The sequence below is a fragment of the Pigmentiphaga sp. MLSB6-MA01 genome (assembly GCF_058793475.1).
In genome coordinates, this window is sequence record NZ_JBXAFV010000019.1 from 1 (window position 1) to 109678 (window position 109678).

Annotated in this window: 110 protein-coding genes and 1 pseudogene (1 of these 111 cut by a window edge); 79 read left to right on the top strand and 32 right to left on the bottom strand. The window is 66.7% G+C overall.

What is annotated here, in order from left to right; all coding sequences use genetic code 11:
• Positions 1 to 294 precede the first annotated feature (294 nt).
• Positions 295 to 2244, top strand: coding sequence for a bifunctional metallophosphatase/5'-nucleotidase (locus AC1Q6E_RS25160; protein WP_492573757.1), 1950 nt, complete (start codon positions 295 to 297; stop codon positions 2242 to 2244).
• Positions 2245 to 2688: 444 nt separating this feature from the next.
• On the opposite strand, the gene AC1Q6E_RS25165 is transcribed toward AC1Q6E_RS25160, so the two are convergent.
• Complete coding sequence (locus AC1Q6E_RS25165) at positions 2689 to 3132, bottom strand: hypothetical protein (RefSeq protein ID WP_492573758.1); 444 nt, start codon at positions 3130 to 3132, stop codon at positions 2689 to 2691.
• A 279-nt stretch (positions 3133 to 3411) separates the two neighbouring features.
• On the opposite strand from AC1Q6E_RS25165, the gene AC1Q6E_RS25170 reads away from it, so the two are divergent.
• The 6 genes from AC1Q6E_RS25170 to AC1Q6E_RS25195 all read left to right on the top strand — a co-directional run bounded on the left by AC1Q6E_RS25170 (position 3412) and on the right by AC1Q6E_RS25195 (position 7114).
• Positions 3412 to 3570: a hypothetical protein gene (locus AC1Q6E_RS25170; protein WP_492573759.1), complete on the top strand. Its 159-nt coding sequence runs from the start codon at positions 3412 to 3414 to the stop codon at positions 3568 to 3570.
• A gap of 58 nt (positions 3571 to 3628) precedes the next feature.
• Positions 3629 to 3841 carry a hypothetical protein gene (locus tag AC1Q6E_RS25175; RefSeq protein WP_152799629.1) on the top strand — a complete coding sequence of 71 codons (213 nt, stop codon included), beginning with the start codon at positions 3629 to 3631 and terminating at the stop codon, positions 3839 to 3841.
• 104 nt (positions 3842 to 3945) lie between these two features.
• Positions 3946 to 4110: a hypothetical protein gene (locus AC1Q6E_RS25180; RefSeq protein WP_492573760.1), complete on the top strand. Its 165-nt coding sequence runs from the start codon at positions 3946 to 3948 to the stop codon at positions 4108 to 4110.
• Positions 4111 to 4114: 4 nt separating this feature from the next.
• Positions 4115 to 5671 (top strand): hypothetical protein, encoded by a 1557-nt coding sequence (locus tag AC1Q6E_RS25185; RefSeq protein WP_492573761.1) that lies wholly within the window; start codon positions 4115 to 4117, stop codon positions 5669 to 5671.
• Between the two features lie 102 nt (positions 5672 to 5773).
• Positions 5774 to 6337: a hypothetical protein gene (locus AC1Q6E_RS25190; protein ID WP_492573762.1), complete on the top strand. Its 564-nt coding sequence runs from the start codon at positions 5774 to 5776 to the stop codon at positions 6335 to 6337.
• Positions 6338 to 6715: 378 nt separating this feature from the next.
• The gene (locus AC1Q6E_RS25195; protein ID WP_152799635.1) at positions 6716 to 7114 is read left to right on the top strand and encodes a hypothetical protein; all 399 of its coding nucleotides are present in this window, start codon (positions 6716 to 6718) and stop codon (positions 7112 to 7114) included.
• A 14-nt stretch (positions 7115 to 7128) separates the two neighbouring features.
• Here AC1Q6E_RS25195 and AC1Q6E_RS25200 read toward each other — a convergent pair whose 3' ends face one another.
• A complete protein-coding gene (locus tag AC1Q6E_RS25200; protein ID WP_492573763.1) occupies positions 7129 to 7725 on the bottom strand; it encodes an RNA polymerase sigma factor in 597 nt (198 codons plus the stop codon).
• A 216-nt stretch (positions 7726 to 7941) separates the two neighbouring features.
• Between AC1Q6E_RS25200 and AC1Q6E_RS25205 the strand changes: the two genes are divergently transcribed.
• The 38 genes from AC1Q6E_RS25205 (at position 7942) to AC1Q6E_RS25390 (ending at position 41181) form a co-directional block, all read left to right on the top strand.
• Positions 7942 to 8724 carry a hypothetical protein gene (locus tag AC1Q6E_RS25205; protein ID WP_152799639.1) on the top strand — a complete coding sequence of 261 codons (783 nt, stop codon included), beginning with the start codon at positions 7942 to 7944 and terminating at the stop codon, positions 8722 to 8724.
• A 24-nt stretch (positions 8725 to 8748) separates the two neighbouring features.
• Positions 8749 to 9255 (top strand): hypothetical protein, encoded by a 507-nt coding sequence (locus tag AC1Q6E_RS25210; protein ID WP_492573764.1) that lies wholly within the window; start codon positions 8749 to 8751, stop codon positions 9253 to 9255.
• Between the two features lie 33 nt (positions 9256 to 9288).
• A complete protein-coding gene (locus AC1Q6E_RS25215; protein ID WP_152799641.1) occupies positions 9289 to 9618 on the top strand; it encodes a hypothetical protein in 330 nt (109 codons plus the stop codon).
• A complete protein-coding gene (locus AC1Q6E_RS25220) occupies positions 9615 to 10067 on the top strand; it encodes a hypothetical protein (protein ID WP_152799643.1) in 453 nt (150 codons plus the stop codon). Before AC1Q6E_RS25215 ends, AC1Q6E_RS25220 begins: the two co-directional genes overlap by 4 nt.
• Entirely contained in the window at positions 10045 to 10347 is a 303-nt protein-coding gene (locus AC1Q6E_RS25225; RefSeq protein ID WP_152799644.1) for a hypothetical protein, read from the top strand. Before AC1Q6E_RS25220 ends, AC1Q6E_RS25225 begins: the two co-directional genes overlap by 23 nt.
• The gene (gene sctV, locus AC1Q6E_RS25230; protein WP_152799646.1) at positions 10344 to 12437 is read left to right on the top strand and encodes a type III secretion system export apparatus subunit SctV; all 2094 of its coding nucleotides are present in this window, start codon (positions 10344 to 10346) and stop codon (positions 12435 to 12437) included. Before AC1Q6E_RS25225 ends, sctV begins: the two co-directional genes overlap by 4 nt.
• Before the next feature lie 112 nt (positions 12438 to 12549).
• On the top strand, positions 12550 to 13500 hold the full coding sequence (locus AC1Q6E_RS25235) for a hypothetical protein (RefSeq protein WP_492573765.1): 951 nt from the start codon (positions 12550 to 12552) through the stop codon (positions 13498 to 13500).
• Positions 13501 to 13595: 95 nt separating this feature from the next.
• Entirely contained in the window at positions 13596 to 14030 is a 435-nt protein-coding gene (locus AC1Q6E_RS25240) for a hypothetical protein (protein WP_492573766.1), read from the top strand.
• Between the two features lie 26 nt (positions 14031 to 14056).
• The gene (locus AC1Q6E_RS25245; RefSeq protein WP_492573767.1) at positions 14057 to 15058 is read left to right on the top strand and encodes an FHA domain-containing protein; all 1002 of its coding nucleotides are present in this window, start codon (positions 14057 to 14059) and stop codon (positions 15056 to 15058) included.
• A gap of 11 nt (positions 15059 to 15069) precedes the next feature.
• Entirely contained in the window at positions 15070 to 16446 is a 1377-nt protein-coding gene (locus tag AC1Q6E_RS25250) for a FliI/YscN family ATPase (protein ID WP_152799523.1), read from the top strand.
• Positions 16443 to 16949 carry a hypothetical protein gene (locus AC1Q6E_RS25255; RefSeq protein ID WP_492573768.1) on the top strand — a complete coding sequence of 169 codons (507 nt, stop codon included), beginning with the start codon at positions 16443 to 16445 and terminating at the stop codon, positions 16947 to 16949. Before AC1Q6E_RS25250 ends, AC1Q6E_RS25255 begins: the two co-directional genes overlap by 4 nt.
• Positions 16950 to 16952: 3 nt before the next feature.
• Complete coding sequence (locus AC1Q6E_RS25260; RefSeq protein ID WP_152799527.1) at positions 16953 to 17591, top strand: hypothetical protein; 639 nt, start codon at positions 16953 to 16955, stop codon at positions 17589 to 17591.
• Positions 17592 to 17689: 98 nt separating this feature from the next.
• Positions 17690 to 18829, top strand: coding sequence for a FliM/FliN family flagellar motor switch protein (locus AC1Q6E_RS25265; protein ID WP_152799529.1), 1140 nt, complete (start codon positions 17690 to 17692; stop codon positions 18827 to 18829).
• Positions 18823 to 19485 (top strand): type III secretion system export apparatus subunit SctR, encoded by a 663-nt coding sequence (gene sctR, locus AC1Q6E_RS25270; protein WP_152799531.1) that lies wholly within the window; start codon positions 18823 to 18825, stop codon positions 19483 to 19485. Before AC1Q6E_RS25265 ends, sctR begins: the two co-directional genes overlap by 7 nt.
• Before the next feature lie 23 nt (positions 19486 to 19508).
• Positions 19509 to 19772, top strand: a complete 264-nt coding sequence (gene sctS, locus AC1Q6E_RS25275) for a type III secretion system export apparatus subunit SctS (RefSeq protein ID WP_152799533.1) — start codon at positions 19509 to 19511, stop codon at positions 19770 to 19772.
• Positions 19773 to 19779: 7 nt separating this feature from the next.
• A complete protein-coding gene (gene sctT / locus AC1Q6E_RS25280) occupies positions 19780 to 20568 on the top strand; it encodes a type III secretion system export apparatus subunit SctT (protein WP_492573769.1) in 789 nt (262 codons plus the stop codon).
• A 27-nt stretch (positions 20569 to 20595) separates the two neighbouring features.
• Positions 20596 to 21693 carry a type III secretion system export apparatus subunit SctU gene (gene sctU / locus AC1Q6E_RS25285; RefSeq protein WP_152799537.1) on the top strand — a complete coding sequence of 366 codons (1098 nt, stop codon included), beginning with the start codon at positions 20596 to 20598 and terminating at the stop codon, positions 21691 to 21693.
• Positions 21694 to 21720: 27 nt separating this feature from the next.
• Positions 21721 to 22191 carry a hypothetical protein gene (locus AC1Q6E_RS25290; RefSeq protein ID WP_492573770.1) on the top strand — a complete coding sequence of 157 codons (471 nt, stop codon included), beginning with the start codon at positions 21721 to 21723 and terminating at the stop codon, positions 22189 to 22191.
• 72 nt (positions 22192 to 22263) lie between these two features.
• The gene (locus tag AC1Q6E_RS25295; RefSeq protein WP_152799540.1) at positions 22264 to 22665 is read left to right on the top strand and encodes an EscI/YscI/HrpB family type III secretion system inner rod protein; all 402 of its coding nucleotides are present in this window, start codon (positions 22264 to 22266) and stop codon (positions 22663 to 22665) included.
• A gap of 58 nt (positions 22666 to 22723) precedes the next feature.
• Positions 22724 to 23542, top strand: a complete 819-nt coding sequence (gene sctJ / locus AC1Q6E_RS25300; RefSeq protein ID WP_492573771.1) for a type III secretion system inner membrane ring lipoprotein SctJ — start codon at positions 22724 to 22726, stop codon at positions 23540 to 23542.
• Positions 23539 to 24147 carry a hypothetical protein gene (locus AC1Q6E_RS25305; protein WP_152799544.1) on the top strand — a complete coding sequence of 203 codons (609 nt, stop codon included), beginning with the start codon at positions 23539 to 23541 and terminating at the stop codon, positions 24145 to 24147. Before sctJ ends, AC1Q6E_RS25305 begins: the two co-directional genes overlap by 4 nt.
• Entirely contained in the window at positions 24148 to 24768 is a 621-nt protein-coding gene (locus tag AC1Q6E_RS25310) for a FliH/SctL family protein (RefSeq protein ID WP_492573772.1), read from the top strand. It begins immediately after the preceding gene.
• 83 nt (positions 24769 to 24851) lie between these two features.
• Complete coding sequence (locus tag AC1Q6E_RS25315; protein WP_152799548.1) at positions 24852 to 25085, top strand: hypothetical protein; 234 nt, start codon at positions 24852 to 24854, stop codon at positions 25083 to 25085.
• 2 nt (positions 25086 to 25087) lie between these two features.
• Positions 25088 to 25498 carry a hypothetical protein gene (locus AC1Q6E_RS25320; protein WP_492573773.1) on the top strand — a complete coding sequence of 137 codons (411 nt, stop codon included), beginning with the start codon at positions 25088 to 25090 and terminating at the stop codon, positions 25496 to 25498.
• Positions 25495 to 27462 carry a type III secretion system outer membrane ring subunit SctC gene (sctC, locus tag AC1Q6E_RS25325; protein WP_492573774.1) on the top strand — a complete coding sequence of 656 codons (1968 nt, stop codon included), beginning with the start codon at positions 25495 to 25497 and terminating at the stop codon, positions 27460 to 27462. The genes AC1Q6E_RS25320 and sctC overlap by 4 nt, the downstream gene beginning before the upstream one ends.
• Before the next feature lie 539 nt (positions 27463 to 28001).
• Positions 28002 to 28559 carry a toxin co-regulated pilus biosynthesis Q family protein gene (locus AC1Q6E_RS25330; protein ID WP_492573775.1) on the top strand — a complete coding sequence of 186 codons (558 nt, stop codon included), beginning with the start codon at positions 28002 to 28004 and terminating at the stop codon, positions 28557 to 28559.
• On the top strand, positions 28559 to 30343 hold the full coding sequence (gene pilN / locus AC1Q6E_RS25335; protein ID WP_492573776.1) for a PilN family type IVB pilus formation outer membrane protein: 1785 nt from the start codon (positions 28559 to 28561) through the stop codon (positions 30341 to 30343). Before AC1Q6E_RS25330 ends, pilN begins: the two co-directional genes overlap by 1 nt.
• Positions 30344 to 30356: 13 nt before the next feature.
• Positions 30357 to 31616, top strand: coding sequence for a type 4b pilus protein PilO2 (gene pilO2, locus AC1Q6E_RS25340; RefSeq protein ID WP_492573777.1), 1260 nt, complete (start codon positions 30357 to 30359; stop codon positions 31614 to 31616).
• Entirely contained in the window at positions 31606 to 32097 is a 492-nt protein-coding gene (gene pilP / locus AC1Q6E_RS25345; protein WP_152792856.1) for a type IV pilus biogenesis protein PilP, read from the top strand. The genes pilO2 and pilP overlap by 11 nt, the downstream gene beginning before the upstream one ends.
• On the top strand, positions 32094 to 33710 hold the full coding sequence (locus AC1Q6E_RS25350) for a GspE/PulE family protein (protein ID WP_152792855.1): 1617 nt from the start codon (positions 32094 to 32096) through the stop codon (positions 33708 to 33710). Before pilP ends, AC1Q6E_RS25350 begins: the two co-directional genes overlap by 4 nt.
• A complete protein-coding gene (locus tag AC1Q6E_RS25355; RefSeq protein ID WP_152792854.1) occupies positions 33700 to 34773 on the top strand; it encodes a type II secretion system F family protein in 1074 nt (357 codons plus the stop codon). Before AC1Q6E_RS25350 ends, AC1Q6E_RS25355 begins: the two co-directional genes overlap by 11 nt.
• Positions 34774 to 34800: 27 nt before the next feature.
• On the top strand, positions 34801 to 35355 hold the full coding sequence (locus tag AC1Q6E_RS25360) for a type 4 pilus major pilin (RefSeq protein ID WP_492573778.1): 555 nt from the start codon (positions 34801 to 34803) through the stop codon (positions 35353 to 35355).
• 143 nt (positions 35356 to 35498) lie between these two features.
• Complete coding sequence (pilM, locus tag AC1Q6E_RS25365; RefSeq protein WP_152792852.1) at positions 35499 to 35996, top strand: type IV pilus biogenesis protein PilM; 498 nt, start codon at positions 35499 to 35501, stop codon at positions 35994 to 35996.
• Positions 35993 to 37462 carry a shufflon system plasmid conjugative transfer pilus tip adhesin PilV gene (pilV, locus tag AC1Q6E_RS25370; RefSeq protein WP_492573779.1) on the top strand — a complete coding sequence of 490 codons (1470 nt, stop codon included), beginning with the start codon at positions 35993 to 35995 and terminating at the stop codon, positions 37460 to 37462. Before pilM ends, pilV begins: the two co-directional genes overlap by 4 nt.
• On the top strand, positions 37443 to 37922 hold the full coding sequence (locus AC1Q6E_RS25375; RefSeq protein ID WP_152792850.1) for a lytic transglycosylase domain-containing protein: 480 nt from the start codon (positions 37443 to 37445) through the stop codon (positions 37920 to 37922). Before pilV ends, AC1Q6E_RS25375 begins: the two co-directional genes overlap by 20 nt.
• 302 nt (positions 37923 to 38224) lie before the next feature.
• On the top strand, positions 38225 to 39322 hold the full coding sequence (locus AC1Q6E_RS25380) for a type IV pilus twitching motility protein PilT (RefSeq protein WP_152792849.1): 1098 nt from the start codon (positions 38225 to 38227) through the stop codon (positions 39320 to 39322).
• A gap of 82 nt (positions 39323 to 39404) precedes the next feature.
• Positions 39405 to 39815, top strand: coding sequence for a CesT family type III secretion system chaperone (locus tag AC1Q6E_RS25385; RefSeq protein ID WP_152792848.1), 411 nt, complete (start codon positions 39405 to 39407; stop codon positions 39813 to 39815).
• Positions 39816 to 39825: 10 nt separating this feature from the next.
• Positions 39826 to 41181, top strand: a complete 1356-nt coding sequence (locus AC1Q6E_RS25390; protein WP_492573780.1) for a hypothetical protein — start codon at positions 39826 to 39828, stop codon at positions 41179 to 41181.
• Between the two features lie 15 nt (positions 41182 to 41196).
• Here the strand turns inward: AC1Q6E_RS25390 and AC1Q6E_RS25395 are convergent, their stop codons facing one another.
• Both AC1Q6E_RS25395 and AC1Q6E_RS25400 read right to left on the bottom strand, forming a co-directional pair.
• A complete protein-coding gene (locus AC1Q6E_RS25395) occupies positions 41197 to 42036 on the bottom strand; it encodes an enoyl-CoA hydratase-related protein (RefSeq protein WP_492573781.1) in 840 nt (279 codons plus the stop codon).
• Positions 42037 to 42375: 339 nt separating this feature from the next.
• Positions 42376 to 43095, bottom strand: coding sequence for a response regulator transcription factor (locus tag AC1Q6E_RS25400; RefSeq protein WP_152792845.1), 720 nt, complete (start codon positions 43093 to 43095; stop codon positions 42376 to 42378).
• A gap of 364 nt (positions 43096 to 43459) precedes the next feature.
• Between AC1Q6E_RS25400 and AC1Q6E_RS25405 the strand changes: the two genes are divergently transcribed.
• From AC1Q6E_RS25405 to AC1Q6E_RS25450, 10 genes are all read left to right on the top strand, one after another.
• Positions 43460 to 44218, top strand: coding sequence for an IclR family transcriptional regulator (locus AC1Q6E_RS25405; protein WP_152792844.1), 759 nt, complete (start codon positions 43460 to 43462; stop codon positions 44216 to 44218).
• A 418-nt stretch (positions 44219 to 44636) separates the two neighbouring features.
• Positions 44637 to 45866 (top strand): porin, encoded by a 1230-nt coding sequence (locus AC1Q6E_RS25410; RefSeq protein WP_152792843.1) that lies wholly within the window; start codon positions 44637 to 44639, stop codon positions 45864 to 45866.
• Between the two features lie 145 nt (positions 45867 to 46011).
• Positions 46012 to 47592, top strand: coding sequence for an ABC transporter substrate-binding protein (locus AC1Q6E_RS25415; protein WP_296555992.1), 1581 nt, complete (start codon positions 46012 to 46014; stop codon positions 47590 to 47592).
• Between the two features lie 310 nt (positions 47593 to 47902).
• Positions 47903 to 48874 (top strand): ABC transporter permease, encoded by a 972-nt coding sequence (locus AC1Q6E_RS25420; RefSeq protein ID WP_296555993.1) that lies wholly within the window; start codon positions 47903 to 47905, stop codon positions 48872 to 48874.
• 68 nt (positions 48875 to 48942) lie between these two features.
• Complete coding sequence (locus AC1Q6E_RS25425; protein ID WP_492573800.1) at positions 48943 to 49881, top strand: ABC transporter permease; 939 nt, start codon at positions 48943 to 48945, stop codon at positions 49879 to 49881.
• A gap of 9 nt (positions 49882 to 49890) precedes the next feature.
• Positions 49891 to 50847 (top strand): ABC transporter ATP-binding protein, encoded by a 957-nt coding sequence (locus AC1Q6E_RS25430; protein WP_152792839.1) that lies wholly within the window; start codon positions 49891 to 49893, stop codon positions 50845 to 50847.
• A gap of 2 nt (positions 50848 to 50849) precedes the next feature.
• Complete coding sequence (locus tag AC1Q6E_RS25435; protein WP_152792838.1) at positions 50850 to 51869, top strand: oligopeptide/dipeptide ABC transporter ATP-binding protein; 1020 nt, start codon at positions 50850 to 50852, stop codon at positions 51867 to 51869.
• Complete coding sequence (locus AC1Q6E_RS25440) at positions 51866 to 52729, top strand: N-formylglutamate amidohydrolase (protein WP_152792837.1); 864 nt, start codon at positions 51866 to 51868, stop codon at positions 52727 to 52729. The genes AC1Q6E_RS25435 and AC1Q6E_RS25440 overlap by 4 nt, the downstream gene beginning before the upstream one ends.
• Before the next feature lie 99 nt (positions 52730 to 52828).
• Positions 52829 to 53689, top strand: coding sequence for a serine hydrolase (locus AC1Q6E_RS25445; RefSeq protein ID WP_152792836.1), 861 nt, complete (start codon positions 52829 to 52831; stop codon positions 53687 to 53689).
• 11 nt (positions 53690 to 53700) lie between these two features.
• Entirely contained in the window at positions 53701 to 55095 is a 1395-nt protein-coding gene (locus AC1Q6E_RS25450) for a CapA family protein (protein ID WP_152792835.1), read from the top strand.
• A 93-nt stretch (positions 55096 to 55188) separates the two neighbouring features.
• Here AC1Q6E_RS25450 and AC1Q6E_RS25455 read toward each other — a convergent pair whose 3' ends face one another.
• From AC1Q6E_RS25455 to AC1Q6E_RS25465, 3 genes are all read right to left on the bottom strand, one after another.
• The gene (locus AC1Q6E_RS25455; RefSeq protein ID WP_492573782.1) at positions 55189 to 55713 is read right to left on the bottom strand and encodes a CesT family type III secretion system chaperone; all 525 of its coding nucleotides are present in this window, start codon (positions 55711 to 55713) and stop codon (positions 55189 to 55191) included.
• 53 nt (positions 55714 to 55766) lie between these two features.
• Positions 55767 to 56894, bottom strand: coding sequence for an aspartate/glutamate racemase family protein (locus AC1Q6E_RS25460; protein ID WP_492573783.1), 1128 nt, complete (start codon positions 56892 to 56894; stop codon positions 55767 to 55769).
• A 103-nt stretch (positions 56895 to 56997) separates the two neighbouring features.
• Positions 56998 to 58905, bottom strand: a complete 1908-nt coding sequence (locus AC1Q6E_RS25465; RefSeq protein ID WP_492573784.1) for a hypothetical protein — start codon at positions 58903 to 58905, stop codon at positions 56998 to 57000.
• Positions 58906 to 59219: 314 nt separating this feature from the next.
• Between AC1Q6E_RS25465 and AC1Q6E_RS25470 the strand changes: the two genes are divergently transcribed.
• Genes AC1Q6E_RS25470 through AC1Q6E_RS25480 form a run of 3 tightly spaced genes read left to right on the top strand, consistent with a single transcriptional unit; the run spans position 59220 to position 63163 of the window.
• Positions 59220 to 59699, top strand: a complete 480-nt coding sequence (locus AC1Q6E_RS25470) for a CesT family type III secretion system chaperone (protein ID WP_152792832.1) — start codon at positions 59220 to 59222, stop codon at positions 59697 to 59699.
• Positions 59700 to 59716: 17 nt separating this feature from the next.
• Positions 59717 to 61948 (top strand): hypothetical protein, encoded by a 2232-nt coding sequence (locus tag AC1Q6E_RS25475; RefSeq protein ID WP_152792831.1) that lies wholly within the window; start codon positions 59717 to 59719, stop codon positions 61946 to 61948.
• 12 nt (positions 61949 to 61960) lie between these two features.
• Positions 61961 to 63163 (top strand): leucine-rich repeat domain-containing protein, encoded by a 1203-nt coding sequence (locus AC1Q6E_RS25480; RefSeq protein WP_152792830.1) that lies wholly within the window; start codon positions 61961 to 61963, stop codon positions 63161 to 63163.
• 19 nt (positions 63164 to 63182) lie between these two features.
• On the opposite strand, the gene AC1Q6E_RS25485 is transcribed toward AC1Q6E_RS25480, so the two are convergent.
• Positions 63183 to 65030: a hypothetical protein gene (locus tag AC1Q6E_RS25485; RefSeq protein ID WP_492573785.1), complete on the bottom strand. Its 1848-nt coding sequence runs from the start codon at positions 65028 to 65030 to the stop codon at positions 63183 to 63185.
• A 297-nt stretch (positions 65031 to 65327) separates the two neighbouring features.
• Here AC1Q6E_RS25485 and AC1Q6E_RS25490 point away from each other — a divergent pair, with 297 nt between their 5' ends.
• Positions 65328 to 67466, top strand: a complete 2139-nt coding sequence (locus AC1Q6E_RS25490; protein ID WP_492573786.1) for a hypothetical protein — start codon at positions 65328 to 65330, stop codon at positions 67464 to 67466.
• A gap of 63 nt (positions 67467 to 67529) precedes the next feature.
• On the opposite strand, the gene AC1Q6E_RS25495 is transcribed toward AC1Q6E_RS25490, so the two are convergent.
• Both AC1Q6E_RS25495 and AC1Q6E_RS25500 read right to left on the bottom strand, forming a co-directional pair.
• Positions 67530 to 67892, bottom strand: a complete 363-nt coding sequence (locus AC1Q6E_RS25495) for a hypothetical protein (RefSeq protein ID WP_152792827.1) — start codon at positions 67890 to 67892, stop codon at positions 67530 to 67532.
• A gap of 56 nt (positions 67893 to 67948) precedes the next feature.
• Positions 67949 to 68554, bottom strand: coding sequence for a hypothetical protein (locus tag AC1Q6E_RS25500; RefSeq protein WP_492573787.1), 606 nt, complete (start codon positions 68552 to 68554; stop codon positions 67949 to 67951).
• A gap of 252 nt (positions 68555 to 68806) precedes the next feature.
• Here AC1Q6E_RS25500 and AC1Q6E_RS25505 point away from each other — a divergent pair, with 252 nt between their 5' ends.
• The 3 genes from AC1Q6E_RS25505 to AC1Q6E_RS25515 all read left to right on the top strand — a co-directional run bounded on the left by AC1Q6E_RS25505 (position 68807) and on the right by AC1Q6E_RS25515 (position 73035).
• Positions 68807 to 71212: a 3-hydroxyacyl-CoA dehydrogenase NAD-binding domain-containing protein gene (locus AC1Q6E_RS25505; protein ID WP_492573788.1), complete on the top strand. Its 2406-nt coding sequence runs from the start codon at positions 68807 to 68809 to the stop codon at positions 71210 to 71212.
• Between the two features lie 147 nt (positions 71213 to 71359).
• Entirely contained in the window at positions 71360 to 72559 is a 1200-nt protein-coding gene (locus AC1Q6E_RS25510) for an acetyl-CoA C-acyltransferase (RefSeq protein WP_296556012.1), read from the top strand.
• A 59-nt stretch (positions 72560 to 72618) separates the two neighbouring features.
• Positions 72619 to 73035, top strand: coding sequence for a putative signal transducing protein (locus AC1Q6E_RS25515; protein ID WP_152792823.1), 417 nt, complete (start codon positions 72619 to 72621; stop codon positions 73033 to 73035).
• Positions 73036 to 73044: 9 nt separating this feature from the next.
• Here AC1Q6E_RS25515 and AC1Q6E_RS25520 read toward each other — a convergent pair whose 3' ends face one another.
• The gene (locus tag AC1Q6E_RS25520) at positions 73045 to 73536 is read right to left on the bottom strand and encodes a MarR family winged helix-turn-helix transcriptional regulator (RefSeq protein WP_492573789.1); all 492 of its coding nucleotides are present in this window, start codon (positions 73534 to 73536) and stop codon (positions 73045 to 73047) included.
• 144 nt (positions 73537 to 73680) lie between these two features.
• On the opposite strand from AC1Q6E_RS25520, the gene AC1Q6E_RS25525 reads away from it, so the two are divergent.
• The 5 genes from AC1Q6E_RS25525 to AC1Q6E_RS25545 all read left to right on the top strand — a co-directional run bounded on the left by AC1Q6E_RS25525 (position 73681) and on the right by AC1Q6E_RS25545 (position 78133).
• Positions 73681 to 75111, top strand: coding sequence for a sulfatase family protein (locus AC1Q6E_RS25525; RefSeq protein WP_492573790.1), 1431 nt, complete (start codon positions 73681 to 73683; stop codon positions 75109 to 75111).
• A gap of 66 nt (positions 75112 to 75177) precedes the next feature.
• Positions 75178 to 76146: a tripartite tricarboxylate transporter substrate-binding protein gene (locus AC1Q6E_RS25530; RefSeq protein WP_492573791.1), complete on the top strand. Its 969-nt coding sequence runs from the start codon at positions 75178 to 75180 to the stop codon at positions 76144 to 76146.
• 3 nt (positions 76147 to 76149) lie between these two features.
• Positions 76150 to 76524, top strand: a complete 375-nt coding sequence (locus AC1Q6E_RS25535) for a 4a-hydroxytetrahydrobiopterin dehydratase (RefSeq protein ID WP_492573792.1) — start codon at positions 76150 to 76152, stop codon at positions 76522 to 76524.
• Positions 76525 to 76533: 9 nt separating this feature from the next.
• On the top strand, positions 76534 to 77424 hold the full coding sequence (phhA, locus tag AC1Q6E_RS25540; RefSeq protein ID WP_152792818.1) for a phenylalanine 4-monooxygenase: 891 nt from the start codon (positions 76534 to 76536) through the stop codon (positions 77422 to 77424).
• A gap of 1 nt (position 77425) precedes the next feature.
• Complete coding sequence (locus tag AC1Q6E_RS25545; RefSeq protein WP_152792817.1) at positions 77426 to 78133, top strand: SDR family NAD(P)-dependent oxidoreductase; 708 nt, start codon at positions 77426 to 77428, stop codon at positions 78131 to 78133.
• A gap of 9 nt (positions 78134 to 78142) precedes the next feature.
• Here the strand turns inward: AC1Q6E_RS25545 and AC1Q6E_RS25550 are convergent.
• The 3 genes and pseudogenes from AC1Q6E_RS25550 to AC1Q6E_RS25560 all read right to left on the bottom strand — a co-directional run bounded on the left by AC1Q6E_RS25550 (position 78143) and on the right by AC1Q6E_RS25560 (position 80229).
• A pseudogene (locus AC1Q6E_RS25550) lies at positions 78143 to 79080 on the bottom strand (TIGR03571 family LLM class oxidoreductase).
• Between the two features lie 7 nt (positions 79081 to 79087).
• Positions 79088 to 79777, bottom strand: a complete 690-nt coding sequence (locus AC1Q6E_RS25555) for a substrate-binding domain-containing protein (RefSeq protein WP_152792815.1) — start codon at positions 79775 to 79777, stop codon at positions 79088 to 79090.
• Between the two features lie 98 nt (positions 79778 to 79875).
• Positions 79876 to 80229 (bottom strand): VOC family protein, encoded by a 354-nt coding sequence (locus tag AC1Q6E_RS25560; protein WP_152792814.1) that lies wholly within the window; start codon positions 80227 to 80229, stop codon positions 79876 to 79878.
• 167 nt (positions 80230 to 80396) lie between these two features.
• Here AC1Q6E_RS25560 and AC1Q6E_RS25565 point away from each other — a divergent pair, with 167 nt between their 5' ends.
• Positions 80397 to 81641: a DUF445 domain-containing protein gene (locus tag AC1Q6E_RS25565; RefSeq protein WP_152792813.1), complete on the top strand. Its 1245-nt coding sequence runs from the start codon at positions 80397 to 80399 to the stop codon at positions 81639 to 81641.
• 93 nt (positions 81642 to 81734) lie between these two features.
• Here the strand turns inward: AC1Q6E_RS25565 and AC1Q6E_RS25570 are convergent, their stop codons facing one another.
• The 14 genes from AC1Q6E_RS25570 to AC1Q6E_RS25635 all read right to left on the bottom strand — a co-directional run bounded on the left by AC1Q6E_RS25570 (position 81735) and on the right by AC1Q6E_RS25635 (position 94481).
• Complete coding sequence (locus AC1Q6E_RS25570; protein ID WP_492573793.1) at positions 81735 to 83252, bottom strand: hypothetical protein; 1518 nt, start codon at positions 83250 to 83252, stop codon at positions 81735 to 81737.
• A gap of 120 nt (positions 83253 to 83372) precedes the next feature.
• The gene (locus AC1Q6E_RS25575) at positions 83373 to 84350 is read right to left on the bottom strand and encodes an NAD(P)H-quinone oxidoreductase (RefSeq protein ID WP_152794513.1); all 978 of its coding nucleotides are present in this window, start codon (positions 84348 to 84350) and stop codon (positions 83373 to 83375) included.
• 36 nt (positions 84351 to 84386) lie between these two features.
• Positions 84387 to 85283, bottom strand: coding sequence for an IclR family transcriptional regulator (locus AC1Q6E_RS25580; RefSeq protein WP_492573794.1), 897 nt, complete (start codon positions 85281 to 85283; stop codon positions 84387 to 84389).
• Between the two features lie 83 nt (positions 85284 to 85366).
• The gene (gene gloA / locus AC1Q6E_RS25585; protein WP_152792811.1) at positions 85367 to 85780 is read right to left on the bottom strand and encodes a lactoylglutathione lyase; all 414 of its coding nucleotides are present in this window, start codon (positions 85778 to 85780) and stop codon (positions 85367 to 85369) included.
• 20 nt (positions 85781 to 85800) lie between these two features.
• Complete coding sequence (locus AC1Q6E_RS25590; RefSeq protein WP_492573795.1) at positions 85801 to 86580, bottom strand: class II aldolase/adducin family protein; 780 nt, start codon at positions 86578 to 86580, stop codon at positions 85801 to 85803.
• 14 nt (positions 86581 to 86594) lie between these two features.
• Positions 86595 to 87059 (bottom strand): nuclear transport factor 2 family protein, encoded by a 465-nt coding sequence (locus AC1Q6E_RS25595; protein ID WP_296556030.1) that lies wholly within the window; start codon positions 87057 to 87059, stop codon positions 86595 to 86597.
• Positions 87052 to 87831: an HpcH/HpaI aldolase family protein gene (locus AC1Q6E_RS25600; RefSeq protein WP_492573796.1), complete on the bottom strand. Its 780-nt coding sequence runs from the start codon at positions 87829 to 87831 to the stop codon at positions 87052 to 87054. The genes AC1Q6E_RS25595 and AC1Q6E_RS25600 overlap by 8 nt, the downstream gene beginning before the upstream one ends.
• A complete protein-coding gene (locus AC1Q6E_RS25605) occupies positions 87828 to 88808 on the bottom strand; it encodes a Bug family tripartite tricarboxylate transporter substrate binding protein (protein ID WP_152792807.1) in 981 nt (326 codons plus the stop codon). Before AC1Q6E_RS25605 ends, AC1Q6E_RS25600 begins: the two co-directional genes overlap by 4 nt.
• Positions 88809 to 88883: 75 nt before the next feature.
• On the bottom strand, positions 88884 to 90230 hold the full coding sequence (locus AC1Q6E_RS25610; RefSeq protein WP_296556031.1) for a Rieske 2Fe-2S domain-containing protein: 1347 nt from the start codon (positions 90228 to 90230) through the stop codon (positions 88884 to 88886).
• A 91-nt stretch (positions 90231 to 90321) separates the two neighbouring features.
• Positions 90322 to 91866, bottom strand: coding sequence for an MFS transporter (locus tag AC1Q6E_RS25615; protein ID WP_152792805.1), 1545 nt, complete (start codon positions 91864 to 91866; stop codon positions 90322 to 90324).
• A 7-nt stretch (positions 91867 to 91873) separates the two neighbouring features.
• Positions 91874 to 93154: an RNA polymerase sigma factor gene (locus AC1Q6E_RS25620; RefSeq protein ID WP_296556032.1), complete on the bottom strand. Its 1281-nt coding sequence runs from the start codon at positions 93152 to 93154 to the stop codon at positions 91874 to 91876.
• 4 nt (positions 93155 to 93158) lie between these two features.
• A complete protein-coding gene (locus AC1Q6E_RS25625) occupies positions 93159 to 93566 on the bottom strand; it encodes a VOC family protein (protein ID WP_152792804.1) in 408 nt (135 codons plus the stop codon).
• Positions 93567 to 93601: 35 nt separating this feature from the next.
• Positions 93602 to 94012, bottom strand: a complete 411-nt coding sequence (locus tag AC1Q6E_RS25630; protein WP_152792803.1) for a YciI family protein — start codon at positions 94010 to 94012, stop codon at positions 93602 to 93604.
• Between the two features lie 115 nt (positions 94013 to 94127).
• Positions 94128 to 94481: a YciI family protein gene (locus tag AC1Q6E_RS25635; protein WP_152794504.1), complete on the bottom strand. Its 354-nt coding sequence runs from the start codon at positions 94479 to 94481 to the stop codon at positions 94128 to 94130.
• Between the two features lie 252 nt (positions 94482 to 94733).
• Between AC1Q6E_RS25635 and AC1Q6E_RS25640 the strand changes: the two genes are divergently transcribed.
• Both AC1Q6E_RS25640 and AC1Q6E_RS25645 read left to right on the top strand, forming a co-directional pair.
• Complete coding sequence (locus AC1Q6E_RS25640; protein WP_152792339.1) at positions 94734 to 95744, top strand: tripartite tricarboxylate transporter substrate binding protein; 1011 nt, start codon at positions 94734 to 94736, stop codon at positions 95742 to 95744.
• A 9-nt stretch (positions 95745 to 95753) separates the two neighbouring features.
• A complete protein-coding gene (locus AC1Q6E_RS25645; protein WP_152792340.1) occupies positions 95754 to 97094 on the top strand; it encodes an amidohydrolase family protein in 1341 nt (446 codons plus the stop codon).
• A 30-nt stretch (positions 97095 to 97124) separates the two neighbouring features.
• Here AC1Q6E_RS25645 and AC1Q6E_RS25650 read toward each other — a convergent pair whose 3' ends face one another.
• Complete coding sequence (locus AC1Q6E_RS25650; RefSeq protein ID WP_152792341.1) at positions 97125 to 98033, bottom strand: LysR family transcriptional regulator; 909 nt, start codon at positions 98031 to 98033, stop codon at positions 97125 to 97127.
• A gap of 200 nt (positions 98034 to 98233) precedes the next feature.
• Here AC1Q6E_RS25650 and AC1Q6E_RS25655 point away from each other — a divergent pair, with 200 nt between their 5' ends.
• Positions 98234 to 99673, top strand: coding sequence for an MFS transporter (locus AC1Q6E_RS25655; protein WP_366059472.1), 1440 nt, complete (start codon positions 98234 to 98236; stop codon positions 99671 to 99673).
• A gap of 27 nt (positions 99674 to 99700) precedes the next feature.
• On the opposite strand, the gene AC1Q6E_RS25660 is transcribed toward AC1Q6E_RS25655, so the two are convergent.
• Both AC1Q6E_RS25660 and AC1Q6E_RS25665 read right to left on the bottom strand, forming a co-directional pair.
• Positions 99701 to 100303 (bottom strand): SRPBCC family protein, encoded by a 603-nt coding sequence (locus AC1Q6E_RS25660; protein ID WP_296558423.1) that lies wholly within the window; start codon positions 100301 to 100303, stop codon positions 99701 to 99703.
• Positions 100304 to 100442: 139 nt separating this feature from the next.
• A complete protein-coding gene (locus AC1Q6E_RS25665) occupies positions 100443 to 100814 on the bottom strand; it encodes an acyl-CoA thioesterase (protein WP_152794445.1) in 372 nt (123 codons plus the stop codon).
• Positions 100815 to 100990: 176 nt separating this feature from the next.
• Here AC1Q6E_RS25665 and AC1Q6E_RS25670 point away from each other — a divergent pair, with 176 nt between their 5' ends.
• From AC1Q6E_RS25670 to AC1Q6E_RS25695, 6 genes are all read left to right on the top strand, one after another.
• Positions 100991 to 101902 carry a LysR family transcriptional regulator gene (locus AC1Q6E_RS25670; RefSeq protein ID WP_152792489.1) on the top strand — a complete coding sequence of 304 codons (912 nt, stop codon included), beginning with the start codon at positions 100991 to 100993 and terminating at the stop codon, positions 101900 to 101902.
• 147 nt (positions 101903 to 102049) lie between these two features.
• Positions 102050 to 103483, top strand: coding sequence for an aspartate ammonia-lyase (gene aspA / locus AC1Q6E_RS25675; protein ID WP_152792488.1), 1434 nt, complete (start codon positions 102050 to 102052; stop codon positions 103481 to 103483).
• A gap of 194 nt (positions 103484 to 103677) precedes the next feature.
• Positions 103678 to 104583: an amino acid ABC transporter substrate-binding protein gene (locus AC1Q6E_RS25680; RefSeq protein WP_152792487.1), complete on the top strand. Its 906-nt coding sequence runs from the start codon at positions 103678 to 103680 to the stop codon at positions 104581 to 104583.
• Between the two features lie 128 nt (positions 104584 to 104711).
• A complete protein-coding gene (locus AC1Q6E_RS25685) occupies positions 104712 to 105464 on the top strand; it encodes an amino acid ABC transporter permease (RefSeq protein ID WP_152792486.1) in 753 nt (250 codons plus the stop codon).
• Positions 105465 to 105476: 12 nt separating this feature from the next.
• Positions 105477 to 106169 (top strand): amino acid ABC transporter permease, encoded by a 693-nt coding sequence (locus AC1Q6E_RS25690; RefSeq protein ID WP_152792485.1) that lies wholly within the window; start codon positions 105477 to 105479, stop codon positions 106167 to 106169.
• A 56-nt stretch (positions 106170 to 106225) separates the two neighbouring features.
• Positions 106226 to 106960 (top strand): amino acid ABC transporter ATP-binding protein, encoded by a 735-nt coding sequence (locus AC1Q6E_RS25695; RefSeq protein WP_152792484.1) that lies wholly within the window; start codon positions 106226 to 106228, stop codon positions 106958 to 106960.
• A gap of 164 nt (positions 106961 to 107124) precedes the next feature.
• Here AC1Q6E_RS25695 and AC1Q6E_RS25700 read toward each other — a convergent pair whose 3' ends face one another.
• On the bottom strand, positions 107125 to 108045 hold the full coding sequence (locus AC1Q6E_RS25700) for a LysR family transcriptional regulator (RefSeq protein ID WP_296558419.1): 921 nt from the start codon (positions 108043 to 108045) through the stop codon (positions 107125 to 107127).
• A 140-nt stretch (positions 108046 to 108185) separates the two neighbouring features.
• On the opposite strand from AC1Q6E_RS25700, the gene AC1Q6E_RS25705 reads away from it, so the two are divergent.
• Complete coding sequence (locus tag AC1Q6E_RS25705) at positions 108186 to 109253, top strand: tartrate dehydrogenase (RefSeq protein ID WP_152794442.1); 1068 nt, start codon at positions 108186 to 108188, stop codon at positions 109251 to 109253.
• A gap of 7 nt (positions 109254 to 109260) precedes the next feature.
• Positions 109261 to 109678, top strand: partial view of an alpha/beta fold hydrolase gene (locus AC1Q6E_RS25710; RefSeq protein WP_152792482.1) — the beginning only. The gene runs 482 nt beyond the window's last position; 418 of the gene's 900 nt are visible here — the first part of the coding sequence; it begins with the start codon at positions 109261 to 109263; the stop codon falls past the right edge of the window.

A 109678-nucleotide genomic window follows, 5' to 3' on the forward strand; every position in this document is an offset into this window, starting at 1 on the left:
GACTGTTCCCGCCCGAGTTCTGCGCCCGCCCCGTCCACCCTGTCCCCACCGGGAAGTCCCGCGCAGCGGGACCGGCTCCGCTGCGCCCCGCCCGCCCCCCGGCCCCGGCACCCCGGACAAGACCGGGTAAAGAACATGAATGTCGATTCCGCCTGGCGTCGCTGACGCTTGGTTTAATTTATAAAATGAAACCAGGTATCTACAGACGAAACAAAAAGTTCATGAAAATTTCACGACCGTTTCATGGCAGGTCGCCATGCTGCGTGCTCCTTTGTGGACATGCGGACAACGATCATGAAAAAAATCCTGGGAGCCGGCGCGGGGCTGGCTGCGGTGTTGCTGACAGCGGGCTGCCTGTCGTCGAGCGATGACGATCCCGTTCCCGTCACCCCGGCGCCGGACGGCAGGCCGCTGGCGCTGACCATCCTGCACATCAACGATCACCATTCCCACCTGGACGCCACGTCGTCCACGCTGCAACTGAAAGTGGCCGATGGTTCGCGCAAGGCGGTCTCGGTATCGGCCGGCGGCTTTCCCCGTGTCAAGAGCGCGATCGACGAACTGGCGGCGAAGTCGCCCCACGTGTTGAAACTGCACGCCGGCGACGCGCTGACGGGCACGCTGTATTTCAACCGGGCGGGCGCGGTGGGCGAGCCCGATGCCGCCATGATGAACACCGTGTGCTTCGATGCCTTCGCACTGGGCAACCACGAGTTCGACAAGGGCGACAGCGGCTTGAAGGGCTTCATCGACCAGCTCCACGCCGGCAGCTGCAAGACGCCCGTCCTGAGCGCCAATGTCAGCTTCGCCGCGGCCTCCGCGCTGCACCCCTCGCGGGCGGCGGGCGCCGTGTCGCCGTCGGCGATCGTCGAACGCGACGGCCAGAAGATCGGCATCATCGGCCTGACGATCGCCGCCAAGACCCAGGCCTCTTCCAGCCCCGACAAAGGCACCGTCTTCGAGGACGAGGCGGTGGCGGCCCAGCGCGAGATCGACGCGCTGCGCAAGCAGGGCATCGACAAGATCATCCTGCTCAGCCATACCGGCTACGGCTACGACAAGCAGATCATCGCCAAGCTCGACGGCGTGGACGTGATGGTGGGCGGGGACTCGCATACGCTGCTCGGCCCCGACGCGATGGCGGCCACCTATGGCATGGGCGCGACGCCGGGCGGCGCGTATCCGACGCGGGTCACCGACAAGCAGGGCAAGCCGGTATGCCTGGTCCAGGCATGGGAATACAGCCGCGTGGTGGGGGAGTTGAAAGTCGAGTTCGATGCCAAGGGCGAGGTCAGCAAGTGCGAAGGGACTCCCCATGTCCTGATCGGCGATGACTTCGCCATCGGCGGCGCGGCGGCGGGGGCGTCCGACAAGGCCGCGATCCTGGCCGACGTGCAGGCCAGCGGCTTCCTGCGGGTGACCGCTTCCAACGCCGCGGCGGCACAACGGTTGCAACCGTTCAAGCTGAAAGTGGACGAGTTCAACAAGACCGTCGTGGCACAGGCACCCGACGAACTGTGCTCGCGCCGCGTGCCGGGCGGTTCGCCCACGCAGACCGCGGGCTGGAACGACTACGGCCGTTCGAGCGCGGCCTGCAATGCGCAGGGCGACGTGACCCGGCGCGGCGGCGATATCCAGCAGATCGTCGCGCAGGCCTTCCTGGAGATCGCGCAGAAATCCTATGGCGGCGCCGACCTGACGCTGCAGAGCGGCGGCGGCGTGCGGGTGCCCCTGCAAGGCGACATCACCGCGGGCCGGGCGATCGAGGTCGTGCCTTTCGGCAACCAGTTGTACCGCCTGGAGGTGACCGCGACGGAGATCAAGAACCTGCTGGAGGATGGCATCGAGGCCACCTATGGCGGCACCGGCGCTACCGGGCCTTATCCCTACACCGGTGGATTGCGCTGGGACGTGGACGCGACCCGGCCCAAGGGCAGCCGCATCGCCAACATCGAGCTGCGCGACAGCGCCACGGGCAACTGGGCGCTGCTGGACCTGGGCAACGGCACCCGCACCTACAAGCTGTTCGTGTTGAGCTTCAACGCCAACGGCGGCGACGGCTACGCCACGCTGGCCGCGGTGCCGGCGTCGCGGCGCCTGGACGTGGGCGTGCTGGATGCCGATGTGTTCCTGGAATACATCGCGGCCCAGTCCAAGGCCGGCAATGGCCTGCCGCAGTTGCGCAAGCTCGATGCATCGCTCTACAGCACGAAATCGCATCGTGACGCGTTTCGCGTGGACTGACGAACGTTGAATTGGTCCGGCCGTCTTGTTCCCCGAGCCTTGCAACGCAAGGGGCCGGTCTCTCGGTACGTATCGGCGCGAAGCCGGGAACGGAAAACCGGCCGCGGCGATGTTCCGCCGCGGCCAGCCGCGCCATTTAGGTCGGTCGCCTGACCAGGCACCACTGCAACGGCCGGCCCGTCGCCGGGCGGAGCGCCGGTGAACAGGGCTGTTCGGCGGGAGACGCGGTCGTCGACCGCGGCGCAACGGGGGGAATTCCACCGCGGAGACGCCGCTCGGCGGAGGGGCGGTCGTTGTCGCGGATGCCATGCAGATGAATGTCCGTACCGGGCATCTGGTTCCATTCTTGTTTCTTCGGCAGCCAACTCGCCGCGCGCGCGACCGCTTCCGGTTCAAGCGAAGGCAATCGCCGGCGGCGCCGGCGATTGCCCGGACGAAGCGGCGTCAGCCGCCCTGGATGTCGAAGCGGGTGCCGTCGCCACCTGCGTCGCCTCCGCCCTTGCCCTTGACCGCTTCCAGGTCCTCGGGCTTGACGCCCATCATGCCGGCCAGCTTGTGCAGCTCTTCGGGTGAGATGCTGCCATTCATCAGTTTCTTGAGCAGTTTCTTGATCTCGTCTTCGTCGCCGCTGTCCTCCGCTCCGCCGGCGCCTTGCGCACCTCCGGCACCCTGAGGACCTCCACCGCCTTGCGACGGATTCGTCCCCATGGCCCTGTCGACCAGTTCCTTCGCCACCATGTCGCGCTGCCAGGGTTCGAGATTCTTGCCTAGCTCCTTGAACAAGTCCTGCGTATCCATCTTGCCGAGCTTGTTGGAGTAGTCCTGCATTTCGCCTGCGGACGGGATACCGCCGGCGCCGCCTATGCCAGAAACGCTATTGACGCTCACGCTATTTCCTTTGAAGAGTGGGGGAGTGTGGATAGCACCGACCGCGCGCCGGAGCCTTGGAGTCATCCAGGCGGGGCGGTTCTACGCGGATGAGTGGTGCCGGCGGCATCGCCGGTTCCCCGGCGGCTGGCAGGGAACCCGCATGCGGTGCGGCCGTCGCGGCATGAAATTTTCGCCAATGCGCGTGGAACCGCCCAGCGCACGTGCGCTACCCATGGAGGACCGCACGCCTGCTGGTAGCGGCGGTTCCTACTTTTCTACTCTATATGGAGGTTCATCATGGCAAGTCTGCTTCCTGGTTTGGCTTCTGGTACCGCGGATGCGGTCAGCAATGGCTACGCGGCCGATGCGTCCAAGACCGTCGTCGATAACATGAAAGCTGACACCAATCTGAAGAAAGGAGGCCGCGACCACAGCGTCCAACTTACCGGTGGTTGATTGAGCGTTGGTGCAGCGCGGACGGCCCCTCGGGGTCGTTCCTGTCTCAGGAGCGAATATGTCTACATTTCCAGAGCCATGGGCTGCTTCCACGCGCAGTCTCGGCAATTCCTATGAGCGCGACGGTGTGCTGAATTCGACCGCCTTGGCGGCGAAAGCGGGTGCCCAGCATGCCACCGAATTCCAATTGTGGGTCTCGCAGCAGGCGACTTCGCTGGCGAAGCTGAAAATCTTCGCCACGATGGCCAAGAACATCAACGACCAGCAATAGGACATTCGCCGAGTTTGGTTTTACCGGTCTTGAGTGACCATTGTCACGCCGTCTTTGGGAGGGGGGCCCATCGAGAACGGTGCTCGCAACTTCAAGGAGCAGTGATGTCGATAACGGGAAGTTCGATCAACGCCGGGCTCAGGCGAGGCGTCAGCGACGCGCTCATGTCGATTCGGAGCGCCGATGACGCCAAGGCCAATGTTGACAACGTCTCCATCTTCACCGGGATGATCAAGAAGGCGGAGGAAAGTGCCCAGGCCTCCTTGTGAGGTCATGTCGCCGTGGTCCGGCAGCCGCGGCACGCGGCTGCTTTTTTGTCTGAACCGCAAGGCTTCATTTCGATCGACCTTGCATCTATTGGAGAACTTCCCTATGTCAACCGTGACCTTCAGCAGTGTGACCTTCAACGCCGGCGATCCCTGCGGCGGCGACAGCCACGACGCCCCCCGCCATTGCGGGGGCCAGCGTCCGCCGTGGCAGGATAACTGCGACATCGGCTACCAGGGCGGCGGGCAACCGGGTGGGAACCAGGGTTGGGACTCGGTGCTCAACAACATGAATGTCCCCGAAGCCATCAAGGATCTCATCCGCCTGACGATGAAGTCGAGCCCGCAGACCGAAATGCTGCCGTCGGAGGCGAGCGCGGTCGGCACCATTCAGCGGTTCCAGAAGGACAACAACATCGGCCTGCTGTCGTATGACCAGATGAAGGAAATGGCCACCAAAGGGACGCTGGACGGCAAGCCTATTCCCGGCAGCAATCCCGAGGCGGTGCGTGACGCTGCCAAGACCTACATGGCCAACGGCGGTTCGCTGTTCGACCGAATGGAACAGGCTCGCACTGGCGAGCGCGACGGCAAGCTGGGCTCCACCGACCCGGACTACTACGATCGTTCGAAACTGTCGCAGAAACCTACCCTGGCTTCCGTCGGGCCTGGATGCTTCATGGATTCGTGCGCCAACAACCGGATCTCGCCGACCCGGCCGGAAGAGTTTTTCGCCGTCAAGACTGTGGAGAAATTCCAGCAGGACTATGGCATCGGTCCCCTTTCCTATCTGCAGATGAAGGAAATCGCCCACCGCGGCACGCTGAACGGCAGGGAGCTTCCGGGTAGCCAGGACGAGCGGGAAGACCTGCGCGACGCGGCCCGCATTTATACGGCCAACCGCGGCGAACTGTTCGGGAAGGTAGCGGGCTGCGACGGCCGTTTGTGCGTCGGCGATCCGAGGCAGTCGCTCAATGGCGTGATCTGGACGCCGCCCGGACAGTCGGGGAGCGCCAAGAGCGATACCCAGGCGGTCGAAACCATCGAACAGTATCAGCGGACCAATGGTATCGGCCTGATCTCCTTTGACCAGATGACGGAGATGGCCACGAAGGGCACGCTGGACGGCAAGCGGGTTCCCGCCGACGTGCAGCAGGCCGCGCAGGCCTATGTGGCCGATGGCGGGCGCTTGTTCGACAAGATCGAGACCGCGGTCAACGGCAAGAACGACAACCTGTTGAGCGCCGACGATGCCGCCAAGGCGCGTGAGAAAGGCCGGATCGGCATGAGCGCGGATACTGCGATCGGAACCATGGAAGCTTTCCAGAAGCTTCCGCTGATCGGCGGAAATATCTCTCGCGAGCAGATGAAGGAGATCGCCGAGAAAGGCACGTTCAAGGGAGTGGAGGTTCCGCCCGACGTCAAGCTGGCCGCGCGTGTCTTCATGGACAACGATGGCGCGATATTCGATGTCCTGGAGTCCGCCAAGACAGGCGAGCGCGACGGCACCCTGGGGGTTGGCGACTACGGTGCGGCACGCGACAAGGGATGGCTCCACGCCTGATCCCTGGCGCATCGAACCGGACCTCTGCCGCGGGCATGTCCGGGCGAGTCTTCCAGCCGTGGCCCACCTGGGTCCACGGCTGGAAAATGAAGGAGTGATTTCATGAGTATTCAACGCGTCATGCCCGGTTCGTCGGGCGCGGCCCTCGTGGACATGATCCATGCCCATGTGGGACTGCATGACCAGCGCGACGCCAACAAGGCGCGCGTCGGCAACGCGGTCGTCCGGCACGATCCGGCGCAGCCGCTGTCGCGGGCGCTGCCACATCCGGCCCGGCGTCCGGCCTTCCTGAAGACCGGCGGTCCGGCGCATGGCGACAAGGGGGCCCGCAAGTCGGCGTCCCGCCGGGACCTGGCTCGCGCGGATACAGGCGACGAGGCCGAGCTGGCTCGTTGGCCCCGCATGGAGGCGGGCGATCGCATGGCGGGCCCGATTCCGAGCAACGATCTGATGGGCGTCGCGGTGCGTTCCGAACCCGTGCATGGCCGGCGCATGGCGCTTCAGCGGTCGAGTGGACATGCTCCCACCCGCAGGAGCGTGCCGACCATGCAGGGCCGTGCGCAGGCCGTGGTTGCGGTTGCGGCGCGGCAGGCCATGCTCGGACGCGACCGTGCCTGTGCGTGGTTGTTTCGCCAGCCGGAATCGGCCGGTCAGGTGGCGGTCTGACGTCCTCCTGCGGCGCAACGGGCGGACGCCGCTGTTTCCGCCTTCTTTTCAGTCAAGGCGAGTACCGTGAACCGAGAACAGGATTTTCTTGACCCGGCCTTTTTAAAGCCCCAGGTGCTTGCCCATGCCGACCCGCGCACGTGGGCCGCGCCCGAGGACGGCCTGCCTTCGCATCGAACCCGGGCGATGCTTCGCAAGTAGCGCACCGGGGTTCCCCTTCTCCGGCATCCGGCGCCTCCCCGGGGGAGAGCGCTGCGCCATTCACATGTTCAAGCCGAGGTTAAAATGACGTTAGTCGCTGCGTGCAGCGGCCTGCTGGCCGTCGTGCAACTGCGCCAGAGTGGCTTGCAAAGACCCGTTTTCAACAGGAAAGGAAACTTGGAAGAAGACCGGCCGGACGATATGACGGGGCAGGGGGTCAAGGACCTGCTGGCGGACCTGGCAAACCTGTCGGGGCAGGCTGCGGCGGAGCGCCCGGCATTGGAACTGCTGATCGGCGACATCCTGACCCGTACCTCGGTCGAGCCGGCCGGACTCGATCTCTACCTGTGCGTGACAGGCCTGCTGCCGCCGTGCGAATGCACCTTGCCGCCTTCGGCGCTGGCCGGGCGCGAGCGCGCCGGTTATGAGCTGCTGTGGCATGCGGACCAGGGCCGCTACATCGTGGTGCGCAGAATCCCCTTGCGGATGCTCAGCGGGGAGCGGGGCGTCATGGACGAGATTCTCAATACCGCCGATCTGGCGCAAGGCTGCCTGCGGGAAATCGCGGGCAAGTAGCGGGCTGAGGGTGGTCATGCGGCGGACGGCGGCGTGTCGCCGTACTCGCTGCGCACCGCGGCGCGCACCCGCGACACGCGCGAGCGAACCGTGCCGATCGGGATCTGCAGCTGCCGGGCCGCCTCCTCGTAGGTAGAGTCGCCGTCAAGCACCGCTTCGAAGGTCGAACGGATCTTTGCCGGCAATGCATCCAGCAGGTCATCCACTTTCTGCGCGATCTGGCGCCGCTCGTACTGCATGGCGGGATCGGCATTGGCGTCAACCAACTGCTCCATGAAGTTCTCGTCGACCATCTCATAGCGATCGGCCACATTGCGGCGTACCTGGTTGCGAGCCAGGTTCAGCGCGATCCCGAACAGCCAGGTCGAAGGCTTGGACAGACCCGAGAACCGATGGGCACACCGGACAGCCTCGATGAAGGTGTTCTGCACCACGTCTTCCGCGTCTTCATGGTTGCCGACATAGCGATGCACGAAACGCAGAAGGTGGCCGCGATGCTGTGAGTACAGCGCGACGACGTCGATCGCCGCGCCCGGAGACGTCTGTTCCGCCTGCTCATGGCTGCGGGTGTGGGGGGCATCGTGGCCGGCATCATCGGTGGGCATGTTCATGCGGTTCTCCTTTCGGAAGCACTCGTTCGATGAGTGTGTGTTGAGGGGCATGGACGCACGATAGCGACGTGTCCGGCGCTTGAAAGCATTCCTTGAACATTCGTGAGACTTTGAAAGTTTTTGAGGAATCGGCGCCGATCGCGTGGAACCGCGCCGAAGGGCCGGTGTGCGGCGTTGGCAATGGAACCCGGCTTTCGATGTACGCCACCCAAGGCCATGAACCAGATCACCCGCATTTCTCTGAACAGCCATCATCCTGAACATGCGCCGGTCCCCAAGCCGCCGCAGCCGTCCAGGCCGGTGTCGTGGCAGTCTTTCACCCCCGGCCAGGGGTATGTCGAGTTCACCTCTCCCGATGCCATCAACAATCAGGCCGGTGTGCGAGAGGGGTTGGGAAACCGCAACCGCAGCCTGGCCCAGCGCCTGGAAGTGCCTGTGCCCATGCTGCCGCAGCGCTATGTGTCGCCACGGAATGCGCGTTCGGGCAAGACCGGACGCAAGAAAGAAGATGGCAGCGATGGCGCCTTCCTGGCTCCGCTGGAGGATGCGCTGGATCTTTTGTCCCGCGACGAAGGGGACGGTGGCAAGGAGGCGCTGGAGTCCCACTTGCGGCGCCACTTCGAGCCGCTGCAGCAGTACCACGTGCTGTTCGAGGCGTTCCACGCGCTGGAAAACGAAGACTTGCCGCCTCGCAAGAAGAAGGCCATGCGCCGTACGCTCGACGGCATGATGAGCGAGTTGGTGCAAAAGCATCCGCACGAACTGCGCAAGGCGCTACAGGAAAGCGACGAGCTGGTGTCCGCGGTCGATGCCATGTCGGAGGACATGCCGACGTCGGTGCGCGATCTGCGATTCCTGATCGGCGCCAAGGCCAGGGGCAACATGGACACGCCCTTGACGCCCTTGACGATGCTCAAGGCGTTGATCAGGAATTTCGGGGCCGACAAGTGCGTGCAGGCCATGGGCACGCTGCGCTCTCGCATGATGTCGGGGTTCTGACGTGGATTTCAGGAGGCGGGCGCCGTGAAATCGGACTTGCGCAACAATCCCCTGCGCAGCATGGGACGCTACTGGTTGACCATGGCCGACAGCTCGGCCTTTACCCTGGTTCGTTCGGCTGTCTGGGCCGCCGAGTCGCTGCGCAATGACCTGGCCGACCAGGCTCGACTGGCGACTCGCCAGAGCAGCGCCGAACTCGCGGTCGTGCTGCTGACCGCGGCCGAATCGGGCTGGGGCAAGGGCAAGGCTACTCAATTGGTGGGGCAGATCGTCGATCTTTCCGGGCCGGCGCAGCACTTGCGCGGCCGCGTCTATCTGCTGGTGCGCGACACCATGGCCAGGTTGCCGCTGGTGCTCTGGCCGCAGGAAAAACAGGCCGCGCGTCGAGATCTGCTGGAAGAACTGACGCGTCAGCTCAACCAATACCAGATCGAGATGACCGCTCATCCCTCGCGCGAGGAATTGCGCGAGCGGCTCTGGCGCGAAGCAGTGACCGGCCAGCGCAAGAGCGAAACGCGCCAGCGCGGTTGAAACGCGCCGGCCCTGTCACGAAAGGAAGGCACCATGGAAGAACTGGTACTGCGGCTTGCCGGGGAGTGCCGCATGCAGCAGGCGGTGGCGATGAGCACGTTGGAAAGCGGCGTGCAGCTCTTCGCCTACCCCCTGTCCGAACAGCGGATCCTGCTGGCCCTGGGCGTGGGGCCCGACGCCGCGCTTACCGCGGGGGAACTGCTGTCGCGCCGCGCCGCGCGTCTGCGGGAAACCGGCGGCTGGCTGCCGTCGATGTTCAATGATGGCAGTCTTTACCTGGTGCGTCGCCTGAGCGCGCAAGAGGAAGAGGGCGGCGACGCATTGGCATCGCAGCTCAGGCTGGCGCTGGAGATACTCAATTGACGCCGGGTGTCAGCGGGGATGCGCGCCTGCCGTATCCCGTGGATGTCGGTGACGCGGGGCAGATCCACAATGCCGCCGATGCGCTGCCCGCGGCCAGGACCCGATCGACCCTGCTCCCCGCGGAAGAGGCCCTGTCCCTGCCGTCGCCCGCCTTCACGCCCGACCCGGCGCTGCAACTGCTGGGTCGCTTGATGGGCGCGCGTCTCTGCACCGACAACCTCGCCTGGCGCGGTAATCCGGTGGCTGTCATGCGCAGCCTGCAGAAGCGGCTGGTGGAACATGCGTTGAACCTTCCGGAAGATCGCAGGGAACCCGCGATGCGCGCCATCCGCACCGTCGAACTGGCGGTGGCCTGGAGGCTGCGCTGGCTGCAAATGAAGCGCAGCGATGCGGAAAGTCAACTCATCCAACCACAGCAGGAAGATCATGCGACGTCCCCGATCGAGTGATGCCACGTCTCAGGAACTGCAACTGGCCATCGGCCTGGTTTGGGGGCATCTCAATGCCTACCAGTACGAACCGGCGTATGACCTGGCCATGGGCTGCCTGCAGCTCTGGCCGGGGGACTCCTGGCTGCAGCTGATGTGCGACTACGCCGCCGCCGAACTGATGGAGCCGGTCGACGATAAACGGTTGCGCGCGTTGCGCACCACCGAAAACGGGGCATGGGTGGATCTGGTGCTGCGGCGTCTTCCGCCGCCGGGCATGGGAGGGGCAGGAAAATCATGAAGGCCATGTGGATCGTCCTGCTGCTCAACCGGTTCGCGGGCCAGTTGGCCAAGCGCGCCGAACTGTTGGCGGCAGCGTTGGTGATCGGCATCGTCTTCATGCTGGTGCTGCCCATGCCGCTGTGGCTGCTGGACATGATGATCGCGTTCAGCTTGAGCGCTTCAGGCCTGATCGTGATCGTGGCCATGTACATGCCCGGGCCGACCGCCTTTTCCACCTTTCCGGCAGTGTTGCTGCTGACGACGCTGTTCCGGCTTGCCATTTCGGTATCCACCACGCGCCTGATCCTGCTGGAGGCCGAGGCCGGCCATATCGTCGAGACCTTCGGCAACTTCGTGGTGGGCGGCAACCTGGCGGTGGGCCTGGTGATTTTCCTGATACTGACCGTGGTGCAGTTCATCGTCATCACCAAAGGATCGGAGCGTGTGTCGGAAGTGTCGGCGCGATTCTCGCTGGATGCGATGCCGGGCAAGCAGATGTCGATCGACAGCGACCTGCGCGCGGGCATCCTGACCGCCGACGAAGCCCGGGCCAAGCGGGCGCACCTGGGCCAGGAGAGCCAGCTTCACGGGGCCATGGACGGTGCCATGAAATTCGTCAAGGGGGATGCCATCGCCAGCCTGTGCATCACGGCGATCAACCTTATCGGCGGCATCACCATCGGTATCGTCCAGCGCGGCATGGACGCGGGCGAGGCCATGCACGTCTACTCGATCCTGTCCATCGGCGATGCCTTGATCGGACAGATTCCGGCGCTCCTGATCGCGCTCGGCGCGGGCATCATCACCACGCGCGTGAACAACGACAACAAGGAGGAAGGCGAAGAGACCAATATCGGACGCGACATCGCGGCCGAGCTGTTCGCCGAACCCAAGGCCTTGCTGACCACCGCGGCCATCGTGTTGTTGTTCGGCCTGGTCCCCGGCATGCCGTCGGCGGTATTCGTGGTGCTGGCGGCCGGGTTGGGCATCGCCGGCGTGACCGGTCTGCTCAAGCCGCTGGCCGATGCCGAGATGCGGCGCGAGGCCGAGGAGCAGGAAAGAAAGAACGCGCGCATCGTCGATTTGACCAACTTCTCCGCCACGACACCGTTCATCCTGCGTCTGCCGGAATCCTTGCGCAACACGGTCGAGGCCGAGACGATCCGTACCGCTGTGCGCGTGATGCGCAACGGCATGCTGGAGCGGCGGGGCATTCCCGATATCAAACCCGTGGAACTCGAGTACAGCCAGGCGATGCCGGCTGACCGGGCGCATTTCCTGATGGCCGAGGTGCCGCTGGTGGACGACGAGATCATGCTTGGCTGGGGGGCCACCCGCGAGTCGTTGGAGCGGGTGCAGGAGCTGGGTTTCCAGGCGTTCGAGCGCAACATCGCGGGTTCGCGCCGGCGCCGCGTCTGGGTCAAGATGGACGACGAGGCCAGGCTGTCCGAGGCTGGTATCCAATGCCAGCGCTGGGAAATCGTGTTCGCCGCCGACATAGAGGTCGAGATGCTGCGCAATTGCCAGATGTTCGTCGGCGTCAACGAGGTGATCCGCTTCACCATGTGGGCCGAACGCCGCTATCCCGAACTGGGCAAGGAGGTGCTCAAGTCGGTCACCCTGCCGCGCCTGACGGAGGTGGTGCAGCGTCTCGCGCGCGAAGGCGTCGCGCTGCGCAACGCGCGGCTGCTGCTGGAAACCACGCTGGACTGGGCGCCCAAGGAGCGCGATCCGGACGTGATCGCCGACTACGTGCGGCTGGCCTTCAAGCGCCAATTGTGTTTCGAGGCCTCGCGCGACGGCTTGATCGAGGTCATCCTGCTGTCGCCGGAGTTGGAGGACATGCTGCGCAACGCCATGCGCCAGACCAGCCAGGGCAGCTATCTCGACATCGATTCGGAAGTCGAGCAGACCTTGCTGGACCGCCTGAACGATCTTTGTACCAACGTATGTACGCCAATCACCCCGCCGGTCCTGGTGACGGCAGCCGACATCCGACGCTCGGTGCGCAAGTTGATCGAGGAAGAGTTCTTTCCGGTGCCGGTATTCGCCTTCTCGGAGTTGACCCAGCATGCCAAGGTCAAGCCGGTGGGGATGATCGAGGTCTGAAGCGCCGGGGCGCGGGAACCAAGGGGCTTGGCGGGACATTCATGGAATAGACGACACAGAGGCGGCTTGTGCCAAACCGCCGCCGGTCCGGGCCCTTTGCAAGGACGACATCATGCCCATCGACAACCGCTACAACATGCCACCCACCGGGAGCCAGGGTTACGGCTTCGGCGGTCCTGCCCACCAGCAGGGCGCCCCTTACGTCTCCCAGCCGCCGCGAAACCCCTTCGGATGGGCTGAACGCCTGATGGTCAAAGTCGATGACTATGTCACCGGCAAGGCGGAACAGAAAGTGGACTATTTCACCAGCATGAATGCCTACCTGGCAGGACGCAGGCAGCACATGGACAGCCAGGCCGGGCCGTACTCCCGACCCCCTTCCCCTCATGGCTATCCCGCCTACCCCGCCGCCCAAGGCATGCCCCCGCATGCCCCCGCGATGGGAGGGCCGGAAGATCCGATGGTACAGGAGCTCCGGCAGATGTTCGGCCACATCTTGACTCGATTCGCCGATTTCGAGCGGTCCGTGGACCAACGTCTTTCCGCAATGGAGGCAAGAATCGACCGCTTCGTGCCGGCCATGCCGGGAGCGAGGCCCCAGGCGGAAGACGCCGTGCGCCATTCTCCACCGCCGCGGATACGAAGGAAGGACGTGGCGACAGGGGACAGGAGCCCCGCGTCGGGAATGAGGCCCTCCGCTCCGCCGCCGCTTCCGCCCCGGCCGGACGGGTCTTCGCAAACGCAAGCCGCCGACCCTCGGGAACGGCGCGCCGAATGGGACCGTAGAAGCATGGACACGTCGGTCTCGGAGCACGATACCGACGATGGCCGCTTCAGCGACGAGGGCCCCTCGTTCTCGCGCCGCCGGCGGCCTCCTCCTCCCCCACCCAGGCAGGCTTCCCCGCAGGCCGCCGGAAACACACCGGGACTGGCTGCCGGCACCAGCGATCACGTGCGGAACCAATACGCGGCGGATTTTTCCGGCGAGCTGCGCGCCAACGTCCAGGCCGAGACGCAGACCAAGGACGATGGGCGCCGGCACGCCTTGAGATTGACCCATTGAACCGGCGCGCCAGGCGCGAAGAAGGACGAATGCGGCATGGACAGTGGACCGGCCGCATTCTTGTATGCATGACGCAGTGACATCGGAGCGTAGCCATGAACCTACCGGAAAAGAAAGCGGCCTTGCCGCGCAAGGTGATGTCGATGACGCATGAGCGGGCGCTGGAGATCATCGAGCGTGCGCAGCGGGATAAATACCTCGCGCGAGAGGTGGATGAACTGCGTGAGAAGTGCGGCCAGTTCATTGGCGACCTGATGCACGAGGTTGGCCAGGAAATCGCGGCGAAGGAGCGCAAGATTCCCGTCCTGCTGCGCAACCGGGAGGAGTCCGCCATTTCGCTGCGCAGCGCCGCCGCGCACCGCGAGCAGCGCGCTCGCGAACGGCGCGAGCTGGCCGAGGCGGTGGTGATGGGAGCGTTGTTCAACAGCGGCAATCCGGATTGGGATCCGCTGGATCCGGCTACGTACGAAACCGACCGCGGCGGGTTGCTGATGGCCTTGCTGAAAACCACCAGGAAATGGGTGGAATAGGGCCTGCCGTCGATGAAGGAGCAATCATGCAGGAACTGCGAATACTGAGCGGATACCATCGCGGCGCCACTTTGCCGCTGGACGAGGGCGCGACCCTGGCCATCGGGGCTGAGGAAGATGCCGACGTGGTGCTGGCCGATCCCGGGATCGCGGGGCGCCATGCGCGCTTGTCTTGCGATGTGGGAGCCTGGATGCTGGAGCCGGCCGATGGCGAGGTGCGGGGCCAGGACAGCAATATCGCTCGGGATCGGGTGCTCCTGGCTGACGGGGCATTCGCCCGTGTGGGTGCCATCTGGCTGGCGATATGCGACAGCGACGCGCCCTGGCAGGATCCCCCCGCCGAGCCCGTCGATGGGCCGTCGCAGGAGGCCGATCGGAATGCGACTGGCCCGGACGAGGAGCCGGCGGAGGGGGGAGCCGCAACAAACATGCAGGCGCAGCCCGCGGAGTCAGCCGCTACCGAGGTGGCTCCGCCGGTCCGCCCTTCACGCGGATTGCGCGTGGTGCTGATTCCTGTGACCGCCATGGCAGTGCTGTCGGCAGCGGCCGCCTACGCCTTGACCGGCCATCCGGCCGCAGATGGCGAAACGGCCGTGCGCGAGGCGGCCGAGGCGGGTCGCCTTGTGGCCATGCCGCGTCGGCTGCCGCCCGACGAGTTGCAGGCCGCCCTGCGCAAGCGTCTGGCGGAGATCGACTTGTTGTCCCGCCTCGCGATCGACCTGCGGGACCAGGAGTGGACGATACGCGGCGCCTTGAGCGACGACGACGCCGAGCGCCTGCAGCGCGCGCTGCGCGCGTTCTCTGACAGATATGTGGTCGATTTTCCGGTTCATGTGAAGATAGGGAGCGCCGAGGCCATGCTGCCTTTCCGGATTGTCCAGGTGATCGCCGGCGACGATCCCAGCATCGTCATCGACGACGGCCGGCGTTTGTACGTGGGAGATGAGTACCGCGGGGTGCGGCTGGCGGCGATGGCTGGCAACCAGCTCAAATTCACGGGCAAGCAGACGCTGAACGTCGCATGGTGACGAGCGCGTCGATGCCTGCCACGGACTTCGGGCAATCGCTGGAACAGCGCCTGGGGCAAGCGCGTGTTCGCCTGGAGAATGCCGCGGCCGGACTGCCGCCGCGTCCCGGTTTTACGAGCGAGGGTCGGGTGGCACAGGTGCTGGGCACGCTGGTCGAGGCCCATATGCCGCCGGTGCGCATAGGCGAACTGTGCACGCTGCGTAATCCCGACGACCCGGGCAGGGACATGCTGGCCGAAGTGGTGGGCTTTACCGATAAGGCCGCCATCCTGTCGGCCTTGAGTCCGCTGGAGGGTGTTTCGACCCGCACGGCCATCGAGCCGCTTCGGCGTGCCCATTCCATCGAGGTGGGCGACCACCTGTTCGGTTGTGTGCTGGATGGTTTCGGACGCGGGATGTTCCGGGCGCCGGCGGCGCGCGGGAATGCCGCTACCTGGCGCGGGATGTCTCCGGTCATGCGCGATGCCCCGGTGGCCACCGACCGTCCGCGCATCGCCACGCCGCTGGCCACTGGTGTGCGCGCCATCGACGGCCTGCTGACGATGGGCGTGGGCCAGCGCATCGGGGTGTTCGCCGGGCCCGGCTGCGGCAAGACCACGCTGATGGCTGCCATCGCGCGCGGATGCGAGGCCGACGCCATCGTGTTCGGCCTGATCGGCGAACGTGGACGCGAGCTCAACGAGTTCCTCCAGCACGAGCTGGACGATGAACTGATCCGCAAGACCGTGGTGGTATGCGCCACATCCGACCGCACATCGATGGAGCGTTCGCGCGCGGCTTTTACCGCCACTGCCATCGCCGAAGCTTTCCGCGACCGCGGCAAGCGGGTGCTGCTGCTGATCGATTCGCTGACCCGGTTCGCCCGCGCTCAGCGCGAGATCGGCCTGGCTGCCGGCGAGCCACCGGCGCGCGGCGGTTTTACCCCCTCGGTCTACACCATGCTGCCGCGCCTGATCGAGCGCGCCGGCGGCACCCCGGAGGGATCGATTACCGCCATGTACACCGTGCTGGTGGATGGCGAGTCGACCTCTGACCCCATCGGCGACGAAGCCAAGTCGCTGCTGGACGGACACATCCTGTTGACGCGCAAGCTGGCCGAGCAAGGTCACTATCCGGCCATCGACGTGCTGGCCAGCATCAGCCGGGTCATGAGCAACGTGACCACGCGCGAGCACCGCCAGGCGGCGTCGCATTTTCGCGAGTTGATGGCGCGCTACCAGGAAATGGAGTTGTTGATACGCCTGGGCGAATACAAATCGGGCGCCGATCCGGTCGCCGACCGCGCCATGCAACTGCGCCCCGAGCAGTTGGCCTTCCTGCGCCAGGATACGACCACGGGATCTGCCTATGACGAAACCATCGACAAGTTGATGGGGATGCAGGGATGACCGCGCGTGCGGATGCCGGCCTGGGGCGGCGCGGTGCGCGGCGCGAGGTCGCGGATCTACCCGAACCCCGCGCGCCCGACCGCCGGCTGGACCAGTTGCTGCATGTGCGCAAGCAGCGCCTGGGGCGGCTGGAGCGCGAGCGCAACGAGGCGCGCCAGGCGTGGCGAGAACAGCGGCACGGCCAGCGCGCGCTCAAGCAGCGTTGGCGTGATGCCCGTGAGCAGGCGCAGGCGCAATGGATGGCGGCACGCGCGGCATTCTCCGGGATGAGCATCACCAGCGGCGAGTTCCGCAAGGCCAGGGCGGTCTACGAGCGGATGAAGAAAGAAGCCAGTCAGCTGCGTGTCGATTGCCAGCAGGCGCTGCAGGCCTGCCGTGCCGCCGGTACCGATTTTTTCGAGGCCAGGCGGCGGGTGATGCAGGCCGATCGCCAGCAGGAAAAACTCGGCGTGCTGCGCGATGAACTGCGCGCGGCCGAGGCCGCCCGCAACGTCGAAGCTTGACCCATGGACTGGGCCCGGATCGTCCCGCTGTCATCGGACCCACCAGTCCGGCACGATGCACCGCTTATCCGCCGGGGCACCGCCGCATTGTCGCGCAAGCTGCAGGAACAGCAGACTGCACGCACCGAGGCCGCGCGCAACGAGGCGGAGCACCGTCAACACCAGGTTGTGCAACACGCGCAGGCTCGCCAGGCCCGTCAGTTGCAAGGGGGGCTGCTGTCCAGGCAACAGGTCGAACGCGATGCGCGCCAGCCGGCGGTGATGGCCGTCGAGCAAGCGTCCTCCGAATCGGAGCCGGCGACGTCGGTGGCTTTTGGCCGGGGCGAGGGCGGTGGCGCTGGCGGACATGACGGCAGTCCCGAGGGCGCGGTTTTCGCGAAGAACGATGCTGCCGACGGCGGCCTCGATCGCGAGATGCTGCTGGGGTGGCTGGCGGAGGGAGAGGAAAACGGTATTTTCGAGCTGCTGCTGCCCGGTGGCGACCGCCTGGCGGTGGCGGCCGATATCGGCGCCCGCCAGGCCTGCTTTCTGCTTACACCTTCCAGCGATCGGCTGCGAGCCTTGCTCAATCGTCAGCGCGTGGAACTGGAGGAGGGGCTGGCGCAACGTATGGACAGACACGTCAGGTTGGCGGTGCTGTAGAGAGAAGGGGGAGGCCGGCGGCGTATCGCAGCGATGTGATACGGCCTGGCCGAAGGGCCGCCGCCTGGAACGTGAAACCAGCCACCGATCATGCACCCATGTCCGAATCTTCCCTTGGAGCTGCGCCCGCGGGCGCCACCCCGTGCCGCTTGCTGCGGCACGCGCCGGCAGTGAGCCGGGCCGGTGCCGCATTGAGCCGTTCAATAGGGCGCGGCGTGCGCCTGGCGCTGCCCGATCCCGCTGTCGAATGCCTGCTGCTGCCCGCTGCTGGCGCCGTTCGTCCATGCGAGGAGGGGCGGTGGCTGCGGCTGGAGACCGCCGCCGGGCCGCTTTGGCTGGAAGACGGCGCCCGCATGCTGGCCGCATTGAGCGGTCTGGACGGCGTTGACGAAGGCAGCGCCCAGGCCTGGCCGCCGTGGCTGGCCGCCGCGGTGGCCGGTCGCCTGCAGGGTACGCCGCTGGCCACGCTGATTGCCGTGCGGCCGGTTCCCGCTCCGGACGAGGCCGAGGGCGTCCCGCAGCTGTTGCGCCTGCGCGACGGCGGCCACGCGCTGTGCGGGACAGCGGTGGCCGCGCCGCAGGTATGGCTGGCGATGCTGGCCGAGGCCGACGGGCGAACCCAGGCGCTGAGCATGCCCTTGCGGGATTGGTTGCCGCTGGTCCTGGGCTGGCCGGTGCCGCTGGCCGAACATCGCTTGCCGGTCGATCTCGTGCGCGAGCTTGCGGCCGGCGACCTGATTCTGCCCTCCACACCGTATTTCGATACCGCCGGCCGCGGAAGGCTGACGCTGGCCGGAAGCCGCTGGCGGGTGCGCCATGCCGGGCCGGGGCATTTGCACATACTGAACGAGGAGAGTGATGTGATGGGCGATTCGATGGATGACGAAATGCTGGACACCGGCCTGGGCGGGCCGATGGAAGCGGACGGCCCGATGGATCCGGACGGCCCGGCCGCACGAACCGACACCGAAGAGGACGGCAAGGACGGCGTCGATGGCGATTCACTTCCGCGGGTGCCGGGAAGCCTGGAGCTGCCCCTGCGTTTCGAGCTGGGCCGCCTGCATGTGAGCCTGGACCGCCTGCGGTCCCTGGGCCCGGGGGTCGTGCTGGAACTGCGCGGTGGTTCTCCCCATGAGATCGCCATCGTCTGCGGCGGCGGGCAAGTGGGCCGTGGCGAAGCGGTGGACGTGGAGGGGCGGCTGGGCGTGCGCATCACCCATTGGGGCCTGGCATGCTGAGCGGCCAGTTCGACGTCATTTCGTTTTCGGTCCTGCTGGCAATGATGGCATTGGTGCCGCTGATGGTGGTGACCACGACCTCGTTCCTGAAGATCGCGCTGGTGCTGCTGGTACTACGCAACGCCGTGGGGGTGCAGCAGGTGCCGCCCACCATGGCGATCTACGGCATCGCGTTGGCGCTGTCGATCTTTGTCATGGCGCCCACGGTGCAGGAAGTCGGCAAACGTGCGCTGGCCGTCGACAGCAGCCATCCGGCGGCCGCGCGCACGACCCCGCTGCTGCAGCGGGCACAGGACGCCTTCGAGCCGATGCGGGCGTTCATGCTCAAGGTCAGCAAACCCGATCAGCGCGAGATGTTTCTGGCCTCGGCCAAGAAGCTGTGGCCCAAGGAGGCGTCCAAGGACGCCCAGGCGAGCGATGCGTTGATCCTGATCCCGGCTTTCGTGGTGTCCGAACTGCAGACCGGATACGAGATCGGCTTTCTGATCTACATCCCATTCGTGGTGATCGATCTGTTGATCTCCAACCTGCTCATGGCGCTGGGCATGCAGCAGGTCAGTCCCCAGACCATCACCATTCCGCTCAAGCTGTTGTTGTTCACGCTGGTGGACGGATGGGCCAAGCTGCTCAACGCCCTGGCGATGTCCTATCTGTAACGCGGCTCGCAAAGGAAACGGCCATGGCCAATACCATCAATTTTTTCCAGCAGGGCCTGTGGATGGCGGTGATGATGTCCGCCCCGCCGCTCCTGATCGCGACCTTGCTCGGCCTGTGCGTGTCGCTGGTCCAGGCGGTGACGCAGATCCAGGACCAGACGCTGCCTTATGTGGTCAAGCTGGCAGCCGTGGCCGTCACGCTGACCGCCATGGGGCGCTGGATCGGCGTGGAGATGATCCGCCTGGCCGAACTGGCTTTCATCATGGTGCCGGACGTCGGTCGCTGAGTCGGTCATGCACGCTTCGCTGCTGCTCGACATCCAGGCGGTACTGGTCACCATGGCGCTGGTGACGCCGCGTGTGCTGGTCTGCCTGGTGATCCTGCCAGGCTTCGGCCTGAACGTGCTGACCGGCATGGCCAGGAACGCGGCCGCCATGGCCATCGCGCTGCCCGCCGCGCTGCCGACCTTTCAATTCGTACAGCGCAGCGCGCCGGACTTCCTGACGTCGGGCGTGCTGGTATTCAAGGAGGCCATGATCGGGCTGATGTTCGGCCTGATGATGGCGATTCCGTTGTGGGTGGTGCAGTCGGTCGGTTCGATTTTCGACAGCCAGCGTTCACCCATCCAGATCCAGGCCAACAACGCCAGCGTCGACCGGGACGCCAGCGCCACCGGCGCGCTGCTCGTGCAGGCCATGGTCCTGGTGATGGTGCAGGCCGGAATGTTCTCGGCCATGGCGCGCATCCTGATCGAAAGCTATGCGGCATGGCCGGCCCATGCCTTGACGCCGCCGTTCGAGCCTGGCCATTTCGACGTCGTCGTCAAGCGTTTCGGCCAATTGTTCTGGTACATCGTGGTGTACGGCGCGCCGGTGCTGATTCCGCTGGTGCTGATCGAGTTCTGCTTCGCAATCGTCGGCGTGTTCGCGCCCAATCTGCAGGTGTCGTTCGCCTCGTCGCCGGTCAAGAGCCTGGTGGGACTGCTGATCTTGCTGCTGTACTGGTCGACCTTTTCGCACTACGTGGCGGGCGACTTCGCGCGCCTGCTGGATTTGGCCGCCAGTTTGATGGAGACCCGCTAGTCCGCGGGCTGGCCAGGAGGAACCCGCATGAGCGAGGAAAAGAACGAAGAACCGACCGACAAGAAAATCGAGGACGCCAAGAAAAAAGGCCAGATCGCCGTCAGTCGCGATCTCGCCCGGCTGGCCATGTTGTTGGTGGTGGCGGAAATCGCCTTTGCCACCGAAGGACTGTGGCGCGGCGCCATCTTCGGGCTGATGGATGCCGGCGTCGGCGCCGTCGGCCAGGATTTCTCCACGGCCATGCAGAACCAGTTGATGGCGGCGTTGACCTTGCTGGCGGTGGTGTTCTTCGTCGTCTTTATCATCTGCCCGGTGGTGGCCGTGGCCGCCCACTGGGGCCAGTTCGGTGCGCTGGTCGCCACCGAGGCACTGGAACCCAAGTTCGACAAACTGAACCCGGTCAACGGCTTCAAGCAGATCATCTCGAAGAAGAAATTGGTAGAGCTGTTGATCACGGTAGGCAAGGCAACCTTGATCGGACTTTTGTCCTACAGCCTGATTCGTGGCCATCTGGCCAGTATCGTCTCGCTGGCCGGAGGCGAGCCCAAGGATGTCTACGAGGCCTTCGTCGCGCTGCTGCGCGCGATTTTCCATGTCTTCGTCGTCGTGTGCCTGGTGCTGGGGATCATCGACTTTGCCGTCCAGAAGTACTTCCACAAGAAGGAACTGATGATGGACATGGAAGAGATCAAGCGGGAGCACAAGGAATCCGAAGGCGACCCGCTGATCAAAGGCCAGCGCAAGCGTCTGGCGCGCCAGTGGGCCAACGAGACGCCGGCGGCCAGGACCGAGGATGCGAATGCCGTGGTGGTCAACCCCACGCACTTCGCGGTGGCGATGTTCTACGACACCGACGAGGCCATGGTGCCGGTCGTGCTGGCCAAGGGCAAGGACGAGGTGGCCCAGGCCATGATCCGGCGCGCGCACGAACGCGGCATTCCGGTCATCCGCCACGTCTGGCTGGCGCGCACGCTATATGCGACCTGCCGCGAAGATACCGCGATTCCGCGCTCGAGCTACCAGGCGGTGGCCCAGGTGTATGCCGTCGTGCATGAGCTGGTCGCCAGGGGAGAGGTGCAGCGCGAGGTGGAACTGGAGGCCTTTGGCGAGCAACCGAAAGAATAGATGCCAGATCCCGGAAGCGAACCGACAATGAAAAGTCCACTGCTGGAAGATAGGCGCCCGCGACCCGAGCATGGGCCTCCGGCCGAAGCCAGGGCGGGCAAGCGGGCCCGCCATGAGACCGAATCCCGCTTGCATCCGGGCGGACGCAACAAGCTGGCATTCGACAGCGCGGACGAACCCGAGGCGTTGCTGGGCGGTGCGCTTGGCGCGAGCGCGTCGCGGAGCGTGGATTTTCTGTTGGAAGAGGGCGATGTGTCGAGCCGCCGTATCGTGGGCAGTGGCGACCGCGCCCATCATCTGGCGCTGGCGCCCGGCGCAGCGCGGAGCGAAACGGTGCCGCCGGTGCACGGCCGCGAACCGCTGGTGCTGCCGCTGCGTCCTCAGTCACGCGCGGAGTGCCGGCGCCGCTGCGGCAGGGGAGGCTTCTGCGATCCTGCGTCCGATCTGGGCTGTGGTGGCGAATATTGCGGTAATGCTGTCATGCGCGAGTCGCTGTAGCGCGGCGGGAACCGAAGCGGCTCGCACATCCACCCACACATTATCCAGTCAGACCAAGATGGAGCCGGAACCATGCAGGCAGCCATACAGGCAGGCGCTTCCGCGGGCGCGCCGTCCGCGATCTCTCCGCGTGGCGCGGGCGTGCACGTGGACATCCAGCCCAATCACGCCGATATCGAGCAGTTCAAGGCCATGTTCGAGCAGCATCTGAAACGGGACGCCATGCGCATGAAGCCCAATACCGATTCCCTGGGCAGCGCGCTGGCTCAGCGTACGACGAATCTTGCCTCGCAGGTCAAGCAGGACCAGTTGTACGTATCCAAGCTGCTGGAGCAGGCTTCCCGAACCGGGGATTCCCTGCAACTGATGAAAGCCATGATGGCCCTGAACGACTATCAACTGCGCGTGCAGACTATTTCCAAGACGGTTTCCAAGGCCTCCTCGTCGGTCGATTCCCTGACCAAGTTGCAGTAAGGCGGAGCGCCACATGCCCATCCCATCGAGCTTGCCTCGCTCCGGAAATCTGTTGCGCGTGGCTTGCGTTTTCCTCTTGCTGATGCTGCTTGCCGCCTGTTCCAAGATGGTGACGCTGCAGGCCGGATTGACCGATATGGATGCCAACGAGATCGTCCTGGCACTCAATCGCAAGGGCATCCAGGTCGACAAACAAAAGAGCAAGGAAGGCGTCACCCTGCTGGTCAAGGACAGCGAGCTGTCGCGCGCCACCGAGACCATGAACGCGGCCGGTTTGCCGCGCCGCAGCCTGTCCAACCTGGGCGAGGTGTTCAAGAAGCAGGGCATGATCTCATCGCCCATGGAGGAGCGCGTGCGCTATCTCCACGGCCTGTCGGCGGAGTTGGAGTCGACCATGCTGCAGTTCGACAAGGTCGTGGTCGCGCGCGTGCATGTCGTGCTGCCCGAGCGTATCGCTCCGGGAGAACCGGTTCAGCCGTCTTCGGCCGCGGTATTCATCAAGTATCGCCCGCCGCTGGACGAGGATGTCATCGTGCCGCGTGTGCGCAGACTCGTGGCATCCAGCATTCCCGGTCTGTCGAGCGATGACGGGCGCAGCAAGGTGTCGGTGGTGATGACACCGGGCGAGCCGCCCGTTCAGGGCATCGAATGGACGACGCTGGGGCCGTTTCGGGTGGCCGCCGATTCGGCGGCCGGTTTGGTGCTGTCGATGACGCTGCCGTTCCTGGTGGCGCTGGCCGCGTGCGGCTACATCGCCTTTCAGGCCGCCCTGCGCAATCCGCGCGCGGCGCAGGTGCTGATGAAGCTGGCGATGCGTCGCGCCGCGAAGGATCAGGCCAAGAACGAGGACGCCGCGCCGGCGCGCCAGGGGACATGACACAAGCCCCGCCGTTGTCCGAAAGCTTCGCCCAGTGGTGGTTCGCGCCCTGGACGTACGGCGGCCCGGCCTTGCCCGCGGGCTGTGCCAGCGTACTGGCCTACCGGGACGTGTACCGCCACTGGTGTGCCGAGACGGGCATCCGGGCGCAACTGCCGCCCGAGGCAGATCTGCGCTGGCAGGATGCCGCGTGCAGCAATGGCGCTCGCCTGTTGCAGGCGGCCGAACTGTATGGCGGCCTGCTCGCGGCCCGTCGCCAACGGTTGGCGGAGTTGGCCGCACTGGCACCCGCGCGGCGCCGCTGGTGTCTGAGCGTGGCCTTGACCCAGCCGTTGGCGGATTGGTCGGGCGAATTGCCCGACGCGTTGCGCAATGCGCGCGGACGCGGCCTGGCGGAGCTGGCGCTGAGGCTGGAGCGTGTCTTCCCCGGGATGTGGTCGCGCCTGAGGCTGCTGCTGCCTCGGGACCTGGATACGCCGTTGGCGCGGATCCTGGCCGAGCATGATCCGGCGACCGAGGGGCCCGTGCACGAGCGCGATCGACGCTGCTGGCTGCTGTGCATGGCGCGGGACAACCAGGATCAGCCGGTGCAACCAGAGGTGTAAATGGACTCATTCTGTGTCGAGCGCATGTCGATCTCGCCACGCCTGCGTGCGCGGCATGGCCTGCTGCGGTCGCAGGCGTTGGCCGTCTGCGACGATGCCGAACGTGCCGCCGGTCTGGTGGCGCATTCGGCGCAGGAAGCGGCCGATGCCTTGCTTGAGAAGGCTCGCTCGGATGCCGCGGCCATCGCGCTGGACGAGGGGCAGCGCGTGGTGGAGCAGGCGGCGCTGCTGCTGGATGGCCTGAGTGCCGCGCAAGAGCGGTTGCTGGACGGCGTCGAGAGGCTGGCGCTGGAACTGGCCGGCCGGGCTTTCGAGCGGCTGGTGGCTGATATGGCGCCCGCCGAACGGATTGCGGCGGCTGTGCGGCGTGTGCGTGAAGAGGCACCCGTCAAGTTGCATGAGGCGATTGCCTGGGTGCATCCGGATGACGAGGCCATGCTGGAAAACCCGCCGTGGGAAATCCGCTGCGATGCCCGGCTCGAGCGGGGATCCTGTCGCCTGGAGGCATCCAGCGGCGAATGGCGCGCCAGCTTCGAATTGGCCGCCGCGGCGCTGAGGCAGGCCCTGGCAGCGCGGGCCGCGGCTTTTGCGCCGGGTGCCGCCGGGATTGATGAAAGTTGAGACATTCATAGGCGGTCGCGCCGAACCCTGGACCGCTTCGCGCCACACATGATGACTCGTTCAATCAGACAGGAGCACTCGCCATGTCCGGCAACAACAATCCCGTCATCCAGAGCATCCGTCATATGACCCAGCGTTTCGACGATCTGGGACAACGTTTTGACGACTTCAGCCGGCGCCAGGCCGACGGCGAACACCCCGACCCTGCGGAGTTCATCGAGCTGCTCAAGAAGAAGTCGGTGACCCACAGCGCGCTCAGCGCTCAGTTCGGTCTGCTGCAGAAGCCGTTGAAAACCGTGCTGAACGAGACTCGATAGCCATGGCCGCGGAAGAGCTGGAGCGTTGGTTGCTCGGCCTGCCGCTGGATGAGCTGTGCGACATCGACGGGGAGCGCGTCTATCTCCGGCTGGGCAGCGACGGAGCCGAGCTCGGTCTGCTGCTCATTTCGCACCCGTCCGAGGCGCAGATCGGCGAGGCCATGCGCACCGGTTTCCAGGGGGCGCTGCAATTCGAAGCCGGATTGGCGCTGGCGCCTGACGGCGGCGGGCTGGTGCTGAATCGTTGGCTGGACGGCGTCGAGGCGTGGGGCGACGTGGCCGAGGCGCTGGAGGAAATCCTCAATCATGCGGCCCTGTGCCGCGCGGCCATGGCGGGGTCCGGAAACCGCAACGAGGTCATGCGACGAGCGGAGTCGCATGTCAGGCGGATGCTGAACAGGGGGCGGTCATGAAATGGTGGGAAGAAATCAAGTCGTGGGGCATGGGCCTGTTGCTGGCCGTTCTGTTGTTGTGGGGCACCACGTTGCAGGCAGCCGTGCCCGCTGCCTGGAAAAGCGGCGGCTTTTCCATGAATGCCAACGGCATGACGGTGCGCAGCGTGCTGGAGGAGTTCAGCCGTACTTACGGCGTACGGCTGCAACTGACCGCCAGGGGAGACCGTCTGGTCCAGGGGCGCCTGAAGGCCGACAACGGCGTCGATTTCCTGAATCGGTTGGCCGGCCCTCATAAATTCCGCTGGTTCGTCTATAACGATACCTTGCATGTGGTGCCTGCCGACGACAACACCTCGGCGCGCATGCAGGTGGGCGAAAACGCGGTGCAGGATGCCAAGGCGGCACTGGTCGGCCTGGGCCTGTATGACGAACGGTTCGGTTGGGGCGAGTTGCCCGACGAAGGGGTTGTGATCGTCAGCGGCCCGCGTGCCTACGTCGATCTGGCGCGCGATATCCTCATGCCGGCCGGCAGGCCGGAACGGTTGCGCGGACGGCACGTGATGGTGTTTCGCCTGAAGTACGCTTCGGCCATGGACCGGACCATCAATTCGCGGGGCAAGGTCGAAACCATTCCCGGTATTCGCACCATTCTTTCCAACCTGATGCTGGGTTCGTACAGCGCGGAAAAGTTGACCGGACCGGATCGTTTTGACGCCGGCAGCAGGACGCGCGCGCGCACGGGCAAGAATGGGCCAGGGGAGGCGCGCGAGATCGCCCAGGGCGGCGGCTTCGTGCCGCTGTTCGCTGCTCCCGACGCCGGCGCGCGCAACGCCATCATGTCCTCGGGCAGCAGCGGTGACGACGGAGAGCAAAGCGAGAAGGAGCGCTCCAGGGAAAGCCGCAAGGAGCCGCCGCGTATCGAAGCCGATCCCGCCTTGAACGCCATCATGATCTACGACGATGTCGCCAAGCGGGGCATGTACGAGTCGTTGATCGCCCAGCTGGACGTCAAGCCGCGGCAGATCGAGATCGAGGCGGTAATCGTGGATATCGATCGCAGCAAGCTGGCCGAGATGGGGGTGGAGTGGGGCGTGCGGACCGGCTCGGTCACGACCCGGGTCAACGGCACCACCGCTGATTCCAACGGTACCGATCTGCCGCTGCCGGGCGCCACGCTGCTGATCAGCGACGCCGCCCGCTTCTATGCCCGGCTGAAGGCGATGGATTCGAACGGCGAGGCGCGGGTCCTGGCCACGCCCACCGTGCTGACGCTGGACAATGTCGCGGCGGTGCTGGATTTGAGCCAGAGCGCCTACGTATCTCTGGTGGGCGAGCGTGTGGCCGATCTGTCGGATATCACCGCCGGCACCATGCTGCGCGTCATTCCCCGCATCATCGAGGACGGCGGCAATACCCGGGTCCGGCTGGAGGTGGATATTGAAGACGGTTCGCTGGACAATTCCTCCGGCTTGGCGGCGAACCGCGGCGGCAGTGGCGGCGTCGGCACGAGCACGGCTGCCAACGTGACGCGCTCCACGATCAATACCCAGGCCATCATCGACGCCCAGCAAACGCTGATGATCGGCGGCTACCGGGCCGAGTCGCTGGTCCGCCACAGGCAGAAGGTGCCGCTGCTGGGAGACCTCCCGGTGGTGGGGGGGCTGTTCCGGAGCGAGTCGCGCTCCAACAGCACGCGCGAGCGCCTGTTCCTGATCACGCCCCGCATTACGGATTTCGACGGCACGCGGATGGCGCTGAATGCGTCCGCGGCTGCCAGGGAGCCGGCTGGCATGCCCGATATTCCGGTACCCCCGGCAGGAACGGGCCCCCGGGCCTTGCCGCCTTCGGCGGTGGCCGCTACCTCGGCCTCGGCGGGCATGCCGCCGGCGCCGCTGCCATTGCCGGGAGGGAGCGCCGCGCCGATGAGCGGGGCGTCGCCGCACAAAGCCAAGCTTCGCTGTGCGAGACCATCAGGGGCCTAGCCGGGAGCGCTTGAGTCGTCCAGGAGCGGGAGCACCAAGGTGCTCCCGTTTTCACAGGGGCCAGGGATTTTTTCCATCGCGCATGGAACCGCCACGATGCCCGTTTTCACTCATGATCAACTGGCTCCGCAGGCCGATCCTGGCGATCGGCGCCGCGATGGCCGGGCGCATGGAAGTGGTCATATTTGTTGAGAATTCTCCCCGCCGGCATTCGTTACCATTTGGCACATCGCCTGCTGCAACGGCAGGTGATGCGACGGGGAAGAAATAGGGGTGGTTTGCAGTATCCAAGCGGCATCAGCAGTTCGGGCAACAGCACATTTTTGAGATGCAGGTGAAACCCTGACGAGGACGGATCTCGTCCGGTTTCACGCCATGTGCCTCCGTTCGCATCGGAGCGCGCAGGGGACGCTGTTTGCTTTTTTCAACGATGTTCATGGGAAGCACTCATGTATTGCTCATATCTCAGGGATGAACGCCGTGGCACGCGGAGTCGGACTCTGGCCTGCGTTCTTGTGCTCTCTCTCGGCTATGGCTGGATGCAAGCGGCCGCCGACGTGCTGCCGGCAACCGTGCCTGCAGGCGCGAACCTGGCCCCCGTCGATCTGCACTCCCATCTGCGTCTGCTTCAGACGGCGGCCGGCGGGCTTGGCGCGGAGGAGGACTGCGATCCGCTGCCTTCAGCCGCTTCCGCTCCGGGAGGCGAGTTGTTGCTGGCCAGAGCCGATACCGACCTGGCAGGCGCGCGTAGTGTCCGCGCCGCGCCGCGGGCCGGTAGCGTCGCGCTGGTCGAGGCCGCGCCGCAGGCCGCCGTGGCCGTGCCTGTCGCGTTGCCGGCCGGCCGCGACTGGGAAATCAATATCGCCGACAAAACTCTCAACAACACGCTGGCGCGCTGGGCCGCCTCGACCGGCTGGCAGTTGCTGTGGGAGCTGCCCGTCGACTACGCGGTGGAGGCGCATACCCGCCTGCACGGCACCTTCGAGGAAGCCGTCGCCGTCGTGGCGCGCAGCATGGAGGCGGCCGAGATTCCGATGAAGGCGGTTTTCTACCAGGGCAACAAGGTCCTGCGCATCATGGCCAAGGGGAGCGAGTGATGATGAACGGTTCCACCCGACTGCTGTCGCTGTTGCCGCTGGGCGCGCTGATCGCGGGATGCAGCGGACTGTCCGAACGGATCGAAAGCCTGGTCGACCAGGAGTCCTCCAAGGCCAGCCAGCTGACGCGCGACGTGGGCAGCACCGCGCCCGGCGCCGTCTTGCCGGCCAAGCCGCTGGTGGTGCATGAAAGCGGGATCTGGCTGGGCAAGACCGCGATCAAGCGAGGGCAGGCTACGCTGCCGCAGATTTTCCATGAGCCCACCACGTTCGACCGCACCATCGGTTCATTGACCGAGCTGGCCGAACGCATCACGCTGCGCTCGGGCGTGCCGAGCAAGGTGTCGCCCGATGCGCTGGAGGTATCGTCGGCGGCGTTCCGCACCCGTTCCCCGGCGGGCCAGCCGGGGCGCGCCGCCCAGGGCGCCGCCATGCTGCCGCTGCCGGCGGGCCTGCCTGGCGACACGCCGGCTGGCGGGGCGCAGCCCGGCCGCGGTCCGGCTGCGGGTGCGGCCACCAGCCCGGTCCAGCCGGCTTTCGGCGACATGGCCAGCGGCGTGCGTATCGCCTACAACGGGGGCTCGCTCAAGGGCTTGCTGGACACCGTGTCGGCGCGTTTCGGCGTGTCGTGGAAGTACGCCGAAGGCGTCATCCAGTTCTTTCACACCGAAGCCCGCAGTTTCCAGATCAGCGCCATCCCCGGCGACTCGAGCTTCTCCGCCAGCGTGACCAGCGGCGCCACCAGCACCGGGGGCGCCGCCAGCAGCGGGGGCGGTGGCAGCGGCGGGGGCGGCGGGGGCGGCGGTGGCGGGGCGGGCCGCACCGGCGTGAACGTCAGCAATACGCAGAACACCGCCGTGGCATCCAGGCTGTCGGTCTACACCAGCATCGAGGAAGCGATCAAGGTCATGCTGTCGCCCTACGGCAAGGTGTTGGCGTCGCCGGCCACGGGCTCCATCACGGTGGTCGATACGCCCGATTCGCTGGACCGCATCGCGACCTACATCGACCGCGAGAACAAGTCGCTGTCGCGCCAGATCGCCATCAATGTGACCGTGCTGTCGGTCACGCTCAGGGATTCCGATCAATACGGCATCAACTGGAATGCCGTCTACCAGAGCCTGAACCGCAGGTTCGGCATTTCCAATGTATATGAAGGCGCCACCAGTACCGGCCTGATCTCGCTGACCGCCGGGATCCCCCTCACCAGTACGTCCAGGATGGCCGGCAGCCAGGCGGTGATCCAGGCCTTGTCCGAGCAGGGCAAGGTGCGCCGGCAGACCACCGCGTCGGTCGTCACGCTGAACAACCAGCCGGTGCCGGTGCAGGTGGCGCGCCAGACCAGCTACCTGCAATCGCTGCAGAGCTCGCTGGTGGCGCAGGTCGGCACCACGACCTCGCTGACGCCCGGGGTGGTGACGTCCGGTTTCAACATGAGCATCCTGCCGCACGTGCTGGCCAACGGCACGGTCATGCTGCAGTTTTCCACGGATATCTCGACCCTGCGGCGCATCCGCACCATCGTCGGCACCACCAGTGCCACCGGCGGGGTGACCTCGCAGATCGAGTCGCCCGAACTGGATACCCGCAATTTCCTGCAACGCGTGGCGATGAAGTCGAACGAGACGCTGATCATCAGCGGCTTCGAGCAGACCGACGACCACCTGGACCGCGCGGGCCTGGGCGATGCGAGGAATCCAGCCCTGGGCGGCGGCCTGTCGGCCGCCTCCAGCAAGGAAGTGATCGTGGTCCTGATCACGCCCGTGGCCATGTCCGCCTCCTGAAGGCCAAGCCGACATGACCCTCCACATCACCAACCTGGACAAGCACCGATACGTCTGCGGCCTGTTCTGGCAGTCGCTGTCCAAGCCGCGCGAACTCGAGCGGGAAGCCATCGACCTCGGGCGCAAGATCGATGCCGACCTGATGGTGGTCCGCATGGATCACACCACCGCCCAGGCGGGTTTCGCGCAGACCCGGGACGGCGCCAGGCGCGGCATGTATTCGCTGGCGGCGGTGGTCTCCCGGACCATGGCCAGCGAGGGCGCCTTCTACGATGGCGAACAGCAGCCCGTGCATAACTGGCTGGGCGCGTTCCGCTTGCCGGACGGCCAGTGGGTGTACTTCGCGGTGCGCGATGCCAACTTCCTGCCCAATGGCGATTTCGCCGGCAGCAAGGAGGAAGTGCTGGAGCGCCTGCAGAGCGACTACGCCCTGGGCGGCTGGAACGTGGTGGTCGGCGACGAGGAGTTGCGGGCCTTCGGATTCCACAACTTCCAGGTGCGGGAGGTCCGCAGCTTCATTCCCCAGCGGGCGGACGGCAGCCTGCGGGTCCAGCGCCGGGCCGCCCTGCGGCGGGTCGGCGGACGCCTGTCCCGGATGCACCTGGTCGCGGCCGGCGTGGCGGCCCTGGCGGTGGCCGGCGGCTATGCCTGGATGCTCTATCAGCGCGATGTGGCCGAACGCGAACGTGAGCTCGCCATGCAGCAGGTGCGCGAGCGCATCCTGCGCGAGGCGCCCCCCGTGGCCAGGCCCTGGGACAAGCGTCCCGTGCCGCCGGCCCTGGTGCGCGCCTGCATGCAGGAGTTCCGCCATCCGACCGCGGGCGGCTGGCAACTGGAGTCCTATACCTGCACGCAGCAGCAACAGGCCTATGCCTGGCGGCGCGGCGACTCCTCCGTCGCCATGCTGCGCGAGCGGGTGCCCGAGGTCGAGGTGGATCCATCCGGCGAGCGCGCGAGCTACGTGCGCCCGCTGCAACTGCCGCCCGGACCCGCCGAGGACCTGCTGGATCGCCGCCGCGCCCTGGAACCGGTGTTGTCGCACATGCAGATGATGGGCGTGCCCATCCAGGTCACGGTCGCGCCGCAGCCCATCGCGCAGGGAAGCCAGCAGCAGCCGCCGCCGAGCTGGCGCGGCTATCGGTTCACGCTGCAGAACGCCGGCGTCGAACCTTGGGAAATCGCGCGAATACTCGACCGGCCCGGCGTGAGGGTCGACCGGGTGGTCTATCAAGGGTCCCATTGGACCATGGAGGGAATGATCTATGCGGAGTAAATACCTTAGCGCGCTGCTGATGCTGGCGGCCTGGGCCGCGCAGCCGGCGCGGGCCGAGAGTACCTCGGACAGCCTGACCCGCCTCGAGGCCGAGACCATGGTCCTGAAGGCGCGCGAACGGCTGCTGGAGGTGCAGGCCAGCATCCTCGGCAAGCAGAACGAGATCGCCGCCAGGCAGAGCATCATGGCGACGCTGAACCAGGCCGAGGTGATCGGCGATCCGGTGGTGCGGGCCATCGAGGGGGTGGGCGGACGCCTGTACGCCACGCTCCAGATGAGCGATGGCAGCATCGCCGACGTCCAGCAGGGCGACACGTTGCCGGGCGGCATGAAGGTCCTGTCGATCGCCCCGCGCGAAGTCATGGTCCAGTCGGGCGGCAGGAAAATCCGCCTGGCCGCGTATGCGCCGGGCCAGGCGGGCTTGAATCCCGCCGCCGTCATGTCCGGGCCGGGCGTGGCGCGGCCGGGGGCGGGAAGATGAAACTGGGCCTCGTCAGGCGGCGCGAACAGGCGCAGGCGTTGCCGGCCGCCGGCGTGGCCGGCGATGTGCCGGGTTTCGGCGGCGCCGAGATCCTGAGCCATGCCGGCGTGCTGGAAGCCGGCGAGGAAGAGCGCAAGCTGTTGTGCCTGCTGGCCGATGGCCGGCTGCTGGTGGCCGCCGGACAGGAGCTCAATCCGCACGTGCTGTCCTACGCCGGGCGCCTGGGGCGGCTGGGCCGGCACTTCGAGCTGGTGCCCAGCAGCATGGACGTGATCCGCCGCCTGAACCGGCTGGGCGGCGTTTCGTCCGAGGCCCGGCACCAGGAACACACCATGATGCAGGTCGTCGCCAAGGACCTGCTCAACAAGGCCTGCCGCTCGCGCGCGTCGGATATCCACCTGCGTGTGCGCAAGAACGCCACCGAAATCTATTTCCGCATCCACAACGACCTGGTGCCGGTGGGCGGACAGACGCGCGAGTACGGCGAACGGCTGCTGGCGACCCTGTATGGCGCGATGACCTCGGTGTCTGACAGTTCCTACAAACCCACCGAGCGGCAGGACGCGGCCATCGCCGACCGCGACAAGCTGCCGCCGGCGCTGTATGGCGTGCGCATCGCCACCGTACCCACCAGCGACGGTTCGCTGATGGTGCTGCGTCTTCTCTATAACGATGCGGGCGACAACATCGACCTGCGTCCGCTGGGCTTTGGCGAGGCGCACGCCGCCGCGCTGCAGAAACTCAAGGAACAGCCGGTGGGCATGAACATCATCAGCGGGCCCACGGGTTCGGGAAAATCGACCACGCTGCAACGCATTCTTTCCGGCGAAATCCTCGAAGCCGAAGGGCGGCTGCACGTGCTGACGGTCGAAGACCCCGTGGAGTACCCGATCGAAGGCGCGGTGCAGACCGCGGTGACCAATGCCGGAAACGAGGAAGAGCGTTCGCGGGCTTTCGCCGCCGCCATTTCCAACGCCATGCGGCTGGATCCGGACACCCTCATGATCGGCGAGGTGCGCGACCGCGCCTCCGCCCAGAACGCCCTGCGCGGCGCGATGACCGGCCACCAGGTGTGGACCACGGTGCACGCCAATGGCGCGCTGGCCATCGTCGACCGCCTGCTCGACCTCGGGCTGCCCGTCAGCCTGGTGGCCGACCACACGGTGGTGACCGGCCTGATCAGCCAGCGCCTGGTCAAGAAGCTCTGCCCCAGCTGCAAGCGGCCGCTGGCGCGGCATCCGGACGCCATTCCCGCGGCCATGCTGGCGCGGGTCCGGCAGGCGGTGTCGTCCACGCTGGAAGGCGTGTGCGTGACGGGCGCGGGCTGCGACGCCTGCACGGGACACGGCACCGTGGGCCGCACCGTCGTGGCCGAGATCATCATCCCCGACGACCGCTTTTTCCGGCTGGTGCGCCAGGGCGAAAAAACCGAGGCGCTGGCCTACTGGATGGGCGAACTGGGGGGGCAGACCATGCTGGAACACGCCATCGGAAAAGTCGCCGCCGGCGAACTGGATCCGCGCATGGCCGAGAAGGTGGTCGGCCACCTGGTCCTGGAGCGCGGCCGCGCCCAGCCATTCCTGAGCGTCGTGGAGGGTGCCCATGCGACTTGATATCAACCGGTTGTGGGCCAGGACCCAGTTCACCGATACGGCGCGGCTGCGCCTGTATCGCAAGATGTCCACGATGCTGGCCAACGGCCTGCCCTTGCTGCGGGTGCTGGAGGAATTGCGCTACCGCGAATCGCGCGAGGGCAAGCGGCCCCGGGAACCGTTGGCGGTCATCCTGGACGACTGCCGGCGGGGCGTGCAGAACGGCCGCCTGTTCTCGGAAACGCTGGAAGGCTGGGTGCCCAGGTCCGAGCAGATGATATTGATGGCCGGCGAGCAGTCCGGCCAGCTGGAGCAGACGCTGCTCGCGGTCGTGACCGTGGTGCAGGCGCGCAAGAAGATCCAGGCGGTCATCGTGGGCGGCATGGCGTATCCGCTGGCCATCCTGGGGCTGGTGCTGGTCTACGTGTACCTGTTCGGCACCAAGGTGATCCCGCAGTTCGCGATGATGATGGATCCGGCCACCTGGAAAGGCGCGGCGCGGTCGTTGTACCTGATGTCGATATGGGTCCAGAACTGGATGGGCTACACGCTGGCGGCGCTGGTCCTGCTGCTGGTGCTGCTGTTCGTCTCCATGCCGCGCTGGCGCGGCACGCTGCGGGTCTGGGCCGACAACCTCCCGCCGTATTCGATCTACCGGCTGATGGTGGGCAGCGGTTTCCTGATGGCCTTCTCGGCCTTGCAGGGCGCCGGCGTGACGGTGGAGAAAGCCTTGATGCGCCTGTCCCACACGGCGCAGCCGTGGCTGCGGGAGCGCCTGGACGGCGCGCTCCTGGGCGTGCGCTCGGGATTGAACTGCGGCGAGGCTTTGCGCAACACAGGATATGGATTCCCGTCGCGGGAGGTCATCGACGACCTCTGCGTGTACGCGGAATACAAGGGATTCGCCCAGGCTGTGAAGCTGATGGCGGATGAGTGGGTGGAGCGGGGGGTGGAGGTCGTCTCTCTTCGTATGAAGACGCTCAACGGCTTTGCCATCGTGACCATGGCTGTGGTCATCGGCTGGCTGGTGGTCGGCTTCTTCGGCATCCAGCAGGAAATCGCGGCGCTTGCCCGCGCACGTTAATCGTTCAACTTTGACTAGAGGTCAATCATGCATGTCGAAAAAATAAGCAATCTGCACGGCCAGCCCATCCGCTCCGACAATGCGCGGCAGCGCCAGCGCGGCGCGTCGCTGCTGGAAGGCATCGCCTACCTGGGCATCGCCGCCATCGTGGTGGTGGGCGCCATTTCCCTGTTGACGGGGGCGTTCGGCAGCGCCAAGTCCAACCAGTCCATCGAGGAAGTGATCAGCCTGCGCACGGCGGTACGCAAGCTGTACCTGGGGCAGGCCTATCCCACCACTGGCGTGGTCCAGACGCTGATCGCCGCCAAGGCGGTGCCCGGCACGCTGGCGGTGAACACGACGACCAACACCCTGACCAACAGCTGGCGCGGTTCGGTGACCATTGCCGCCTCCAGCAACGGTTTTTCCATCACCTATCCGGCGGTACCCAAGGAAGTGTGCGTCGGCATGCTGTCCGGCGCTCATGGTTGGTTCTCGATCATCGTCAATGAGACGGACGTCGCTCTCATTCCGGTCACCGCCAGCGAAGCTACCACCAGGTGTGACACGAACGACAACACCATCATCTTTGGCTCGACCTGATCCGTTTCGACCCCTGGGCGTGGGGGGGGGGGGGGGGGGGGGGGGGGGGGGGGGGGGGGGGGGGGGGGGGCGGGGTCCCCCCCCCCCCCCCCCCCCCCCCCCCCCCCCCCCCCCCCCCCGGGACCCAACCCGAGGAGCCGCGTATGTGGAATGTCGCCGTGCTGGTCGTCCTGATCTCGCTGGCGGGGGTCTACGCCACCCGGAATCTCCAGTCGCTGGACGCCGCCCAGGGTAGCCTGGCCGCCAGCGATGCCGCCGAGATGGGCATCTACCGCCAGGCCGTGATCGACTACTTCAGCGTGAACGACCTGCGGGGGACGAGCGTGGCGGCTGCCACGCTGAAAAGCGGCGGCCACCTGCCGGCCTGGAGCCGCCTGTACCAACAGGCGGGCGCGCTGGCCTGGAGCAACTACCGCGACGCCAATGGCGTGATCTACGTCTACGCGCTGGCCGTGCCGGACAGGAACCTGGCGGGCGAACTGGCGCAACTGGCCCGCCATTCGGTGCTGCTGGGTATCTATGAGCGCGCATCACCCACCTTGCAGTCGCCGGTCCATGGCAATACCGGCATCCCGATTTCCGTTCTTTCAGGAAGGTCGATACCGGACGGCGCGCCTGTCTGGATCGCGATGACAAAATGACCAAGATACCGACCAAGATGCCGCGCCGCGCGGTTGCCCGGCACCCCCGCCAGCAAGGTGTCGCCCTGCTGGAAATCCTCGGCGCGCTGGCCATCGGCGCGGTGCTGCTGCTGGGGCTTGCCGCGATGGTGGAGACGTCGCTGGAAGACATGAAAGGGCAGCAGGCCTCGCACCATCAGTCCCAGGTCGCGGCGGCCGGCCAGAAATACATCGCGGCCAACAGCGCCAGTCTCCAGGCCGCGCTGCCGGCCGCCGGGTCGCTGGTGGCCGTCGGGGTCCCCCAACTGGTCACGGGCCGGTTCCTGCCCGCGGGTTTCGCCACCGAGAATATCTATGGACAGACGCCGTGCGTGCTGATCCGCCGGCCCGATCCCGCCGGCAATCCGGACCGGTTCGACGCGCTGGCGGTCACGCGTGGCGGTCAGCAGATTCCCGATGGCATCCTGGCCGTGGTCGCCGCCAATGCCGGACCCGGAGGCGGCTACATCAGCATCCGCGCCACCGCGACAGCCAGGGGTTCCACCTGGAGCAGCAGCACCGCCAGTTTTCGTTCGGCCACCTGCGGCGGCACCGCCGCGCTGAACGGCGGCGCGGGCGACGGCGGCCGCCTGGCCTCCAACCTGTTCCACGACGGCCCGGACCAGTTCGGCGCGGACTTTCTCTACCGCAACGCGGTGCCCGGCCGGCCCGAGCTCAATCGCATGAACACGCCGGTCCGCATGGGCGGCGCCGCGCTGGTGACGATGGGTTCGTCCTGCCTGAACGCCGCGGGCGTGGCCGAGGCGGGCATGGCCATCGATTCCGCCACCCGCGTCATCCTGACCTGCGGCGGCAGCGGGGTCTGGTCGTCGCCTTCGCAGTGGAAAGAGCCGGTCGCCACCTATGCCGGCCTGCCGTCCTCGGGCAACCTGGCCGGAGACGTGCGCATGGTGACCGGCCTGTCGCGCGCCTTCACCTTCAATGGCAGCGCCTGGGTGGCGCTGGCGGTGGACCAGAACGGCAACATGAACGTGCCGGCGGCGCTGACCGCGGCCAATGTCACCACGACCCAGAACATCCGGGCCGGAGGCAACATCCATGCCGTGGGCAACATCACCGCGGACGGATCGGTCGGCGCCGGGCTGGACCTGGTGGCAGGCCATGACGTGATCGCCCGCGACGTATTTGCCGCTCGCAACATCCGCGCCACGGTCGATATCCAGGCCGGGCAAGATGTCACTGCCAGCCGCGATGTGATCACCCAGGGCTTGCAGGTGAACCGCTGGGCATCGACCCCGGCCATTACCATCGGCACCAATTCCTTCGTGCCCGGACAGCCCTGCAACTATCTAGCTTCCGATCCCTTCGATGACGCCGTGCGCATCAGGTATCCGCACGGAACGGTCGTGACGGACGCCAACCGCGTACCGCTGATTTGCGGTGCGGACAGCACGATGAGATACGCCAATGGAACCTATACGCCTTGAACGTTACCGCCGCCGCGCCGGCCCGCTGCTACGGTCCGCCGCGCTGGCCCTGGCCTGCCTGGCCAGCTCGCCGGCGCAGGCGTGCTGGCATGAGGTCGCCTCATGGTATGGCATCAATGTGCACCTGCTTTATGCCATTGCCAAGACTGAATCCAACCTGAATCCCAACGCCATCAACAAAGGCAACAAGAACGGCTCCTACGACATCGGCCTGATGCAGATCAACAGCAGCTGGCTGCCGACGTTGCGCAAGCACGGGGTCAGCGAGGAGAAATTGAAGGATCCCTGCGTCAACCTCCAGGTAGGGGCGTGGATCCTGGCGCAGAACATGCAGCGCATGGGCGTGACGTGGGAGGCGGTGGGCGCCTACAACGCCCGCAATCCACAACTGCGTGTCAGGTACGCACAAAAGGTGTACAAGAATATACCGAGGGAGATCCTCGAACAGGCATCCCAATGACCGCCGGCGCGTCACACATTCGCAATGCTGGGACATTGCCGGGAGTGGCTTTAACCTGCCGTGCCGCATGGACAAATCGGTCCAGTGAGCTTTGTTGAGTATTCCCAGCGGTCCTGGCATGTATAGTAGACTTCCTCCGCAAGATGCCGCCGTCGAACCGGCCCGCGGGCTGCCATTTCCTCCAATGGCACCGTGGCACATTGGTGCATGGAATGTGAACCATCGGACATTTCAGGAAGAACCGGCAAGGCGTGCATTTCCCTCCTTTCACGAAAAAAAGTGCTTACATTTCAGGTGGCTGAATGTCCAACGAGCATTTCTTCACCCGCGATATCCAACAGGAATTGCTCGCCCTGGTCAATTCCTCGCAGACGTTCTCGGACGTGCACATCGAGCAGGACCAGCCGCTCATGCTCAAGACGCCGCGCGGGTGGACGCCGGCCAATGACGTCCCGGTGTCGATCGACTACCTGGCGCCCCTGTTGTCCGCCATCGACGAGGACTGGGAAGACAAGATCATCGACGGTGCGATAGACCGGCCCCTGGTGCTGGGCGAATGGCGCCTGCGCTGCAATGTCTACCGCATGGCGCGCGGCAGCAAGGTGGCGGTGTCCATCCGCCGCTTCCCGCTCCAGCCGCTGCCGCTTGAACGCACCGGGCTGCCCGCCTACGTGAAGACCGTGCTGGAGGCCACCAAGGGCATCATCCTGGTGACCGGGCCGACGGGGGCGGGCAAGACCACCACCATCGCTTCCATGCTGGACCACATCAATGCCACGCGGCACGGGCACATCATCACCATCGAGGAACCCATCGAGTACGAGCTGCGGCGCAAGCTGTCGATGGTCTCGCAGAAGGAAGTGCCGACCGATACGCCCAGCTTCTCGTCGGGCCTGCGCGAGGCGCTGCGGCAGAAGCCCGACGTGCTGATGGTGGGGGAAATCCGCGATTTCGATACCGCCGCCACGGTGCTGCACGCGGGCGAGTCCGGGCACCTGGTGCTGGCCACGCTGCATACCAGCAACGCGGTGCGCGCCATCAGCAAGCTGCTGGGCTTCTTTCCGCAGGACCAGCGCGCGCAGCGCGCGGCCACCCTGGCCGAGACCCTGGTCGGCGTGGTCTTCCAGAGCCTGCTGCCCTCCGAGGACGGCGAGCATCATGTGATGGCCAGCGAAATGGTCTTCAACAACAACCAGCAGATCGCCTCGTTCATCGCCGATCCCGACAAACTGCCGATGGTGGGCGACTTCATGAAGCGCAAGGAAGACAACATGTCGCGCAGCCTGAACGAAGTCCTGGTGCAACTGGTGCAAAGGAAAAGCGTCTCGGCGCGCGACGCGCTGCGCGTGGCGTACAACCGGCTGGAACTGCACGAGATGCTCAACAGCGCGAAACGCTGAGAATCCTCAAGCTTGCCCGTCGCGGGGAACCTGTCCCGCGTCGCTCGGTACTCATGGGTAACCTAGACAAGAAGGGGCACCCATGTCCAGAAACCGCTTCATCGATCTCGTCAACGAGTTCTGCGCGCTGGCTCGGCTCGACCAGCCGGCGCAACTGGCAGAGGGGCATGCCGTCGAGGTCGACGGCGTCGACTTCATCTTCCAGTACGACGAGGAATATGCCCCCGAGCATGTGATGCTGTACTGCGACTTCGGCGTTCCGCCCGAAGAGCGGTTGCTGGACGTCTACGAAGCGCTGCTGGAAACGAACATGATCGTCTACGGCGCCAGTTCCCCCGCTTTCATGCTGGGGCCGGACAAGCGCGTGACCTTCGGCTACCAATGCCGGCTGGCCGACGTCAGGGCGAACCAACTGATCGGGATCCTGCAAAAGCTGGCCGGCCAGGCCAAGGACTGGCGCACCGACCATTTTCTCGAAGCGTCGCTGGCGTAGGACGGCGAAGATGAGCAGAATCAACAATCCGCCGGACATCCAGGCGGGCTACCTGTATCGGCCGGACGACCACACCGGTGTGGTCACCGCGAAACGGGCCGACTTCAGGCCCGGTGTCAACGACAAGCTGACCAACATGCTCGCGCGCAGCGGCCATCCGCGCGCCGCCGGCTTCGTCAATGCGGTGCGCGCCTTCGACCTGGGGCTGAGGCGGTCCATCAATACCCGCCAGCTCGACAGCGCACGTGCCCGGATCGAAAAGATGGGGCAGGAGGCCGCCTCGGCGGGAACGGACGAGAAGTCCGTGGGTAGGCGGGATCGCCTGGACGCCAGGGTTCACGACCTGGAAATCAAGGACGACCGGCTGGCTGCCAAGCAGGAGCTGTCGGTCGCGGCGCGCCAGGGCAAGCTCGACGATGCCGTGCCGATCGCCAATGAATACCAGCGGGCCGCGTTGCGCGATCGTGGGTACACCGAGGCCACGGGGAGCCTGTCCAAGACCGGGCTGGATCGGGAGCAAAGCCAGTACCTGGTTTCGTCCGTCGATGGCCACCGCATCCGTATCAATGCGGATCGTCCCCCCTTGCTGGCGCGGATGGTGGCGTCGTCGGTCAGCGCCGCGTACGACCGTGGGTCGAGTGGAGCGGCCGCCGCCGCGCGCAGTACCGCGCAGCACGCGCTGGTCGGGGTGGAAGCGGCCGCCCGGTATGTCCAGGGGGCGGCCGCGCGGGGGCTGTCGAACAGCAAGTTGCTGGACGAGGGGTCGCGCGCCCGCATGGCGGCCTCGGCCGAGCGCGCGACCGGCGCGCGCGACATGCTGCGGTCGTCGCTACAGGGCAGGAGCGCCCTGAATGCCGCCTTTGGCCTGGCGGTCGATGCGCAGCGGGCCTCGGCGCAGCAGCGCCTGGATACCCAGGCTGAGCATGGCTACCTGGTGCGGGATGTCCAGCATGGCGTCAAGCCGCCGCAGACGCGCATGCTGGAGCGCCGTATCGACGCTTACTACCGCGGCAAGGCGCAAGCCGCCGGCCAGGTCGAGGGGGAGGGCGGGGCGCCGCCGGCCCCCCGGGCGGGACGCATGATGCGGTTTGTCGTGGGGGTCGCCAATACCGGAACGCTCGCGTCCATCCATATGCATGGCGGGGCGGGCATGACCGCATACTGGCGGGCCAGCGTCAAGGATGGCCACGAAGACCGGCATCTCGCCGCCGGGGCAAGGCATGGGGCGGCCGAGGCGGCCGCGGGCTACAAGTACGGTGCCCGCCAGGCGGCCTTGCAGGGGCGGTTGACGGAATTCCTGCAAGAGCCGCATGCGGCGGGGGCGATGGATGACTTCCTTGCCGACCCGCCCGCCGACCGCCGTTGACCCGATGCCCGCGTGTCATCCGATCTCTTGCGGCAAGCTGTCGAAAAACGGCTCGGGGGGCAAGTGGACGGCGGGCAAGGGGGACGGCCGGGTGTCCAGGGAAGGGCGGGCGCGCAGCTTGGCACCGGCCCGCAGCAGCGCCTCGGCGCTGTCCTGTCTCGGTGCCTGGACGGCAAGCAGGCGGATCAGGCTCGAGGCCGAGGCTTGCGACATCGGGTCACAGGCAAGCAGGGACGTGATCAGGGACTCGATATGCCGATCGAGTTCGGAGCGCGGCACGACCTCGTGGGCCAGCCCCAGCTCACGGGCGCGTGCGGCACCGAAACCTTCGGTGGTCTGGAAGTAGCGGCGGCATTGCCGCTCGCCGATCGCACGCACCAGATAGGGGCTGATCACGGTAGGCAGCATGCCCACCCGGCTGTCGGTGATATGGAATACCGCATCTTCGGCGGCGACGCAGATGTCGCAGGCGGCCGCCAGGCCCACGGCCATGCCCATCGCCAGGCCCTGTACGCGAGCGATGGTGGGAACCCCGCACTCGGCCAGCGTCTGTAGCATCTGCGCGAGTTTGCGCATGTCTGCCATGGCGGTGTTGAGGGGAGCGCTGGCCTGGTCGCGCAGCCAGCCGATCTCGGTGCCACAGGAAAAAATGTCCCCCTTGGCCGCGAGTACGATCGCCCTGGCTTCGCCGCTCCTGGCCAGGCGGCCGACTGTGCGTGTCAGCGCGTGGGCCGTGTCGCGGTCGATCGCGTTCGCGTCGGATGTCCTGTCCAGCCAGACCCATCCGATCCGGTCGCCGCCGTGGATGCGCATCTCGACGTCGATGCAAGAGTGCCGTGTCCCTGCGTTCATCATGTGGTCCGTCTGTTTCCTGCTGCCGCTGCATGGCCGCACCGTCGTCGCCGGGCGGGAGGCTGGAGTCGTGGCGCCATGAAGCGAGCAGCCACGGTTCTGCGGCATGCTGCGGCGGGGGCACGCGGCATGCCTAGCTATCGGTGAGACTGGTTATGAGGCGCTGTGGGCCTCTTCCGGGTAGAAGCGGCTTGCGTACGCGGGTACTGCCAAGCGCGTCGGGTCACTATATGACGCGGTTTTTTTTTGCGTCAATACCGGGCGGAAAAAATAAACAGGTAAAGATCGGGCGCTTCCTGCCGATATCGCACGGTAGCTTCCGGGGGATCCGTCTGGAACGGATCAAGCTTCCCTATAGTCGAGCGGAAGGTCTTCAGCGGTACTGCCGCCGACCGGGTCGAGCCGGTAGCCCTGGTTGTAGGCGGTGCGTATCACGACCACCTGGCGGCCGTCGACCTGCAGCTTCCTGCGCAGCTTGTAGACATGCTGTTCGATCGTGCGCCCCGCGATCTCGCTGCCCGCGCTCCAGATGACCGAGCCCAGTGTCTCGCGCGAGATGTAGACACCCGGCGATGAAAAGAACAGCCAGGCCATGCTGAACTCGCGCGGCGTCAGCGCAATGGCGTCGCCCTGGTAGGTGAACCTGCCGGCATCGCGGTCCAGTTGAAAGCCCGCGTACTCGATCATCCGCCGGGGTTTCTGCGGCGCGCAGCGGCGCCTGACGGCATGGATGCGCGCGATCAATTCGACGGCATCGAACGGGCGGCGCAGGAAGTCATCGGCGCCGCTGTCCAGCGCATGGGCCGCGACGCCCCCGCCGCAGGCGGGCGAGAGAATCAGCGCGGGGGTGTGGTCGCCGCTGCGCATGCCCAGCCAAAAGAAAATGCCGTCTTCCACGTCGCCGCCGATGTCGATGATGACGAAATCAAAGGGCTGGCGCTTCAAGGTGCGCAGCAGCGTGACTTCCGAATCGAACCGCGTGGGATGGAAGCCCGCCCCGACCAGTGCGCCTCTTACCTGGTCATAGACGGTGGGGTTGCGGATATAGCATGCAATGTTCATTCGATGGGCGTGGCCGGAGTCATGACACCTGCTGCTGCACGTGGCATGCCGTGCCGTGCGGGCGACCAGGGTGGTGGGAAACGAAGCCACCGGGCCGTTGGCCGGCGAGTGGATATAGTAGAGGAAAACCGCCGCGCATACTCATCAAATTCGTGATTGATGAAGCCGGCATGGCGAGATGCGGCGCGCGCGGCCATCGATTGTGAGCGTCTGCTATCCGCTGGATGGGCGGCTGCCGGGGATGAAGAGAAGTCCAAGGTGCTCCGGTCCGTTGTTTCCTCAAGCAAAACGATGTATCATGAATGAATCCGCGCCGTTTCCGGCGTTCGAGGCTGGCCGAGGCGGGCAGCCAAAGGGAATATCCATGAGTTACACCGTCGATGCGGTAAGCAAGGCGATCGAGTTGCTTTTCCTGGTGGCCGAAGAAGGCGGGAAGGGCGTGACCGAACTGGCGCGGCTGTCGGGCAATACGAAGGCCCGCGCGTTCCGCTTGTTGACCACGCTGGAGGAAAGCGGGCTGGTGCGCAGGCAGACCCCCATGGCCACCTACAGCCTGGGGTATCGGGCGCTCATCATAGGCAGCGCGGCGCAGGCGCAGCTGAGCCTGATCAGCGTGGCCAAGGACATCCTCGAACCCATCGGGCGGGAATGCAACGAGAGCGTGCTGGTGCGCATCCGCGACGGCGCCGAGACGGTCTGCGTGGCCTGGTGGGATGCTCCGCACGCGCTGCGCGTGCACAGTCAGTTGGGGGACCGCCGGCCGTTGTTCGTGGGCGCATCGGGCAAGCTGCTGCTGGCGCACGCGCCAGAGGACATCCAGGAAGGCGTGTTGAGCGGCAAGCTGGAACGTTTCACGCCCAACACCATCGTCAAGCGCACCGAGCTCAGGCGCGAATTGAAGAAAATCCTGGCCGAAGGCTACAGCACCTCCCTGCTCGAAAAAAGCGACGACATGGTGGCGGTGGCCGCCCCCATCCGCGATGCCAGCGGTTCGGTCATCGCCTCGCTGTCGATGACGGCGCCGGTCACGCGCGTGCCCAGGAACAAGCTGGGCAAGTATGTCGACATCATCAAGTTCGCCGCCGCGCGGTTTTCAGCCTCGCTCGGCTATCAGGGCGGATAGCCTTTCCCGATATCCCGGGCAGCCTGGCGGTTGCCGGAACTACTGACAAACCCTCGGTCCATGCCGGGGGTTTTTCTTTTTCCGCCTTCTTTGGCGCGGATCTCTATGGCTTTCGCATTGCCGCAAATACGGGCTCCGGGAGTGGGCCGATTTGGTGCGGAGCCTTGTGTGGCGTGCATTTTCACGGTGCGCCTGCGCACAATATCCGAGTGGAATTTCCTTTCTCCGCCCCACGATGGTTCGCAAATGTCTCATCTAATAAAACACTATATCGATATAAGAAACATGTTGACGCTTGCGAAGCACGCAAATAAGATGTCGTCAGTCGTTACAGAGGATTGCACATCGAAACGACTTGAGTTCGACCGAAAGACCTACGGCCAGGGGCCGGATGGCTGACGAAAAAAGGGAGAAGTACATGAAGAAGTCGGCATTATTGGTGCTGTGTCTGGGGGCGGCGGGGGCCGCGCATGCTCAGAACAATGTCACGCTTTATGGGGTGGTCACGGGTGGGGTGGGCTATGTGAACAAGATTGGGTTAACGCCTGCCAGCGCGCGCCAGACCGGTAGCCGTTGGGGGGTGGACTCGGGCCAGTACACCCAATCCCGGTTTGGTATGCGCGGAACCGAGGACCTGGGCGGTGGCCTCAAGGCCAACTTCGTGCTCGAAGGCGGCCTGACCATCGACAACGGTGCCTCCGGCCAGGGCGGGGCGACCTTCGGCCGCCGCACCACGATCGGGCTGACCGGTTCGGCGGGCACGATCGAGCTGGGCCGTCGCAAGGACTACACCGACATCATCGCGGTCCAGTTCGCCACGACGACCCGCATGCTGCCGTTCACGGCGAAGGCGCATGCCAACAACCTGGATCGCGCCACCGGGTCACGCGGCAACAACATGGCCTTCTACCTGACCCCGGAGTGGAACGGCTTCCAGGGCAACCTGGCCTATGCCTTCGGCGAGCGGGCGGGCGACTTCCGGAACGGACGGGCGTTCGGATTCGGCGGCACCTACAAGAACGGGCCGTTCGCCATCGGTGCCGCCTACTGGCAGTCGCACAAGGGCAATGTCGTGGCAGCGGCAGGTACCACCCCCGCGTCCAACAGCAGCAGCGACGATGGCGCGACCAGCGGCGCGGGTTGCAACACCGCCGCCTTGGGCAGCAGCGGCGATACCTGCCTGAAAGTCATCGTGGTGGGTGCCAGCTACAAGCTGGGCGATGCGCTGCTGCGGGGCCAGTACTCGCACGTCTCGCAGCCGTTGGTGAATGCGTCGTCGGGTGCGGCGCCGAACTTCGCCACCATCTTCTCCGCCAGCGCGGGCAGCGCCGCGTTCACCGCCGGGGGCATCAACAACCGCAAAGCCAACGTTTTCGACCTCGGCGTGGACTACAAGCTGGGGCAATGGCTGCTGAAGGGGGCCGTCATCCATTCGCGCTATGACTTCATCGGCGCCAGCAACTCCGGCAAGCTGACCGTGCTTGCCGCGGGGGCGGACTACAACCTGACGCGGCGCACGCTGCTGTACGGCATGGCCGGCGTGATGAAGGCGTCGGATATGTACAGCCCCGGCCTGACCGCCAACGGCGCGCCGGGGGTGGACAACTCCCAGATGGCCATGATGGCGGGCGTCCTGCACCGCTTCTGATCCGCGAGTACCGCTTTTTCTCCCTTTTTTCCTGTGATCGAGGGAGGGGCTTCCGCCCGGCGGCCGTCCGGGAAATCGAGTTCTTGACCCGTGTCGGCCGCCAATATATTGTCTTTTCTAGTGAAACGAATCGAGAGGTGAAGCTATGTGGGACGTTGCAAGAAGAAGGCTGGGCCTGCTGTGTCTGGCCGGATTCCTGGGTGCGGGTGGGGCGGCGAATGCCGCCGACCTGAAAATAGGGTTCAAGTCGGAAGTCACTTCTGCCGATCCACATGTGCTGAATGGCGCCAATCGCAACTTGTGGGCGCACGTCTACGAGACGCTGGTGGCCCAGGATCACAACCTGCGGCCCAAGCCCAGCCTTGCGCTTTCCTGGAGCCTGGTCAATCCGACCACCTGGGAGTTCAAGCTGCGTCCGGACGTGAAGTTCCAGAACGGCGAAACGATGGCGGCCGAGGACGTGAAGTACTCCATCGAGCGGGCCATGCAACTGACCGGGCCGCGTACCTACCGCTCCTATCTCAGGGATGTGGACTCGGTGTCGGTCACCGCGCCGTTGACCGTCCAGATCAAGAGCAAGCGCGTCAGCCCGACGCTGCCCGAGAACGTCGGCCTGATAGGCATCCTTCCCAGGTCCCTGGGCGAGAACGTCAGTGAAGACAGCTTTGCCACCGGCAAGTCGGCCATCGGCAGCGGTCCCTACAAATTCACGAGCTGGGCGCACGGCCAGAGGCTGGTTCTGAGCAAGAACGCCGACTACTGGGGGGCGAAGGAGCCGTGGGATACCGTCACGTTCCAGTTCATCCCGCGCGAGCCCGCGCGCGCCGCCGCGCTGCTGTCGGGTTCCGTCGACCTGATCAATGACTTCGCTTCCAACATGGGGGACGCGTTCAAGAACTACCAGGTCACGTCGGTGACCTCCTACATGCTCAACTATCTGGCGCTGGACCAGGCACGCGACAGCTCGCCCTTTGTGAAGGGGCCGGATGGCGCGCCGCTGGCGAACAATCCGCTGAAGAACGTGAAGGTCCGGCAGGCCTTGATGTCCGCCGTCAATCGCGACGGCATCATCAAGTTCCTGATGAAGAGCGACGCGACGGCATCCGAGCAACTGGTTCCGAAGGGCTTCTTCGGCTATGACGCCAATCTCAAGCTGCCGCCGCACGACCAGGCGAAAGCGAAGGCCCTGCTGGCGGAAGCCGGCTATCCGTCCGGGTTCCAGCTCACCATCCATTGCCCGAACAACCGCTACATCAACGATGCCAGGCTGTGCGAGGCCGTGGCGCAGTCGTTCAGCCAGATTGGCGTCAAGACCGATGTGTCCGCGATGCCCTACGCGGTGTTCCAGACCCGCGCATTCGGTGGCGGCCCGAATGGCGAGCCTGAATTCAGCGTGTTCCTGGTCGGCAACGGGGCCGTCACGGGCGACTCCCTGACGGGCCTGGTCTCCACCATTCACTCGTTCAACAAGCCCGCCATGACCGGTGCGAGCAACTATGGCCGGTATGGCAACAAGGAAGTCGATGAACTGATCGACACGGCGGCCGCCACGCCGGACAACAAGACACGCGAGGATCTGCAGAAAAAGGCGGCATCGCTGGCCTTGAATGACGGCGCCATCATTCCCTTGCTGCATCTGAATGCATCCTGGGCCATGAAGAAGAATTTCACGCTGACCCCCCGCGCGGACGGATTCACGATGGCCATGGATATTCGTTCCAAATAAGAAGACGCCACGGTGGAGGAGTCCGGGTCTCGCTTCCACTCGTGGCGGACAAGCAGTGCAGCTGTTCTCCAGGCAGCGGTGAGTATTTGCGACGTCACTCGTGGCGTCGCTTTTTTTCGGCCTTTTCCCTCTCCGGGGGCGGCGCGAAATATTCAGATTTTCTTTGACATCGTGTCGATAAGTGAGATAGAGTATCGTTTGATGATACAGCGTTGCACGTAGTGCAATGAAACGAAGCGATGGAACGAGCCTGTCGCGGGCCCGGTGGCTACGGGGCTGACAGGCCGCAAGAAGGAAGCGGAGTGCAACGATGTTTGAAATGATGATGCAGCGGGCACTGCAAAGCGTGCTGGTGATATTCGTGATGTCGGTGCTGGCGTTCGTCGGCATCAACCTGGTGGGAGATCCCATCCATTTGCTGGTGGCGCCCGATGCCTCGCACGAGGAAATCCAGCTCGCGTCCCAGGAGCTTGGCCTGGACTTGCCGGTCCACGAGCAGTACGTGCGCTTCCTGGGCAACGCACTGCGGGGCGACCTGGGCAACTCGTTCGTGTTCAATCGTCCCGCCGTCGGACTCATTTTCGAACGCATGCCGGCCACGTTCGAGCTCGCCACCATGGCGCTGCTGCTCACGGCGCTGGTGGGTGTCCCGCTGGGCCTGTGGGCGGGGTTGCGGCCCGGCAGCCGGCTCCACAAGTTCGCGATGAGCTTCTCGATATTCGGGGTCACCATGCCGGTGTTCTGGCTGGGCCTGATCCTGATCCTGGTGTTCTCCGTCAACCTCGGCTGGCTGCCGTCGGGCGGGCGCGGTGAAACGACCTCGCTGCTGGGCATACAGGTGAGCTTCCTGACCTGGGACGGCCTCAAGTTCATGCTGCTTCCCGCCTGTACGCTTGCCCTGAACAACATTGCGCTGATCATGCGTATCACCGAAGCGGGCACCCGCGAGGTGGCGGTCCAGGAGTATGTCAAGTTCGCGCGGGCCAAGGGGGTCGGGCCGACGCGCCTGATGACGCGCCATATCCTGCCGAACGTGCTGATCCCCGTCGTCACCGCGATGGGCATCGAGTTCGGCCACCTGATCGCCTTTTCCCTGATCACCGAAACCATCTTCGCCTGGCCCGGCATGGGCAAGCTGATCATCGACTCCGTCCTGCAACTGGACCGCCCCGTGGTGGTGGCCTATCTGATGGTCGCGCTGTTGTTGTTCGTGATCATCAATTTCGTGGTCGACATGCTCTACCTGGTGCTGGACCCCAGGCTGCGTACGAAGGCCGCTTGAGCGGGATGACCGGAAAGATGAACCAGGCTGTATTGAAACGGGGCGGGCTACACCGCCGGACCAAGATGATGATGAATGATATCGACGCCAAAGCCATCCCGCCGGAGCGGGGGGAGCCGCCACTGGCGGCGCCCGAGCATCCGATGCGCCTGTTGGCGCGCCGCTATCTGAAAAGCCGGGTCGGAACGGGCGCGGCGATCCTGCTGCTGCTGATCACCCTGATCGCGATATTCGCTCCCGTGATCGCGCCCCAGGATCCCTACGACCTGACGAAAGTGTCGATCATGGAGGCCGAGCGCCGGCCCGGGGAGTCCAGCGCCGATGGTCGGACGCTCTATCTGCTGGGGACGGACGGCGCCGGCCGCGACATGTTGAGCGCCATTTTCTACGGCCTGCGCATCAGCCTGGGCATAGGCGTGATCAGCGCGCTGGCCGCGCTCGGGATCGGCACCTTCATGGGGCTGCTGGCCGCCCACTTCGGTGGCAGGGTCGACGCCGTCATCATGCGGGTGGTCGACGTGCAGCTCAGCCTGCCGACCATCCTGGTGGCACTGATCCTGCTGGCGGTGCTCGGCCAGGGGGTGGACAAGACCCTGATGGCACTGGTGCTGGTCCAATGGGCGATCTTCGCGCGCAACGTCCGTGGCGCCGCCCTGGTCGAGCGGGGCAAGGAATACATCGAGGCGGCGCTTGGCCAGGGGCTGCCGGCGCGGCGGATCATGTTCCGCCACGTGCTGCCGAACTGCATGGCGCCGCTCATCGTGACCACCACCAACCAGATGGCCAATGCCATCACGCTCGAGGCCACCATGAGCTTCCTCGGCATCGGCCTGCCGCAAACCCAGCCGTCGCTGGGGCTGCTCATCTCCAACGGTTTTGACTACATGCTCTCCAACCAGTACTGGATCAGTGTCTTTCCCGGCGTCGCGCTGGTGCTGCTGGTCGTCTCGGTCAGCCTGGTCGGAGATCGCCTGCGTGTGGCGCTCAACCCCAAGCTCGATTCCTGAGGCGACATCATGGCACTGCTGGAAGTAAACGACCTGGTCACCGAGTTCCACACCGAAGAAGGCGTGGCCCGGGCTCTCGACAACGTCTCGTTCACGCTGGAGCGCGGCAAGGTGCTGGGCATCGTGGGCGAGTCCGGTTCTGGAAAGTCGGTGACGGCGTTCTCGCTGATGAACCTGATCGACCCGCCGGGCAAGGTGGCGGGTGGGCAGATCCTGTTCGATGGCGAAGAGTTGCGCGGCGCCTCGGCGCGGCGATGGAGCGAACTGCGTGGCACGCGCATGGCGATGGTGTTCCAGGATCCCATGATGTCGCTGAACCCGGTCATGAAGATCGGTTCGCAACTGGCTGAAACCGTCGCCATCCATACGAAGGCGACGCGTGCCGACATCGATGAAAGGGTGTACCAGGCCCTGAAGCGCGTGGGCATTCCGGCGCCGCGCGAACGCATGAAGTCCTACCCGCACGAGCTTTCGGGCGGGATGAGGCAGCGCGTGGCGATCGCAAACGCCATCATCAACAATCCGGACCTCATCATTGCCGACGAGCCCACGACCGCGCTGGACGTCACCATCCAGGCCCAGATCCTGTACGAAATGCAGAACCTGGCGCGCGAGAGCGGTACCGCGCTGATCTGGATCACGCATGACATCAGCGTGGTCAAGGACCTGGCCGACGACCTGTGCGTGATGTATGCCGGGCGCATCATCGAGCGCGGTCCGGTGGACGAGGTGATCGCCGACCCGCAGCACCCGTACACCCGGGGGTTGATCGATTCGCTGCCGCATGCCGAGAACCATGGCCGGCGCCTGTACTCGATCCCCGGGGCGACGCCCCCCTTGCTGGCGTTGCCGGCGGGCTGCTCGTTCGCGCCTCGCTGCTCGCGGGCCGGACGCATATGCAATCAGATACCGCCGGTCGTCACGGACGGCCGCCGGGACCATCGATGTTTTCATCCCCTGGGCTGATCATGACTACCATGCTGCAAACCACCCATCTCAGCAAGAGCTTCAGTTACAAGCAAGGCAGCTTGTCGCGCGTGGCGGGAAAACTGGGGCTGCCGGCGAAGGAACAGCAGAAGGTTCACGCGGTGAGCGATGTCTCGCTCAGCGTGAAGAGTGGAGAGGTCCTGGGCCTGGTCGGCGAGTCGGGCTGTGGGAAGTCGACCGTGGGAAGGATGATCGCGGGCCTGCTGCCGGCCACCAGCGGCAGCCTGTCGTTCAACGGCCAGGACATGACCCGGCCCACGGTGGACACGCATCTGAACATCCAGATGGTTTTCCAGAACCCTTATGCATCGCTCAATCCGCGCCAGCGCATCGACCGGGTCATCAGCGAGGCGGCCGTCTACCACGGCCTGGTGGAAAAGAAGCAGGCGCCTGCCTTCGTCGCCTCGCTGCTTGCGCAGGTCGGCCTCGATCCGAGCTACGCCAGCCGCTATCCGCACCAGTTCTCGGGGGGGCAGCGGCAGCGTATCGCGATCGCCCGCGCCCTGGCCCTCGATCCGAAGTTCGTGGTCTGCGACGAGGCCGTGTCGGCCCTGGACGTGTCGGTGCAGGCACAGATCCTCAATCTGTTCATGGATCTGCGCGCGTCCAAGGGGCTGACCTATCTCTTCATCAGCCACAACCTGGCGGTGGTGGAATATATCGCCGACCGTGTCGCCATCATGTACCTGGGCCGCATCGTCGAGCTGGCGGATACGCGCTCCGTGTTCAGCCGTCCCAATCATCCCTATACCCAGGCCCTCATCGCCGATGCGCCGCGCCTGAACGCCAAGGTCGTCGAGCACCGTCCCATCCAGGGCGAACTGCCGAGTCCGCTCCATCCTCCCACGGGCTGCGCCTTTCATCCGCGCTGTCCACGCGCCATGGCGCGCTGCTCCAGCGAGCGGCCGGCGCTGGTGGAGCTGGAGGACGGACACTGGTCCGCGTGTCATCTCAACGATGCGGTCAATTCCCACCCACTCACGTTTCAAGAAATGCAATGATCAGGTCCACCAATCGGGTCTATGCGCTGACCCGGCCCAGTCTCATGGACAGCCTGCTTCCCATCGTGGTCGACTCCCCGCACAGCGGCACGGCCTATCCCCCCAACAGCGGCATCGTCGCGCCTTTGCAAGCGCTCAAGACCACCTGGGACGCCTTCATCGAGGAACTGTGGGATGCGGCACCCCAACTGGGCGTGCCGCTGCTGGCGGCGCAGTTCCCGCGCGCCTACATCGATCCCAACCGGGCGCCCGACGATATCGACGACAGCCTCCTTGACGAGCCCTGGCCCACGCCGCTGTCGCCTTCCGCCGCGTGCCGCCGCGGAATGGGGCTGATCCGGCTCAATGCCCTGCCGGGCGTACCCATGTATGCGGGCAGGCTGGGCGCACGGGAGATCCGGCACCGCCTGGAGCAGTATTATCTGCCGTATCACGGGGTGCTCAAGGCCAGGCTCGATGCGGCCCATGCGCGGTTCGGCCGGGTCTGGCACATCGATTGCCATTCGATGAAATCGGTGGGCAACGCGATGAACGTCGACGACGGGGCGGCGCGGCCGGATATCGTCGTGAGCGATCGCAACGGCGCCGCGGCCGCGCCGGAATTCACCGAATGGGTCGCGGCGCGTTTCGTGTCCAAGGGATACCGCGTGCAGGTCAACACGCCCTACCAGGGCGGCTACATCATCGCCAACTACGGCGCGCCGGAGCAGGGGCGCCACAGTGTGCAGGTCGAGATCAACCGCCGGGTCTACATGGACGAGCAGGCCTTCGAGAAGACCGAAGGGTTCGACGTGCTGCGGCGCGATATCGGCGCGTTCCTGGAAGAGCTGGCGACGTATGTGACGGAACGGCTGGACTAGGGCCCATGCCTTGGGCGCGGGCGGGGATGTCGCGTGGACAGGCCCTGGCACCGGCGCGGGTGGACCCGTAGAACGATCCGATTGTGATAGGAATGTCGAATGAAAGCACTTGTGGTGCGTTTGAACGCCATCTGCGATGAGCAGCCGTATGCCACCTCCTGGTACGTGAAGAACCTGGTCACGGGCGAAGAGGCCGACCGCGGCGGGCATGTCGCCTTCCCCACGGGCAGCACCCGCAAGGTCGCGATCATGATGGCGGTGTTGCGCGAGGTGAACCGCGGCAGGCTGGACCTGAGCGAGCCCATCTTGTATGAGGAGCGCCTGCGCGAGGGCGTGGTTTCCGGGACGTTCAAGTTCTTGACGCCGGGCTTCACCATTACGCTGCGCGATGCCCTGGTGCAGATGATCATCGTCAGCGACAACGTGTGCACGCGCATGGTGATGGAGCGTATCGGCCTGGACGAGGTCAATGATTTCTGCCATGCGCTCGGCATGCAGGACACGGTGCATCGGACCTCGGTGCCACGGCCGGACATGCGCGCCGACCACCGGCTCGACGAAGTCACCGTCACCAGCGCCTGCGACCAGGGCCTGTTGTACGATCTGATCCTGCAGGGCAGCACGGATCCGGCGGTGGCACGCAGGATGGGCTGCTCCGTGGAGCAGTGCGCATTCGCCATCGACGTGCTGAGCTGGCAGAAGCTGCGGACCAAGATCGCTTCGCTGCTGCCGGCCGATGCCAAGGTGGCCCACAAGGGCGGGACCGGCAAGCGCGGGCGCATGGATGGCGGCATCGTGTTCCGCGACGGCCATCCTTTGTTCATCATTACCGGCTATACCGATCAGGTGCCAGTGACCATGCCCGACGGCATGCCCGGGTATGTCTCGGCATTCAATACGCTGGGCAGGCTGGCGCGTGCCTGCTGGGATGGCATCCCCGGCGCGCCGGCCCAGGATTGAGGAAAGTGCGAATGACGCAGGAAGAACATGCCACGGGGGCGCTGCCGCACGAGGAAGGGGCCTTGGCGCCGTCCTGGATGTCGGCCAACGTGCGCGACGGATTCACGGTGGCGGCGGTCGGCGACCTGATCCTGTCCGATGCGCTGTGCGCGCGCCTGGAGCAGGCCGCGCCCGACCTGCTTGCCTTGATCCGGGGCGCCGATGTCGCGTTCGGCAATTTCGAGGGTACCGCCATCGACTTGCGCAAGTTCGGCGGCTATCCATCGGCGCTGTCCGGCGGCTCCTGGCTGGTCAGCGCGCCGGCGGTCCCGGCCGATCTCGGGAAAATGGGCTTCGGTCTGGTCAGCCTGGCGAACAACCATTCCACCGATTGGGGCGTGGAAGGCATGCGCTACACGTCCATGCTGTTCGAGCGGGCCGGGGTGGTCCACGCTGGCACGGGCGAGTCGCTATCGCAGGCGCGCGCACCGTCTTTCCTCGCCACGGGGGCGGGACGGGTGTCGCTGGTGGCGCTGGCGTCGCGCTTCGAGGCCAACGCGCGCGCCATCGACCCGCTGGGGCAGATCCCCGGCCGTCCCGGCCTGAATGCCTTGCGCACCACGCGGTTCGTGCTGGTGTCGCCGGAGCGCCTCAAGGTGCTGGCGGGTATCCGCGATGCGCTGCCCAAGGGCATGATGCGCCGGTCCATCCTGGAGGCGGACCGCAAGAACGGCACCGTCACGCTGTTCGACGTGAAGTACCGCGCCCGTGACGGGCTGGGCGAGGACGCGGTCGAGTTCACCTTCAGCATGGATGAACGGGACCGCAAGGGAATCCTGCACAATATCCGGCAGGCCAAGCAGACCTCGGATTTCTCGATCGTCTCCATGCACACCCACGAGCCGGGCAACTATTGCCAGACGCCGCCGGACTTCATGCCGACGATCGCCCGGCAGGCCATCGACAACGGCGCGGATGCCTTCATCGGGCACGGTCCGCACCAATTGCGCGGCATCGAGATCTACCGGGGGCGGCCGATCTACTATTCGCTCGGCAATTTCTTCTTCATGGAGAACCAGCAGCAGCCGATCACGCGCGACGAGTACGAGAAGGACAAGGTCGAGCCCATGTCCATGACCGAGGCAGAGTTCATGGAGCACCGCCGCGTGCATGGCGTGTTCAAGGAACAGATCTGGTACGAAAGCGTGGTAGCGGTGAACCACTATCGCGGCAAGGGCGAACTCGCCCGGGTCGAGCTGCATCCCATCGAGATGCACTGGGCAGGCGCGCGGGATGCGGACCGCGGCATTCCGCGTCTGGCCCGGGGGGAAGACGCCCTGCGCATTCTGGAGCGCCTGCAGCGATTGTCCCGCGCCTATGGCACCGAGATCGTCATCCGGGATGAGGTCGGGCATATTGCCCTGTAAGGCCTCTTTCCGGCGCTGGGCATCGTCGCCATGAAAAGCCGTCCGGCCCCAGGCTGGACGGCTTTTTTCATGGGCGCGTGAACCGACCGGTTCCTAGGCATCGAAGTCCGGATCCGATTCCAACGGCGCGCTGCCGAACTGGCGCTGCATGAGATTGCCGGCCTGCAAGGCCCTGGCGCGCAGGGGGGGGGTTTGCAGGAACTGCGATTTGGTCCAGGCCTGCGCCATGCTGGCCAGGCGCGCCAGCGCGTTGCGCAGGGATCGGGCGTCGAGCGCTTCCAGCGGATAGTTGTTGGCGAACACGACGCGCCCCGTCAGCGGGGATACCGTGTACATGGGGCCGTTGGCCGAGTACATCACCATGTTGGCCTCGAGCAGCGCGCGATAGGCTTCGGCTTCGCGTCCTTCTTCCACCTCGCCGAAATCGCAGTACACCAGCACCGTATGCGGACTGATCTCGGCGTTGTGGCTGAGGGAAAGCGCCACGTCGTTCACGGCCAGCGGACCGCCTTTGATGATGCTGTCGGCTTCGCCTTCGATGCCGCACAGCTTGCAGAAGGCATGGATCAGCGTTTCGTACTTCTGTTTGAAAGCGTGGTTTGTGTCAGGGGAGGTCATTTTTCTTCCTTGCTGGTGTATGGGCCGGCCACGCGGCCGGCCGCCGTTCGGGGCTACGAGAACTTGCGTTCGAGTCTCGCCAGGACCATGGAAAGGCGGACGGCGGTTTCGGCCAGTGCGGTGGCGGCATCGACCTGGGGCACCGGATAGGTGATGTCTCCAATGGCGGGATGGACTTCGGTACAGCCGTCGACGAAGGCATGGACGCCATCTTTGATGAGTTCCAGGACGACTTCGTTGAGCAGGGCTGCGCCCAGCGGCATGTCGCCGGCCTTGACGCCATCGTAGATCCCCCGCATGGCCTTGTCCTGGGTGCCGGGCGTCGGATGGCGCCAGGTGATCTTGGGGCCGCCGAATTTCTCCATGCGTTCGCCCGCGGCCTGGTACAGCCTGCTGTCGACGGTGCCGGTGGTGGCGATCAGGCCGATTTGCGGATTCTCGGGCAGTTCGTCCTTGGCTTGCTGCAGCGACAGCACGGTGGCTTCGGCGATATGCAGCATGGGCAGCTTGACGTGCTCCGCGAGGAGGTCGAACCAGGCGTGGAAGGTGTTGCAGGGAAACATGATGACGTGCGCGCCCGCGTTCTTGAGCGCCATGCAGACATGCAGCGCGCCCCAGAAGGGATTCTCGGCGACGTCCTTGAGCAGGTGCTCGCGCACGGCCTGGGGGTCGTCGGGATCGCCCTTGAAGGATTTGATGTAGGCGGTGCGGTCCTGGATCATGTGGCCCAGGTTGAAGCTGATGACGCCCATGTGGTCCTGGTCGGTCACCTGCCGGCCGGTTTGCGCGGCCAATTCATTGAGCTTGCGTTCGCCGGCCTCGAAGAGCTTCTTCTGGAGGTCGACGGTGGCCAGGGGACCCATCCCGCCGGCGACCCCCACGGGGGCGAAATAGCGCAGCTTGGGCAGCGGCGCCTTGTGGTCGGGAATGCCGGACGTGGTGACGCGGGCGCGGGCGGCGCTGTCGGCGCTGACCGAACTGCCCAGGGTCGCGGTTCGTTCCAGTGATTCGGACAGGGCGGGGTAGACATGGGTGGTGTCGAATTGCAGTGTCGGACCCCAGGGAACGGACGGGACTTGCTTGTCGATCCGCGTGGGGGCCGGGGTCTGCATCGCATCTTCCAGTGCCCGCGCCATGTCGGCGGGACTGAAGTCGGTGCTGAGACGAGGGCTGTGTGGCATGTTCATTGCCTTTTCGATACGTGTTGCTTGAAAAAACGCCACCGTTTCCAAGACGGCGGCGTTCCTGTCGATCATCGATGCGTGGGAGCCGCGGGCATCCGGATCATTTCTTGTCGAGAATGGTCTCGGCCTGGTCGATGTTTTCCAGGGTGTGCGCGACATAGCCGGTTGCCCATTTCAGCAGCGGCGCGATGTCATCCTCGGTCAGGTTCAGCAGTTTCAGCGTTTCGGGATCGGACAGCGGTTTCATGAAGTTGTCGGCGGACAGGCCGGTTGCCAGGACCTGTGCCGATACGCTGGCAAAACTCTTGGAGAAATCCCCGCTCTCGCCTTCGCGCAGTTTCGAGCCGCCGTCGATCTTGATGATGGCGCCGTGGGTGGCCTTGAGCAGGCGTTGTTCCGGATCCGTGACGTCGGCCAGGACGGGGATGCGCAGTTCGTACTTCATCGTATGCAGCGGATGGCCGGGCTGGTCGATACGCGCCGCGGTCAGGTATTCCGAGATGGTGTAGGGCAGGCCGCCGCGATCGCCGTACGTGCCCTTGACCTGGGCCAGCGATTCTTCGATCTCGGCAAGGATCTTCGCCGGGTCAGCCAGTTCCGGCATGTCGAAAGCGCGGATGCCGTCGCCGTGCCCGGTGCCGTGCGGCTTGATGATCGCGCGCTTGCCTTCCTTGAGCAGGTCCAGGACCTTCGTGTGGATCTCCTCGACACTGTGCGCTTGTTCGTTGACGATGGGGCGGGAGAACTGCGGAAACTCCGCGGCAACTTCCGGCTGCTTGTTGTATTGGTTGGCGAAGGCGTAGGCATGGCCTTTCGACGCGGCCGGCAAGTAGGAAGCGTTGCTGGCGATGAACTGGTCGGTGTCGAGCTTCTTGCCCTGCGCTTCGTTCAGGGAGTTGATGTTCAGTATCAGGCGGTCGTTGTTGATGACGTTGACCTTGCGGCCGTTCAGGTAGGGAGCGCCGTCATCGCCGATCTGGATGGCCTTGGCCAGTTGCGCGGTGTAGCCGACGACGATGGCGGGCTCCTTGGGATTGTTCCAGTCGCCTTGCTCCGACAGGATCTTGTTCAGATTGGCAATGCCGTCCTTGTCGCGGCCCGGCTTTTCCTTGGCCACGCTGTTCTCGATGACGACCTCGCCCTTGTCATTGCGCTCCAGGGCATCGGCGTCGAAGCTGTCCAGGCCGATGATCCGGGCGCCGCCGCTCGGCGCGCCGGGAGAGGCGCCGCCGTTCTCGGTCATGGCCTCGGCCAGCTGGCCTTCAAGGTGATGTTGGCGGATGGCCGTATCGATGGCGTTGGCGATCATCAGCTTTTCATGGATCTTCTTGCTTTGCCCGAATGCCGGCGGATCTTCCCGGCCGGAGCAGGCGACGACGAACAATGCATTGGGTTCGCTTTCGAGCACGTGGGCGACGTCGCCCATCGCCTTCATGGTCTTGTCCAGCATGCCGGCTTCCATCGTGGTGATGTTGCCGTAGCCGGAGCCGTTCATCTCCAGGATGGTGGCGGCGAACTTCTTCGTCTTGGGATCGACGTAAGGCATGATGTCCAGCGGGGCCACGCCGAACTCGCCGCGCTTGACGTTGGCCGGCATGGGGCGGGCCGAGAGGTCGGCCAGGCGCGCGACCGCCGCCGAGTCCTGTTTTTCCTGGGTGGACAGGTTGTTCTCCAGCTTGACGTCCTTGACCATGTCGGCCACGCCGTAGCCGGCCATGATGTGGCTGAATCCGGCTTGAAGGCGCTGCCGCAGCAGGTTGTAGTTGCTTTCCGCGAGTTCGGCGCTGCGGCCGGTGATACCACGCAGGATCTTGTTCAGCACGCTCATGTCGCGCAGCTCGCCGGCGCGTGTGTTGGCGCTGCTGCCCATGCGCGGAGTGCCGCCGGTGGTGGTGGGGGCCGGCGCGGTTCGCTGGCCTTGCCGGGCGACCTGCGTGTTGGCGGCGTCATGCAGTGCTGCCGCCAGGGCGTCGGTGGAGAGGGAGGTGCTCAGGGGAGGGGTGGTCATGTCAAAAACCTTGAATGCTTTTCGGTTGTCTGGAGGGCCGGATGGGTCGACAGGAGCGGGCCACACCTGCGCGTCATGAGAAAAATCGCGTCGTGGCGTGTCGCATCGCTGTAGCCGGCGGGGGGTACTGCGCGGATGCCGAGGTAGCTCGTCATCCGCTCCCATGAGTAGGACGAAATCGGCAGCCGGTTCCGTCGGGCCGTGGAACCAAGCCCTACCTGCCATCACTTACCGATGTGGGTGGCGACAGCCGTTGCCGCCTTGAGATGCCCGCCCGCGTTCCGCGGGCCCAACTCGATCGGACCCCTACGCACATGAACGCATTCAACCGACCCGAGGGTCAGACCTTCACGACGCTTTTGCAGGAGTTGGCGGTTCTTTCAGGGGTGACGACGCCGCTGGGGCCGCGCGACAACGCGCAGCTCGACGTGGAGGGCATAGGCTTCACCGTGATCGAGGGAGTCGAGCCCGATCAGGGAACGCTGGTGTACTTCTGCGATTTCGGCGCGGTTCCGGAAACCACTCAGCGCGCCGATATTCTCCAGCGGCTGCTGGAGGCCAATCTTCTGATGTGCGGCACGGGCGCGCCCACTTTCGCCGTCAACTTCGAAACTTCGCGCGTCGTGCTCATGGGCCGTGCCCATCTGGCGGAAATCGACGCGCAGCGTCTGCTCAATGCATTCGCGCAGTACGCGAACCAGGCCAGGTCCTGGCAGCAGACTTATTTCCTCGAAGGACAGAACAAGCCTTCGGGCAACCAACAACATCGCCTGCGCGTGCCGCTGGCGAACTAGGACAGCAGGAACGTGACATGACTCACATCAATCATCCCACTCCATCGAGTGCCGCACCGACGGCCGGGGAACCGGTTGCGGATCCGTCTTCTTCTGGAGCGGCGCAGCGGTCGGTGCGCCTGTCGTCGACCCCGCCCAGCCCCGCGTTGCGCGCGGCGGCCCAGGCGGGGCGCGGCGAGGCCGCGTCGCTGGAGCTGCAGGCAATGCGCGGCAGCGGGGAGGCCGGCGCGGCGGAGCCGACGGTCCCGGAAGTCGATACCAGGCTGACGACGATTCTGCAGACGTACCAGCGCACGGAGAAGCATCGCACGATCGACGATGGCGCGGTGCTGGCGTTCGTCCAGGAACAGCAGCGCCAACTGGCCAGGCCGGAGGACAAGCGCGACTGGACCCAGGCGCGGCGGTTATACCTCGCCATCCATGGCGTCGACGACGCGAAGATCAAGCAGATCGAGGGTGGCCGTTTTTCAGGAGGCTGGATCGGGTCGGGCAGCCTCTATTCCGTGGCCGGGCACCTGATGGCCTTTGCCTCCGCGGTGCCGTCGCTCTACACACTGACCGTCTCCAAGGACCGGCTGCGGGAAAGTCCGGTCCACTACGCCGCCGTTTCGCTGGGCGCGCAGGCCGCGATTTCGCTGGCCACGCCGTTCGTCAATTCGGCCCTGCAGATCGTGCTGGTGGCGCGCCAGGAGCTCATGCGCGCGGCGGGCCAGTCGGCGCGCTCGGCGGAAATGAAGGCACCCGGCTACCCGAAGACCGAGGCGGCGGCGAGGGAGTTGGCGAAGAAGCTGGTGGCCTCCAACGAAAAAATGGAGGCGCACGAACGGGCGCTCAGGACGCTCGCGCCCGGCAGCGCCGAATGGAGCGAGCGCGTGGCACAGATCGAGTCGGACGGCGCCGAGGCGACGGAGCTGCTTGGACAGGCGGCCACGGTGGACCGGCAGTTCCATGTCCGCAAGGATGTGATCGACCTGAACTACGCCCTGCGCCAGTCCCACGCGCGCGCGCTGCGGGTGGCGGTCACGCTGGCCGCGCAGGTCAGCGCGGTGGCCACGCACAATGTGCATGTCGGCGGCTACATCCAGGTGGGCGGCACGCTGGGGGTGATGGCGATCCAGCAGTTCCTGGCGGCTCCCGCGGACCAGTTCGACAAGCAGAACCGGACGTTGATGGCGACCCTGGCGACGACACGCCTGCTCAAGGCCGAGGCGCGGGACAAGCCCGCCGATGCGCTGGGGATCGAGGACCTGGGCGATCTGCGCGATCTGAAGGGCCAATGGAAGGGGCCGGTCTCGGTGTCGCTGGGGCAGTTCAAGGAAAGCCTGGAGCTGGAGCGCGCCTATGCCGAGCAGGAACTGGGCGATATGCTGAAGATGGATGTGACGGGGTTCCGCCGCATGCAGGCCCTGCAGGAGAAGCAGGATGCGGGCACCGCGCTTTCCCCGGCGGAAACGCAAGAGCATGCCCGGTTGCGGGGCAGCGCGCGCCAGATCGGTCCCGGCGACGGCGAGGCGTATGAAGCCCTGGTCGCCGCGCGCGAGCGCCTCGACATGGCGTGCCAGGAGCTTGCGTGTATCAAGAACGACGACTGGCTGGCGTTGTCGACCGACAGCAAGCGGCTCCTGCTCGATGCCGTCAGCAATGACAAGCCCTGGCTGCTCAGCCTGCGCACGGCCTGGGTGCGCCTGCGGATGCCGGCCGACATCATTTCGCAGGTCGCGCAGCGGTTCGGCTCGCAGTTCGCCATGGTGGTGGGCGGCAGCAACATGCCGTTGATCGTGATGGGGCTGATGCGTTATCTGAACGAACGCAGCAAGGCGGCAGGCGACGGTCAGGCGGTGCCGGACACGGGGCGCTATGTGGCCGCGACCTTGCTGGCGGTGCTGGGCGCGCTGGGGGCCTATGGATCCGGCGGACCCGCGGTCAACAAGAAGATCTCGCAGCGTGCCGAACTGCGCAAATCGATTCCCCGGGTGGGTTTCCAGCTTGGAGAGACCGCCACCGCATTGAAATCGATCGGCACGGCCATGTTCGCGTTGCCGGCGTCGGTATGGGAGCGGCGGGCGGTCCAATCCGGGGTGTCGGCAAGCAATGCCAGGGCCAAGGAGTTGCGCGAGGCGCTCGACAGCGTGACCAACTATATCTCTGAGAACGAGTCCGCCATCGCCAGGGAGGTCGAGCAGACGGACGAGGCGGATCGCGACGCGGCGCGGCGGGGTCCCGACCTGGGCCGTCTCGCCTTGTCGTAGCGGGAGTGACTCATGACGTTTCCCATTGCTTCGCTACCGACAGAAGTCGCCGGCCTTGTCTATCAGCATCTGATCGACGTAAAACAACCCGGTCCGGCGGACGGGCCGGCGCCGCGCTCCCCTGCCGCGGATCCGCAGTGGCAGGTGCGGCAGGCGGCCGCGGCCCGAGGGCGATTCATCCAGGTGTGCCGGGTTTTCCTCGAGCTTGACAAAGCCATCCTGCCGGCGCCGCACAACAAGGAACTGGGGCGCTACGTGACGAAAGAAACCATCGGGCATCTTTCCACCCAACCCTTTGATGCGTTCACAAAGGGGGTGGGCCGGCTGCTCGAGAACCATGTCGATATCGACGTGGATTTTTCGAGCTTGCAGGAAGCCCAGGTTGCCATGGTGCTGTACTCGCTGCACAGCGCGGGGAGCGCGCCGGGCAGGGCGTTCCATTCCTTCCGGTTCGAAGCCGACCTGGACGCCATGCCCATGGAGTCGGTGGTCGCCATCAATCGGGCGATCAGCGAGCTCAAGGGTATGGCGCGGTGCCGGAATGCCTCGTTCGCCTTCAAGTGCTCCAGTTCCGACCCGGACCGTGCCGATCCGCCGGATCTACCGCTGCTGCCCAACTTGACGCAGGTCGATCTGTCCGGTTGCTCGCGCATGGAGGGCCGGCTGGACGTGTCGCAGAACAGGGAACTGAGGCAGCTCGGATTGGCCGGCTGCTTTGCGTTGACGGAGCTGTCGGATCTTGCGGGAAATACCCGGCTGGAGGTCGTCACGCTCGAGTCGTGCGCTGCCTTGGCGAGCAACCTGGATCTTTCCCGGTGCCCGAATCTGGAGGTTCTCGACTTGAGAGTCTGCGGGGCGCTGACCGGCTTGTCGGATCCTGCCGCGAATCCGAAGTTGAGAGATCTCCGTCTGGCGGCGTGCCCGGCGTTCAATGGCATCTGGGATCTGTCGAAAAATCCGGAGCTGGTGACGCTCAATCTATCCTGCTGGGAGGGCGCAAGGGGCTTCCTGGATGTTTCGCGGAACCCGAAGTTGCAGGAACTCTGGTTGGCCGAGTGCCCGGGCGTGACGGGGCTGTCGGATCTTTCGAGCAACCCGGCGCTGAGGGATGTCAGCCTGGAGGATTGCACCGGGCTGGCGAATCGACGCCAGATCGCGGAGGATCTGGGCTCGCAGTGGCCGCACGCCAGCCCGCCGCCGACCGTTCGAGTGTGAAGGTCGGCGGCGCCGGGGATCAGGCGGGCGGTTCGTCCTGAACCGCCCCCACCCTGTCGATATTCCGCAGGACGTGCGCGACGTAGCCCACGGTCCATTGCAGCAACGGTATGACATCTTCCTCGGTCAGGCCCAGGAGGGCCAGGGTTTCCGGGTTGGACAGCGGCAGCATGAAGTGTTCCGCTGGCAGCCCGGTATCCAGGACTTGCGCCGACACGCCGGCGAATTTCTTGGAGAAGTTGCCGTCTTCGCCCTCTTTCAGCTGCGAGGACGCGTCGATCTTGATGACCGCGCCGTGGATGGCTTTCAGGAGGCGGTTTTTCGGATCCGTGGTATCGGCCAGGACGGGAAGGCGCAGTTCGTACTTCATCGTATGCATGGGATGGCCAGGCTGGTCGATGCGCCGCGCGGACAGGTATTCGGAAACCGTGTATGGCAGGCCTCCGCGGTCGGCGTATTTACCCTCGACTTCATTCAATGAGCCGCGGATTTCCTCCAGGACCCGCTCGGGATCAGCACGCTCGGGAATGTCGAAAGCCCGTACCCCGTCGCAATGGCCGGTGCCGCGTGGCTTGATGATCACACGAATGCCTTGTTCGAGCAGCGCCATGACTTTCTCGTGGAGTTCCTCGATGCTGTGCGCCTGCTGGTTGATGATAGGGCGCGCGCATTGCGGGAATTTTCCGGCGATGTCCGGGCGTGCGTTGTATTCGTTGGCAAAGGCGTAGGCATCGGATTTCGACGCGGCGGGCACGTAGCTGACATTGCTCGCCAGGAAGGTGCCGAGGTCGAGTTTCTTCCCGCTTTTTTCGCCGAGTGCGTCGATGTTCTGGATCAGGCGGTCATTGTTGATGACGTTGACCTTGCGGCCATTCAGGCAAGGCGTGCCGTTGGCGTCGATGTCGATCGCCTGGGCCAGCTGCCCGGTATAGCCGACGACGATGGTGGGTTTGCCGGGGGCATGCCAGTCGCCCAGTCCATCCAGCGCCTGGTACAGGTTGGCGATGCCGTCCTTGTCGCGTCCCGGTTTTTCCTTCGCGATGCCGCGTTCGACGATGGCTTGCCCCGTGCTGTCGCGTTCCAGCGCATCGGCGTCGAAACTGTCGAGGCCGACGATCTGCGCGTCGGCACCCTGGCGCATCCTGATCGCTTCGTTCATGGCTTGCGCGATCATCAGCTTTTCATGGATTTTCTTGCTTTGCGGAAACGCGGGCGGATCTTCGCGGCCCGAGCAGGCGATCACGAACAGTGCGTTGGGCGTTTCGTCCAGCACGTGGGCCACGTCGCCCATGGCCGCCATGGCCATTGCCAGCATGTTGGGCGCCATCGTCGTGATGTCGCCGTAGCCGGTGCCATTCATTTCCAGCAGCGTCGCACCGAATTTGAACGTCGGGGAGTCGTACAACATGATGTCCAGCGGGCAGATGCAGAATTCGCCACGGCCGATGTTGGCGGGCATGGGCTCCGTGGCGAGGTTCGCCAGGCGGGTGACCGCCTCGGGGTCCTGGCGGCTTTGGATCTGGAGGTGGTTCTCCAGCTTGACGTCCTTGACCAGGCCGGCAACGCCAGGACCGCTCATGATGTGCAGGAAGTCGGCACCCAGCCGGGTCGTCAGCAGATCGTAGTTCGCCTCCGCCTGCGCGGAGTCGTTGCCCGTCATCGCGTTCAGCGCATTGCGGTGCCTGCCCATGTCCTGCAATTCCTGGGCCCGGGCGCGGCCGGCGCCGGTTTCATGCGGCGTGCCGCGGCTGGCCCTGAGCCAGGCCAATCGGCCGGCGCGGGGGGCGGGAGAGGAAACCGCGCCGTGCAACTGGGGGGCGACATTCTGAAGTTCGGGATTCCCGCCTAGTCTGGGGGAGATGGTCATGTCAACGTACCTTCTTGAATCTTGGTAATGGTTCGGAGGCTGAACGGCGTTCAGCACCCCATCGTGTCTTGTCGCGGTCGCCGGCGGGCGCCGCCCGTCGGCCGCAAGAAATGAGTCGTGGCGCCCCCGCGCGCGGTTCCGGGGTGTCCCTGGCCAAGGCTGTCATGAAAAGTTCATGGAACATCGAATCCCCTTGCACGACCTATTTCGCGATCGCGGCGGCGAAGGGCGCCGCCGCCACCCCATGCCGGCCCGGTCGACGGCGTACCGACGGGCGGCGCAGCAAGGAACACGTGCATGAACCTACACCACACACACGCCTCCCCCGTCATCGCCGATGTGCCCCGGGAGGCCGCCGGACCATCTACCGCCACCGCGCAGTCCCGGCTGGCCGTGCGGATCCTGTCGGTGCCGCCCAGTCCCGTCCTGCTCCAGGCGGCTCGCGGGGAACCGGGTGAGCGCGTATCGCTGGAACTCCATGACATGCGGCGCGGCGAGGAGGTCCTGCCGGGGCCCTCGTCCGCGCCGGCGGCGGATGTCCGGCTGGGGGAGATTCTGCGGACCTACCTGGAGACCGAGAAGAACCGGGTCTTCGATCGCGAGAAATTGCTGGCGTTCGTCAAGGAGCAGCGGATGCAACTGGCCCTGCCGGAGGCCGCGCGCGATTGGACACGTGCGCGCCGCTTGTATCTCGATGTGTTCGGCGTCGACGACCAAGCCATGAAGCGGGTCGTCGGCGGCCATTTCTCGGGCGGCTGGGTGGGGTCGGGCAGCTTGTATGCCTTGACCGGGCATCTCATGACCCTGGCGTCGCTGGTGCCGTCGATCTACATGATGACGGTATCCGCGGACCGGCTCGCCGCGGCGCCGGTCAGCCATGCCAGGGCCAATCTTGGCGCCCAGGCGTCGATCCTGCTGGCGACGCCGTTCGTCAATTCGGCCTTGTACATCGTGCTGGCTGCGCGCCAGGAGCTCATGCGCGCCATCGGCCAGTCCGGGCGATGCGCGGAAATGGATGCACCGGCCTACGAGACGACCCGCGGCGACATCGAGGCGTTGATGCCGAGGATGGAGGCGTCCACCGAGACCATGCTGGCGCACCAGCGCGAACTCCGGCGGCTCGAACCGGGCGGCGCCGAGTGGTGCGCGCGCAAGGCGCGCATGGAGCGCGACGGGGACGAGGCGCTCGCCCTGGTGGGGCAGTTCGCCGAATTGGACAACCGGTTCCAGGTCCGCAAGGGCGTGATCAATCTGAACTACACCAGCCAGCAGCGCCAGGCGTTCACGCGCGCCTTGCGCGTCATGGTGAATCTGGCCGCCCAGGTTGGCGCGGTGGCCGCGCACAGTCCCCCGGTGGGCTACTACGTGCAGGTGGGCGGTACGCTGGCCGCGATGGGGCTGCATCAGTTCTGGGCGGCTCCGGAGGACCAGCGCCGCAAGCAGGACGATACGCTGATGGCCACGATCGCGACGACCCGGTTGCTGAAGGAAGCGGCGCGCGACAAGCCGGTCGACGCACTGCGGACCGATGACCTGGGAAGCCTGGACGACCTGCCCAGGCAGTGGAAAGGGCCGATCTCGGTCGCGCTGGGCCAGTTCAAGGAAAGCCTGGAGCTGGAACGCGCCTACGCGGAGCAGACGTTGGCGGACATCCTGGAGATGGACGTCACGGGATTCCGGCGCTTGCAGGCCCTGAGGGAAAAGCAGGAGTCGGAAGAGGCGCTGTCATCCCAGGAACAGGAAGAGCTTGCCAGCCTGCGGGGGAGCGCGAGGCGGATCGGCCCGGGCGACGGCCAGGCCTATGAGTCGCTGAGCGCCGCCGGCGAACGCCTCGATATGGCGCGCCATGAGCTGGCGTGTATCAAGGAGGACGACTGGCTGGCGCTGTCGCCGGACAGCAAACGGCTCCTGCTCGATGCGGTTGGCAACGATCGGCCGTGGCTGCTCAGCCTGCGGACCGCGTGGGTGCGGATGCGGGTACCCGCCGAGGTGATCCCGCATATCGCGCAGCGCGTCGGTTCGCAGTTCGCCATGCTGGTGGGCGGGGGCAGCACGCCATTGGTCGTATCGGCGTTGATTCGCTACCTGAACGCGGTCAACGCCGAAGCCGGCAAGGAGCCGATGGTGGCACCCCAGGCGCGCTACTGGACCGGCGCGGGGCTGGCGGTCATCGGCCTGTTCGGCGCGTTCTCGGCCGGGGCCGCGACCAACACCAAGATCTGGCAGCGGGCCGGGATGCGGAAGGCGCCGTCGCGGGTGGGATTCCAGCTCGGCCAGACGACGGCCGCGCTGAAGGCGATCGGCCAGGCCATGGTGTCGTTGCCGTCGGCGGTATGGCAGCGCGGGGCGGTCGAGTACCGGGTGCGACGGGGCGGCGCGCTGGCTGGCAGGCTGCGCGATGCGTGCGACGGTGCGAGGCGGCTGGCGGCCGAGTAGCCGGGCCGGGCATCGTCCGCGGGCTCCCTTGGCATGGGAGCCTCCTTTTAGCGGGAACAGGCCCTAGACGCACTTGAAGTGGAGATCGGCCTCGTAGTCGTCGTTCGCGTCGAGCCAGGGAAACGGCGGTGTGTTGACGTAGGTGGCCAATCCGGCCGCCAGGTCGCGCCGTTCGGCGGTTCTCAGGGGAGGGCCGCGAAAGCGGGTATCGGCACGGATCACCGCATGGCGAAGCTGGCGTTCGAGGCAGGTGGATTCGGCCAGCCGCAGCGAGCCGCGCAAGGCTTGCGTTTCATTCGCGGCAACCGCGAGGCCACGGTAGCTGCCGTCTTCGAGGGGCATCAGGTTGAGGCTGGCGGGGGGCGTCGTGCAGGCGGCCAACAGCAAAAGAGGGAGGGAAAGGACGCAGGCATTCTTGTGGCGCATGGCAGGTTCCTGGCGCAGAGAGTGGTTGGGAGTCGTCCGCTCGGAAGCGGGCCGTGTCAGCGTGCCCAGAGGCAATAGTCGCGAAATTTCGAGATGCGCTGGAGTTCGGTGCGGCCCAGGTTGCTCAGGTCCCAGCCAAAGCCCATGGTTTTCAAGGAGGCGGGCTGAACATCCTTCCCGTTTTCCAGGGCGTGCTGAAGATATTTCAGTGCCGCCACCGCATAGTCCCGACGAACGTCGAAAGTCAAGGCGTCTCCTTTGTCCTTGCTCTTCCTTTTGGTCGTCGCGTGGAGATTTTCCGCCCACTCGATCACGAAATCGACGGTGCTGGTCAAGTAACAGATTTCCCATCCTCTTTTCTTCTCGCGGCTTTCGAGCCTTGCCAGGATGTAGCTTCTGAAATCGGAGCCTGCCGTCTCGTCCTGGCGCGCGCGGGAGGCTTCGGGGCGGGCTGTTTCATCCGTCGATTGCCGTTCCAGGCCGTGCTCGAACCGGTTTCTGTCCAGGGCGGCCTGTTGCCGGACGAGGCCGATTTCACGGATGGTCCGCGTCTTGGCATATTGACTGGCGGCTTTGCCGGCATTCTTGCGCGAGTCGTAGATCTGGTCGGGCAGGTTGCTGGCGATATAGCCGGTTTCGGTCGAGGTAACGGTTATTCCCATCGTGTTTCCCAAGAAGGCGTCCTTGCGGGACGGGCGAAAGTCGTTCGCCTCGCATGAGTGGCCGCCAGGAGGCGAAGAGTTCTCATCGTCGTGGGGAGGGCCGTGTGGCGGTAGACTATCTGGTGTGACGGGCCACCCAGTGCGCGAGGGGCTGCCGCAAGCCGAGTGTTCTGAAGCCGTCCATGCGCCGTTGCCGCGCATGTTCCCGTAGATTGGACCGGCCATGCCGGTCCGCTTACCGCCAGGAAGACCATGTCGAATTTCATCGTCCGCAAAGTCGCCGTGCTGGGAGCCGGCGTCATGGGCGCCCAGATCGCCGCCCACTGCGTCAACGCCAAGGTGCCGGTGGTGCTGTTCGATCTGCCCGCCAAGGAAGGTCCCAAGAACGGCATCGTCCTGAAGGCCATCGACAATCTGCGCAAGCTCAGCCCCGCCCCGCTGGCCGTGCCGGAACTGGCCGGGCTGATCGAGCCCGCCAATTACGAAGACGACCTGGCCAGGCTGAAGGAATGCGACCTCGTGATCGAGGCCATTGCCGAGCGCATGGACTGGAAGCACGACCTGTACGCGAAGGTCGCGTCGGCGATCGGTCCGCAGGCCATCTTCGCCACCAATACCTCGGGCCTGTCGATCACCGAGCTGTCCAAGGGCATGGCCCCGGCGCTGCTGCCGCGCTTCTGCGGCGTGCACTTCTTCAATCCGCCGCGCTACATGCACCTGGTGGAGCTGATTCCCACCGCCCACACCGAACCCGCCATCCTGGACCGTCTCGAGGCCTTCCTGACCACGGTGCTGGGCAAGGGGGTGGTGCGCGCCAAGGACACGCCCAACTTCATCGGCAACCGGGTGGGGGTGTTCGGCCTGTTGTCCGCGATGATCGAGGCCGAGCGCTTCGGACTGACCTACGACGTGGTGGACGACCTGACGGGCGCCAAGCTGGGCCGCGCCAAATCGGGCACTTTCCGCACCGGCGACGTGGTCGGCCTGGACACGCTGGCGCACGTCATCAAGACCATGGAGGACTATCTGCCCGACGATCCGTTCGCCGCCCACTACGGCACGCCGCCGGTGCTGGCCGGGCTGATCAAGCAGGGCGCGCTGGGGCAGAAGACCGGCGCGGGGTTCTTCCGCAAGCAGGGCAAGGCCATCCTGCGGCTGGATCCGGCCAAGGGCGAGTACGTGCCGGCCGACGGCAAGGCCGACGACGCGGTCGCGCGCATCCTGAAGAACAAGGATGCGGGGCAGCGCCTGCAGGCGCTGCGCGACAGCGAGCATCCGCAAGCCCAGTTCCTGTGGGCCATCCTGCGCGACACTTTCCAGTACATCGCCGTGCACCTGGCCGACATCGCCGGCACCGCGCGTGACGTGGATTTCGCCATGCGCTGGGGCTTCGGCCAGGGCGTGGGTCCGTTCGAGCTGTGGCAACAGGCGGGCTGGCTGAAGGTCGCGGAGTGGGTGCAGGCGGACATCGCGGCCGGCAAGACGTTGTCCAGCGCGCCGCTGCCGGCCTGGGTGACCAGTGGCCCGGTGGCCGAGCGCGGTGGCGTGCACACGCCGGAAGGGTCGTGGAATCCGGCGGCGGGCAGGTTCGAGCCGCGCTCCAGCCTGCCGGTCTATGCGCGCCAGATCTTCCGCGCGCCGCTGGCGGGCGAGGGCATCGTGCCGCTGGCCGCCGGCAAGACGGTTTTCGAGGACGAGGCCGTCCGTCTGTGGACGCTGGACCGCACCGGCCTGGACGACGTGCTGATCGCCTCGTTCAAGACCAAGATGCACACCATCAGCCCCGCCGTGACGCTGGGGCTGCTGCGCGCGGTGGACCTGGCCGAGGAAAGCTACCGCGGGCTGGTGGTCTGGAATCCGGGCGAGCCGTTCTCGGCCGGCGCCGACCTGCAGGCCATCGTGCCGCTGTTCATGAGCGGCGGCGTGCAGGCCGTCGCGCCCGAAGAGGAGCGCCTGCAGCAACTGATGCTGCGGCTGCGCTACGCCCAGGTGCCCACGGTGGCCGCGCTGGCGGGCCTGGCGCTGGGCGGCGGCTGCGAGCTGTCGGTGTATTGCGCGCGCCGCGTGGCGCATGTCGAGACCTACCTGGGCCTGGTCGAGGTGGGCGTGGGCCTGATCCCGGGCGGCGGCGGGCTGACCTACCTGGCCCGGCGCGCGGCGCAGGAGCGGGCGCTGGCGCCCGACATGCCGCTGATGGCCTTCCTGAAGAAATACGCCTTCCAGGCCGCCACGGCGCAGGTTTCCAAGTCCGCGGTCGAGGCCCGGCGCATGGGCTACCTGCTGGACGACGATCCCATCGTCTTCAACGTGCACGAGGTGCTGTACGCCGCCATCCGCGAGGCGCAGTCGCTGCACGATACGGGCTGGCGCGCGCCGTGGAAGGAGCCTTTCGCGGCCGCCGGCAGCGAGGGCATCGCCATGCTGAGCGCGCAACTGGTGAACATGCGCGACGGCGGTTTCATCTCGGACTACGACTACCGCCTGGGCCATGCCATCGCCGAGATCCTGTGCGGCGGCGAAATCGAGGCGGGATCGCTGGTGGACGAACAGTGGATCATGGCGCTGGAACGCCAGACGTTCATGTCGCTGCTGGGCGAACCCAAGACCCAGGAGCGCCTGATGGGCATGATGCAGACCGGGAAACCTGTGAGGAATTGATGTGGCCCCCCCCTACGCGCTGACGCGCGCCCCCCAGGGGGCGATGCGGGTGGACCGGCGGAGCCGGATCCACCGCATCCTGGGTGGGGCGGGAATCTGGAATAGTGGGGGCGCCATTGCGCTACCAATGAATTGAAGGAGATGGGGATGTCACGTCAGGTTCAGGATGCGTATGTCGTTGCCGCGTCGCGGACGCCGATCGGGAAGGCGCCGCGGGGGGCGTTGCGGACGGTGCGGCCGGATGATTTGTTGATCCATGCGCTGCGCGCGGCGCTGGCGCAGGTGCCGGGGCTGGATCCGCGGCGGATCCAGGATGCGATCATCGGCTGCGCCATGCCCGAGGGCGCGCAGGGGATGAACGTGGCCAGGATTTCCACCCTGCTGGCCGGCCTGCCGCAAAGCGTGGGCGCGGTCACGGTGAACCGTTTCTGCGCCTCGGGGCTGACCGCCATCGCGATGGCCGCCGACCGGATCCGGGTGGGCGAGGCCGATGTGATGATCGCCGGCGGCGCCGAGTCGATGAGCATGGTGCCGATGATGGGCGTCAATCCGTCGCTCAACCCGCGGGTGTTCGAGGGCGACGAGAATATCGGCATTGCCTACGGCATGGGCCTGACCGCCGAGAAGGTTGCCGCCCAGTGGAAGGTGTCGCGGGAAGACCAAGACGCGTTCGCGCTGGCCTCGCACCAGAAGGCGCTGGCGGCCCAGCAGGCGGGCGAGTTCAAGGACGAGATCGCGCCCATCGAGGTGGTGACGCGTTTTCCCGACCTGGGGGCGGAGAAGGTGGCGGTGCGCAAGCGCACGATGTCGCTGGACGAAGGGCCGCGCGCCGATACCAGCGCCGAGGCGCTGGGCCGCCTGCGGCCGGTGTTCGCCGCCAAGGGCAGCGTGACCGCGGGCAACAGTTCCCAGACCTCGGACGGCGCGGGCGCGCTGGTGCTGGTGTCCGAGAAGGTGCTGAAGGAATTCAACCTGGTGCCGCTGGCGCGTTTCGTGACCGCCACGGTGCGGGGCGTGCCGCCCGAGATCATGGGCATCGGTCCCAAGGAGGCGGTGCCCGCCGCGCTGCGGCAGGCCGGCCTGTCGCTGGCGGATCTCGACTGGATCGAGCTCAACGAGGCATTTGCCGCGCAGTCGCTGGCGGTGATCCGCGACCTGGGCCTGGATCCGTCCAAGGTCAATCCCATGGGCGGCGCGATCGCCCTGGGCCACCCGCTGGGGGCGACCGGCGCGATCCGTGCCTCGACCGTGGTGCATGCGCTGCGGCGCAGGAACCTGAAGTACGGCATGGTCACGATGTGCGTGGGCACGGGCATGGGCGCCGCCGGGATTTTCGAGCGGGTCTGAGGGCCGGGCGCGGCGCTTCCTCCCCGGGGAAGGCCGCGCGGCGACGGGAGGGACGCGGCATGGCAGAGTTCGTCACCCTGGAAGTCCATACCAACCCCTGGGATGCGCACATCACCCGCGGGCTGCTGGAAAGCGAGGGAATCCCGGTGCTGTTGCAGAACGAGCACCAGGTATGGGCCAACTGGCCCTTCTCGCTGGCCCTGGGCGGTGTGCAGGTGCAGGTTCCCGCTTCGTCGCTGCCGCGCGCGCAGGCCGTGCTGGCGCGTCGCAACAGCGGGGAGTATCAACAGGAAGTGTTCGACCAGCCCATCGCCGCGCGGTGCGAGGCCTGCGGCGGCGCGCGGTTCGCGCGCGACGTGAACTGGCCGCAGGTGGCGCTGGCGCTGGTGACGCTATGCTGGAGCAGCGTCATCTTCCCGCCCCGCCGAGGTCCCATGAAGTGCATGGACTGCGGGACGCCGGCCGGCGAAACATAAGCCGGACGCCTACGGGCCTTTTGCGCGATCGGCGTTCTCCTGCATCCGGCGCAGGAGTTCCAGCAACCGTTCCACGTCTTCCCCGTCGAATCCTTCCAGCATCCTGGCCTGCCTGTCCATGGCCCGGGCGATCAGCGCCTGGCTGGTCTGCCGGCCCCGCGGCGTCACGCTGAAGATGGTGCGGCGGGCATCGGCGGGATCGGGGATCGAGCTGACCAGTCCCGCCTGCGCCAGCTTGGCCAGCGTGCGGCTGATCCAGGCCTTGTCGATGTGCATGACCTGGCACAGCGGCGTGACGCCCATGTCGCCGCGCGTGGCCAGCACTACCAGGCAGCGGTACTCGGGCAGTGTGAGGCCGGCCACCTCCTGCGCATCCCGTTCGGCCAGGCCGCCCAGGCTGGACGACAGGCGGAAGATGACGAAGCCCAGCAGCGAGGCCAGTTCGAAATCCACCGGCGCGGGCCCGCGCCGGCGGGACGAGGATCGGGAGAGGGCGGTCATGGGCATCGGCCGGGACGAGAGTGGAACGGACAGGCGCCATGTTGACAGAAGCGCGCGCCGGCCGCCAATTTGTTGTCAAAACATCATTGACAACACAACGAAAAGCGCGCATCGTCTCCCCCGCATCGTTCACCGCTCCGTTCAATGGTTTCCAATCTCCTGATCATCCTGTCGGACGAACACAGCCCCGGCGTCATGGGCTGCGCCGGCCATGGCGAGGTGTCGACCCCCAATCTGGACGCGCTGGCCGCGTCCGGCACACGTTTCGCCAACGCCGTGTGCGCCAGTCCCATCTGCGTGCCGACCCGCGCCGCGCTCGCCACCGGGCGGGCCGTGCACGAGGCCGGGTATTGGGACAACGTCGATGCCTACGACGGGGCGGTGCCCGGCTGGCACCACGTCTTGCGCGGGCGCGGCCACGAGGTGGCGTCCATCGGCAAGCTCCACTACCGCGGCGCCGAGGGCGACGACTACGGCTTTTCCGAGAGCCTGCTGCCCATGCACATCCACGGCGGCCGGGGCGAGGTCAAGATGCTGCTGCGCAATCCGCCCACTTCGCTGGGCGATGGTGCCAACATGCTGGCCTCGGCGCGCGCGGGAGAGTCGGACTACAACCGCTACGACGACCGTATCTGCGACACGGCGGTCGAATGGCTGCGGCGCAAGGCGGCGGCGCCCGCCCCGGACAAGCCCTGGGTGCTGATGGTGTCGCTGGTCGCGCCGCATTTTCCGCTGACCGTGCCCGCGCCCTTCTTTGACCGCTACGCCGGGCAGCCGCTGCGCCTGCCCAAGGCCTATCGGTTCGGCATCGACGACGAGGCCCATCCCTTCATCCGGCAATATGCGCGCGAGACCGGCTACAACGTCCATTTCCGCGACGAGTCGGACGTCAGGCGGGCGCTGGCCGGCTACTACGGCCTGGTCAGCTTCCTGGACGCCAAGGTCGGCGCGCTGGTGCGGGCGCTCAAGGCCGGCGGGCTGGATGGCAGCACCCGCGTCATGTACTTGAGCGACCACGGCGACAACGTGGGTGCCCGGGGGCTGTGGGGCAAGAGCACCATGTACGCCGAGTCGGTGGGCATCCCGATGATCCTGTCCGGGCCGGGCATCGCGGCCGGGCGCGTCGAGCACACGCCCGTCGGCCAGACCGATGTCTACGACACCGTGCTCGACGCCGTGGGGGTGCCGGCCGACGCCGGACGGGCATCGCCAACGGCCCGTTCGCTGCTGCGGGAGCTGCCCGCGGGCCGCGCGGTGCTGTCTGAATACCATACCGTGGGCTCGCGGGCCGGCGTCTTCATGCTGCGCGATGCCCACACCAAGTACGTCCACTATTGCGACCATCCTCCCCAGTTGTTCGACCTGGACGACGATCCGGACGAGCTGCGCGACATCGCCGCGCAGTCGCCGGGACGGGTAGGGGCCTGGCGCGAGCGGCTGGCCGGGTTCTGCGACCCCGACGCGGTCGATCGCCGCGCCAAGGCCCGGCAGGCCGAACTGATCCGCCGTTATGGCGGCGACGCGGCGATCCGGGCGGGCGCGGGCATAGGGGGATACACGCCGGTGTCGGCGTGACGGATGGCTTTCGTCGCGGCGCGAGGCGCCGCGCCATCGACAGAACGAACAGGCAGGAGACATGACATGACGTATTCCAAGGTCCTGCGCGGACTGCTCGCGGCCATGCTGGCCGCCGCGGCCGGCGTGGCGCAGGCGCAGCCGGCCGGCGTGCGCCTGCTGGTGGGCTATCCCGCCGGCGGCGCGCCCGATGCCGTGGCGCGGGTGTTCGCGGAGCACCTGCGGCAGGTCGCCGGCATCCCGGTGGTGGTAGAGAACCGCGCCGGCGCGACCGGCAAGCTGGCCATCGATGCCGTGCAGGCAGCGCCCGCCGACGGCCAGACACTGATGGTGATGCCGGCCAGTTCGCTGCTGCTGACGCCCATGGTGCTGACGTCCGCCAACTACGATGCGGTCCGCGATTTCGCGCCGGTGTCCGCGCTGGCCGAATACGGTTTCGGCGTGGCGCTGGGACCCGCCGCGCAGGGCGCGACCCTGGCGGAATTCATGGCCTGGGCCAAGGGCCATGCCGGGCAGGCCAACTACGCGACGCCCGGGCTGGGCACGCCGCAGCATTTCCTGGGCGCGGAGCTGGCCAGGCAGGCCGGCGCGCCGCTCACGCATGTGCCTTACCGCGGGGGTGCCAACGCCGTGACCGACGTGCTGGGCGGGCAGGTGGCGGCGCTGATCACGACCGAGCAACTGCTCGTGCCCTACCAGGCCCAGGGCAAGTTGCGCGCGGTGCTGATCACCTCGCCGCGGCGCAATGCCAAGCTGCCCGGCGTGCCGACCGCGCGCGAAGCGGGGCTGCCGCAGCTGGAGGCCGTGGATTGGTTCGGTCTTTTCGCCAAGGCGGGAACGTCGGCCGACCGGATGGCGGAGTGGAAGGCGCGGGCCGAGGCGGTACTGGCCAGTCCGGCCTACCGCAAAGCGATCGCCGACCTGGGCTACGCCTTGCCGGCCCAGCCCACGGCCGGGCTTGGGCCCAGGTTGGAGCGCGAGCGCGGACGATGGCGCGACCGGATGCGGGTTTCCGGTTTCAAGGCAACGGAATAAGATTTGCTGGGGACGCAGGCCGCGCGGATAGCCGGGGCGCGGCGGAGCGGTGCGATCTCCCGGCGCGAGGAGCAGGCCATGCAGAAATTGAGTGCGCAGGACATCGAGCAGGCGATGGCGGGGTTGCCCGACTGGCAACTGGACGCGCAGCGGGGCGCCATCCGGCGCCGGTTCCAGTTCGAGGATTTCAGCCAGGCTTTCGCGTTCATGACGCGCATCGCCCTGTACGCGGAAAAGAACGACCACCATCCGGAGTGGTCGAACGTCTACAACCGGGTGGACGTCACGCTGACCACCCACGACGCCAACGGCCTGACGCAGCGCGATATCGACCTGGCGCGCCATGCCGACGAGGCCGCGCGCGTCCATTGCAGGTAAGAGGCCAGGATGAAGCAGCCATCGACCGCACCCAAGCACGGTCTTGCCGCCGGCGATTCGGTCCGGCCGGAACGGGCGGACTGGACCATCGATCAGGGTTGGGAGCACTACAGCCAGGAAGAGCACGCCGTCTGGAAATTCCTGTTCGAGCGGCAGTCCAGGCTGGTGCCGGGCCGAGCCTGCCGGGAATTCGAGGCGGGCATGCGCGACCTGCCCATAGGCGCGGACCAGATTCCGGATTTCCGCCGCCTGAGCGACGTGCTGTCCCGGCGCACCGGCTGGCAGGTGGTGGCGGTGCCGGGCCTGGTGCCCGATGACGTGTTCTTCGAGCACCTGGCCAACCGGCGCTTTCCCGCCGGGCAGTTCATCCGCCGCGCCGATCAGCTCGACTACCTGGAAGAACCCGATGTCTTCCACGACGTCTTCGGCCACGTACCCATGCTGATGAATCCCATCCTGGCGGATTTCGTGCAGGCCTACGGCGAAGGCGGGCTGCGGGCCCAGCGCATGGGCGTCCTGCCCAACCTGGCCCGCGTGTACTGGTACACGGTGGAGTTCGGCCTGGTGCAGCAGACCGAGGGCCTGCGCATCTACGGCTCGGGCATCATCTCGTCGTACGCGGAAAGCCTGTTCGCGCTGGACGACCCCTCGCCCAACCGGGTCCGCTTCGAACTGGAGCGCGTGATGCGGACGCGCTATCGCATCGACGATTTCCAGGAAACCTATTTCGTGTTGCACGACCTGGAAGAACTGCTGGAGCTCGCGCGGGTCGATTTCGCGCCCATCTACGAGCGCATCCGCCAGCAAGCCGAGCTGGAGCCCGGCGTCCTGCTGCCGGGAGACGACATCATGACCCGGGGCACCGGCGCCTACCACGCCGCCCGGACCGGAGAGAACTGACATGGCATTTCCACACACGGGCCGGCGTACGGTGCTGATCACCGGCGCGGCCGGGACGTTGGGCGGCGCCGTTGCCGCGGCCTTCGCCGCCGAAGGCGCCAATCTGGTGCTGCTGGACCGCCGCGAGGCCCAGCCGCCGGCCGGACTGGACGCGGTTTCGTGCCTGGCCGCGCAGGTGGACCTGCTGGACGCCGGGCAGGTCGAGGATGCCGCCGGCCGCGCGCGCGCCCGTTTCGGCGCGATCGATGTGCTGTGCAACATCGCGGGCGGTTTCCGCATGGGCGAGGCCGTGCACGAGACCGGCGACGCCACCTGGGATTTCCTGCTGGACCTGAACGCCCGCAGCGTCATCCATACCGCGCGCGCGGTCGTGCCCGGCATGGTGGAGCGGGGCGAAGGCCGGATCGTCAACGTCGCGGCCTATGCGGCCCAGCGCGGGGTGGCGGGCATGGGCGCCTATTGCGCCTCGAAAAGCGCGGTCATGCGGTTGACCGAGTCCATGGCCGCGGAATTGCGCGAACGGGGCATCAACGTCAATGGCGTCATGCCCACCATCATCGATACGCCGGAGAACCGGCGCGACATGCCGGATGCCGATCCCGCGCGCTGGGTGGCGCCGGCCGACCTGGCCGAAGTGATCCGCTTCCTGGCCTCGCCGGCGGCCCGCGCCATCCACGGCGCGGTGGTGCCGGTGACCGGCTTGTCCTGACGCCGCGGTTCAGGCCAGCCCGGCGTTCAACGGGGCCAGTTCGGCGATGACGTCCGGCAGCGGCCGGGCACCGGCGGGCAGGTTCAGGCTGACGTGGTGGGGGTGCCGGCTTCGCGCATGCGCGCGAGGATGCCGGCCAGCGCTCGCACGCCGGTGCGGTAGCCCAGTTCGATGGCTTCGGCGGGCGCATCGGGGCGGTCCAGCAGCTCCACGCGCATGGCGACGCCGAACGCGCGGAACTGGCCCGGCGCGGCGCGCTCCACCGCCTGGCGCCACATGGCGTGACGGCCGCGCTGGACCTCGGGCGGGCGATGGTAGGTGGTCCAGCCCACCGCGTGGCGGGCGATCCAGTCCAGGCTCTGGCCGGCCGAGCCGACGGCCAGCATGGGCACGGGGCTGGCGGGGCGCGGCCGCAGGCTGAAGGCCACGGGCGGGTCGTCCTGTGCGTCGGGCATGACGCGCGGCGGGGTGTCCAGCGCGGCCGACAACTGCTCCCAGCGGGCCCGGAAATCCTCGCGCCGCGTGGCGGAGTCCCGGCCGAACGCCAGGTATTCAGGCGGGCGGTCGCCCGATCCCAGTCCCAGCACGAATCGCCCCGGCGCCAGCGAGGCGACCGAGACGGCGCCCTTGGCGACGTGCAGCGGATGGCGCAGCGTCAGCACGATGGCGCCGGTCACGAGATGGATGCGCCGGGTGCGGGCGGCCAAGGCGCCCAGCCATGTCCAGGGGTCGAGATGGCCGATGGCCTCGGGATAGCCGGGATGGTTCAGCGGCACGTCGCGCACCCACAGCGCGGCGAAGCCCGCGGCCTCGGCCTGCGCCGCGAGTTCCAGTTGGTGGGGGAAATCGACTTCCCGCCGGCCGGCATGTTCGGCGGCGTCGACCCAGGGCAGGGCCAGTCCCAGCGTCAGCCGGTCGGCCTGGAACAGGGACGCCGCCGCGTTCATGGCGGCCTTAGACAGGTTCCATGCCGTTCTTGCGCTTGATCCCGGCGGCCTCGGCGCTGGCCATGAAGGCCAGCAGCTCGCGTACCGTGTCCGGCTGGGCCGAGGTGGCGGCCACGCCGGCGGAGAACGTGGTCATGATCTGCAGGCCGGGAGGCAGGGGCCCCACGATGTCGATGCCCGGCACGTTCATCATCTCGCTCAATTGCTGGAAGCCGAGATCGACTTCGCCCTTGGCGATCAGCGTGCCGACCGGGACGCCGGGCTTGGACTGGACGGTGCGGTCCTTGATCTGGTCGGCGATGCCCCAGCGTTCGAACAGCTTGGACAGGTAGACGCCGCTGGGGCCGGTGGAGTAGCCGATGGTGCCTCCAGCAAGCACGGCCTGCTTGAGCGCGGCCTCGGAGCCGATGTCCGGTCGCGGCGCACCAGCGCGCACGGCGACGTAGACGCCCGATTCGACCAGGTCCACGCGGCTGCCCGCCACGATGTGTCCGGCTTCGGTCATCTGATCGATGACGTTGGCGGCCAGCACGATGGCGTCGAAGGCTTCGCCGGACTGCACGCGCCGGGCGGCATCGACGCCGCCGACGGATTCCACCAGGGCGTCCCGGGCTTGCGATTGCGGGCACTGGGCGACGAGGTCGGCAAGCAACTGCTTGGTTGCCATCGAAGAAAGGATGTGGATCTGGGATGCCATGGTTTGCTTCCTGTGAGTCGGCGGCCGGCACGGCCCTGCCGGCAGATTAGAACATAGGGGCGTTGCGGGACGGGCGGCCTTTTCGGCCGGGTTCCGGCCTACGAACGATGCGTCAGGATGTTGACCAGATTGCCGAACGGGTCGCGCATGTAGAAGCGCCGCACGCCCCAGGCCTCGTCGCAGGGCCCGTAGACGATCTCGGCCCCGTGCGTGCGGGCGCGGGCCAGCACCTCGTCCACGTCGTCGACCTCGATGGATAGCGCCGGCACGGGTGTGCCCGAGCCGCCCTCGCTGGCCACGCTGACCTGGGGCGTCTGGGTGCCGCCGGACGCGAAGGTCATGAGCCAGCCGTGGTCCATGACCACGTCCAGGCCCAGCAGCCTGCCGTAGAACTCCCGCGCGCGGGCGGGATCGGGCGTGGAGAGATTGGCGACGATGCGGCGGACGGTCATGGCGGTCGAGCTCCGGAAGCGAGTCGTGACCCGAGATTCTATCGCCCGCGACCCCCGCGGCTGGAAGCGCGCCGCGCCCGTGGGTAAAGTGGAGGCTTGCCCACCGAAGCACCGCCGTCTTGAATCCTTCCCCATCCGCCGATCCTCGTCTACGCCGGTTGCGCCGCATGAAACTGGGCGCGCTGGGCCTGCTTGCCGCGTCGCTGGCGGGATTCGGGCTCAGCCATGCCATGGGCGGGCAGGGTGCCTGGGCCTGGGTCCGGGCCTTCTGCGAGGCCGCCACGGTCGGCGCGCTGGCCGACTGGTTCGCGGTGGTGGCGCTGTTCAAGCGGCCCCTGGGGCTGCCGATTCCCCATACCGCCATCATTCCCGCCAACCAGGCGCGCCTGGGGGACAACCTGGCCGTATTCGTGCGCGATCATTTCCTGGCGCCCGACGCGCTGCTGGCCAGGCTCCAGGTATTCGACCCCGCCACCCGGCTGGGCGCATGGCTGAGCGAACCGGCCCAGGCTCGCCTGGCCGCCACCATGGCGCGCACGTGGATGTCCCAGGCGCTGGACCTGCTGGACGAACGGGCCGTGCGCGAGGCCATCCAGTCCTTCGTCGTCGCGCGCCTGCGCGCCTGGGATGCCGGGGCCACCGCGGGCGACGTACTGGGCCTGCTGACGCGCGACGGCCGCCATCATCAACTGCTGGACGAGGCGTTGCGGCGCCTGGGCGGCTACCTGGACGACGAAGGCGTCAAGGAACGCGTGTCGGACCTGATGGTGAAGTACGCTCGCAAGGAATGGCCCAGGATCGTCGGGACGGTAAACCTGGTGAAGCCGATCGACGGGATCGCCGATAACCTGGCGGACCGGCTGGCGCGCGCGCTGCTGGACGAATTGCACGAGGTGCTGTCGCGGCCCGATCATCCGCTGCGCCAGGACTACGAGGCCTGGGTGGCGGACTACGTGGCGCGGCTGCGCGACGATGAGCCATTGCGCGAGCAGATCGACCGCATCAAGGCGAGGCTGATCGACCATCCGTCGGTGCAGGAATATGTGCAGGGCTTGTGGGCCGAGATCCACGCCGCCCTGCGCCGCAACCTGGACAGCCAGGACTCGCCGCTGGCCCGGCACCTGGAGCAGAGCCTGTTGGGATTGGGCCGCCAGCTGGCCGCCAATCCCGCCCTGCGCGAGGCGATCAACGAACATGTCATGACCGGCGCGCGCAGCCTGGCGGCCCGGCTGCGCGAGGGCGTCACCGAGCATATCGCCCAGACCGTCAAGGGGTGGGACCAAGGGCGGCTGGTGCAGGCGCTGGAACTGAGCGTGGGGCCCGACCTGCAATACATCCGCTACAACGGCACGCTGGTGGGCGGGCTGATCGGGATCGCCCTGCACGCGCTGGTACTGGCCTTCGGCGGGTGAGCGGCGGCCGGCCCCGGCCTCGCTGCCACCCCGCCTGGGGTTTGGCGCCGCCATTCGCGATGGTCGCCGTTGGGCGCCAGGTCAGGGCCTTGGTCAGGGACGCATGGCGTTGCGCGGGAGCGCCGTGCGATCCGGCAGCGGCTCCGGCGGCGCCATCTGGAGATGCTGGCGCAGGGTACTCTCCGTCGCGCCGGACAGGCCGGAGAGCTGTTTGAGTGTGAGTGCCCGGCCCTGGACGCGGGCGCCGGGGAGGTCTTGCTGGCTGGCCAGATACAGTCGCTGCGCATAGGAGACGTTCTTCTCGTCGGGCTGGCGCGGAAACGCCAGACGCACGGGTAGCAGTTCCGGAGGCAGGGGCGCGAGCCGGGGGTCTTGGCGCAGGTGAGTCTTGCTTGCGCCGGAGAGGCTGGCGAGCTGGTCGATGGTCAGTGGCTGGCCCTGGACGCGGGCGCCGGGGAGGTCCTGCCGGCTGGCCAGGTCCAGCCGCCGGGCATAGGGAACGTTCTTTTCGTTGGACTGGCGCGGAAACGCCAGACGCACGGGTAGCAGTTCCGGTGGCAGGGGGGCGAGCTGGGGGTCCTGGCGCAAGACTGTTGCCATTGCCCCGGATAGGCTGGCGAGCTGGTCGATGGTCAGTGGCCGGCCTTGGACGCGGGCGCCGGGGAGGTCCTGCTGGCTGGCCAGGTTCAGCCGCCGGGCATAGGGAACGTTCTTTTCGTTGTGCCCGCGCGGAAATGCCAGGCGCACGGATACCAGCTCCGGTGGCAGGGCGGTGAACTGGGAGTCCTGGAGCAGGACGGACGTCGTTGTCCCGGAGAGGCTGGCGAGCTGGTCGATGGTCAATGGCCGGCCCTGGATGCGGGCGCCGGAGAGGTCCTGCTGGCTGGCCAGGTTCAGTCGCCGGGCATAGGGGAGGGCCTTTTCGTTTTCCCCGCGTGGAAACGCCAGTCGCACGGGCAGCAGTTCCGGTGGCAGCGGCACGAGTTGGGGATCCAGGCGCAGGTTGCCTTCCGTCGCTCCGGATAGGCTGGCGAGTTGATCGACGGTCAGTGGCTGGCCTTGGACGCGGCCACCGGGGCGGTCCTGCTGGCTGGCCAGGTTCAGGCGCCGGGCATAGGCGATGTTCGTTTCGCCTTTCTGGCGCGGGAGCGCCAGACGCACGGGCAGCAGTTCCGCGGGCAGGGGCGCGAGTTGGGGATCCTGGCGCAGGTTGTTCTCCATCGCGCAGGACAGGAGGGAGAGCTGCTTGAGGGTCAGTGGCTGGCCTTGGACGCGGGCGTGGGCTTGACCCTGCTGGCTGGCCAGGTTCAGCCGTCTCGCATACGCGGCGTTTGTCTCGTTCTCCTTGCGCGGAAATGCCGCTTGCACGGGCAGCAGCTCCGGCGGCAGGTGGGGCGTGTTCTTTTGCCGCTTGGCGGACCTTGGATCGTCCGCTTGTTCGTAGGCGCGGATGCCGGGGTGCGCGGCGCGTTGGTTGCTGTCGTTGCGGACGCCCGAGGGGTGGCCGGCGGACGGCGGTGGGAGGGGCGCGGAGGGAAGGGTTTCGCGCGCGGGAGCGGGGGTTCCGGACGGCAGCGGCGCTTGCGCAGCGAAGGGGTGAATGGGGTTCATGGCGGGCGAGAGGTCTGCGGCCACGGGGGCCGGTTGCCAATGAGTGGCATGAAGGTGAAGATAGTTCGCTCCGTTTGCGCGCATGCTCGACGGCATGGCGGGTTGAGGGCGGTTTCCAGGCTAGGGAATCAGCAGCATCTTGCCGACGTGGCCGCCTTGCTCCAGCGCGCGATGGGCCTGCGCGACCGCATCGAGCGGAAAGCGGCGATGGACGACCGGCCGGACCTTGCCCGCCGCGAACAGCGGCCAGACATGCGCCTCCAGTTCCCGGCAGATCCGGGCCTTGTAGGCGAGGTCGCGCGACCGGAGCGTGGTGCCGATGAGTGTCAGCCGCTTGCGCATCATCTCGCGCACGTCGATCCGGGCGTCTGGCCCGTCCTGGACGCCTATGGAAACCTGGCGGCCATGGATGGCCAGCACCGACATGTTCCGAGGCAGGTAACCGCCGCCCACCATGTCCAGGATCACGTCGACGCCTTGTCCTGCCGTGGCTTGCAGGACTTCCTCCACGAAGTCCTGCCGCTTGTAGTTGATCGCGGCGGTGGCGCCCAGGGACAGGCAGGCCGAGCATTTCTCCGGCGAGCCCGCGGTCGCATAGACCGGATGGCCCAGCGCGCGGGCGAGCTGGATCGCGGTGACGCCGATGCCGCTCGACCCGCCATGGACCAGCAGCGATTCCGCGCGCCCCAGGCGCGCCTGGCCCCAGACGGCATCCCAGACGGTGCAGAAGGTTTCAGGCAGCGAGGCGGCATCGATCAGCGAGATGCCGGGGGGGATGGGCAGGCATTGGTCGGCCGGGGCCGTGCAGTACGAGGCATATCCGCCCCCCGCGAGGATCGCGCAGACCTCGTCGCCAGGTTGCCAGCGGGTCACGTCGGGCGCGCATGCCACGATCGTTCCCGCGACCTCCAGGCCGGGTATCGAAGACGCGCCGGGTGGTGGAGGATAGTTCCCGCGCCGCTGGACGAGGTCTCCATGGTTGATGCCCGCGGCCGCGATCTGGATCAGCACTTCGCCCGCCGCCGGCTCGGGGCGGGGAAGATCCCGTATTTGCATGACCTCGGCTTCGCCGTAGCGGGGAATGTCCACTCCCCGCATGGTGCCGCCCGTTTCTCGAACCATGAGAGGCTCCCTTCAGTCCTGTGTGAATTCCGCCCTGGACAGGGTCGTCTCCAGCATGGCGAGCATCGCCGTCAACTGCGGGCCGATGTCTTTTTCCATTCTGGCGCGCCGCGTCGACAGGCAACTGACCACGCAGTTGAACACGACGATCTCGCCGTTCACCCTGCGCTTCATGGGAGCGCCGACGCCGTAGATGCCGGGAAGGGTGTAGTCGTAGCACACGCAGAACCCCAGGCGGTCGTGGTCATCGAAGCTGCGCCGAAGCGCGTCCGCGTAGCGGGCGTATTGTTCCGGCGTCTTGACGCGGATCTCGTTCAGAATCGCGTTGCGCTCGGAGGTGTCGCAGGCGGCCAGATATGCCCTGCCTATCGATGTGCCGGCCATGGGGTGGGCGAGTCCGACGTCGGAGAACTGCGGCGCGGCGGGCAATCGGCTGCGGCTGGTCTCGATGTACACGACGTTCAGGCGATCGCGTATGCCCATCGATACCGATCCTCCTATCGTGTCCGCCAGGGCGTTCATGGCGGGCCGCGCCAACTGCCGCAAGGAGATCGAGGCCAGCAGCGGATAGCTCAGCGACAGGACGGCGGATCCCAGTTGATACTTGCGCTGCCTGGGGCCGGCGCGGAGGTATCCCAGGCGGGACAAGGTGTAGGTCAGCCTCGATACGGTAGGTTTGGGAAGCCCCGTGCGCAAGGCCAGGTCCTTGTTGCCCAGCAGGGTGTCCTGGGGCGTGAAGCAGCGCAGGATCTCGAGTCCCCGCGCGAGGGTGGTGGCGAACTGGCCATCGTCCAGCGTGTCGGCGTAGGCGGGGACCTGAGGCAGCGCTTGCGGTGCCTGGGTGTCGATGGCACGAGGGGGACGGTTCCTGGCTGGCGTGGCGTCCGCCTCCATCTTGATGCGTGTCATCGCCCGCCCTCCATGGTGGTGTCGAGGCGTACTGTACACGTGCGGCTGGCGGCTGGCATTGGCCGGACCGGGCGGCGCCGGGATCATCGCGGCGGCTGTTCTATCAACTCGATCCGGTAGCCGTCGGGATCGGCCACGAACGCGATGATCGACGTGCCGCCCTTGACCGGTCCCGGCTCGCGCAGGATGGCACCGCCGCGGGCGCGGATGGCGGAGCAGGCGGCCTGTACGTCCGGCATGCCGAGGGCAATGTGGCCGTAGGCCGTGCCCGCCTCGTAGCGGTCGACGCCGTGGTTGTAGGTGAGCTCGAGTTCGGCCTGATCCGGATTCCCGCCATAGCCGACGAACGCGAGCGTATATCCCTGTTCCGCTCTTTCGACGGTGCGCAAGAGCCGCATGCCGAGAACGCCGGTATAGAAATCGATGGACCGCCGCAGGTCGCCCACGCGCAGCATGGCATGGAGAAAGCGGCATTGGCCGGAGGTGCGGGGATGCATGGAGATCTCCTGGCGGGGCGTCAGTCGCGGTAGCCGGGGTCGCGCCGGTCGAGGTAGCGCAGCATGGTGGGCCATTCGAGCACGCCGAATGGACGGCGGGTGTCCGGCCGGTAGAGATGCGCGGTCTTTTCCTGGATCTGCCGGGAGGGCAGGTTCAGTTCGCCGTTGCATGCCATGGCGTCCACCTGCACCTTGCACGCCAGCTCCAGCCAGTAGAGGGCGTTGAAGGCTTCGCCAACGCTGGGGCCCAGCGCAAGCAGGCCATGGTTGCGCAGAATCATGACCGGCGCGTCGCCCAGGTCGCGGGCCAGGCGCCGACGTTCGTCGAGATCGACGGCCACGCTTTCATAGTCGTGGTAGGCGACCTGCCCGAAGCGCATGGCGGTCTGGGTCAGGGGCAGCAGCCCGCATTTGAGGGCGGATATGGCCATGCCGGCACGGCTGTGGGTATGGATGACGCAGTGGGCGTCCGGGCGCGCCGCATGCACGGCGCTGTGCACGACGTATCCCGCGTAGTTGATGTCGTAGCCGCCGTGCGGGTTGTAGACCACGCGGCCGTCGAGATCGATCCGGATCAGGCTGGACGCCGTGATCTCCTCGTACATATAGCCATACGGATTGATCAGCAGATGGTCCGCGGTGCCCGGGATGCGGACGGTCGCGTGGTTGTAGATGAGGTCGCTCATGCCGAATGCCGCGATGAGGCGGTAGCAGGCGGCCAGGTCCACCCGCGCCTGCCATTCCTCTTCGGACACTTCGCTCCGGACGCGGGAGAGCGGGTCTCGGTCGATCTGATGCATGGACGTTTCTCCTGTCAGGCGGGGAATTCGAACAGTCGCTTCAAGGACTGGTGCGTGAACCGCCATCGTCCTTCGTCTAGCCGAAGTTCCGCCGTTCCCTCGAGAATCAGGTAGGGCGACTTGATGACCGGCGGCTCGCCGCCCGCTTGCGCATGGGGGCTGCGATAGGCCGTGACGTAGAAGGAGGCGCCGCAGCACGGCACGCCGGACGGCGGCGAGGCCGCGGGCGCGACGACGATGTTGGTGATGACATGCCGGACCGCCGCCGTGCGCGGCCGGCGGCTCAGTTCGTCGACGATGGCTTCCCGGCCGCGCAGCAACAGGCCGTTGCGATCCCAGGTGCCCGTGGGAAGGAAGGCCTGCGCCATGCGGTCATACCGCCAGTTGTCGAAGTCGAGATAAAACCTCAGCACGCTTTGCGAGACGGCCCAGCCCGTGGCCGCGGACACCTCGGTATCGGTCGAAGGCGCGCTAGGCATGGCGCCGTTCTCCCGGATGGCGGCCGGCATGCCTGGCGGCGAGTTCGTCGGCGGCCTTGACCAGCAGGCTGGCGTCGGAGGCGAACGCGAACAGGGTGGCGCCGGCGCTCGCGTACAGTTCGAGCTGGGTTTCCGCGCACAGGATGCCGGCGATCTTGCCCAGCTCCCGGACACGGCGGATGGCGTGCGTCAACCGCTCGACGTTGGCGGCCGCCATCGGTTGGCCGAGGTCCCCATGGTCCGCCGCCATGTCGTTGGGGCCGAAATAGATGCCGTCGACGCCGTCGGTCGCGATGATCTCGTCGAGATTCGCCAGGCCGGCCCGGCTTTCTATCTGGGCCAGGGCGACGATGTGGTCATTGGCCTGCCCGAGATAGGACTTGTCGCGCCCATAGCGGCTGGCGCGGATGGTGCCCGCCACGCCGCGATGGCCCTGGGGCGGATAGCGGGTGGCGGCGACGACCCGCCGCGCGTCGGCGGCGTCGCGCACATTCGGAAAGATCAGCGTCCGCACACCCAGGTCCAGGTACTGCTGGATGGGGGGCGTGTCATGCGAGGCGGCGCGGACGATCGCTTCCGGGCCCGCGGTTCCGAACGCGGTCAACATGCCGTGCAGGCCGGCGGGGGTAAGGGGCGAATGTTCGGCGTCGATGACGACATAGTCGAAACCGGACGGTGCCAGCGCCTCGGCGGCGATGGCCGAGTTCAGGCTGACGAACAATCCGAACCGCAGGCCGTCCTGGCGTATCGCTTCATGGAATGGTTGTTTCATTCGGGGACGACTCCTGCGGCTTTGACCATGGCGACCCACTTCTCGATGTCGGCCTCGATCAGGTGGCGGAACTGTGCGGGCGTATTGGGCGAGAGTTCGTAGCCGCCCGTGCGCGCCGCCTGCTGGAACGAAGGTTCTTTCAATAGATCGCCGATTTCACGGGCCAGCCGTTCCACGATGGCCGGTGGCGTACCGGCCGGAGACACGAAGCCGAACCATACCGTCATGTCGAAATCGGGCATGCCCGCTTCGGCCATGGTGGGGACGTCGGGGGCGCCGGAGGTGCGATTGGGGCCGGTCACGGCCAGGACCCGCAGCCTGCCGGCCTTGGCCTGCTCCAGGGAGTTGGCGCCCACATCGAACATCAACTGGACTTGGCCGGCCATGAGGTCGTTGAGTCCGGGGCCGCTGCCTTTGTAGGGAACGTGAATGAGCTGGATGCCGTTGGCGCGGGCGAATTGTTCCGTCACCACGTGCATGGCGCCGCCGTTGCCGGTGGAGGCGTAGGCGAAGGGGGCCGGCCGCTGTCGGGCCAGGCGCACCAGGTCCTTGACCGAGTGTGCCGGGACCGAGGCGTTGATCGCCAGGTACAACGGCGAATAGAAACCGAGCGAGATCGGCGCGAAATCCTTGATCGGGTCGTAGGGCAGCTTCTTGTAGGTGCCTACGTTCAGCGCCAGCGTGGACATGCTGCAGAACAAGAGCGTGTATCCGTCCGCCGGTGCGTGGGCGGCGGCTTCGGCGCCTATCAGCGTATTGGCCCCGGGCTTGTTCTCGACGATGACCGGCTGGCCCAGGCGCGCCGCCAGCCCCTGGCCGACGTTGCGCACGAAGACGTCGGCCAGCCCGCCCGCGGCATACGGGACGATGATGCGTATCGGCTTGGCGGGGTAGGCGGACTGGGCCCGGGCAGGTCCGCCGTGGCAAACGATGGTGGCGAGAAACATCCCCGCCAGGACGCGTGTGTATCGATGCATGCCTGTCTCCTGAGTTCTGGGTCTTGTTGGGCCGCGCGGTGCCGGAGAGGGTGACGCCGGCCCGCATCGATATCGTCATGACTTTCCGTCGGACGGCAAGCCGTAGAGGTTTCCGACATAGCCGTACGGGTGGCCAAACCGCTCTTCCATTACCTGGCCGAGTGACCGATTGCGGGGGGCCACGGCTCCGCCGGAGCGCACGGCGTAGGCGTCGGGCCGCCGCCATGCTTCCAGCGGCTGGTTCTCGGCAACCTGGCGGGCCGCGTTGAGCATCACCCGGCGAAAGCGGACGATGCCCAGGTCCGTCGGTCCCAGGTTTTCCCGCGTGCGGTCGGCGATGCTGCCCTGGCTGTCCTGGATGCAGGCGTCCTGTTCGGAAACGCCCGATATACCCGTGAAGCTGCCTTTCTTCTGGGCGGCCCGGTCGATCAGGTAGTCGTTATCGCGCCGCGCCAGGGGACGCCAGTCGTCGTCCAGGCGGGGGTAGATCGAGAATCCCTGCCGGAAGCGTTGCCGTTCCTGCTCGCTGATGGGGCGTTCGGGATTCCAGCTGTAGCAGTACACCCAACAGTGGTGGTCGTCGATCGGCACCCAGGTCTGGCCGTGGTAGTTCTGGCCGGGAAAGGCGTTGGGCGTGAGTCCGTGGCAAGGCATCAGGAATTGGCTGATGCGCCAGTAGAGATCGTCTCCATCCGCGCGGCGGGCCGCGCCCAGCAGGAGGCCGGCGGGATGCTCCTGGATGGTGAAGACCGGCGCCCCGTCGTTCCTCAGCCAGCGGACCAGGTTCTCGTGGGTGCCCGCTTCCGCGTTCGACATGGCCCGCATCACCTGCTCTTCGTCCTCGCTCGTGTCCATGTGCAGGAAGCTGAAGTGCGCCGTGTCCAGTCCGCCCTCGCACGCCTGCGCCCAGTTGCACTCCTGGAGTTTCTTGGAAACGAAGCGGTGTTCGGCCGGCAGCAATCCGAATTCCATGGACGGCAGGGCGGGGAGCGGTGTCTGCGCATCCCGTTTTCCCAGGTAGGCCCAGATCAGGCCGGCCCAGTCCCGCGCCGGATAGGATTTCACATGGATGCGGGCCTGTGACTGGGCGCCGGCTGGCGAGGAGGGCATGTCGACGCAGGCGCCGGATACGTCGAACTTCCACCCGTGATAGGCGCAGCGGATCCCCGAATGTTCGTTCCGGCCGAAGAACAAATGGGCGCCGCGGTGGGGACAGACGGGATCGATGAGGCCGATGCGGCCTTCCGTGTCGCGGAAGGCCAGCAGTTCCTCGTTCATGAGCTTGACGCGGACGGGAGGACAGTCGGGCCCGGGAAGCTCCTCGGCAAGCAGGACCGGAATCCAGAAACGCCTGAAGAGGTCGCCCATGGGCGTGCCGGGGCCGGTTTGCGTCAGCAGGTCGTTATCGCGGGCGGTCAGCATCGTTGTCTCCTTTACGGAAACTGTATGGGCGGATGCGCGACCGTCAGCGGAAGTGTTTCATTATCTTGAACAAGTCCTGGTTTCCGGGCGCCTACGCCGGGTCGTCGCGCCACGCCTGGGCGCGGGCGGATCCGCCGCGCAGGATGCAGGCCGCGGCCACGGCCGCGCACAGGGTCAGCACCGCGCCGACGGCCGCCGAGAGTTGCAGCGCATCCACGAACGCCGCGCGTGCCACCGCCAGCATGGCGTCGGCCTGCGGCGTGGGCAGCGCATGCGCCGCCGCCACCGCGGCGCCCAGCGTCGACGAGGCGGCCTCGGCCACTTGTGCCGGAATGCCGTCCGGCATGCCCGCCGATAGGCCGGAGCGGTAGATCATCGTGCCCATGCTGCCGAATACCGCGATGCCGAGCGCGCCGCTGAACTCGGCGCTGGTTTCGGAAATGGCGGAAGCCGAGCCCGCCCGCTGCGGCGGCGCCGAGGTGATGATCATCTCGTTGCCGATGGTGAACACCGGCGCCATGCCCAGGCTCATCACGATCAGGCCCGCCATGATCGCCTCCAGCCCGTACGGGCGGTCGGCCAGCAGCACCATGAGGAAGCCGGCGGTGGCCGCGAGCAGGCCGCCCACGAAGATGGAGAGCGGCGACACGCGCCGCGCCAAGCGCGGCGCGAGCAGCGAACCCGCGACGAAGCCGAGCGCCCAGGGTACGGTGACCAGGCCCGCCCGCAGCGGATCCAGGCCCAGCACCAGTTGCAGGTACTGCGTGATGAAGATGTAGACGCCGAACATGGCGAGGCAGGACAGCGCGTAGGCGGCGATGGCCGCGCTGAAGGCCGGCCGCATGAACAGGTTCAGGTCCAGCAGCGGATAGGGCAGGCGCCGCTGCCGCCGCACGAAGGCCACGCCCACCGCGAATCCCGCCGCGATGATGGCGCCGGCGGTCCACGACGCGCCGTGCTGGGCGATCTGCTTGAGTCCGTAGATCATCGCCAGCACGGCGAACAGCGATTGCGCCACGCTGGGCGGGTCGATGCGCCCGGCGTCCGGATCGCGGTATTCCGGCAGCAGCACCGGGCCGAGCGCCAGCAGGAGCAGCATCACCGGCACCGCGACCAGGAAGACCGATCCCCACCAGAAGAATTGCAGCAGCACCCCGCCCACCAGCGGCCCGATGGCGCTGCCCAGCGAGAAGCTGGCGATCCAGACGCCGATGGCGAACTGGCGTTCGTGCTCGTCGTGGAACATGTTGCGGATCAGGGACATGGTCGACGGCGCCAGGGTGGCGCCCGCGATGCCCAGCAGGGCCCGCATGGCGATCAGCATGCCCGCGCTGTCGGAGAAGGCCGCGATGGCCGAGGCGAGGCCGAACGCCGCGGCGCCGATCAGCAGCAGCCGGCGCCGCCCGATGCGGTCGCCCAGGGTGCCCATGGTGATGAGCAGGCCCGCGACCAGGAAGCCGTAGATGTCGATGATCCACAAGAGTTGCGAGCTGGACGGGTTCAACTGGGCGCTGATGGCGGGCAGGGCGAGGTTGAGCACGGTCAGGTCCATCGCGTAGACCATGCAGGGCAGCGCGATGACGGCCAGCCCTATCCATTCCTTGCGGGTGGCCTTGAGAGACGGGGATGAGGTCATGGAGGGGTCAATGAGAGGGGAGGGCTTGGGCTGCCCTGGCCATCAGAAGTTCCTGTTCCCGCAGGTTGCGGGTCATGGCGGCGGCGCGCAGGAATTCCTCGCGCGCCTCGGCGTGGCGTCCGAGCTTGTGCAGCAGGTCGCCGCGCACGCTGGGCAGCCAGTGATAATTCGCCAGGGCCGGTTCCGAACGCAGCGCGTCCGCCAGCGCCAGCCCGGCGGCGGGGCCGAACGCCATGCCGACCGCCACGGCGCGGTTCAGCTCGACCACGGGCGAAGGGGCGACCTGGGCCAGGGCGTCGTACAAGGCCACGATGCGTTCCCAGTCGGTCTCGTCCGGCGTGCGGGCCCGGGCATGGCAGGCGGCCAGCGCGGCCTGCAGCGCATAGGGGCCGTGGGCCCCGCCCAGGGCTTCGGCGCGGGCCAGGGCCGCCAGGCCGCGCCGTATCAGCAGCGGGTCCCAGCGCGCGCGGTCCTGCTCCATCAGCAGCACGGGGCGGCCGTCGGCGTCGGTGCGGGCGGGCAGGCGCGAGGCCTGGACCTCCAGCAGCGCGCACAGGCCATGCACCTCGCCGTCGTCCGGCGCCAGCCCGGCCAGCACGCGCGCCAGCCGCAGCGCCTCGCCGCACAGCGCCGGCCGCATCCAGTCGTCACCGGCCGTGGCCGAATAGCCTTCGTTGAAGACGAGGTAGATCACTTCCAGCACCGATTCGAGCCGCGCCTCGCGCTCCTGCGCGCGGGGCACCTCGAACGGCACCTTGGCCGCCGACAGGGTGCGCTTGGCGCGCACGATGCGCTGGGCGATGGTGGCTTCGGGCACCAGGAAGGCGCGCGCGATCTCGCCGGCGGTCAGCCCGCCCAGCAGGCGCAGCGTCAGCGCGACGCGGGCGTCGGTGGAGAGGACGGGATGGCAGGCGGTGAAGATCAGGCGCAGCAGGTCGTCGCCCACGTCGTCGTCGCGCGCCGCCTCGACCAGGGCCGCCGGGTCCGGCGCGTGGCCGGCGCCCAGCACTTCGGTCTCGTGGCCGTATTCCTCGTGCTTGCGCGCATGCAGGGCGGCCTGGCGCAGGCGGTCCAGCGCCCGGTTCTTCGCGGTGGTCATCAGCCAGGCTCCGGGATTGTCCGGCACGCCATCCCCGGGCCATCGCTCCAGCGCGGCCACCAGCGCGTCCTGCGCCAGTTCCTCGGCCAGGCCGACGTCGCGCACCAGCCGCGCGACGCCCGCGATGATGCGGGCCGATTCGATCCGCCAGACGGCTTCGATGGCCCGGTGGGTGGCGGCCTGCGTCACAGGCTCAGCCCTGCTCGACCGTGGCCGGGTCCATGTAGAAGACCTCCCATGCATGGCCGTCCGGGTCGTCGAAGCCATGGCTGTACATGAAGCCGTGGTCTTGCGGAGGCCGCGGCGCCGTGCCGCCGGCGGCCAGGGCCTTGCGCACCATGTCGTCGACGGCTTCCCGGCTGTCGCAGGTCAGGGCCACCAGGACTTCGGTGCTTTGCCGGGCATCGCTGATCGGCTTGCTGGCGAAACCGCGGAAAAAATCCGTGGTGAGCAGCATGGCGTAGATGTTCTCGCCGATGACCATGCAGGCGGCCTTGTCGTTGGTGAACTGGGCGTTGAAGGTGAAGCCGAGCTGGCCGAAGAAGGCCTGGGTGCGCGGCAGGTCGGCGACGGGCAGGTTGACGAAGATCTGCTTGTGCATGATGGATTCCTTGGGAAGAGAGGGGGCGCGGCGCGTTATCGGCTGGCTGTTTCCAGCTTCCGGAAGCGGTCCACCGCTTCGCTCGGGCCGAGGTCATCCAGCTCGAAGAGCTCGCGTACCTCGATCTCGCCGTCGGCCTCGGCCATGGGCGAGGGAAAGCGCCGGGCCCATTCCATGGCTTCCTCGCGCGAGCGGACCTGGATCAGCGTGTAGCCGGCGATCAGCTCCTTGGTTTCGGCGAAGGGGCCGTCGATGACCGAGCCCTTGCCGGCGCGGTAGCGGACGCGCCAGCCTCGCGACGAGGGTTTCAGGCCGTTGGCGTCCAGCAGCACGCCCGCCTTGGCCAGTTCCTCGTGGTAGGACGTCATCGCGGCAAGCAGGGGTTCCTCGGGCATGACGCCGGCCTCGGTGTCGGCGGTGGCGCGGACGATGATCATGAATCGCATGGCGGTTTCTCCGGTGGTTGCAAGCCCGGACGCGGGCTTCTGTTCCTACGACGATCGGCGCGGGCCGGAATCGACATGATGGACGCGGCCTAGGGAAACTACCTGGCCGGGCGGCTCAGCGGTAGCAGGGCGCCACTTCCCGGACCTCGACCGTGCACCATTGCGCCGCCGGGCAGGTTTGGGCGATGGCCACGGCTTCCTCGCGCGTGGCGCAGTCCAGCAGGAAAAAGCCGCCTATCATTTCCTTGGCTTCGGCGAACGGCCCGTCCATCAGCCGGGCGCGCCCGTCCCGCTGTTGCACGCGCACGGCGCTGTCCTGCGAGGCCAGCGACTCGGCGGCCAGCAGCCGGCCGCGGGCCTTCAGGTCGGCGCCGAAGGCGGCCATGCGATCGTAGAGTTCGCGGCCGGCCTCCTCGCTGCGTTCGGCGCGCTGGCCGGTGGGTTCGACGATGAGCAGCATGTAGGCCATGGGGACTCGCAGGGGAGGGCCGGGCGGGGTGCGGCCGGCGGAGGCGGAGCGCCCGATTCTTGCAGATTTCGCGCCATTTTTCATGACAGCGTGTAAGCGCGGCGGGACCGCGATTCAGATGGCGAACTGATAGAACTACAACTTTTTCTCGTTTGCCTGTCCCGCCTCCCGCGGGTGAAATGTTTGCCATGTCGCCGTGGGGCATCGGAAGGCGGGCCTGCTTCCCGGGCCGCCCGGCGCGAAGGAGACGAGATGAGGCAAGGAAGTGCAGGAGCGGCCACGGGCCGCCGCCGGTGGCTGGCGGCATGCGCCGCGGCCCTGGGCGTCGTGGCCGCGGTGCCGGCGATGGGGCAGCCGGCCTGGCCGGCGCGGCCGGTGCGCATCGTGGTGCCCTATGCGCCCGGGGGCGGCGTGGACGTGATCGCCCGTGCCCTGGCCGAGCGCCTGGGGCAGAAGTGGGGCAGGCCCGTCATCGTCGAGAACAAGCTGGGCGCCGCGTCGATCATCGGCGCCGAGGCGGTCGCCAAGGCCGCGCCCGACGGCCACACGCTGCTGGTCACGAGCGAATCGACCATCACCAGCAATCCCTTCCTGTACGACAAGCTGCCCTACGATGCCGTGCGCGACCTGGCGCCGATCTCGCAACTGGTCAGCCTGCCGCAGATGGTGCTGGCGCACCCTTCCGTGAAAGCCAATTCGCTCGACGAGCTGGTGGCGCAGGCCAAGGCCAGGCCCAACGAATTGAACTACGCCTCGATGGGGTCGGGCAGCCTGCCCCACCTGCTGTTCGAGGGGCTGCGGCACAAGACGGGCATACAGATCACCCAGATACCGTACAAGGGCATCATGCCGGCCGTGACGGCGCTGATCGGCGGCGAGGTGCAACTGGCCATGGTGGGCACGGCCATCGCCGAGCCCCATATCCGCGCGGGCAAGATGAAGCCGCTGGCCATCGCGCGCGCCAGCCGGCTTCCGGCCGAACCGAACGTGCCCACCCTGGCGGAAGCGGGCTATGCCGATATCGATCCGCGTGAGTCCTGGTTCGGCCTTTTCGTCACCGGCGGCACACCCGATGCCGTGATCCAGCGCATCCATGCCGACGTGAAGGCGATCGCCGCCGATCCGGAATTCCAGCAGCGCTTCGTGGCCGCGCGCGGTTTCGATCCCGTGTTTTCGTCGCCGGCGGAGTTCAGCGCCGCGCTGCGCGACGAGATGCGCCACAAGGAACGCCTGATCCGCCTGACCGGTGCCAAGGCCGACTAGGGGATGGGCATGCAGGCAGCAAGGTGGCGCGAGGCGGCCGGACACGTGGCCGGACTGCCCGCGCGCGACGAGTTCTTGATACGGGGCGGCCATGTGATGACCATGGCCGACGGCATGGAAGACCTGCCGGACGCCGATATCCACGTCCGCGACGGGACGCTGGTGGCGATCGGCCGGGGGCTGAGCGTGCCGGGCGCGCGGGAGCTGGATGCGCGCGGCATGATCGTGATGCCGGGGTTCGTGGATACGCACTGGCACCTGTGGAATTGCTCGCTGCGGGCGCTGATCAGCGGCGACGAGGCGGCGCGCGGCTACTTTCCGGTGACCTTGTCCATGGGGCCGCGCTTCACGCCGGACGATTCCTATCACTCGGTACGGCTGGGGCTGGCCGAGGGATTGGCGGGCGGTATCACGACGGTCCACAACTGGTCGCACAACACCCGTACGCCCGATCACGCGCGGGCGGAGCTGGCGGCCATGCGCAGCCTGGGCATACGGGGCCGGCTGGCCTACGGCTGGGGCCAGGAACTGCCACTGGACCGGGCGATGGACCTGGCGGGCCTGGAGGAAATCGCCCGGGCCGAGCGTGGCGATCCGATGATCCACGTGGGCGCGGCGCTCAGGACGCCGGTTTCCAATCCGCGCGGCACCGTGCCCATCGAGGTCGTGCGGGCCGAGTTCGCGGGCGTGCGGCGCCTGGGCCTGCCGATCACCATGCATGCCCGCCCTGGCGTGGTGTCGGTGCTGGATGCGCACGGCCTGCTGGGCCCCGACCTGCAACTGGTGCACCCCCAGGGCGTATCGCCGCAAGAGCGGGAGCGGGTGGCCGCCTGCGGCGTCTCGTTCTCGTGTTCGCCGGTGATCGAGGTGCTGTACGCCCAGGCATCGCGCGGCGTGATCCAGTTCCACGAACTGGAGTGCGCCTGCGTGCGGCAGAGCCTGTCGGTGGACAGTTCGTCGGCCTCGGCCAATGCCGATTTCTTCTCCTGCATGCGTACCTTGCTGTGGTCGCATCGCCAGCGCTTCGGCGCCGAGGTCGCGCTGACGGCGCGCCGCCTGCTGCGGCTGGCCACGCTGGACGGCGCGCGCGACCTGGGCATCGCGGACCAGGTCGGTTCGCTCGAGGCGGGCAAGCGGGCCGACATCATCCTGGTCCGTGCCACGGACCTGAACATGGCGCCGGTGGTGGATCCCGCCTTCTCGCTGGTCTATTCGGGCCAGCCGGCCAACGTCGATACCGTCATCGTCGACGGACGGGTGTTGCGCCGGCGCGGACAGTGGACCGCCTGCGACCCCGCGCAGATCGTGCGCGACGCGGCGCAATCCGTGCGCGAAGTGGCCGCCCGGTGAACGCGCGCCGGCCGCCTGGCCGGCGCGGCGTCAGCCCCGTTCCTCGAATGCCTTGCAGTGGGCCGCCAGATGGGCGCGGAAGGACGCGGCCGCCGGCGACAGCGAGCGGCCGGGTTGCGTGACCAGTTCGATCTTGCGGTACACCACGGGGTCGTGCAGCACGCGGAAGCGCGCCCGCTTCGAGCGGGCCAGCAGTCCCGCGTAGGACGGCAGGACCGCGATGCCCAGGCCGGCCTCGACCAGGCCGATGGCCGACCACAGGTAGTGCACCTCGAAGCGCGGTTGGGCCGCGATGCCGGATTGGTGCAGCACACGGTCGATCTGCGGCAAGGATCCGCTGGACTGCGGCACGACGATCATGGGCTGGCTGGCCAGGTCGGCCCACGCCAGATCCCGCCGCCGGCGCGCCAGCGGCCAGGCGCTGGGAATCATGGCGCCCAGCGGATGCCGCATCAGCAGGCTGCGGTTCAGTTCCACCTCGTTGCCGGTGAATACGCCCACGCCCAGGTCTGCCTCGCCCTGCTGCACTTGTTGCAGGATGACGTCCAGCGGGGCGTCGGACATCTTGACCTCGATGGCGGGATGGGCGGCCTGGAACGTGGCGATGGCGTCGGGCAGCAGCGTGGCCGCCATGACCGGGGTGGTCGCCACGGTGACGCGCCCGCGGCGCATCTGCACCAGGTCCTGGGTGCGGCGGATGGCTTGCTCGACCTCGCCCAGGATGCGTTCCGCGTGCTGGAGGAACTCCGCGCCGGCCTCGGTGACCGCCAGCTTGCGCGTGGACCGGTCCAGCAACTGCAATCCCAGCTGGCCTTCGAGTTCGCGCACCAGCAGGCTGGTGGCGGACTGGGTCAGGTGCAGCCGCCGCGAGGCCGCGGTGAACCCGCCGCAATGCACGACTTCGACGAACGCGCGCATCTGGCGCAGGGTTACATTCATACGGCAACACACCTGTTCTTGCCCGGTCGCGGCAAGTATAGGGGCAGTCGGCGGCCGCCGCGCGGGGCACATACCCGGATTCAGGTGGGGGGATGTCAAGATGGACGAGCGCTGGTGCCTGGATGCCAGCCTGCGCGACATCGACATGTAGGCGGTGGAGGTTTATAGGGGTATACCCTTGGGTATATGATTATGCGCAAATGTCCGAGACTCCCCCGCACCCGCCCTATCCGCCCGGGCGCCCCGGCCCCCATCCATCGCCCGACCTCGCTTCACCGGTAGAAGACCCGCGCCAACTCATCCTGGCGCTGATCGGGATCTGCGCCGTCGTGATGCTGGTGGCCCTGGACTCGACCATCGTCGGCACCACGCTGCCGCGCGTGGTGGCCGAGCTCGGCGGCATGCCGCTGTATGCCTGGGTCGGCACGGGATACCTGCTGGCCTCGGCCATCGTCATTCCCATCTTCGGCCGCCTGGGCGACCTGTTCGGCCGCAAGCATTTCATCCTGGTGTCGCTGGGCCTGGTGTCACTGGGCTCGGTGCTGTGCGGCATCAGCCAGTCGATGCCGCAATTGATCGCCGCCCGCACCCTGCAGGGCGTGGGCGGCGGCATGATGATCGCCACCGCCTTCGCGGCGCCCGCCGATCTTTTTCCCGACGCCATGCGGCGCGTGCGCTGGCAGGCCCTGATCTCCACCTCGTTCGCGGTGGCGAGCGGCGTGGGTCCGCTGCTGGGCGGGGCCATTACCGAGGCTTTTGGCTGGCGTGCGGCGTTCTTCGTCAGTCCGGTGATGGGGGTGATCGCCTTCGTGATGCTGTGGCGATATTTTCCGTCGCTCAAACCCAGGCATGACAGGCCGCCCCGCATCGACTGGCTGGGCGGGGTGCTGCTGGCGCTGGCCGTGGGTACGCCCATGGCGGCGCTCGAGCTGGGATTCTCGACCCATCCACGCCCCGTGCTGGGCCTGGTGTTCCTGGCGGTGGCGATCGCGTCGGTCTGCCTGCTCGTCTGGTACGAGCGGCGGCTGGAGCAGCCCATGTTTCCGCTGCGCGTGCTGGAACGCAGCGAGTCGCGCCTGTTGAACGTGGTCGGCGTGATGACCGGCGCGGTGATGTTCATCCTGATCTACTACGGTCCGCTGCTGTTGCAGGTGGAGGTAGGGCTGAGTCCCGCCCAGGCGGGCATGATCCTCGCGCCACTGGTGGCCTGCATTCCGGTGGGCAGTGTCATCAACGGGCGGCTGTTCCCGCAACAGAGCCAGCCTCAGCGATTGATGGTGTTCGGCGCGCTGCTGCTGGCCCTGGGCTGCCTCGGGGTGATGTTCCTGGAGCGGGGGTCGTCCATGGCCTTTGCCGTCGTTTCGTTCGGCCTCAGCGGCATGGGCATGGGTTTCATCATTCCCAACCTGACGCTGTTCATGCAGATGATCGCCGAGCGCCGCGACGTGGGGGTGGCGTCGGCGTTGATCCAGACCACGCGCACCCTGGGCAGCGCGATCGGCACCGCGCTGGTAGGGCTGGTCATCGCCCGCACGTCGGTCAATACCGGCATCGAGGCCGGCATGGTGATGGCCATCGTGTTCTGCGCCGCGATGATGGTCCTGTCCCAGCGCATCAAGATGAAGAACGTGCGCCGCTGAGCGCGGCGGCGCACGGCGTGCCGGGCGTCAGCGCAGGAAGGTGTGGTAGACGACCAGCCCGGCGATCACGCCCGCCGCGACCAGCCACGACAGCCGGTTGACCCATTGCGCAGGCAGGTGCAGGGCATGTGCGCCGCCCGCGGCCGCCGGCCTGGCCATGCGCGGCGGCCGGGGCGCGGGGCGTTCCAGCGCCCGGCACGCGCACACCGAGAACAGCGCGAAGAAATTGTCCATCATCTTGCGCGCGATCTTCTCGGCCTGGTCGGTGCGCAGCTGGCTGAGCTTGCCTTCCAGGTCGGCGTGCGCGGTGTACGAGACGCGGGTGCCGTCGCCTTCGGGCGTCAACCGGATGTCGGCGTGGCCCTTGGCCGATCCGGCCATGCCGCCTTCGCCTTCGAAGGTGAGGTGATAGGAATCCTGGGGCTGGATGTCGGTCAGTTGCAGCCGGCCGTGGAAGCGGGCCGACAGGGGCCCGACTTCGGCCCGCAGGTTGACCCGGTATTCGTTGTCGGAAATGCGCTCGACCTTTTCGCATCCGCTGATACAGACCTTGAGGGTCTCGGGAGCGACGAGTTTGTTCCAGGTGCGATCCTGGGACGCTGGAATCAGGCGCGAGCCGGATATGTCCATGGTGAGTCTCCTTCGCCTTTGGGGGCAGGGCCTGCGTGCCTGCCGTGTTGGCTGGCCGGCCGGTCTGTGCCGGCAGGGCTGGGGCGGTGACGTCCTTGTGGTCAATGTGCCACTAATCGCCATGGGTGTCCAGACAGGGTCAGCCGGCGCGCAAGTCCGGCAGGGTGCGGGGGCGCCGCTGGTGGTCGGTCGCCACGTAGACCAGGGTGGCCTCGGTGACCTTGACGACTTCCGAATTGAGCCGGATGCGCTCGGCGTAGACCTCGACCGCGACGGTGATCGACGTGCGGCCGGTCTTGACGATGTGGGCGTAGAAGCTGAGCAGGTCGCCCACGAATACCGGTTCCTTGAACACGAACGAGGTGACGGCCACGGTGGCGACACGGCCGTTGGCGCGGCCCTGGGCGGGCACCGATCCGGCCAGGTCGACCTGGGCCATGATCCAGCCCCCGAACACGTCGCCCGACGGGTTGGAGTCGGCCGGCATGGGGATGACGCGCAGCACCGGCATCTGGCCGGCGGGCAGGGAGTTGGGGGCGGGGGGCGGATAAGGTAGCGAAGCGGTCACGCTGGACTCCAGGGAAGATCGACGGTGCGGCGCGGGGCCATGCGGGAAGTGTATGCCCGACCGGGGGGGCGCCACGGGCCCACGGTACAATTTCCGCCGGATCCTTCCCGGTTGCAAGCATGGAAGCCAAGTGGCTCGAAGATTTCATCGCGCTGGCTGAAACCCGGTCGTTTTCGCGGGCGGCCGAGCTGAGGCACATCACGCAGCCCGCCTTTTCGCGCCGCATCCAGGCCCTGGAGGCCTGGGTCGGCACCGATCTGGTCGATCGCGCCGTCTATCCCACCCGCCTGACGCCCGCCGGCGAGACGTTCCGGGCCGAAGCCATCGCCATGCTGGCCAAGCTGGACGAGACCCGGGCCATGCTGCGCGGCATGCGCCCCGCGTCGCAGGCGGTGATCGATTTCGCCGTGCCCCATACCCTGTCGCTGACGTTTTTTCCGCGCTGGCTGAGCCGCATCCGGGCCGAGGCCGGCCTGCCGGACTTCACGACCCGCCTGATGGCGCTGAACGTCCATGACGCCGCCATCAGCCTGGTCCAGGGCGGCAGCGACCTGGTCATGGTCTATTACCATCCCCGCCAGCCGGTCCAGCTCGATCCGCGCCACTACGACATGCTGGTGCTGGGCAGCGAGGCGGTCTATCCCTACGCCCGCAGCAAGCCCGACGGCACCCCGGAGCACGTGCTGGGGGAGGGCGGCCCGGCGCCCTACCTGGCCTACGCGCCCAATGCCTACCTGGGCCGCATCGTCGACCTGATCCTGGCCGGCGCCCAACCCCGGCCGCCGCTGGACGAACGCTACGAGACCGACATGGCCGAGGGCCTGAAGGCCATGGCGCTCGAAGGGCACGGCGTGGCCTTCCTGCCAGAGAGCGCCGTCAGCCGCGAGGTTGCCTCGCGCCGCCTGGCCTGCGCGGGCGAGGCCTATACCGAGACCATGGAAATCCGCCTCTATCGCGAGCGCGTGCCGGCCGGCGCGCCCGCCAAGCCGTTGGTCGATGCCCTGTGGGACTACCTGTCCAGGACGCGCTGACGTTTCCCGGTCTCCGGCGGTTTCCTGGCAATGCAAAAAAAACATTGGCCAATGCGAACACGGCATTGGCGCTATCGCGGGGCGCCTGCCTATAGTGTTTTCCATAGTGCGCCGCATGGTGCGGCGGCCTTTCCGATGGACATCCACATGAGCAGCAATGCCGCTTCCGGCCTCTTCCGCATCGAACACGACCTGCTTGGCGAGCGCGAGATTCCCGCTGGCGCCTACTGGGGCATCCACTCCCTGCGCGCCCGCGAGAATTTTCCGATTTCCGGCTCGACCATAGGCGGCCAGGCCGACCTGGTGCGGGCGCTGGCCTGCGTCAAGCTGGCGGCGGCCCGCGCCAACCGGGACCTGGGCGTGCTGCCCGCCGACCGGGCCGGCGTGATTGCCCAGGCCTGCCAGGAAATCATCGAGGGCGCGCTGCACGACCAGTTCATCGTCGACGTGATCCAGGGTGGGGCAGGCACCTCGACCAACATGAACGCCAACGAGGTCATCGCCAACCGCGCGCTGGAGCTGCTGGGCGCGGAGAAGGGCCAGTACGACGCCCTGCATCCCATCCAGGACGTGAATGCCTCGCAAAGCACCAACGATGTCTATCCCACCGCGCTGCGGATCGCCATGTGTTTTTCGCTGCAGCGCCTCTTGGTGGCGATGGCGGAACTGCGCGGGGCCTTCGAGGCCAAGGCGCTGGAGTTCGACGACGTGCTGAAGATGGGGCGCACGCAGTTGCAGGACGCCGTGCCCATGACGCTGGGCCAGGAGTTCCTGACCTACGCGGTCATGCTGGGCGAGGACGAGGCGAGGCTGGGCGAGGCCAGGACGCTGATGGTGGAGGTCAACCTGGGCGCGACCGCCATCGGCACCGGCATCAATACCGATCCCGACTACAGCCCGCTGGCCGTGCAGTACCTGGCCGAGATCACCGGGCTGCCGCTGGTGCGCGCCGCCAACATGATCGAGGCGACGCAGGACACGGGCGCGTTCGTGCAGTTGTCCGGTGTCCTGAAGCGCGTGGCCTGCAAGCTTTCCAAGACCTGCAATGACCTGCGCCTGCTGTCGTCCGGCCCGCAGTCGGGGCTGAACGAGATCAATCTGCCCGAGCGCGCGGCGGGCAGTTCCATCATGCCGGGCAAGGTCAATCCCATCATTCCCGAAGTGGTGAACCAGGTGGCGTTCGAGGTCATCGGCAACGACATGACGATCACGATGGCGTCCGAGGGCGGCCAGCTGCAGCTCAACGCCTTCGAGCCCATCATCGCGTGGAGCCTGGTCAAGAGCATTTCGCACCTGGAGGCGGCATGCACCACGTTGACGCACAATTGCGTCAAGGGCATCACGGCGAACCGCGAGCGGCTGGCGCAGGCCGTCAGGCGTTCGGCGGGGCTGGCGACGGCGCTGAATCCGGTGCTGGGGTACGAGGCGGCGACACGGATCGCGCGCGATGCGATGCGGACGGGGCGGCCGGTGGCGGATCTGGTGCTGGAGGCGGGGCTGCTGGATGCGGAGACCCTGGAGCAGGTGCTCAAGCCGGAGGTGCTGACGCGGCCCTACCGGTTCAAGAAGGTGGCGATTTGATGGCCGCATGGCCACGATCATCGCATCGAAAGGAATTCCGCCGACCCAGGGAAAATGTTGTGCCATCCAGGGCACGGCGGATCCGGCTCCGCCGGTCCGCCCGTGCCGCCCCCTGGGGGGGCGCGCGAAGCGCGTAGGGGGGAGCCCCATTTATTGCTACACTCGGCCGACATAGTCTACGGAAGGGGGATTCCATGAAGAAGCTCGTGCTGCTCTCCGCCGCGCTGACGCTGGTCGCCGTGTCGTCTGTCTCGGCGCAAGATCTGACTGGCCGGCTCAAGAAGATCAAGGACACGGGGACGCTGACGCTCGGTTATCGCGATTCCTCCATTCCTTTCTCCTACCTCGACGACAACCAGAAATCCATCGGCTACTCGATGGACATCTGCTACAAGATCGCCGACGCGGTCAAGAGTCACCTGAAGCTGCCCAAGCTCAATATCGCGCTTTCGCCGGTCACCTCGGCGACCCGTATTCCCCTCATCGCCAACGGCACGGTCGATCTTGAGTGCGGATCCACCACGAACAACATCGAACGTCAGCAGCAGGTGTCGTTCGCGCCGACCACGTTCGTGACGGCCACGCGTTTCGTCGCCAAGAAAAGCTCGAAACTGAACGATCTTTCAGACTTCAAGGGCAAGACCGTCGTGTCGACGGCCGGCACCAGCAACCTGAAGTGGCTGACCGAGGCCAACGGCAAGGAAAACCTGGGCATGCAGATCATCCCGGCCAAGGATCATGCCGATGCCTTCCTGATGGTCGACAGCGGGCGCGCCGTGGCGTTCTTCATGGATGACATCCTGCTGTATGGGCTGGTGGCCAACGCCAAGAGCCCGGACCAGTGGATGGTCAGCAGCAAGGCCTATACCGTGGAGCCCTACGGCATGATCGAGCCCAAGGACGATCCGGCCTTCAAGAAGGTGGTGGACGATGCGGTCGTGGCGCTGATGAAGTCTGGCGAGGTCGAGAAGCTCTACCAGAAGTGGTTCAACTCGCCGATCCCGCCTCGCAACGTCAACCTGAAGGTGCCGATGAGCGATGCGCTGAAGAAGGTCATCGCCAACCCGACCGATTCGGGGGATCCGGCGGCTTATCGCTGATGCGAGGCCCGTCAGGCATGCCGGCCATGCGCCGTGGATGACCAAGCAGGATTTCAGGGGACCCGAGCGGTCCCCTGTTTCCATGGGGCCGGCCTTGCACCGGACCGGGTAAGCACGGCGGAGCCGCGATGAACTACAACTGGAACTGGAAGATATTCTGGGAGCTGTCGCCCGACGGCCAGGGTACCTACATGGATACGCTGCTGTCGGGCTTGCAATGGACGCTCGCCACGGCGTTGGCGGCGTGGGTGATCGCCTTCGTGCTGGGATCCCTCGTCGGCGTGGTGCGGACCACGCAGGCCAAGTGGGCCGTCCGCCTGGCCGGGGCCTATGTGGAGCTGTTCCGCAATATCCCGCTGCTGGTGCAACTGTTCCTGTGGTACTTCGTGCTGCCGGAGCTGCTGCCCGAAGCGCTGGGCAACGCCGTCAAGCAGATCGCGCCTCCCTGGGGCGCGTACTGGCCGGCGGTGCTGTGCCTGGGATTCTTCACCTCGGCGCGGGTCGCCGAGCAGGTGCGGGCGGGCATCGAGTCGCTGCCGCGCGGGCAGCGCATGGCGGCGACGGCGCTGGGGCTGCGCGGCGCGCAGGTCTATCGCCATGTGCTGCTGCCTATCGCCTACCGGGTGATGCTGCCGCCGCTCACCTCCGAGTTCATGAACATCATCAAGAATTCGTCGGTCGCCCTGACCATCGGCCTGCTGGAGCTGACGGGCCGCGCCCGGTCGATGCAGGAGTTCAGCTTCCAGGTGTTCGAGGCCTTCGCCGCGGCCACGGTGCTGTACCTGATCGTCAGCCTGGTCGTCGTCGTCTTCATGCGCTGGGTCGAGCGGCGCGTGGCCGTGCCCGGGTTCATCGGGCCGGTGCGCGACGGTTCGCACTGAACGGAGGCGGACATGTTCGGCAATTTCGATTTCGACGTCATCTGGCGCACGCTGCCCTACCTGTTCAAGGAGGGCATGACTTTTACCCTGACGCTGACCGCGATGGCCACCGCGGGGGGCATCGTCTTCGGCACGCTGCTGGCGATGATGCGGCTGTCGCGCTTCCGCTGGCTGTCCGCGGTGGCGGGCACCTATGTGAACCTGATGCGCTCCTTGCCGCTCCTGCTGGTGATCTTCTGGTTCTATTTCCTCGTGCCCTATATCGGCGCGTGGGTCATCGGATCGTCCACGCCTATCAAGGTCGGCGCCTACTGGTCCTCGGTCATCACCTTCACGATGTTCGAGGCGGCCTTTTTCTGCGAGATCATGCGGGCCGGCATCCAGTCCATTTCGCGCGGGCAGACCTACGCCGCCTACGCGCTGGGCCTGAACTACTGGCAGACCATGGGCAGCGTGATCCTGCCGCAGGCTTTCCGCAACATGATTCCGGTGTTGCTGACGCAGACCATCGTGCTGTTCCAGGACACGTCGCTGGTCTATGTGCTGTCGATCACGGATTTCCTGGGCGCGGCGTCCAAGGTGGCGCAGCGCGACGGGCGGCTGGTCGAAATGTACGTGTTCGCGGCGGTGGTCTACTTCGTCATCTGCTTCTCCGCGTCGCGGCTGGTCAGGGTATTGCAGCGGCGGGTGGCGATCGTCCGCTGATGGGTGGCCTCGCCGGGTGGCGGCGGGGCGCAGGATTCTTCTCCAGGGAATGCTCGATGATCGAGATCAAGCATGTCAACAAGTGGTACGGATCCTTCCAGGTCCTGGCGGATTGCACGACCTCCATCGCCGCCGGCGAAGTCGTCGTGGTGTGCGGTCCGTCGGGCTCGGGAAAGTCGACGTTGATCAAGACCGTCAATGCGCTGGAGCCGTTCCAGGAAGGCGAGATCACCGTCAATGGCGTGTCGGTGGGCGACCCCGCGACCGACCTGCCCAGGCTGCGGTCCAAAGTCGGTATGGTGTTCCAGCATTTCGAGCTGTTCCCGCATCTGTCGGTCCTCGATAACCTGACGCTGGCGCAGGTCAAGGTGCTGGGGCGAAGCAAGGATGAAGCCGTCGTGCGCGCGGTGAAGCTGCTGGATCGCGTTGGCCTGAGATCGCAACAGGACAAGTTTCCGGGTCAGTTGTCGGGCGGCCAGCAGCAGCGGGTGGCGATCGCGCGCGCCCTGTCCATGGATCCGGTGGCCATGCTGTTCGACGAACCGACGTCGGCGCTGGATCCGGAGATGGTCAACGAAGTGCTGGACGTGATGGTGGACCTGGCCAGGGAAGGCATGACCATGATGGTGGTGACGCACGAGATGGGTTTTGCCCGCAAGGTGGCGCACCGCGTGGTGTTCATGGACGGCGGCCGTATTATCGAGGATACGGGCAAGGACGAGTTTTTCGATCCGGCCAGCCAGCGGTCGGAGCGGGCGCGGCTGTTCTTGTCGAAGATCCTGCAGTATTAGGCTGGCCCGCCATCATGGCTGCTGGATGGCCAGGGATTGAGCTCTTGACCCGTCCTTGGCCGGTGGGGCGGGGCGGCCCGCTCCGGGGGCGCCGCGGTGTTCGACGATGTTCCACCGTCGCTCTTGATGGTTCGCCGGCCGTGGTTGCCGTTGCGTGAGCCGGCCTACCAGAGCAAGCCTCCCTCTTTGTCGCGCAGCCGATTCGAAAACCGGTCCGCCAGGAACTGGACGAAGGCCGTTGTCTTGGCCGACAGGTTCTGCCGCTCCGGATAGAGCGCGAAGATGTCGGCCGAAGGCGTGTGCCAGTCTGCCAGCACGGTCGCGAGCCTGCCCGAGCGCAGGTAGGCGCTGACCTCCCATTCCGAACGCATGATGATGCCGTGGCCCTCCAGCGCCCATAGCAGCGCGCTTTCGCCGTCGTTGGCGCTGAGCGGGCCGCGGACCTTGACCGACTCCTTGCGGTGGCCCGAATGCAGATGCCAGGTTCCGTAGGCGGTGTCGCTTTCGCGGATCACGATGCAGGGATGATGGGCGAGGTCGCGAGGGGACTGCGGCGGCGCGTGGTGCTTGAGGTAGCGCGGCGAGGCGCAGAGCAGGCGCCGGTTGGAGGCGAGCTTGCGCGCGGTCAGCCGGGCGTCGGGCAGGTCGCCGATGCGGATGCAGACGTCGAAGGATTCGTCCAGCAGGCTGGCGGGGCGGTCGGTCAGGTGCAGTTGCGCCTGGACGGCGGGGAAGCGTTTGATGAAGTCGGAGACGGCGGGGGCAATATGGTGGCGGCCGAAGCCCAGGGTGGCGTTGATGCGCAGCAGGCCGCGGGGTTCGTCGCGGCTGCGGCCCACGGTGTGCTCGAGTTCCTCGACATCGGCCAGGATGCGGCTGCCTTCGCGCAGGTAGATGTCGCCCTCGTGGGTCAGCGCGATGCGGCGGGTGGTGCGGTTGAGCAGGCGTACGCCCAGGCGCCGTTCCAGCCGCTGCAGGCGCTTGCTGACGGCGGGGGTGGACAGGCCCAGTTCGCGGGCGGCGGCCGACAGGCTGCCGTGGCGGAGCAGGAGCGAGAAAAAGGCGAGGTCGGAGATGGTGTCCATTGTTAATTTGAGTTCAACAATGGTTTTTATCTCGTTCAATTATGAAGGGCAAGCGCGAGATACACTTGATCCATTCCATCCCGCACCGGTTTCGCGACAGGCTTGCGCGCCGGCGCCACCACGACGAGGACGTTTCATCCATGGCCCACCGCATTGCAGTGATACCCGGCGACGGCATCGGCACCGAGGTCGTTCCAGAAGGTTTGCGTGTCCTGGAGGCGGCGGCGTCGCGCTTCGGCATCGGGCTGTCGTTCGACCGCTTCGACTTCGCCTCGTGCGCGTACTACGCCCGGCATGGCTCGATGCTGCCGGACGACTGGAAAGAGCAGATCGGCGGCCATGACGCGATCTTCTTCGGCGCGGTGGGCTGGCCGGCCACGGTGCCGGACCACGTCTCGCTGTGGGGTTCGCTGCTGAAGTTCCGCCGCGAGTTCGACCAGTACGTGAATCTGCGTCCGGTGCGGCTGATGCCCGGCGTGCCCTCGCCGCTGGCCAACCGCAAGCCGGGCGACATCGATTTCTACGTGGTGCGCGAGAACACCGAAGGCGAGTATTCCAGCGTGGGCGGCCGCATGTTCGAAGGCACCGATCGCGAGGTCGTGCTGCAGGAAACAGTCATGACGCGCACCGGGGTCGACCGGGTGCTGAAGTTCGCCTTCGACCTGGCGGCGTCGCGGCCCCGCAAGCACCTGACCTCGGCCACCAAGTCCAACGGCATCGCCATCAGCATGCCCTACTGGGACGAGCGGGTGGAGGCGATGGCGGGCAAGTATGGCGATGTGCGCGTGGACAAGTTCCACATCGACATCCTGACCGCCAATTTCGTGCTGCATCCCGACTGGTTCGACGTGGTGGTGGCGTCCAACCTGTTCGGCGACATCCTGTCCGACCTGGGGCCCGCCTGCACCGGCACCATCGGCATCGCGCCCTCGGCCAACCTGAATCCCGACCGCCGCTTCCCATCGCTGTTCGAGCCGGTGCACGGCTCGGCGCCCGACATTGCCGGCAAGGGCGTGGCCAATCCCATCGCGCAGATCTGGTCGGGCGCGCTGATGCTGGAGTTCCTGGGCCACAAGGCGGCGCACGACGCCATCCTGTCGGCCATCGAGACCGTGCTGTCCGACGGGCCGCGCACGCCCGACATGGGGGGCAAGGCGGTCACGTCGGATGTCGGCAAGGCGGTGGCGGAAATCGTCGCCAGAGGCTAGGGCCGCCATGTCCGAGATATCCCTCTTCAACGACCGGCTGCAGCACTTCCACGTGAATGGCGTGGACATCGCCGCGCGCGTGGGCGGCACCGGGCCGGCGCTGCTGCTGATGCATGGCCATCCCCAGTCCCACGCCATGTGGCACAAGCTCTGGGCCCGGCTCACCAACCGCTACACCTGCGTCGCCATCGACCTGCGCGGCTACGGCGACAGCGGCGTGCCAGCGGACGAACCGGCCGGCCACGAGGCCTTCTCCAAGCGGACGATGGCGGTGGACGCGGTGGAGGTGATGCGCTGCATCGGCTACGAGACCTTCGGCGTGCTGGCCCACGACCGCGGGGCGCGTGTCGCGCACCGGCTGGCGCTGGACCATGCCGAGCGGGTCGAGCGGATGATGCTGCTGGACATCGCGCCGACGCTGGATA

Excerpts from the sequence above, each read along its gene's own strand:
- AC1Q6E_RS25160 (WP_492573757.1), top strand. The coding sequence starts at position 295 with ATGAAAAAAATCCTGGGAGCCGGCGCGGGGCTGGCTGCGGTGTTGCTG.
- AC1Q6E_RS25170 (WP_492573759.1), top strand. The coding sequence starts at position 3,412 with ATGGCAAGTCTGCTTCCTGGTTTGGCTTCTGGTACCGCGGATGCGGTC.
- AC1Q6E_RS25175 (WP_152799629.1), top strand. The coding sequence starts at position 3,629 with ATGTCTACATTTCCAGAGCCATGGGCTGCTTCCACGCGCAGTCTCGGC.
- AC1Q6E_RS25180 (WP_492573760.1), top strand. The coding sequence starts at position 3,946 with ATGTCGATAACGGGAAGTTCGATCAACGCCGGGCTCAGGCGAGGCGTC.
- AC1Q6E_RS25185 (WP_492573761.1), top strand. The coding sequence starts at position 4,115 with ATGTCGCCGTGGTCCGGCAGCCGCGGCACGCGGCTGCTTTTTTGTCTG.
- AC1Q6E_RS25190 (WP_492573762.1), top strand. The coding sequence starts at position 5,774 with ATGAGTATTCAACGCGTCATGCCCGGTTCGTCGGGCGCGGCCCTCGTG.
- AC1Q6E_RS25200 (WP_492573763.1), bottom strand. The coding sequence starts at position 7,725 with ATGAACATGCCCACCGATGATGCCGGCCACGATGCCCCCCACACCCGC.
- AC1Q6E_RS25205 (WP_152799639.1), top strand. The coding sequence starts at position 7,942 with ATGAACCAGATCACCCGCATTTCTCTGAACAGCCATCATCCTGAACAT.
- AC1Q6E_RS25215 (WP_152799641.1), top strand. The coding sequence starts at position 9,289 with ATGGAAGAACTGGTACTGCGGCTTGCCGGGGAGTGCCGCATGCAGCAG.
- AC1Q6E_RS25225 (WP_152799644.1), top strand. The coding sequence starts at position 10,045 with ATGCGACGTCCCCGATCGAGTGATGCCACGTCTCAGGAACTGCAACTG.
- sctV (WP_152799646.1), top strand. The coding sequence starts at position 10,344 with ATGAAGGCCATGTGGATCGTCCTGCTGCTCAACCGGTTCGCGGGCCAG.
- AC1Q6E_RS25235 (WP_492573765.1), top strand. The coding sequence starts at position 12,550 with ATGCCCATCGACAACCGCTACAACATGCCACCCACCGGGAGCCAGGGT.
- AC1Q6E_RS25240 (WP_492573766.1), top strand. The coding sequence starts at position 13,596 with ATGAACCTACCGGAAAAGAAAGCGGCCTTGCCGCGCAAGGTGATGTCG.
- AC1Q6E_RS25245 (WP_492573767.1), top strand. The coding sequence starts at position 14,057 with ATGCAGGAACTGCGAATACTGAGCGGATACCATCGCGGCGCCACTTTG.
- AC1Q6E_RS25250 (WP_152799523.1), top strand. The coding sequence starts at position 15,070 with ATGCCTGCCACGGACTTCGGGCAATCGCTGGAACAGCGCCTGGGGCAA.
- AC1Q6E_RS25255 (WP_492573768.1), top strand. The coding sequence starts at position 16,443 with ATGACCGCGCGTGCGGATGCCGGCCTGGGGCGGCGCGGTGCGCGGCGC.
- AC1Q6E_RS25260 (WP_152799527.1), top strand. The coding sequence starts at position 16,953 with ATGGACTGGGCCCGGATCGTCCCGCTGTCATCGGACCCACCAGTCCGG.
- AC1Q6E_RS25265 (WP_152799529.1), top strand. The coding sequence starts at position 17,690 with ATGTCCGAATCTTCCCTTGGAGCTGCGCCCGCGGGCGCCACCCCGTGC.
- sctR (WP_152799531.1), top strand. The coding sequence starts at position 18,823 with ATGCTGAGCGGCCAGTTCGACGTCATTTCGTTTTCGGTCCTGCTGGCA.
- sctS (WP_152799533.1), top strand. The coding sequence starts at position 19,509 with ATGGCCAATACCATCAATTTTTTCCAGCAGGGCCTGTGGATGGCGGTG.
- sctT (WP_492573769.1), top strand. The coding sequence starts at position 19,780 with ATGCACGCTTCGCTGCTGCTCGACATCCAGGCGGTACTGGTCACCATG.
- sctU (WP_152799537.1), top strand. The coding sequence starts at position 20,596 with ATGAGCGAGGAAAAGAACGAAGAACCGACCGACAAGAAAATCGAGGAC.
- AC1Q6E_RS25290 (WP_492573770.1), top strand. The coding sequence starts at position 21,721 with ATGAAAAGTCCACTGCTGGAAGATAGGCGCCCGCGACCCGAGCATGGG.
- AC1Q6E_RS25295 (WP_152799540.1), top strand. The coding sequence starts at position 22,264 with ATGCAGGCAGCCATACAGGCAGGCGCTTCCGCGGGCGCGCCGTCCGCG.
- AC1Q6E_RS25305 (WP_152799544.1), top strand. The coding sequence starts at position 23,539 with ATGACACAAGCCCCGCCGTTGTCCGAAAGCTTCGCCCAGTGGTGGTTC.
- AC1Q6E_RS25310 (WP_492573772.1), top strand. The coding sequence starts at position 24,148 with ATGGACTCATTCTGTGTCGAGCGCATGTCGATCTCGCCACGCCTGCGT.
- AC1Q6E_RS25315 (WP_152799548.1), top strand. The coding sequence starts at position 24,852 with ATGTCCGGCAACAACAATCCCGTCATCCAGAGCATCCGTCATATGACC.
- AC1Q6E_RS25320 (WP_492573773.1), top strand. The coding sequence starts at position 25,088 with ATGGCCGCGGAAGAGCTGGAGCGTTGGTTGCTCGGCCTGCCGCTGGAT.
- sctC (WP_492573774.1), top strand. The coding sequence starts at position 25,495 with ATGAAATGGTGGGAAGAAATCAAGTCGTGGGGCATGGGCCTGTTGCTG.
- AC1Q6E_RS25330 (WP_492573775.1), top strand. The coding sequence starts at position 28,002 with ATGCAAGCGGCCGCCGACGTGCTGCCGGCAACCGTGCCTGCAGGCGCG.
- pilN (WP_492573776.1), top strand. The coding sequence starts at position 28,559 with ATGATGAACGGTTCCACCCGACTGCTGTCGCTGTTGCCGCTGGGCGCG.
- pilO2 (WP_492573777.1), top strand. The coding sequence starts at position 30,357 with ATGACCCTCCACATCACCAACCTGGACAAGCACCGATACGTCTGCGGC.
- pilP (WP_152792856.1), top strand. The coding sequence starts at position 31,606 with ATGCGGAGTAAATACCTTAGCGCGCTGCTGATGCTGGCGGCCTGGGCC.
- AC1Q6E_RS25350 (WP_152792855.1), top strand. The coding sequence starts at position 32,094 with ATGAAACTGGGCCTCGTCAGGCGGCGCGAACAGGCGCAGGCGTTGCCG.
- AC1Q6E_RS25355 (WP_152792854.1), top strand. The coding sequence starts at position 33,700 with ATGCGACTTGATATCAACCGGTTGTGGGCCAGGACCCAGTTCACCGAT.
- AC1Q6E_RS25360 (WP_492573778.1), top strand. The coding sequence starts at position 34,801 with ATGCATGTCGAAAAAATAAGCAATCTGCACGGCCAGCCCATCCGCTCC.
- pilM (WP_152792852.1), top strand. The coding sequence starts at position 35,499 with ATGTGGAATGTCGCCGTGCTGGTCGTCCTGATCTCGCTGGCGGGGGTC.
- pilV (WP_492573779.1), top strand. The coding sequence starts at position 35,993 with ATGACCAAGATACCGACCAAGATGCCGCGCCGCGCGGTTGCCCGGCAC.
- AC1Q6E_RS25375 (WP_152792850.1), top strand. The coding sequence starts at position 37,443 with ATGGAACCTATACGCCTTGAACGTTACCGCCGCCGCGCCGGCCCGCTG.
- AC1Q6E_RS25380 (WP_152792849.1), top strand. The coding sequence starts at position 38,225 with ATGTCCAACGAGCATTTCTTCACCCGCGATATCCAACAGGAATTGCTC.
- AC1Q6E_RS25385 (WP_152792848.1), top strand. The coding sequence starts at position 39,405 with ATGTCCAGAAACCGCTTCATCGATCTCGTCAACGAGTTCTGCGCGCTG.
- AC1Q6E_RS25390 (WP_492573780.1), top strand. The coding sequence starts at position 39,826 with ATGAGCAGAATCAACAATCCGCCGGACATCCAGGCGGGCTACCTGTAT.
- AC1Q6E_RS25395 (WP_492573781.1), bottom strand. The coding sequence starts at position 42,036 with ATGATGAACGCAGGGACACGGCACTCTTGCATCGACGTCGAGATGCGC.
- AC1Q6E_RS25400 (WP_152792845.1), bottom strand. The coding sequence starts at position 43,095 with ATGAACATTGCATGCTATATCCGCAACCCCACCGTCTATGACCAGGTA.
- AC1Q6E_RS25405 (WP_152792844.1), top strand. The coding sequence starts at position 43,460 with ATGAGTTACACCGTCGATGCGGTAAGCAAGGCGATCGAGTTGCTTTTC.
- AC1Q6E_RS25410 (WP_152792843.1), top strand. The coding sequence starts at position 44,637 with ATGAAGAAGTCGGCATTATTGGTGCTGTGTCTGGGGGCGGCGGGGGCC.
- AC1Q6E_RS25415 (WP_296555992.1), top strand. The coding sequence starts at position 46,012 with ATGTGGGACGTTGCAAGAAGAAGGCTGGGCCTGCTGTGTCTGGCCGGA.
- AC1Q6E_RS25420 (WP_296555993.1), top strand. The coding sequence starts at position 47,903 with ATGTTTGAAATGATGATGCAGCGGGCACTGCAAAGCGTGCTGGTGATA.
- AC1Q6E_RS25425 (WP_492573800.1), top strand. The coding sequence starts at position 48,943 with ATGATGAATGATATCGACGCCAAAGCCATCCCGCCGGAGCGGGGGGAG.
- AC1Q6E_RS25430 (WP_152792839.1), top strand. The coding sequence starts at position 49,891 with ATGGCACTGCTGGAAGTAAACGACCTGGTCACCGAGTTCCACACCGAA.
- AC1Q6E_RS25435 (WP_152792838.1), top strand. The coding sequence starts at position 50,850 with ATGACTACCATGCTGCAAACCACCCATCTCAGCAAGAGCTTCAGTTAC.
- AC1Q6E_RS25440 (WP_152792837.1), top strand. The coding sequence starts at position 51,866 with ATGATCAGGTCCACCAATCGGGTCTATGCGCTGACCCGGCCCAGTCTC.
- AC1Q6E_RS25445 (WP_152792836.1), top strand. The coding sequence starts at position 52,829 with ATGAAAGCACTTGTGGTGCGTTTGAACGCCATCTGCGATGAGCAGCCG.
- AC1Q6E_RS25450 (WP_152792835.1), top strand. The coding sequence starts at position 53,701 with ATGACGCAGGAAGAACATGCCACGGGGGCGCTGCCGCACGAGGAAGGG.
- AC1Q6E_RS25455 (WP_492573782.1), bottom strand. The coding sequence starts at position 55,713 with ATGACCTCCCCTGACACAAACCACGCTTTCAAACAGAAGTACGAAACG.
- AC1Q6E_RS25460 (WP_492573783.1), bottom strand. The coding sequence starts at position 56,894 with ATGCCACACAGCCCTCGTCTCAGCACCGACTTCAGTCCCGCCGACATG.
- AC1Q6E_RS25465 (WP_492573784.1), bottom strand. The coding sequence starts at position 58,905 with ATGACCACCCCTCCCCTGAGCACCTCCCTCTCCACCGACGCCCTGGCG.
- AC1Q6E_RS25470 (WP_152792832.1), top strand. The coding sequence starts at position 59,220 with ATGAACGCATTCAACCGACCCGAGGGTCAGACCTTCACGACGCTTTTG.
- AC1Q6E_RS25475 (WP_152792831.1), top strand. The coding sequence starts at position 59,717 with ATGACTCACATCAATCATCCCACTCCATCGAGTGCCGCACCGACGGCC.
- AC1Q6E_RS25480 (WP_152792830.1), top strand. The coding sequence starts at position 61,961 with ATGACGTTTCCCATTGCTTCGCTACCGACAGAAGTCGCCGGCCTTGTC.
- AC1Q6E_RS25485 (WP_492573785.1), bottom strand. The coding sequence starts at position 65,030 with ATGACCATCTCCCCCAGACTAGGCGGGAATCCCGAACTTCAGAATGTC.
- AC1Q6E_RS25490 (WP_492573786.1), top strand. The coding sequence starts at position 65,328 with ATGAACCTACACCACACACACGCCTCCCCCGTCATCGCCGATGTGCCC.
- AC1Q6E_RS25495 (WP_152792827.1), bottom strand. The coding sequence starts at position 67,892 with ATGCGCCACAAGAATGCCTGCGTCCTTTCCCTCCCTCTTTTGCTGTTG.
- AC1Q6E_RS25500 (WP_492573787.1), bottom strand. The coding sequence starts at position 68,554 with ATGGGAATAACCGTTACCTCGACCGAAACCGGCTATATCGCCAGCAAC.
- AC1Q6E_RS25505 (WP_492573788.1), top strand. The coding sequence starts at position 68,807 with ATGTCGAATTTCATCGTCCGCAAAGTCGCCGTGCTGGGAGCCGGCGTC.
- AC1Q6E_RS25510 (WP_296556012.1), top strand. The coding sequence starts at position 71,360 with ATGTCACGTCAGGTTCAGGATGCGTATGTCGTTGCCGCGTCGCGGACG.
- AC1Q6E_RS25515 (WP_152792823.1), top strand. The coding sequence starts at position 72,619 with ATGGCAGAGTTCGTCACCCTGGAAGTCCATACCAACCCCTGGGATGCG.
- AC1Q6E_RS25520 (WP_492573789.1), bottom strand. The coding sequence starts at position 73,536 with ATGACCGCCCTCTCCCGATCCTCGTCCCGCCGGCGCGGGCCCGCGCCG.
- AC1Q6E_RS25525 (WP_492573790.1), top strand. The coding sequence starts at position 73,681 with ATGGTTTCCAATCTCCTGATCATCCTGTCGGACGAACACAGCCCCGGC.
- AC1Q6E_RS25530 (WP_492573791.1), top strand. The coding sequence starts at position 75,178 with ATGACGTATTCCAAGGTCCTGCGCGGACTGCTCGCGGCCATGCTGGCC.
- phhA (WP_152792818.1), top strand. The coding sequence starts at position 76,534 with ATGAAGCAGCCATCGACCGCACCCAAGCACGGTCTTGCCGCCGGCGAT.
- AC1Q6E_RS25545 (WP_152792817.1), top strand. The coding sequence starts at position 77,426 with ATGGCATTTCCACACACGGGCCGGCGTACGGTGCTGATCACCGGCGCG.
- AC1Q6E_RS25555 (WP_152792815.1), bottom strand. The coding sequence starts at position 79,777 with ATGGCATCCCAGATCCACATCCTTTCTTCGATGGCAACCAAGCAGTTG.
- AC1Q6E_RS25560 (WP_152792814.1), bottom strand. The coding sequence starts at position 80,229 with ATGACCGTCCGCCGCATCGTCGCCAATCTCTCCACGCCCGATCCCGCC.
- AC1Q6E_RS25565 (WP_152792813.1), top strand. The coding sequence starts at position 80,397 with ATGAAACTGGGCGCGCTGGGCCTGCTTGCCGCGTCGCTGGCGGGATTC.
- AC1Q6E_RS25570 (WP_492573793.1), bottom strand. The coding sequence starts at position 83,252 with ATGAACCCCATTCACCCCTTCGCTGCGCAAGCGCCGCTGCCGTCCGGA.
- AC1Q6E_RS25575 (WP_152794513.1), bottom strand. The coding sequence starts at position 84,350 with ATGCGGGGAGTGGACATTCCCCGCTACGGCGAAGCCGAGGTCATGCAA.
- AC1Q6E_RS25580 (WP_492573794.1), bottom strand. The coding sequence starts at position 85,283 with ATGACACGCATCAAGATGGAGGCGGACGCCACGCCAGCCAGGAACCGT.
- gloA (WP_152792811.1), bottom strand. The coding sequence starts at position 85,780 with ATGCATCCCCGCACCTCCGGCCAATGCCGCTTTCTCCATGCCATGCTG.
- AC1Q6E_RS25590 (WP_492573795.1), bottom strand. The coding sequence starts at position 86,580 with ATGCATCAGATCGACCGAGACCCGCTCTCCCGCGTCCGGAGCGAAGTG.
- AC1Q6E_RS25595 (WP_296556030.1), bottom strand. The coding sequence starts at position 87,059 with ATGCCTAGCGCGCCTTCGACCGATACCGAGGTGTCCGCGGCCACGGGC.
- AC1Q6E_RS25600 (WP_492573796.1), bottom strand. The coding sequence starts at position 87,831 with ATGAAACAACCATTCCATGAAGCGATACGCCAGGACGGCCTGCGGTTC.
- AC1Q6E_RS25605 (WP_152792807.1), bottom strand. The coding sequence starts at position 88,808 with ATGCATCGATACACACGCGTCCTGGCGGGGATGTTTCTCGCCACCATC.
- AC1Q6E_RS25610 (WP_296556031.1), bottom strand. The coding sequence starts at position 90,230 with ATGCTGACCGCCCGCGATAACGACCTGCTGACGCAAACCGGCCCCGGC.
- AC1Q6E_RS25615 (WP_152792805.1), bottom strand. The coding sequence starts at position 91,866 with ATGACCTCATCCCCGTCTCTCAAGGCCACCCGCAAGGAATGGATAGGG.
- AC1Q6E_RS25625 (WP_152792804.1), bottom strand. The coding sequence starts at position 93,566 with ATGCACAAGCAGATCTTCGTCAACCTGCCCGTCGCCGACCTGCCGCGC.
- AC1Q6E_RS25630 (WP_152792803.1), bottom strand. The coding sequence starts at position 94,012 with ATGCGATTCATGATCATCGTCCGCGCCACCGCCGACACCGAGGCCGGC.
- AC1Q6E_RS25635 (WP_152794504.1), bottom strand. The coding sequence starts at position 94,481 with ATGGCCTACATGCTGCTCATCGTCGAACCCACCGGCCAGCGCGCCGAA.
- AC1Q6E_RS25640 (WP_152792339.1), top strand. The coding sequence starts at position 94,734 with ATGAGGCAAGGAAGTGCAGGAGCGGCCACGGGCCGCCGCCGGTGGCTG.
- AC1Q6E_RS25645 (WP_152792340.1), top strand. The coding sequence starts at position 95,754 with ATGCAGGCAGCAAGGTGGCGCGAGGCGGCCGGACACGTGGCCGGACTG.
- AC1Q6E_RS25650 (WP_152792341.1), bottom strand. The coding sequence starts at position 98,033 with ATGAATGTAACCCTGCGCCAGATGCGCGCGTTCGTCGAAGTCGTGCAT.
- AC1Q6E_RS25655 (WP_366059472.1), top strand. The coding sequence starts at position 98,234 with ATGTCCGAGACTCCCCCGCACCCGCCCTATCCGCCCGGGCGCCCCGGC.
- AC1Q6E_RS25660 (WP_296558423.1), bottom strand. The coding sequence starts at position 100,303 with ATGGACATATCCGGCTCGCGCCTGATTCCAGCGTCCCAGGATCGCACC.
- AC1Q6E_RS25665 (WP_152794445.1), bottom strand. The coding sequence starts at position 100,814 with ATGCCGGTGCTGCGCGTCATCCCCATGCCGGCCGACTCCAACCCGTCG.
- AC1Q6E_RS25670 (WP_152792489.1), top strand. The coding sequence starts at position 100,991 with ATGGAAGCCAAGTGGCTCGAAGATTTCATCGCGCTGGCTGAAACCCGG.
- aspA (WP_152792488.1), top strand. The coding sequence starts at position 102,050 with ATGAGCAGCAATGCCGCTTCCGGCCTCTTCCGCATCGAACACGACCTG.
- AC1Q6E_RS25680 (WP_152792487.1), top strand. The coding sequence starts at position 103,678 with ATGAAGAAGCTCGTGCTGCTCTCCGCCGCGCTGACGCTGGTCGCCGTG.
- AC1Q6E_RS25685 (WP_152792486.1), top strand. The coding sequence starts at position 104,712 with ATGAACTACAACTGGAACTGGAAGATATTCTGGGAGCTGTCGCCCGAC.
- AC1Q6E_RS25690 (WP_152792485.1), top strand. The coding sequence starts at position 105,477 with ATGTTCGGCAATTTCGATTTCGACGTCATCTGGCGCACGCTGCCCTAC.
- AC1Q6E_RS25695 (WP_152792484.1), top strand. The coding sequence starts at position 106,226 with ATGATCGAGATCAAGCATGTCAACAAGTGGTACGGATCCTTCCAGGTC.
- AC1Q6E_RS25700 (WP_296558419.1), bottom strand. The coding sequence starts at position 108,045 with ATGGACACCATCTCCGACCTCGCCTTTTTCTCGCTCCTGCTCCGCCAC.
- AC1Q6E_RS25705 (WP_152794442.1), top strand. The coding sequence starts at position 108,186 with ATGGCCCACCGCATTGCAGTGATACCCGGCGACGGCATCGGCACCGAG.